Annotated in this window: 103 protein-coding genes, 1 pseudogene and 1 riboswitch (2 of these 105 running past the window's edge); of the genes and pseudogenes, 61 read left to right on the top strand and 43 right to left on the bottom strand. The window is 72.9% G+C overall.

Annotated elements, in window-relative coordinates:
- The 11 genes from ACK2IS_RS12825 to ACK2IS_RS12775 form a co-directional block, all read left to right on the top strand.
- Window positions 1-944, top strand: the 3' portion of a protein-coding gene (locus ACK2IS_RS12825; protein ID WP_409483705.1) for a 4-hydroxy-3-methylbut-2-enyl diphosphate reductase. It extends 64 nt beyond the left edge of the window; only the last 944 of its 1008 coding nucleotides appear in the window; its start codon lies off the left edge, out of view; the stop codon is at window positions 942-944.
- Window positions 945-1199: 255 nt separating this feature from the next.
- Window positions 1200-2237 (top strand): 2,4-diaminopentanoate dehydrogenase, encoded by a 1038-nt coding sequence (gene ord, locus ACK2IS_RS12820; protein ID WP_409483704.1) that lies wholly within the window; start codon window positions 1200-1202, stop codon window positions 2235-2237.
- Between the two features lie 93 nt (window positions 2238-2330).
- Window positions 2331-2621: a 2-amino-4-oxopentanoate thiolase subunit OrtA gene (gene ortA, locus ACK2IS_RS12815; protein ID WP_409483703.1), complete on the top strand. Its 291-nt coding sequence runs from the start codon at window positions 2331-2333 to the stop codon at window positions 2619-2621.
- On the top strand, window positions 2618-4060 hold the full coding sequence (gene ortB, locus ACK2IS_RS12810; protein WP_409483702.1) for a 2-amino-4-oxopentanoate thiolase subunit OrtB: 1443 nt from the start codon (window positions 2618-2620) through the stop codon (window positions 4058-4060). Before ortA ends, ortB begins: the two co-directional genes overlap by 4 nt.
- Window positions 4061-4066: 6 nt before the next feature.
- A complete protein-coding gene (gene oraS, locus ACK2IS_RS12805) occupies window positions 4067-4516 on the top strand; it encodes a D-ornithine 4,5-aminomutase subunit OraS (RefSeq protein ID WP_409483701.1) in 450 nt (149 codons plus the stop codon).
- 11 nt (window positions 4517-4527) lie between these two features.
- Window positions 4528-6774 carry a D-ornithine 4,5-aminomutase subunit OraE gene (gene oraE / locus ACK2IS_RS12800; RefSeq protein WP_409483700.1) on the top strand — a complete coding sequence of 749 codons (2247 nt, stop codon included), beginning with the start codon at window positions 4528-4530 and terminating at the stop codon, window positions 6772-6774.
- Window positions 6775-6906: 132 nt separating this feature from the next.
- A complete protein-coding gene (locus ACK2IS_RS12795; protein ID WP_409483699.1) occupies window positions 6907-8349 on the top strand; it encodes a glutamate mutase L in 1443 nt (480 codons plus the stop codon).
- Window positions 8346-9461, top strand: coding sequence for an alanine racemase (locus tag ACK2IS_RS12790; RefSeq protein ID WP_409483698.1), 1116 nt, complete (start codon window positions 8346-8348; stop codon window positions 9459-9461). The genes ACK2IS_RS12795 and ACK2IS_RS12790 overlap by 4 nt, the downstream gene beginning before the upstream one ends.
- 152 nt (window positions 9462-9613) lie before the next feature.
- Complete coding sequence (locus ACK2IS_RS12785) at window positions 9614-9877, top strand: hypothetical protein (RefSeq protein WP_409483697.1); 264 nt, start codon at window positions 9614-9616, stop codon at window positions 9875-9877.
- A gap of 22 nt (window positions 9878-9899) precedes the next feature.
- Complete coding sequence (locus tag ACK2IS_RS12780; protein WP_409483696.1) at window positions 9900-10364, top strand: hypothetical protein; 465 nt, start codon at window positions 9900-9902, stop codon at window positions 10362-10364.
- Between the two features lie 36 nt (window positions 10365-10400).
- A complete protein-coding gene (locus ACK2IS_RS12775; RefSeq protein ID WP_409483695.1) occupies window positions 10401-10562 on the top strand; it encodes a hypothetical protein in 162 nt (53 codons plus the stop codon).
- A gap of 64 nt (window positions 10563-10626) precedes the next feature.
- Here ACK2IS_RS12775 and ACK2IS_RS12770 read toward each other — a convergent pair whose 3' ends face one another.
- Entirely contained in the window at window positions 10627-11769 is a 1143-nt protein-coding gene (locus ACK2IS_RS12770) for a hypothetical protein (protein WP_409483694.1), read from the bottom strand.
- Between the two features lie 97 nt (window positions 11770-11866).
- Window positions 11867-12499 carry a NeuD/PglB/VioB family sugar acetyltransferase gene (locus tag ACK2IS_RS12765; protein WP_409483693.1) on the bottom strand — a complete coding sequence of 211 codons (633 nt, stop codon included), beginning with the start codon at window positions 12497-12499 and terminating at the stop codon, window positions 11867-11869.
- A 99-nt stretch (window positions 12500-12598) separates the two neighbouring features.
- Here ACK2IS_RS12765 and alr point away from each other — a divergent pair, with 99 nt between their 5' ends.
- Entirely contained in the window at window positions 12599-13735 is a 1137-nt protein-coding gene (gene alr, locus ACK2IS_RS12760) for an alanine racemase (RefSeq protein WP_409483692.1), read from the top strand.
- Window positions 13736-13819: 84 nt separating this feature from the next.
- Complete coding sequence (locus ACK2IS_RS12755) at window positions 13820-15082, top strand: lipopolysaccharide biosynthesis protein (protein ID WP_409483691.1); 1263 nt, start codon at window positions 13820-13822, stop codon at window positions 15080-15082.
- A gap of 174 nt (window positions 15083-15256) precedes the next feature.
- Here ACK2IS_RS12755 and ACK2IS_RS12750 read toward each other — a convergent pair.
- From ACK2IS_RS12750 to ACK2IS_RS12725, 6 genes and pseudogenes are all read right to left on the bottom strand, one after another.
- Window positions 15257-15880 (bottom strand): annotated as a pseudogene (locus tag ACK2IS_RS12750) (O-antigen ligase family protein); the annotation flags it as partial.
- A 311-nt stretch (window positions 15881-16191) separates the two neighbouring features.
- A complete protein-coding gene (locus tag ACK2IS_RS12745; RefSeq protein ID WP_409483690.1) occupies window positions 16192-17274 on the bottom strand; it encodes a glycosyltransferase family 4 protein in 1083 nt (360 codons plus the stop codon).
- An 8-nt stretch (window positions 17275-17282) separates the two neighbouring features.
- Window positions 17283-18479: a glycosyltransferase family 4 protein gene (locus ACK2IS_RS12740; RefSeq protein WP_409483689.1), complete on the bottom strand. Its 1197-nt coding sequence runs from the start codon at window positions 18477-18479 to the stop codon at window positions 17283-17285.
- Entirely contained in the window at window positions 18476-19117 is a 642-nt protein-coding gene (locus ACK2IS_RS12735) for a sugar transferase (RefSeq protein ID WP_409483688.1), read from the bottom strand. The genes ACK2IS_RS12740 and ACK2IS_RS12735 overlap by 4 nt, the downstream gene beginning before the upstream one ends.
- Window positions 19114-20256, bottom strand: coding sequence for a DegT/DnrJ/EryC1/StrS family aminotransferase (locus ACK2IS_RS12730; RefSeq protein ID WP_409483687.1), 1143 nt, complete (start codon window positions 20254-20256; stop codon window positions 19114-19116). The genes ACK2IS_RS12735 and ACK2IS_RS12730 overlap by 4 nt, the downstream gene beginning before the upstream one ends.
- Window positions 20253-22118, bottom strand: coding sequence for a polysaccharide biosynthesis protein (locus ACK2IS_RS12725; RefSeq protein ID WP_409483686.1), 1866 nt, complete (start codon window positions 22116-22118; stop codon window positions 20253-20255). The genes ACK2IS_RS12730 and ACK2IS_RS12725 overlap by 4 nt, the downstream gene beginning before the upstream one ends.
- 155 nt (window positions 22119-22273) lie before the next feature.
- Here ACK2IS_RS12725 and ACK2IS_RS12720 point away from each other — a divergent pair, with 155 nt between their 5' ends.
- Window positions 22274-22861 (top strand): low molecular weight phosphatase family protein, encoded by a 588-nt coding sequence (locus tag ACK2IS_RS12720; RefSeq protein ID WP_409483685.1) that lies wholly within the window; start codon window positions 22274-22276, stop codon window positions 22859-22861.
- Between the two features lie 41 nt (window positions 22862-22902).
- Here ACK2IS_RS12720 and ACK2IS_RS12715 read toward each other — a convergent pair whose 3' ends face one another.
- Both ACK2IS_RS12715 and ACK2IS_RS12710 read right to left on the bottom strand, forming a co-directional pair.
- Window positions 22903-24390 (bottom strand): polysaccharide biosynthesis tyrosine autokinase, encoded by a 1488-nt coding sequence (locus ACK2IS_RS12715; protein ID WP_409483684.1) that lies wholly within the window; start codon window positions 24388-24390, stop codon window positions 22903-22905.
- Between the two features lie 185 nt (window positions 24391-24575).
- A complete protein-coding gene (locus ACK2IS_RS12710; protein WP_409483683.1) occupies window positions 24576-25304 on the bottom strand; it encodes an LCP family protein in 729 nt (242 codons plus the stop codon).
- Between the two features lie 363 nt (window positions 25305-25667).
- Between ACK2IS_RS12710 and ACK2IS_RS12705 the strand changes: the two genes are divergently transcribed.
- Window positions 25668-26030, top strand: coding sequence for a VOC family protein (locus tag ACK2IS_RS12705; RefSeq protein ID WP_409483682.1), 363 nt, complete (start codon window positions 25668-25670; stop codon window positions 26028-26030).
- A gap of 143 nt (window positions 26031-26173) precedes the next feature.
- Here ACK2IS_RS12705 and ACK2IS_RS12700 read toward each other — a convergent pair whose 3' ends face one another.
- Entirely contained in the window at window positions 26174-27403 is a 1230-nt protein-coding gene (locus ACK2IS_RS12700; protein WP_409483681.1) for a DNA recombination protein RmuC, read from the bottom strand.
- 110 nt (window positions 27404-27513) lie between these two features.
- Here ACK2IS_RS12700 and ACK2IS_RS12695 point away from each other — a divergent pair, with 110 nt between their 5' ends.
- From ACK2IS_RS12695 to ACK2IS_RS12685, 3 genes are all read left to right on the top strand, one after another.
- Window positions 27514-28644: a metallophosphoesterase gene (locus tag ACK2IS_RS12695; protein ID WP_409483680.1), complete on the top strand. Its 1131-nt coding sequence runs from the start codon at window positions 27514-27516 to the stop codon at window positions 28642-28644.
- A 95-nt stretch (window positions 28645-28739) separates the two neighbouring features.
- A complete protein-coding gene (gene ychF / locus ACK2IS_RS12690) occupies window positions 28740-29825 on the top strand; it encodes a redox-regulated ATPase YchF (RefSeq protein WP_409483679.1) in 1086 nt (361 codons plus the stop codon).
- 490 nt (window positions 29826-30315) lie between these two features.
- Window positions 30316-30852: a glyoxalase superfamily protein gene (locus ACK2IS_RS12685; protein WP_409483678.1), complete on the top strand. Its 537-nt coding sequence runs from the start codon at window positions 30316-30318 to the stop codon at window positions 30850-30852.
- A gap of 105 nt (window positions 30853-30957) precedes the next feature.
- Here ACK2IS_RS12685 and ACK2IS_RS12680 read toward each other — a convergent pair whose 3' ends face one another.
- From ACK2IS_RS12680 to ACK2IS_RS12670, 3 genes are read right to left on the bottom strand one after another with little or no spacing between them, the layout of a single operon-like run.
- Complete coding sequence (locus tag ACK2IS_RS12680; protein WP_409483677.1) at window positions 30958-31341, bottom strand: FAD-dependent oxidoreductase; 384 nt, start codon at window positions 31339-31341, stop codon at window positions 30958-30960.
- Window positions 31342-31367: 26 nt separating this feature from the next.
- Window positions 31368-32135: an FAD-dependent oxidoreductase gene (locus ACK2IS_RS12675; RefSeq protein WP_409483676.1), complete on the bottom strand. Its 768-nt coding sequence runs from the start codon at window positions 32133-32135 to the stop codon at window positions 31368-31370.
- A 45-nt stretch (window positions 32136-32180) separates the two neighbouring features.
- Window positions 32181-32987 (bottom strand): hypothetical protein, encoded by an 807-nt coding sequence (locus tag ACK2IS_RS12670; RefSeq protein WP_409483675.1) that lies wholly within the window; start codon window positions 32985-32987, stop codon window positions 32181-32183.
- 1768 nt (window positions 32988-34755) lie between these two features.
- Between ACK2IS_RS12670 and ACK2IS_RS12665 the strand changes: the two genes are divergently transcribed.
- The gene (locus ACK2IS_RS12665) at window positions 34756-35520 is read left to right on the top strand and encodes a VC0807 family protein (protein WP_409483674.1); all 765 of its coding nucleotides are present in this window, start codon (window positions 34756-34758) and stop codon (window positions 35518-35520) included.
- On the opposite strand, the gene ACK2IS_RS12660 is transcribed toward ACK2IS_RS12665, so the two are convergent.
- Window positions 35492-36871: an amino acid permease gene (locus ACK2IS_RS12660; RefSeq protein ID WP_409483673.1), complete on the bottom strand. Its 1380-nt coding sequence runs from the start codon at window positions 36869-36871 to the stop codon at window positions 35492-35494. The genes ACK2IS_RS12665 and ACK2IS_RS12660 overlap by 29 nt on opposite strands.
- A gap of 89 nt (window positions 36872-36960) precedes the next feature.
- A complete protein-coding gene (locus tag ACK2IS_RS12655; RefSeq protein WP_409483672.1) occupies window positions 36961-37641 on the bottom strand; it encodes a response regulator in 681 nt (226 codons plus the stop codon).
- A gap of 59 nt (window positions 37642-37700) precedes the next feature.
- On the opposite strand from ACK2IS_RS12655, the gene ACK2IS_RS12650 reads away from it, so the two are divergent.
- Together ACK2IS_RS12650 and ACK2IS_RS12645 are read left to right on the top strand one after the other, a co-directional pair.
- Window positions 37701-37892 (top strand): hypothetical protein, encoded by a 192-nt coding sequence (locus ACK2IS_RS12650; RefSeq protein ID WP_409483671.1) that lies wholly within the window; start codon window positions 37701-37703, stop codon window positions 37890-37892.
- A 158-nt stretch (window positions 37893-38050) separates the two neighbouring features.
- Complete coding sequence (locus tag ACK2IS_RS12645; RefSeq protein ID WP_409483670.1) at window positions 38051-39142, top strand: sensor histidine kinase; 1092 nt, start codon at window positions 38051-38053, stop codon at window positions 39140-39142.
- On the opposite strand, the gene ACK2IS_RS12640 is transcribed toward ACK2IS_RS12645, so the two are convergent.
- The 3 genes from ACK2IS_RS12640 to ACK2IS_RS12630 all read right to left on the bottom strand — a co-directional run bounded on the left by ACK2IS_RS12640 (window position 39097) and on the right by ACK2IS_RS12630 (window position 42589).
- Window positions 39097-39669 carry a hypothetical protein gene (locus ACK2IS_RS12640; protein WP_409483669.1) on the bottom strand — a complete coding sequence of 191 codons (573 nt, stop codon included), beginning with the start codon at window positions 39667-39669 and terminating at the stop codon, window positions 39097-39099. The two genes, ACK2IS_RS12645 and ACK2IS_RS12640, sit on opposite strands and share 46 nt — an antisense overlap.
- Window positions 39670-39695: 26 nt before the next feature.
- Window positions 39696-40337: a hypothetical protein gene (locus tag ACK2IS_RS12635; RefSeq protein ID WP_409483668.1), complete on the bottom strand. Its 642-nt coding sequence runs from the start codon at window positions 40335-40337 to the stop codon at window positions 39696-39698.
- A gap of 182 nt (window positions 40338-40519) precedes the next feature.
- Window positions 40520-42589 (bottom strand): phosphocholine-specific phospholipase C, encoded by a 2070-nt coding sequence (locus ACK2IS_RS12630; protein ID WP_409483667.1) that lies wholly within the window; start codon window positions 42587-42589, stop codon window positions 40520-40522.
- Window positions 42590-42770: 181 nt separating this feature from the next.
- Between ACK2IS_RS12630 and ilvD the strand changes: the two genes are divergently transcribed.
- Together ilvD and ACK2IS_RS12620 are read left to right on the top strand one after the other, a co-directional pair.
- The gene (ilvD, locus tag ACK2IS_RS12625) at window positions 42771-44627 is read left to right on the top strand and encodes a dihydroxy-acid dehydratase (protein ID WP_409483666.1); all 1857 of its coding nucleotides are present in this window, start codon (window positions 42771-42773) and stop codon (window positions 44625-44627) included.
- A 168-nt stretch (window positions 44628-44795) separates the two neighbouring features.
- Complete coding sequence (locus tag ACK2IS_RS12620) at window positions 44796-45323, top strand: hypothetical protein (RefSeq protein WP_409483665.1); 528 nt, start codon at window positions 44796-44798, stop codon at window positions 45321-45323.
- 78 nt (window positions 45324-45401) lie between these two features.
- Here ACK2IS_RS12620 and ACK2IS_RS12615 read toward each other — a convergent pair whose 3' ends face one another.
- Window positions 45402-46799 carry a serine hydrolase domain-containing protein gene (locus ACK2IS_RS12615; RefSeq protein WP_409483664.1) on the bottom strand — a complete coding sequence of 466 codons (1398 nt, stop codon included), beginning with the start codon at window positions 46797-46799 and terminating at the stop codon, window positions 45402-45404.
- Between the two features lie 45 nt (window positions 46800-46844).
- Between ACK2IS_RS12615 and ACK2IS_RS12610 the strand changes: the two genes are divergently transcribed.
- Window positions 46845-47327, top strand: a complete 483-nt coding sequence (locus ACK2IS_RS12610) for a GNAT family N-acetyltransferase (protein ID WP_409483663.1) — start codon at window positions 46845-46847, stop codon at window positions 47325-47327.
- A 119-nt stretch (window positions 47328-47446) separates the two neighbouring features.
- Here ACK2IS_RS12610 and ACK2IS_RS12605 read toward each other — a convergent pair whose 3' ends face one another.
- Entirely contained in the window at window positions 47447-48487 is a 1041-nt protein-coding gene (locus tag ACK2IS_RS12605; protein WP_409483662.1) for an NAD(P)-dependent alcohol dehydrogenase, read from the bottom strand.
- A 135-nt stretch (window positions 48488-48622) separates the two neighbouring features.
- On the opposite strand from ACK2IS_RS12605, the gene ACK2IS_RS12600 reads away from it, so the two are divergent.
- On the top strand, window positions 48623-50125 hold the full coding sequence (locus tag ACK2IS_RS12600) for an O-antigen ligase family protein (protein ID WP_409483661.1): 1503 nt from the start codon (window positions 48623-48625) through the stop codon (window positions 50123-50125).
- A 144-nt stretch (window positions 50126-50269) separates the two neighbouring features.
- On the opposite strand, the gene ACK2IS_RS12595 is transcribed toward ACK2IS_RS12600, so the two are convergent.
- The 4 genes from ACK2IS_RS12595 to ACK2IS_RS12580 all read right to left on the bottom strand — a co-directional run bounded on the left by ACK2IS_RS12595 (window position 50270) and on the right by ACK2IS_RS12580 (window position 54425).
- Window positions 50270-51073, bottom strand: a complete 804-nt coding sequence (locus tag ACK2IS_RS12595; protein WP_409483660.1) for a class I SAM-dependent methyltransferase — start codon at window positions 51071-51073, stop codon at window positions 50270-50272.
- 143 nt (window positions 51074-51216) lie between these two features.
- Window positions 51217-52641: a DHA2 family efflux MFS transporter permease subunit gene (locus ACK2IS_RS12590; RefSeq protein WP_409485674.1), complete on the bottom strand. Its 1425-nt coding sequence runs from the start codon at window positions 52639-52641 to the stop codon at window positions 51217-51219.
- Window positions 52642-52765: 124 nt separating this feature from the next.
- Window positions 52766-54073, bottom strand: coding sequence for an acyltransferase family protein (locus ACK2IS_RS12585; RefSeq protein ID WP_409483659.1), 1308 nt, complete (start codon window positions 54071-54073; stop codon window positions 52766-52768).
- Window positions 54074-54110: 37 nt separating this feature from the next.
- Window positions 54111-54425 carry a 4a-hydroxytetrahydrobiopterin dehydratase gene (locus tag ACK2IS_RS12580; protein WP_409483658.1) on the bottom strand — a complete coding sequence of 105 codons (315 nt, stop codon included), beginning with the start codon at window positions 54423-54425 and terminating at the stop codon, window positions 54111-54113.
- 29 nt (window positions 54426-54454) lie between these two features.
- Here ACK2IS_RS12580 and ACK2IS_RS12575 point away from each other — a divergent pair, with 29 nt between their 5' ends.
- From ACK2IS_RS12575 to ACK2IS_RS12545, 7 genes are all read left to right on the top strand, one after another.
- Window positions 54455-55012 carry a (deoxy)nucleoside triphosphate pyrophosphohydrolase gene (locus ACK2IS_RS12575; RefSeq protein WP_409483657.1) on the top strand — a complete coding sequence of 186 codons (558 nt, stop codon included), beginning with the start codon at window positions 54455-54457 and terminating at the stop codon, window positions 55010-55012.
- Between the two features lie 39 nt (window positions 55013-55051).
- A complete protein-coding gene (gene typA / locus ACK2IS_RS12570; RefSeq protein ID WP_409483656.1) occupies window positions 55052-56950 on the top strand; it encodes a translational GTPase TypA in 1899 nt (632 codons plus the stop codon).
- A 350-nt stretch (window positions 56951-57300) separates the two neighbouring features.
- Complete coding sequence (locus ACK2IS_RS12565) at window positions 57301-58311, top strand: ABC transporter permease (RefSeq protein WP_409483655.1); 1011 nt, start codon at window positions 57301-57303, stop codon at window positions 58309-58311.
- 124 nt (window positions 58312-58435) lie between these two features.
- On the top strand, window positions 58436-60178 hold the full coding sequence (locus tag ACK2IS_RS12560) for an ABC transporter substrate-binding protein (protein WP_409483654.1): 1743 nt from the start codon (window positions 58436-58438) through the stop codon (window positions 60176-60178).
- 110 nt (window positions 60179-60288) lie between these two features.
- Window positions 60289-61302: an ABC transporter permease gene (locus tag ACK2IS_RS12555; protein ID WP_409483653.1), complete on the top strand. Its 1014-nt coding sequence runs from the start codon at window positions 60289-60291 to the stop codon at window positions 61300-61302.
- A gap of 11 nt (window positions 61303-61313) precedes the next feature.
- Window positions 61314-62399, top strand: coding sequence for an ABC transporter ATP-binding protein (locus ACK2IS_RS12550; protein ID WP_409483652.1), 1086 nt, complete (start codon window positions 61314-61316; stop codon window positions 62397-62399).
- Between the two features lie 10 nt (window positions 62400-62409).
- Entirely contained in the window at window positions 62410-63453 is a 1044-nt protein-coding gene (locus ACK2IS_RS12545) for an ABC transporter ATP-binding protein (RefSeq protein WP_409483651.1), read from the top strand.
- Between the two features lie 117 nt (window positions 63454-63570).
- Here the strand turns inward: ACK2IS_RS12545 and ppk2 are convergent, their stop codons facing one another.
- Window positions 63571-64461, bottom strand: a complete 891-nt coding sequence (gene ppk2 / locus ACK2IS_RS12540; protein ID WP_409483650.1) for a polyphosphate kinase 2 — start codon at window positions 64459-64461, stop codon at window positions 63571-63573.
- 221 nt (window positions 64462-64682) lie between these two features.
- Here ppk2 and mshB point away from each other — a divergent pair, with 221 nt between their 5' ends.
- The 5 genes from mshB to ACK2IS_RS12515 all read left to right on the top strand — a co-directional run bounded on the left by mshB (window position 64683) and on the right by ACK2IS_RS12515 (window position 69133).
- Window positions 64683-65606, top strand: a complete 924-nt coding sequence (gene mshB, locus ACK2IS_RS12535; RefSeq protein WP_409483649.1) for an N-acetyl-1-D-myo-inositol-2-amino-2-deoxy-alpha-D-glucopyranoside deacetylase — start codon at window positions 64683-64685, stop codon at window positions 65604-65606.
- The gene (locus tag ACK2IS_RS12530) at window positions 65599-66105 is read left to right on the top strand and encodes a flavin reductase family protein (protein WP_409483648.1); all 507 of its coding nucleotides are present in this window, start codon (window positions 65599-65601) and stop codon (window positions 66103-66105) included. Before mshB ends, ACK2IS_RS12530 begins: the two co-directional genes overlap by 8 nt.
- A 55-nt stretch (window positions 66106-66160) precedes the next feature.
- Entirely contained in the window at window positions 66161-66487 is a 327-nt protein-coding gene (fdxA, locus tag ACK2IS_RS12525) for a ferredoxin (protein WP_241452712.1), read from the top strand.
- Between the two features lie 4 nt (window positions 66488-66491).
- Window positions 66492-67628 (top strand): succinyldiaminopimelate transaminase, encoded by a 1137-nt coding sequence (dapC, locus tag ACK2IS_RS12520; protein WP_409483647.1) that lies wholly within the window; start codon window positions 66492-66494, stop codon window positions 67626-67628.
- A gap of 200 nt (window positions 67629-67828) precedes the next feature.
- Window positions 67829-69133 (top strand): citrate synthase, encoded by a 1305-nt coding sequence (locus ACK2IS_RS12515; protein WP_409483646.1) that lies wholly within the window; start codon window positions 67829-67831, stop codon window positions 69131-69133.
- Between the two features lie 96 nt (window positions 69134-69229).
- On the opposite strand, the gene ACK2IS_RS12510 is transcribed toward ACK2IS_RS12515, so the two are convergent.
- Both ACK2IS_RS12510 and dapD read right to left on the bottom strand, forming a co-directional pair.
- On the bottom strand, window positions 69230-70156 hold the full coding sequence (locus ACK2IS_RS12510; RefSeq protein WP_409483645.1) for a hypothetical protein: 927 nt from the start codon (window positions 70154-70156) through the stop codon (window positions 69230-69232).
- A complete protein-coding gene (dapD, locus tag ACK2IS_RS12505) occupies window positions 70143-71069 on the bottom strand; it encodes a 2,3,4,5-tetrahydropyridine-2,6-dicarboxylate N-succinyltransferase (RefSeq protein WP_409483644.1) in 927 nt (308 codons plus the stop codon). The genes ACK2IS_RS12510 and dapD overlap by 14 nt, the downstream gene beginning before the upstream one ends.
- A gap of 94 nt (window positions 71070-71163) precedes the next feature.
- On the opposite strand from dapD, the gene dapE reads away from it, so the two are divergent.
- The 4 genes from dapE (at window position 71164) to ACK2IS_RS12485 (ending at window position 75104) form a co-directional block, all read left to right on the top strand.
- On the top strand, window positions 71164-72246 hold the full coding sequence (dapE, locus tag ACK2IS_RS12500; RefSeq protein ID WP_409483643.1) for a succinyl-diaminopimelate desuccinylase: 1083 nt from the start codon (window positions 71164-71166) through the stop codon (window positions 72244-72246).
- 123 nt (window positions 72247-72369) lie between these two features.
- Window positions 72370-73125, top strand: a complete 756-nt coding sequence (locus ACK2IS_RS12495) for a TIGR00730 family Rossman fold protein (RefSeq protein ID WP_409483642.1) — start codon at window positions 72370-72372, stop codon at window positions 73123-73125.
- A gap of 108 nt (window positions 73126-73233) precedes the next feature.
- The gene (locus ACK2IS_RS12490; protein ID WP_409483641.1) at window positions 73234-73887 is read left to right on the top strand and encodes a DivIVA domain-containing protein; all 654 of its coding nucleotides are present in this window, start codon (window positions 73234-73236) and stop codon (window positions 73885-73887) included.
- On the top strand, window positions 73884-75104 hold the full coding sequence (locus tag ACK2IS_RS12485) for a hypothetical protein (protein WP_409483640.1): 1221 nt from the start codon (window positions 73884-73886) through the stop codon (window positions 75102-75104). Before ACK2IS_RS12490 ends, ACK2IS_RS12485 begins: the two co-directional genes overlap by 4 nt.
- Before the next feature lie 87 nt (window positions 75105-75191).
- On the opposite strand, the gene ACK2IS_RS12480 is transcribed toward ACK2IS_RS12485, so the two are convergent.
- Complete coding sequence (locus ACK2IS_RS12480; protein ID WP_409483639.1) at window positions 75192-75989, bottom strand: enoyl-CoA hydratase/isomerase family protein; 798 nt, start codon at window positions 75987-75989, stop codon at window positions 75192-75194.
- Window positions 75990-76215: 226 nt separating this feature from the next.
- Between ACK2IS_RS12480 and ACK2IS_RS12475 the strand changes: the two genes are divergently transcribed.
- Window positions 76216-76383 carry a DUF3117 domain-containing protein gene (locus ACK2IS_RS12475; RefSeq protein ID WP_082176849.1) on the top strand — a complete coding sequence of 56 codons (168 nt, stop codon included), beginning with the start codon at window positions 76216-76218 and terminating at the stop codon, window positions 76381-76383.
- A gap of 93 nt (window positions 76384-76476) precedes the next feature.
- Here the strand turns inward: ACK2IS_RS12475 and ACK2IS_RS12470 are convergent, their stop codons facing one another.
- A complete protein-coding gene (locus ACK2IS_RS12470; protein ID WP_409483638.1) occupies window positions 76477-77109 on the bottom strand; it encodes an O-methyltransferase in 633 nt (210 codons plus the stop codon).
- A gap of 151 nt (window positions 77110-77260) precedes the next feature.
- On the opposite strand from ACK2IS_RS12470, the gene sigE reads away from it, so the two are divergent.
- Together sigE and ACK2IS_RS12460 are read left to right on the top strand one after the other, a co-directional pair.
- Window positions 77261-77920 (top strand): RNA polymerase sigma factor SigE, encoded by a 660-nt coding sequence (sigE, locus tag ACK2IS_RS12465; protein ID WP_409483637.1) that lies wholly within the window; start codon window positions 77261-77263, stop codon window positions 77918-77920.
- Between the two features lie 104 nt (window positions 77921-78024).
- Entirely contained in the window at window positions 78025-78414 is a 390-nt protein-coding gene (locus tag ACK2IS_RS12460; protein ID WP_409483636.1) for a preprotein translocase subunit TatA, read from the top strand.
- A gap of 43 nt (window positions 78415-78457) precedes the next feature.
- On the opposite strand, the gene ACK2IS_RS12455 is transcribed toward ACK2IS_RS12460, so the two are convergent.
- From ACK2IS_RS12455 to ACK2IS_RS12445, 3 genes are read right to left on the bottom strand one after another with little or no spacing between them, the layout of a single operon-like run.
- Window positions 78458-79591 (bottom strand): Mrp/NBP35 family ATP-binding protein, encoded by a 1134-nt coding sequence (locus ACK2IS_RS12455; protein ID WP_409483635.1) that lies wholly within the window; start codon window positions 79589-79591, stop codon window positions 78458-78460.
- Between the two features lie 34 nt (window positions 79592-79625).
- Window positions 79626-80381, bottom strand: coding sequence for a DUF1003 domain-containing protein (locus ACK2IS_RS12450; protein WP_409483634.1), 756 nt, complete (start codon window positions 80379-80381; stop codon window positions 79626-79628).
- Window positions 80374-81648 (bottom strand): magnesium transporter MgtE N-terminal domain-containing protein, encoded by a 1275-nt coding sequence (locus ACK2IS_RS12445; protein ID WP_409483633.1) that lies wholly within the window; start codon window positions 81646-81648, stop codon window positions 80374-80376. Before ACK2IS_RS12445 ends, ACK2IS_RS12450 begins: the two co-directional genes overlap by 8 nt.
- Before the next feature lie 131 nt (window positions 81649-81779).
- Between ACK2IS_RS12445 and ACK2IS_RS12440 the strand changes: the two genes are divergently transcribed.
- Entirely contained in the window at window positions 81780-82523 is a 744-nt protein-coding gene (locus ACK2IS_RS12440; RefSeq protein ID WP_409483632.1) for a peptidoglycan-binding protein, read from the top strand.
- Between the two features lie 91 nt (window positions 82524-82614).
- Here the strand turns inward: ACK2IS_RS12440 and ACK2IS_RS12435 are convergent, their stop codons facing one another.
- The gene (locus ACK2IS_RS12435; RefSeq protein WP_409483631.1) at window positions 82615-83484 is read right to left on the bottom strand and encodes a serine protein kinase RIO; all 870 of its coding nucleotides are present in this window, start codon (window positions 83482-83484) and stop codon (window positions 82615-82617) included.
- Between the two features lie 249 nt (window positions 83485-83733).
- On the opposite strand from ACK2IS_RS12435, the gene ACK2IS_RS12430 reads away from it, so the two are divergent.
- From ACK2IS_RS12430 to ACK2IS_RS12410, 5 genes are all read left to right on the top strand, one after another.
- Complete coding sequence (locus tag ACK2IS_RS12430) at window positions 83734-84615, top strand: hypothetical protein (RefSeq protein WP_409483630.1); 882 nt, start codon at window positions 83734-83736, stop codon at window positions 84613-84615.
- Window positions 84612-85502 (top strand): hypothetical protein, encoded by an 891-nt coding sequence (locus tag ACK2IS_RS12425; RefSeq protein WP_409483629.1) that lies wholly within the window; start codon window positions 84612-84614, stop codon window positions 85500-85502. Before ACK2IS_RS12430 ends, ACK2IS_RS12425 begins: the two co-directional genes overlap by 4 nt.
- Window positions 85499-85852, top strand: a complete 354-nt coding sequence (locus ACK2IS_RS12420) for a GntR family transcriptional regulator (protein WP_409483628.1) — start codon at window positions 85499-85501, stop codon at window positions 85850-85852. The genes ACK2IS_RS12425 and ACK2IS_RS12420 overlap by 4 nt, the downstream gene beginning before the upstream one ends.
- A gap of 115 nt (window positions 85853-85967) precedes the next feature.
- Window positions 85968-87164, top strand: coding sequence for an acyl-CoA dehydrogenase family protein (locus tag ACK2IS_RS12415; RefSeq protein WP_409483627.1), 1197 nt, complete (start codon window positions 85968-85970; stop codon window positions 87162-87164).
- 111 nt (window positions 87165-87275) lie between these two features.
- The gene (locus tag ACK2IS_RS12410) at window positions 87276-88070 is read left to right on the top strand and encodes a general stress protein (RefSeq protein WP_409483626.1); all 795 of its coding nucleotides are present in this window, start codon (window positions 87276-87278) and stop codon (window positions 88068-88070) included.
- 2 nt (window positions 88071-88072) lie between these two features.
- Here the strand turns inward: ACK2IS_RS12410 and thiC are convergent, their stop codons facing one another.
- Window positions 88073-89827, bottom strand: a complete 1755-nt coding sequence (thiC, locus tag ACK2IS_RS12405; RefSeq protein WP_409483625.1) for a phosphomethylpyrimidine synthase ThiC — start codon at window positions 89825-89827, stop codon at window positions 88073-88075.
- 84 nt (window positions 89828-89911) lie between these two features.
- Window positions 89912-90023, bottom strand: a riboswitch (TPP riboswitch).
- 159 nt (window positions 90024-90182) lie between these two features.
- Between thiC and ACK2IS_RS12400 the strand changes: the two genes are divergently transcribed.
- Both ACK2IS_RS12400 and ACK2IS_RS12395 read left to right on the top strand, forming a co-directional pair.
- Complete coding sequence (locus ACK2IS_RS12400) at window positions 90183-91040, top strand: hypothetical protein (RefSeq protein ID WP_409483624.1); 858 nt, start codon at window positions 90183-90185, stop codon at window positions 91038-91040.
- Entirely contained in the window at window positions 91037-91636 is a 600-nt protein-coding gene (locus ACK2IS_RS12395) for a class F sortase (protein ID WP_409483623.1), read from the top strand. The genes ACK2IS_RS12400 and ACK2IS_RS12395 overlap by 4 nt, the downstream gene beginning before the upstream one ends.
- Window positions 91637-91943: 307 nt before the next feature.
- Here the strand turns inward: ACK2IS_RS12395 and ACK2IS_RS12390 are convergent, their stop codons facing one another.
- The gene (locus ACK2IS_RS12390) at window positions 91944-93443 is read right to left on the bottom strand and encodes an aminopeptidase P family protein (protein WP_409483622.1); all 1500 of its coding nucleotides are present in this window, start codon (window positions 93441-93443) and stop codon (window positions 91944-91946) included.
- 83 nt (window positions 93444-93526) lie between these two features.
- Between ACK2IS_RS12390 and ACK2IS_RS12385 the strand changes: the two genes are divergently transcribed.
- Both ACK2IS_RS12385 and ACK2IS_RS12380 read left to right on the top strand, forming a co-directional pair.
- Window positions 93527-95134, top strand: coding sequence for a threonine/serine exporter ThrE family protein (locus ACK2IS_RS12385; RefSeq protein WP_409483621.1), 1608 nt, complete (start codon window positions 93527-93529; stop codon window positions 95132-95134).
- Window positions 95135-95294: 160 nt separating this feature from the next.
- A complete protein-coding gene (locus tag ACK2IS_RS12380; RefSeq protein ID WP_409483620.1) occupies window positions 95295-96350 on the top strand; it encodes a MaoC family dehydratase in 1056 nt (351 codons plus the stop codon).
- A 76-nt stretch (window positions 96351-96426) separates the two neighbouring features.
- Here ACK2IS_RS12380 and ACK2IS_RS12375 read toward each other — a convergent pair whose 3' ends face one another.
- Together ACK2IS_RS12375 and ACK2IS_RS12370 are read right to left on the bottom strand one after the other, a co-directional pair.
- Window positions 96427-97554 carry a hypothetical protein gene (locus ACK2IS_RS12375; RefSeq protein ID WP_409483619.1) on the bottom strand — a complete coding sequence of 376 codons (1128 nt, stop codon included), beginning with the start codon at window positions 97552-97554 and terminating at the stop codon, window positions 96427-96429.
- On the bottom strand, window positions 97551-98096 hold the full coding sequence (locus ACK2IS_RS12370) for a SigE family RNA polymerase sigma factor (protein WP_409483618.1): 546 nt from the start codon (window positions 98094-98096) through the stop codon (window positions 97551-97553). The genes ACK2IS_RS12375 and ACK2IS_RS12370 overlap by 4 nt, the downstream gene beginning before the upstream one ends.
- A gap of 170 nt (window positions 98097-98266) precedes the next feature.
- Here ACK2IS_RS12370 and ACK2IS_RS12365 point away from each other — a divergent pair, with 170 nt between their 5' ends.
- Together ACK2IS_RS12365 and ACK2IS_RS12360 are read left to right on the top strand one after the other, a co-directional pair.
- A complete protein-coding gene (locus tag ACK2IS_RS12365; RefSeq protein WP_409483617.1) occupies window positions 98267-99115 on the top strand; it encodes a PHP domain-containing protein in 849 nt (282 codons plus the stop codon).
- Window positions 99116-99222: 107 nt separating this feature from the next.
- Window positions 99223-100086 (top strand): RecB family exonuclease, encoded by an 864-nt coding sequence (locus ACK2IS_RS12360; protein ID WP_409483616.1) that lies wholly within the window; start codon window positions 99223-99225, stop codon window positions 100084-100086.
- A gap of 62 nt (window positions 100087-100148) precedes the next feature.
- Here ACK2IS_RS12360 and ACK2IS_RS12355 read toward each other — a convergent pair whose 3' ends face one another.
- Window positions 100149-102002: a BCCT family transporter gene (locus ACK2IS_RS12355; protein ID WP_409483615.1), complete on the bottom strand. Its 1854-nt coding sequence runs from the start codon at window positions 102000-102002 to the stop codon at window positions 100149-100151.
- 230 nt (window positions 102003-102232) lie between these two features.
- Window positions 102233-103840 (bottom strand): DEAD/DEAH box helicase, encoded by a 1608-nt coding sequence (locus ACK2IS_RS12350; protein ID WP_409483614.1) that lies wholly within the window; start codon window positions 103838-103840, stop codon window positions 102233-102235.
- A 226-nt stretch (window positions 103841-104066) separates the two neighbouring features.
- On the opposite strand from ACK2IS_RS12350, the gene ACK2IS_RS12345 reads away from it, so the two are divergent.
- Window positions 104067-104714 carry a ferritin-like fold-containing protein gene (locus ACK2IS_RS12345; protein ID WP_409483613.1) on the top strand — a complete coding sequence of 216 codons (648 nt, stop codon included), beginning with the start codon at window positions 104067-104069 and terminating at the stop codon, window positions 104712-104714.
- A gap of 125 nt (window positions 104715-104839) precedes the next feature.
- Here ACK2IS_RS12345 and ACK2IS_RS12340 read toward each other — a convergent pair whose 3' ends face one another.
- The 3 genes from ACK2IS_RS12340 to ACK2IS_RS12330 all read right to left on the bottom strand — a co-directional run bounded on the left by ACK2IS_RS12340 (window position 104840) and on the right by ACK2IS_RS12330 (window position 106322).
- Window positions 104840-105112, bottom strand: coding sequence for a GlsB/YeaQ/YmgE family stress response membrane protein (locus ACK2IS_RS12340; protein WP_409483612.1), 273 nt, complete (start codon window positions 105110-105112; stop codon window positions 104840-104842).
- Window positions 105113-105297: 185 nt separating this feature from the next.
- Complete coding sequence (locus ACK2IS_RS12335; protein ID WP_409483611.1) at window positions 105298-105522, bottom strand: DUF3107 domain-containing protein; 225 nt, start codon at window positions 105520-105522, stop codon at window positions 105298-105300.
- Window positions 105523-105680: 158 nt separating this feature from the next.
- The gene (locus tag ACK2IS_RS12330; RefSeq protein WP_409483610.1) at window positions 105681-106322 is read right to left on the bottom strand and encodes a TetR/AcrR family transcriptional regulator; all 642 of its coding nucleotides are present in this window, start codon (window positions 106320-106322) and stop codon (window positions 105681-105683) included.
- A 181-nt stretch (window positions 106323-106503) separates the two neighbouring features.
- Here ACK2IS_RS12330 and moeB point away from each other — a divergent pair, with 181 nt between their 5' ends.
- From moeB to ACK2IS_RS12310, 4 genes are all read left to right on the top strand, one after another.
- Window positions 106504-107685 carry a molybdopterin-synthase adenylyltransferase MoeB gene (gene moeB, locus ACK2IS_RS12325; protein WP_409483609.1) on the top strand — a complete coding sequence of 394 codons (1182 nt, stop codon included), beginning with the start codon at window positions 106504-106506 and terminating at the stop codon, window positions 107683-107685.
- Between the two features lie 19 nt (window positions 107686-107704).
- Window positions 107705-108052, top strand: coding sequence for an MGMT family protein (locus ACK2IS_RS12320; protein WP_409483608.1), 348 nt, complete (start codon window positions 107705-107707; stop codon window positions 108050-108052).
- A 67-nt stretch (window positions 108053-108119) separates the two neighbouring features.
- Window positions 108120-111383 (top strand): ATP-dependent helicase, encoded by a 3264-nt coding sequence (locus tag ACK2IS_RS12315; RefSeq protein WP_409483607.1) that lies wholly within the window; start codon window positions 108120-108122, stop codon window positions 111381-111383.
- Window positions 111380-112166, top strand: the 5' end (the start) of a protein-coding gene (locus ACK2IS_RS12310; protein WP_409483606.1) for an ATP-dependent helicase. Its footprint extends 2585 nt past the window's final position; only the first 787 of its 3372 coding nucleotides appear in the window; its start codon is at window positions 111380-111382; its stop codon lies off the right edge, out of view. Before ACK2IS_RS12315 ends, ACK2IS_RS12310 begins: the two co-directional genes overlap by 4 nt.

Here is a 112166-nt window from a genome sequence, read left to right as displayed (position 1 = left end):
GCGTCGACCGTGCCGTCGTGACCGTGGAGAAGGCGCTGGAGCTCTACGGCCCGCCGGTCTACGTGCGCAAGCAGATCGTCCACAACAAGCACGTCGTCTCCACGCTGGAGCGGCGCGGCGCGATCTTCGTCGACGAGACCGACGAGGTGCCCGAGGGGGCGACCGTCGTCTTCAGCGCCCACGGCGTCGCCCCCGTGGTCCACGACGAGGCCCGGGCGCTGAGCCTGAAGACCATCGACGCCACGTGCCCGCTGGTCACCAAGGTGCACCGCGAGGCCGTGCGCTTCGCCGACGAGGACTACGACATCCTGCTCATCGGTCACGAGGGTCACGAGGAGGTCGTGGGCACGAGCGGCGAGGCGCCGGATCACATCACCATCGTGGACAACCCGGACGCCGTGGAGCACGTCGAGGTGCGCGACCCGGACAAGGTCGTGTGGCTGAGCCAGACCACGCTCAGCGTGGACGAGACCATGGAGACGGTGCGTCGGCTGCGCGCGAAGTTCCCGCACCTGCAGGACCCGCCGAGCGACGACATCTGCTACGCCACGCAGAACCGTCAGCTCGCCGTCAAGCAGATGGCGCCGGACACCGACCTGATGATCGTGGTCGGCTCCCGCAACTCCTCCAACTCGGTGCGCCTGGTCGAGGTCGCGCTGGAGCACGGGGCCCGCGCCGGGCACCTGGTGGACTACGCCGACGAGATCGACGAGGCCTGGCTGGACGGGGTCACGACCGTGGGCGTCACGAGCGGCGCGAGCGTCCCCGAGGTGCTGGTGCACGAGGTGCTGGACCGGCTCGCGGCGCGCGGGTATGTCGACGTCCAGGCGGTCACCGCGGCCGAGGAGTCGCTGAGCTTCTCCCTGCCGATGGAGATCCGCAAGGACCTCAAGGCCCGCGGGCAGTCCGACCGGGCGGCCGCAACGGGCGGCGGGCTGCACTGACCCGACGGATGCCCGGCCGGACCTCGATCCGGGCGCCCGGTCGGCATACCCAACCACCCGCGCGCATGCCGAGAAGGTGATGTCCTGCGTGACGCCGCGACTGCCTGCATAACGTCATCCACCTGGGCAAACGTCGCCCGGATCCCGCTCTCCGCGCAGTCATCCACGCTGTGTATCCTCCGGGAAGAGGCGTCAGCGGTGACGGGCCCCGAGGCATCCGGGGCGGCCGCGGGGCGCGGACCAAGGAGCATTGCGATGGAGCGAATCAGGGTCGTCCAGTGGGGCCTCGGCGCGATGGGCAGCGGCATGGCCAAGCTCATGGCGGGCAAGGAGGGCTTCGAGCTGGTCGGCGGCATCGACAGCCGCCCGGACTACCTCGGCAAGGACCTCGGCGAGGTCCTCGGCGTCGACCACCTCGGGGTCCAGGTCACCGACGACCCGGCGAGCGTGCTCGACAAGGACAAGGTCGACTGCGTCGTCATCGCCACGACCTCCTGGGTCAAGGAGCAGATGGACGACCTGCGCACCATTCTCAAGGCCGGCATCAACTGCGTCTCCATCGCCGAGGAGATGGCGTCCCCCGAGGCGCAGAGCCCCGAGCTGGCCGCGGAGCTCGACGAGCTCGCCAAGGCCAACGGCGTCTCGATCATCGGCACCGGCGTCAACCCGGGCCTGTCCATGGACATGCTGGTCGTCGCCCTGACCGCCGGCTGCCACGAGGTCACCTCGATCGAGGCCTCCCGGGTCAACGACCTGAGCCCCTACGGCCCGACGGTCATGCGCACGCAGGGCGTCGGCCTGTCCGAGGAGGAGTTCCTCAAGGGCGTCGAGGACGGTTCGGTCGACGGGCACATCGGCTTCCCGGAGTCGGCCCGGATGATCTCCGACGCGCTCGGCCTGGGCGTGGACCGCATCGAGCAGCGCCGCGAGCCGATCATCTCCACGGTCCGCCGCGAGACCCCGCACATCGTGGTCGAGCCGGGCATGGTCGCCGGCTGCAAGCAGACCCTCCTGGGCTACCGCGGCGACGAGGTCGTCCTCACCCTGATCCACCCCCAGCAGGTGCTGCCCGAGCTGGAGGGTCAGGGCACCGGCGACTACATCACCATCAAGGGTGTGCCCGAGATCAACATGCAGATCACCCCGGAGTACGCCGGTGGCACGGCCACCAAGGGCATCGCGGTCAACTGCGTGCCCCGCATCGTCGAGGCCACCCCGGGCCTGAAGAACATGCTCGACATCCCGGTCCCCGCGGCCCTGATGGGCGCCTCGGCCTACCGCCGCCGCGTCTGACGTCCACGACCTGCCGGGGGTGGTCGGACTCGCCGGGCCTCGTGGCCCAGGCGGGTCCGACCGCCCCCGGCAGGGAAGAGAAGGAGAGATGACATGAGTGATCTCGTCCCCGCCGGCACCTGGGTGGAGATCGAGCGGGTCCTGCTGCGACCCGAGGACCGTTCCCCCCAGCTGCCCGACGAGACCCGCACCAAGCCCTATGTCCTGCGCATGTCCGGCTTCCTGGACGCCGAGGCCCGGGTCGGCGACGAGGTCACCGTCACGAGTCTGATCGGTCACCGGCACCTGGGCACCCTGCGCCTGGTGGCTCCGCACTACGAGCACTCCTTCGGCCGGACCGTGCCGGAGCTGCTGCACATCGGGATCGGGGAGGACTGGCGATGATCGTCACGCAGGCATCCATGCCCAAGGGCCGCGACATGTCGTATGCCGCGGTCATGGCGCGCAAGGTCGAGATCATGCGTGGCGCGCTCGGGATCGACTACGACACCTACGAGCTCACGCCGCTGGCCTTCGACTACGACCGGATGATGGCCGACACCGGCTACACGATCGAGCGGATCGCGCAGATCCAGGCCGAGACCAAGGTCGGCAACACCCCGCTGTACGAGCTGCGCAACCTCACCGAGATGGTGCGGCGGATCAGCGAGCCCGGCAAGGGCGCCCGGATCCTGCTCAAGGACGAGGCGGCCAACGCGTCCGGCTCGTTCAAGGCGCGGCGCGCGTCGGTGTCCTGCTACGAGGCCCGCGAGCGTGGCTACGAGGGTGTCGCCACGGCCACGTCGGGCAACTACGGCGCGGGCGTGGCCTCCCAGGCGGCCATGCGTCGGCTGAAGTGCATCGTGCTGCAGGAGGTCTTCGACTCCGAGGGCATCGGCCAGCCGGAGATCGTCGAGAAGTCCCGCGCCTGCGAGGCCTACGGTGCCGAGGTCCAGCGCCTGTCGGTCGGGCCGGAGCTCTTCTACCAGATGCTCGTCACGCTGGAGACGACCGGCTTCTTCAACGCCTCGCTCTACACGCCCTTCGGCATCCGCGGCGTGGAGACCCTCGGCGCCGAGATCGGCCGTGAGGTGCAGGAGCGGTACGGCGTCGCCCCGGCCGCGGTCGTGGTCACCCAGGCGGGCGGCGGCAACCTCACGGGCACCGCCCGCGGGCTGCGCGCCGTCGGCTGCGCGGACACCAGGGTCGTGGCCTGCTCGGTCGACCTGTCCGGGCTGCACATGGCCAGCGACGTGGACTTCAACCGCAAGTCGTTCACGACGGGCCACACGGGCTTCGGCGTCCCCTTCGCCAGCTGGCCCGACCGCACCGACGTGCCGCGCAACGCGGCTCGCTCCCTGCGCTACATGGACGACTACCAGCTGGTGACCCAGGGCGAGGTGTTCTACATCACCGAGCTGCTCACCAAGCTGGAGGGCATCGAGCGCGGCCCGGCGGGCAACACCTCGCTGACGTCCGCGGTGTCCCTGGCGTCGCAGCTGGGCGAGGACGAGGTCGTGGTCGTCCAGGAGACGGAGTACACCGGGGCGGGCAAGCACCACAACCGCCAGCTGTCGTTCGCTCGCGAGCGGGGCGTCGAGGTGACGGTGGGCGACCCGGCGGGCAACGTGCCGGGCGAGCGGATCGTCATACCGGAGAAGCTCTCCCAGGTGCACGGCAGGCCGATGGACCTGGACCGCATCCGGCGCTCCTATCTCAAGAACGCGGTCAAGGTGCTGGCTCCCGCGCAGTGGACCGACACCGACTACGACTACCTCGCCGCCGAGACCAACACCACGCGTGCGTGGGTCGAGGCCAACCTCCCCACTCCCACGGAAGGCTGAACTGACATGACCGACGAGACCCCGGACCTCACGCCGCCGAGCCCGGAGCGCGACGTCACCCCCGAGCCGACGGCCGAGACGACCAGCGACGAGCGCACCGCCCGCTTCGCGAGGCGGCAGGCCGAGCTCGACGCGATGAGCGACGAGGACCTCAAGGCCCGCTTCTGGGAGCTGTCGCACCGGATGATGGAGCCGGTCGTCGAGCTCGCCCGCACCCACACCAGCCCCTCGATCGAGCGAAGCATCCTGCTGCGCATGGGGATCGACTCGGTCAGCAGCCACGGCGTGGTCGACAAGATCTACGACAAGGGCCTGCTCGGCAAGGGCGCCGGCCACGTCGTGCTCAAGGTCTCCCACAAGCTCGGCTGCGACGTGCGCGCCGCCGCCAGGGCGATCACCGACGACGACACCGTCCTCGACGGGTTGTTCGACACCACCACCGCCCAGGCCAAGTGAGGGACACGACGATGACCGACCAGCAGCAGCCGATGGGTCCCCTGGACGAGAACGTCAAGCTCGACATCGAGCACATCCTGCAGGACCTGGAGCACTACCGTCCTCGTCGCAAGGGCTGGGTGTGGCGCGAGGTCCCCGCCGACGGCGTCGACATGGGCCCCTTCCACTACCGCGACATGGCCGAGCCGCTCGCGAAGTCGCTGGGTCTGCCCGCCTCGAAGTACTTCGGGGGCATCGACCCGCAGCCCAAGTGCGTGGTCACCACGGAGATCGCCTCGGGTCGCTTCGAGGACGACATCCGCCGCATGCGCATGGCGGCCTGGCACGGCGCCGACCACCTGATGGTGATCCGCACGACCGGCCAGTCCCACATCGACGGCCTGCTCGAGGGCACCCCGGAGGGCATCGGCGGCGTGCCGATCACCCGCAAGCAGATCCGCGCGTCCCGCAAGGCCTGCGACCTGATCGAGGACGAGGTGGGTCGCCCGATCAACTTCCACTCCTACGTGTCCGGCGTGGCCGGGCCCGAGGTGGCGGTGCTCTTCGCGGAGGAGGGCATCAACGGCGCCCACCAGGACCCGCAGTACAACGTGCTCTACCGCAACGTGAACATGTACCGCTCGTTCGTGGACGCCGCCGAGGCCAAGAAGGTCATGTCCGGCGCCGGGATCTTCCAGATCGACGGGGCGCACAACGCCAACGCGACGGCCAAGGCCGGCTGGCTGGTCATGCCCGAGCTGATGGTGCAGCACGGCATCAACTCGGCCTTCTCGGTCATGGTCGGTATGCCGAAGGAGCTCATCGGCCTGTCCACGGTGCCGCCGAACTCCCCGCCGGCTCCGAAGCTCTGGTACGACCTGCCCTACGCGGTCGCGCTGCGGGACTTCTTCTCGGACTTCAAGATGCGCGCGCAGCAGAACACGCGCTACATCGAGGCCGACATCGAGGAGGCCGTGCGCACGCACACCATCGACACGCTGATCTCGATGCTGACGCGCGCCGACATCCAGTCCACGATCACGCCCGACGAGGGCCGCAACGTGCCGTGGCACTACAACAACGTCCGCGGCCTGCAGACCGTCAAGCAGGTGTGGGCGGGCCTGGACGGCATCAACGACCTGGTCGGCCTCAAGCACGACGGCCCGCTCGGGGAGATGGTCCGCGACCTCAAGGTCCGCTCGGTCGCCTTCCTGGAGGAGGCCATCGAGCAGGGCGGCTACTTCGCGGCGGTCGAGAAGGGCTTCTTCGTCGACTCGGCGAAGTACCCCGAGCGCAACGGCGACGGCATCGCCCGGGACGGCCAGGGCGGTGTGGGCGCGGGCTCGATCGTCGAGCGCGACGCGGACTACTTCGCGCCGGTGTCCTGCCACTTCGGCCACAACACCATCCCGGAGTTCGTGCATGAGCTGGTGGGTCACCGCGTCGAGCGGCCCGAGGACGCCATCGGCGGCGACACCCTGTCCGACCCCGACAAGATCGTCTACATCGACGAGCTCGACCCCGAGGACTCGGCGTCGGCGCGCCTGGAGGCGACCAAGCCCTATCGCAGCGGCGGGCAGATCAAGCCCGAGGCCGAGTGGGCGGGCGACGGCACGGTGCTGATCCAGCTCTTCGTCCCGGAGAACGAGGACATCGCCGACGTCTACGCCGTGGAGATGGCCAAGAAGATGGGTCTGCAGGACCCGGAGGTCATCAACACCGAGGCGATGCACCCCTCGGAGGGCACCTTCGTCGAGGTCAAGGGCAAGGTCGGCTTCGCGATCGACCGCTCGTCGTTGAAGATCCCGGAGAAGGAGGTCATCCTCCCCGAGGAGGAGCTGCGCGAGGTCGTCGGCAAGGTCGGTCTGCGGGTCGTCGCCGGCACCGTCGGCGAGGACGAGCACTCGGTCGGGCTGCGCGAGATCCTGGACATCAAGCACGGCGGCATCGAGAAGTACGGCGTGAAGTACGACTACCTCGGCACCTCGGTCCCGCTGGACAAGATGGTCGACGCGGCGATCGAGACCGGCGCGCAGGCGATCCTGATCAGCACGATCATCAGCCACAACGACGTGCATCGGTCGATGATGCGCAAGCTCGACGCCCTGTGCCGGGAGAAGGGCATCCGCGACAAGGTCGTCCTGATCGCCGGTGGCACCCAGGTCAACCGCGAGATGGCGGCGGAGACCGGCCTGGACGCGACCTTCGGCCGCGGCACCAAGGGCATCCACGTGGTCAACGCCATGGTCAAGACGCTCCGCGCCCGCAACCAGGCCTGACCTACCGGGGGTAGTCGGATCAGCCGGGCCTCGTTGCCCAGGCGAGTCCGACTACCCCCGGTAAGTTCCGCCCGCGGCCTTCGGGCCCGCGATCCCCCACCCTGCCCCGCACCCGACCCCGGAAGGACCCGCATGGCCTCCGTCGACATCCTGACCATCGAGGTCGGCTCGACCATCACCAAGGTCAACGGCTTCCGTCGCGCCGACGGCCGGCTGGAGCACGTGGCGCAGGGCTTCGCGCCGACCTCCGTCGCCCAGGGCGACGTGGGCATCGGCGTCGACGCGGCGATCGCCGACCTCGAGCGGGCATACGGCGGATCCGTCGCCGGGGTCACGACCTACGTCAACAGCTCGGCGGCCGGCGGGCTGCGCATGACCGTGCACGGGCTGACCGTCTCGATGACCGCCCGCGCCGCCCGCGAGGCCTCTCTCGGGGCCGGGGCGATCGTCCAGCAGGTCACCGCCGGTGCCCTGGACGAGGACGACGTCGAGGACGTGCGCGAGATCGCGCCCAACATCATCCTGCTCGCCGGTGGCGTCGACCACGGCGAGAAGAAGGTCGTCGTCGACAATGCCAGGGCGCTCGCCCCGGTCGCGGCCGAGCTCGGCGTCCCGGTGATCTATGCCGGCAACTCCGCCGCGCGCCGCGGGGTGACCCGCGCCTTCGAGGAGCACGGCGTCGAGCTGATGCTGGCCGACAACGTCTTCCCCGCCGTCGACGTGCTCGACGTGGAGCCGCTGCGGGTGCTGATCCACGAGGTCTTCAACCGCCACATCACCCGCGCCGCCGGCATGGGCCGCTTCGCCGAGATCACCGACCGCGGGATCCTGCCGACGCCGGGTGCGGTGCTGCGCGGGGCCGAGCTCTTCGCCGCGGAGCTCGGGGACGTGCTCGTCGTCGACGTGGGTGGGGCGACCACCGACATCCACTCGGTGACCGAGGGGTCCTTGGAGTATGCCGGGAAGGTGCTCGACCCCGAGCCGCGCGCCAAGCGCACCGTCGAGGGTGACCTCGGGGTCTACGTCAACGCCCGCAACGTGGTCGAGGCCTACGGCGACGAGACCTGGGCCGCCCGCCTCGACGACCTCGAGGCGATGCCCGCGACCGACCGGCAGCGGGAGCTGACGCGCTGGCTGTGCGCCACCGCCGTCCAGGTGGGCGTCAAGCGGCACGCGGGCAGCCTGACCGACATCTACACCCCCACGGGCAAGAAGCAGGTGGTCCGCGGCAAGGACCTCACCGCGGTCCGCTGGGTGGTCGCGACCGGTGGCGCCCTGACCCGCGTCGAGGGCTCGGCCGAGGTGCTGCGGTCGGTGTGCACCGGCCCGGGCGCGCACCTGCTGCCCGAGCCGACGGCGCGCGTGCTCGTCGACCGGGACTACCTCTTCTCGGCGCTCGGCACGATCGGGGAGGAGCTGCCCGACGAGGTGCGGGCGACCTTCCGGGCGTGGGTCGCGCAGGCCGACCCCGAGGGGGCCGCGGCAGCGCGGCATACCGCCCAGACCGGCGACGTCGGTGCGGAGGGCACCGCCGCCGCAGACGACGCCGACCGGACCGCCGAGGAGCAGGCATGACCACCCACCCCACCCCGCGGCTGGAGATCTATCCGGAGCGGATCACCTACAACACGCTGGCCGTCAGCGAGCTCGCGCACGAGCACGGCGCGAGCGTGGCCGGCGTCGCCAAGGTGACCTGCGCGCACCCGGCCGTCGTGGACGCGCTGGTCGCGGGCGGGGTCGACATGATCGCCGACTCCCGCATCGACAACCTGCGGCACTCGCGCGAGCGGGGCATCGACCTGCCGCTGATGCTGCTGCGCATCTCCGAGCCGTCGCGGGCCACGGAGATCGTGGAGTTCGCGGACATCTCGCTGAACTCCTCGCTCACCACGATGCAGGTGCTGTCCGAGGCCGCCATCGCGGCGGGCAAGCGGCACCAGGTGATCCTCATGGTCGACGTGGGCGACCTGCGCGAGGGCGTCTGGCCCGACCGCGCGGTGGAGGTGGCCTTCGGTGCGGCGCAGCTGCGCGGCATCGAGGTCGTCGGGCTCGGCTGCAACCTGGCGTGCTTCGGCGGGGTGGTGCCCAGCGAGGAGAACATGAAGGTCCTTGTCGACGTCCGGGACGCCGCGCGCGCCGCGACCGGTCTGGAGCTGCCGCTGCTGTCGGGCGGCAACTCCGCGTCGCTGCCCTTCCTGGCGTCGGGACACATGCCCGAGGCGATCAACAACTTCCGGATGGGTGAGTCGATCATCCTGGGGCGCAACGTCTTCGACCGCTCGCCGTGGCCGGGCACCCGGCAGGACACGGTCAGGCTCGTGGTCGAGATCGTCGAGCTGGAGCGCAAGCCGTCGGTGCCGATCGGCAAGCGCGGGCAGAACGCGTTCGGCGAGGAGCCGGCCTTCGAGGACCGCGGGACGCGGCTGCGCGCCATCGTCAACCTCGGTCGTCAGGACGCCGTGGTCGACGGACTGGACCCGCTCGACCCCAACATCTCGATCCTGGGCGCGAGCAGCGACCACATGATCATCGACGTCGAGGACGCCGCCGACGCGGGCTCGCTCAAGGTCGGTGACGAGCTGGCGTTCTACCCGGACTACGCCGCGCTGCTGGCGATCTCGACCAGCCCGTATGTCGAGAAGGTGGTCATGGACCACCCGCGCAAGGGGATCCCGACGGTCGAGTGACCGGTGCCTGCCACCCGCCAGCTGTCGGGCCCCGGTAGTCGGCCATCCTGCCGCGAGCCTCAATCACCACGTGGGCCATCGGAATCGCGCTGGCCACATCGCCGGCTTCCGTCCTGGCCTGCGCACCGGCCGTTGCTGCCTCCTCGCTGAGTGTGCAGGCGCAACTCCAGGGACTGGCGGCGCCTTCGGCGAAGGATGTGCCGTCCCGGCTCTGGGCTGCTCCCGGAGTGATCGACCGGACCGTGTTCGAGGTCAAGAAGCAGAACGACTGGTACGAGAAGGCGGGTCAGCCTTGGCACATCTCCAAGGAACGCTCAGGAGCTCCCCACGGCGGCAGTGCCTGGAAGCTCGACAACCCTGAGAATGTCCGGATCGCCACGCTCGCCAGCGACGGCAAGGTTCTCCGGTGGGGGTGAGCGATGTACCGGAGGGTCGGCGATGACGTGCCTGCGGGGATCCTCCCGGCTGCGGTGCACCGGGTGCGCCGCGGTCCCGGTGGCGGGGTGGTCAGCGCCCACAGCTGGTGCGACGGCGAGGTCGGCGGCGCCGAGCTGCTCGACGACGAGCTCGCGGTGGGAGTGTCGTCCAGGCGTCCAGGCGTCCGGCCTGGGCACCCAGATCCCCGCGATCCGGGACGGTCTGCTGACCGACGACGACGAGGTGGTCGCCCACGCGCTCACGCACGCGGGACCCCACCTGCTGTGGCTGACCCGGCCGAGCCCCACGCCTCGCGGCGTGGTGGTCTGCGACCTGGTGGCGTCGCTCGCCGAGTCGCTGCACACCGCTGCGGTGGCGGTCTCGGACGATGCCGCGCTGGTAGAGGACCTGCTCGACCTCGATGTCGAGGAGGCCGCCGCGCAACGCTTCCGGGCGTGGTCGGACGGCCCGCACACCGCGCTGTGATCCCCGCCGCCGCAGGGCGGGCTCGACGTGGTGACCGTGGTCCGCGCCGACCGCTGCGGGGCCGGCGTGCTGCGGCTCCTGCCTGACCGCTCCGAGTGGTATCCGCACGGCTTCGGGCTCCAGGCGCTCCCACAGGAGCCGGACGCCGACGTCGCCGAGCTGCTCGGCCGGGTGGTCGCCGAGCTGGCCATCCGCTGACTGACCGCGCCGGGCCCGAGGTCAACCGCCCAGACCGATCCTGCCCGCTGCGGGCGGCTGCGGGTCAGGTGGCGCCGGGTGCGTCATCCTGGCGGGGGCGAGCCGGCCTGGTGACAGAGGGCCGCTGCAGGGCGAGGGGTATGACGGGCGCCGGGATGACCCGTGGCGACTCGCCCCGGCCGCGGGGCTCGGCGGTGGCGAACGACGCCTGCGGCAGGTGCTCGCTCAGGGGCACGGCGGCACCGCCCGGACCGGGTGTGGCGTCATACAGCAGGCCGTGCCGGGTCGCCGTGGTGCGCTCGGGTGGCAGCTGCCGGACCCACCGGGCATAGGGCTTGCCCAGCCAGGTCCACCACTGCTCGCCCGGCACCAGTCCGTCCCAGCCGTCCCTGGTGGCGGGGATCAGCGGCCACTCGGACTGCGAGTCGTGCCAGAGGGCGCGGCCGCTCCAGATCGCTCCCCGCTCCTCCTGGGCGTAGGCGTAGACGGTGGGGAGCTCGTCGACGAGGCGCACCAGCAGGGCCCGCGCGGCCGCTGTCCAGGCCGGCTCGCGCATCGGCTCGGCGAGGAAGCGCAGGTCCACGTGCCAGAAGGGCTTGTCGGCGGGAGTGCCGGGCAGGGTGCTGAGCGTGCCCTCCACGCAGGGCAGTCGTCCGGTCGTGGCCAGGAGCTGGTCGGGCTCGCGCCAGGCTCGCAGGAAGCCTCCGCGGCCGTCCCGGGAGACGTTGCCCTGCAAGGGATCCAGCACGCCGAACCGGCGGGGGAGGGCCTCGGGCAGCAGCGACTCCACCGCGTCGAGGACGGTCCGGGCGGCCTCTTCGGTGATGTCCACCGAGCGGCACCACCAGCTCAGCTCCAGGGTGCTCACCCGGGTGTCGGGCGCCGGGCGGGCGGTCGCGCGCAGTCCCCGCCGCGCCCAGACCTGCCCGGTCTGGCGGTCCAGCGCCGCCCCGTCGAGGGCGGCGGCCAGGCGGCGGGCGAAGCGGATCGCGTGCGGGATCTCCGAGGGGATGGACCCCTCCACGAGGACGGCGTACTGCACGGCCGCGCCCAGCACGGCGGCGGTGACCTCGGGGTCGACGTCCTCGGGCTCGACGGCGACCGGGTCCTCGACGGTGAACGAGGAGCGTCGGCGGGCGCCGCGGACGATCGTGGTCTCGCCCGCGGCCGGGTCGCCGAGGGACAGGCCGGCGCACGACGCGACCACGCCGGTCAGCTCGGCGGGCGTGGCAGCCCGAGGAGCTCACACCACCAGGTCGTAGGACATGCGCCCATGCTGGCAGAGCGCCCGCCGGACGAGCAGCTCACCAGCGGCCGGGGATCCCCGTGACCACGACGCCGGAGGGCACGTCCTTGGTCACCAGGGCACAGGCCCCGACCACGGTGTCGTCGCCGACCGAGAGTCCTTGCAGCACATGGCTGCCCGTCCCGAGGAGCACCCGCGCGCCGACGCGCACCTCGCCCGCCACGACCGCGGCCGGGTTGGCGGACGTGCAGGGTCCGAGCTCGCTGTCGTGCCCGATCGCGACGTTGGGGTTGAGGTGGACGTGCTCGTGCAGGGTGATGTTGGTGGTCAGGCGCGCGCCGGCGAGGATCACGGTGCCGGGGCCGATGGTCACGCGGGACCCGATGGTGGTGTCCGGGTGGATGGCGGTCGCGGCCCGGTGCCCGGCGGCGTCCAGGCGCGCGGCGAGGCGCTCGCGGATCGCGCCGTCGCCGATGCCGACGACATACTCCGTGCTCGCGTCGACGCTCTCCAGCCACGCGTCGAGGGTGCCGAGGTGCGGGAGGTGCCGGTCGGCGAGGCGCTGCCGGTTGCGCTCGGAGGGGGCGTCGTCGACGACACCGATCACGGTGCGGCCCTGGGCGATCAGGACGTCGAGGGTCTCCCGGCCGAAGCCTCCCGCACCCACGACCACGACTCCGCGTGCCGACATGGTGGCCCCTCTCGCGCGACGATGCGACGAGGCTACCTGCGCAGACGCCCCGCGGCCCCCGGGCGCGCGGCGGGGACGGGGCTGTGGGATAACGGATCCATGCTCTACGCGACGCACGCCCAGGTCGACCTGTCCGCCATACGTCACAACCTCGACGGGGTGCGCTCGGCGGTGGGGGACCGGACGGTGCTGGTCGCGGTCAAGGCCGACGCCTACGGCCACGGGGCCGTGGCCGTCTCGCGGATGGTGGAGCGGACCGGGTGCGCCGACTGGCTGGGCGTGGCGACGGTGCCCGAGGCGCTGGAGCTGCGCGAGGCGGGGATCACCCTGCCGATCCTCAAGCTGTCGCACTGCTTCCCAGGGGAGGAGATGGAGGCGGCTATCGCCGCGGACGTCGTCACCGCGGTCCCGTCCCGGGAGTGTGCGGACGCGCTGCAGGAGGCGGCGGCCCGGGTGGGGCGGCCGGCGCGGGTGCACCTCAAGGTCGACACCGGTATGGCGAGGATCGGGGTCGCCGCGGACGAGGCGGCCGAGCTCGCGGACCACGTCGAGGCGCTGCCGGACGTGCGCCTGGAGGGGATCTTCACGCACCTGCCGGTGTCGGACACGGCCGCGCAGGACGAGTTCACCGAGGATCAGATCGCCCGCTTCCGCGCGGTCGTGGACGCGGTGCACGCCCGCCTCGGGCGCACCCTGGAGCACGTGCACTGCGCGAACTCCGGTGGCGTGCTGGGCCACTCGTCGTCGTGGTTGACGATGGTGCGGCCGGGGATCATGGCCTACGGCTACTACCCCGACGCGACCACCCCGCGGTCGATCCCGCTGCGGCAGGCGGTGCGGTGGGTGAGCCGGATCAGCTTCGTCAAGCGGGTGCCGGCGGGCACGACGGTGGGCTACGGCCGCACCTGGCACAGCCAGCAGGACCGGTGGATCGGGACGATGCCGGTGGGCTATGCCGACGGCTACGACCGACAGCTGTCCAACCGCGGGCGGGTGCTGATCGGCGGGCGCTCGTGCCCGATCGCGGGGCGGGTGTGCATGGACCAGACCATGATCGACCTCGGCCCCGCCGACCAGCCGTGCCCCGTCGAGGTGGGTGACGAGGTGGTGCTGCTCGGCGCGAGTGGCGACGCCGAGATCAGCACCGACGAGATGGCCGACCTGCTGGGGACGATCACCTACGAGGTGACCTGCAACATCGGCAAGCGTGTGGGGCGGGCCTACACCGACGCCTGATGGCGCGTACTACTTTCTGTAACAGAACTCTGCGATACTGTCGCGGTGAGTAACCGTATCGCTCGGGCGTGAGGCGGTGCCCGCGTGAGCTCCGCACGCCGCGGCGTGCTGGCCATCGTCGGTGGCACCGCGGGTGGTCAGCTCCTGGCGCTTGCCTGCGCCCCGATCATCAGTCGGCTGGTGCCTCCGCACGAGTACGGGCCCTTCGCCGTGGTCAACGCCGCGATCATCGCGCTGTCCACGGTGGGAGCACTTCGTCTGGACCTGGCGATCCCCGTGCCTGACGACGACGACGAGGCGCTGGACGTCGCCCGCCTCGGCCTGACGGTCGCCTCGGTCCTCGGTCTGGTCCTCACGCCGGTCGCCTGGTGCGCCCGGGGGAGCGTGGCCGGGGCTCTGCGTCTCGACGTCGATCCCTCCCTGCTCTTCTGGATTCCGTTGACCGCCTCGCTGGCCGGGGCCTTCACCGTCCTCAACCAGCTGGCCATACGGAGGCGGATGTATGCGGCCATCGCGCGGCGCTCCCTGGTGCAGGCTGCCGCGGTCTCGTTGCTGCAGGTCGCGGCGGCGGCGCTGCACGGGGGTGCCCACGGACTGGCCTTCGGTCTCGCTGCTGGGCAAGCTCTCGGCATCGCCACCCTGGTCCGGGCCCTGCGATCGGAGGGTGCCGGGGCGCGAGAGCGCTCGTCGGCCCCGCTGCGCACCACTCTGGTCCGCTACCGCTCCTTCCCCCTCCTGCTGGCTCCGTCAGGCCTCGTCAACTCCTTGGGTCTGCAAGCCCCGGTGCTCATCCTGGCGTCGCTCTACGGCACCACGGTCTCAGGGTGGCTCGGCATGACCCAGCGGGTTCTGGGTCTCCCGCTCGCCCTCGTGGGGGTCGCTCTGGCACAGGTGTACGTCGGGGAGTTCGGGGCGGCGCGACGGGCCCGATCCCCGGTGCTGCTGGGCCTGTTCCTCCGCACGTCGGCACGCCTGCTGGCCGCAGGTCTGGCCATGGGGGCCGTGCTGGTCGTCCTCGCCCCGTGGGTCTTCACGACGGTCCTGGGCGCGCAGTGGCGGGTCAGCGGGGAGTATGCCCGGGTGATGGCGGTCGGCCTGGTGGCTCAGCTCGTCGCGGCACCGCTCTCACAGACGGTGGTGGTGATGGGCAAGGTGGCGTGGCAGGCGGGCTGGGACCTCTCTCGCCTGGTCCTGTGCGCCGGGGTCGTCGTGCTGGGACACCAGCTCGCCTGGCCCGCGTCGACGACGGTCGCGGCTCTGGGAGCTGCGTGGGCGCTGAGCTATGCGCTCCTGTGGGTACTGTCCTGGCTGGCCCTGTGCGCGGCTGATGCGCGACCGGGCTGCTAGGCCGACTCCGACGGCGACCCACAGGCCCCGGTTGCCGTTGACGTCGCCCGATACCAGGGCGTTGATCAGGAAGAACAAGAACAGGGCGGTCATCGCCAGCTCAGCTGGCGTGACCTGGTGACGCCACTGGCGACGTAGCGCCACCACCACGGCCAGGAAGGTCGCAGCCCCGGCCGCCCAGCCTCCCTCGGAGGTCACCTCCGCGATGACGTTGTGGGGATACTGCACGTAGCCGGAGTCGAGCGTGGCGAAGCCCATGTAGTCGTAGAGACCGCCCCACCCGATGCCGGACGGGTGGTGAAGGGCCGCGTCGACGGCATAGCGCAGCAGCGTGGCGCGCATGTCGGCCGAGGCGCCCGCGGTCTCGAACAACCGATCGTCCGCGCCACCCGCTGCGGCCCAGGCGCCGCCGAGGGCGAGGATCAGCAGCACCACCAGAGTCCGTCGGATGCGTCCGGAGGCACGCGAGAGGGCCACGACCGTGAGGACTGCCAGCACGGAGGCGAGGACGGGTCCTCGGGAGGCGGTGCGCAGGACGGCGTAGCCCGCCACGAGGGCCAGCAGGAGAGCGAGTGCCCGATGCCGGCGTCGAGCCAGGCCCACGGTGAGCAGGACGACCAGGGCACCGCCCGCGGCGCGTCCCAGACCGATGGTGCTGCCCCCTTCGGAGTACAGGCGTGAGGACGAGGCGGCCGGGTCGACGACCGCCAGGGCGATCGTGACGAGCCCCACGGCCACGACCGACCGCAGCCAGGTCCGCCGCGCTCGGTGGCTGTCGATCAGCACCAGGCCGCCCATCACGCACAGCGGAGCCAGCACGAAGACGTGGACGTGCTTCTGCGCGGCGTAGGTGTTCTCCGGTGATGTGCTGGTGAGCAGCCCGCCCAGGAGAGCGGCGAACCACAGGAGGAGCGGCAGCGGTGAACCGCGGGCCCGTCGACGCCCCGCCAGCGTCCACAGCACCACCACGAGCACGACCGCCCCGGCCAGGATCGTCAGGTCCACCGGGATCCACGCGAGGTAGCGCGATCCCTTGACGTAGCCGCCGAGGGCCAGGATCGCCAGCGCGGTCGGACCGACGGCGGGGGAGCGGCCGGTGGCCCCTGTGGTCACCGAGACACCAGCTCCGCCACCAGGGCGCAGAGCCGCTGCGCCTCGTTCTCGAAGCTGAAGTGCTCCACCACGGCCTGCCTGCCCCGGGCTCCCATGGCGGCAGCCTCCTCGGGGTCGGCCAGCAGGGCCTCCACGGCCTGGGCCACGGCTCGCGGGTCGGTGGCGTCGACGAAGAGGCCACAGTCGTAGGGGCCGAAGGTCTGGACCCAGTACGGAAAGTTCGATGCGACGAACGGCCGCCCGGCGGCAAGGTACTCGTAGACCTTGGTGGGCTGGGACTCCAGGTGGTTGGGCAGCGGGAGAAGGACGGCGAGACCGGCTGCGGATCGGGCCAGGATCGGGGGGACCTCGTCCGGGGCCACCGTCCCTAGATAGGTCACGCCGTCCGGGAACGACCTGCCGTGGACCTCCTTGGCGCACGGGCCGACCAGCACGACCTCCGGCGGGTCGGTGAGCATCCGCGGCAACGCGCACATCGCGTCGTACCCGCGACCGACGCTGATCCCACCCGCGTAGCACACGAGGGGAGGAGTGCTCCTGGGATAGGGCGCCGGGTCGGGGAAGTCCTTCAGCCAGGGGTAGTTCTGGACCAGGACGGTCCGGGCGCGTTCGTGGCACCGACCGATGTGCGGGGTGGCGACCACGACGGCATCCAGTCCGTGGTCGGCCGCTCGCTCCAGGGCCCGCGCAGCGCGCGCCACCAGGGGGCGGAGGGCCCGGGGCAGATAGGGCTTCCCCGCCACCTGCTGCGGCAGGTCCTCGTGGGCGTCGTAGACGACGCGGCACCCCCGGTGCAGGAGTCGGTAGAGCAGCAGCATGGGGATCAGCTCGGGGTCGTGCCCGTGGACCACGTCGGGGCGCCTCGCGGACAGCCGCCGCCAGGCGGCCACCGGGCCGAGGACCATCCGCGACCACCGTCCTCGGCGCCTGGGGAGGCCCAGGACGGGGATGCCCTCGACGACCTCGTCCCGGTCGTGGACCGCCACCAGCAGCACGTCGTGGCCGGCCTGGGCCAGGGCGGTGCACTCCTTGCGCAGGATGCGGTTGTCCCGGACGGGGTGGGCGGTCGTGACGTGCATGACCCGTGTCATCGAGATGTGCTCCTGTCGGCGCGATCTTCGTGGACCCGGTCCAGGACCGCCGCCAGCCGACGAGCGGCCTCCCGCCGGGAGAACCGCGTGCGGATGAGGGTGTCCGCTGTGCGGCGCCACTCGGCTCGCTGCTGGTCACTCGCGGCTCCAACGAGGCGGATCCCCTCCGCCAGAGAGCCGGAGTCGCCGACGTGGCCGCACCGGTCATGGCCGATGAGCCCGGTCACCGCGTCCCCGGCGTTGCTGACGACGGGCAGACCTGCGGCCAGGTAGTCGAAGAGCTTGTTGGGGCTCATCCCCAGCCGGAACACCTCCAACGGCGTCACGGAGTGCACGCCGATGTCGCAGCAGGCCAGGAGCATCGGAAGGTCCTGCTTCGGGACGGGATCGGCGAAGCGCACGTTGCTCAGGCCCTCCCGCCGGGCACGAGACTGCGCGTCGTGCTTGGCCGGGCCGTCGCCGACGAGGACGAAGTCCACCTCGGGGACGCTCGCCGCAGCGTCGAGGATCAGGTCGATCCCGTCCTTGGGGCCATGCGCTCCCGCGAACACCGCCGTCGTGCGGTCGATCCCCAGGGAACGACGCCTCTTCTCGCGGTCCTGGGGCGAGAGGTGCAGGTCGTAGGGCTCCGTGCCGTTGGGAACCACCGTGCAGCGCTGGGGGTCTGCGCCCAGGCGGGACAGGTGCTGCTCCCAGCCGGTCGTGACGACGACGATCTCGTCCGCCCGCCGCACGACGAAGCGCTCGACGGCCTCAAGACCCCGGTGGGTCCACGATCCGCGGGTGAGCAGTCCTGCCGCGACGAAGGACTCCGGCCACAGGTCGCGGATCTCCAGCACCAGCGGGACGCGCACCGTCCGGGCCAGGGCCCAGCCGGCGACGGCGGTCAGCAGGTGCGGGGTGGAGGCGAAGACCACGTCAGGTCGGTGCCGCAGCCCGAAGCCCACGGCCTGCACGCAGTAGGCGACCCAGGACGTCAGGCGGGCTCGCGGGCTGCCGTCGCTGGCCGGCACGGGCACGAGCCGGAAGCCGGGGTCTCGCGTGGTGAATCTCTGCTGGCTGTAGTGGTTGCGGTCACCGGCGAGCACCACGGCCCGCCAGCCGGGGCACCGGCCGAACAGGTCGGCATGGCGGGTCCCGCCACCCTGGTCGCGGGGGAGCGCGAACTGGTTGAGGACGAGGACACGTCTCACGAGGAACCTCCTGCGTGCGCGGTGGTCTCGGCGCTGCCGCGGAAGGCGGGCATGGTGGCGTGGCCCTCGGCGCTCACACCCTCCCGCCCCACCACGGTGGCGATCGTGCGCGCCAGGATGCGCAGGTCCAGGCCGAGCGAGCGGCGGTCGACATATTCCACGTCGAGAGCGAAGCGCTCCTCCCAGGACAGTCCGTTGCGGCCGCTGACCTGCGCCAGCCCGGTCAGACCCGGGCGGACCTCGTGCCGGCGGGCCTGGACGGGGGAGTAGCGCGGCAGGTAGTCCATCAGCAGCGGGCGGGGTCCGACCAGGCTGAGGTCGCCGCGCAGCACGTTCCACAGCGTCGGGAGCTCGTCGATGCTGCTGGCCCGCAGCCAGCGGCCCAGCCGCGTCAGGCGATCCGCGTCGTCGTGGGAGCCACCTGCCTGGGCGGGAAGCAGCATCGTGCGCATCTTCACCATCTCGAAGGGTTTTCCGTCGAGACCGGGTCGGGTCTGGCGGAAGAGCACGGGCGAGCCCATGGTCCCGCGCACGGCCGCTGCTGCGAGAGCCTGCACCGGTGCCGTGACCACCAGGCCCGTCGCCGCGACGGCCACGTCCAGCCCGCGCTTGAGGACTTCGTACGTCGACGGCGTCACGCGGCCTCCCGCAGGGTGGCGTGCAGGGCCGTGACCACCCGGTCGACGTCGTCGTCGGTGAGGTCGGCGCCGCTCGGGAGGTTGACCCCCTGGGCGAAGAGCGCCTCGCTCGTCCCGTCCAGGAAGGCACGGCGCCCGGCGAAGACCGGCTGCAGGTGCATCGGCTTCCACAGGTGTCGGGCCTCGATCTCCTGCTGCGACAAGGCAGCGACGACGTCGTCGGCGGTGGTGGACCACACATCGGGGTCGAGCACGATGCTCGTGAGCCAGCAGTTGTCCTGGGCGTCGTCCCGATCGCTCCCGCGCCCCAGCAGACGGATCCCCGCGAGCCCGCCGAGGAGTTCGGCATACCGCTGCCGGATCTCACGGCGCCGCTCGATCAGCGTGTCGAGGCGCCTCAGCTGGCCCCGTCCGAGGGCGGCCAGGACGTTGGACAGGCGGTAGTTGAAGCCGATGTCCTCGTGCTCGTACCACGGCACCGGCTGCCGGGCCTGCGTCGCGAGGTGGCGCGCGCGCTCGACGACGGACTCGTCGTGGCTGAGCAGCATGCCGCCGCCGGAGGTGGTCATGATCTTGTTCCCGTTGAAGGACAAGGCCGCCGCCAGGCCGAAGGACCCGGCCGCCGCCGTCCCCAGCGAGGCTCCGAGCGCCTCGGCCGCGTCCTCCACGAGGGGTATGCCGCGCTCCGCGAGACCGGGGACGAGCACGTCATAGTCGGCGCACCGGCCGAAGAGGTCGACCGGGATCGCCGCGGCCACCGTCCGGCCGCCGGCGCTCAGCTCGTCGCAGGCCTGCAGCAGCAGGTGGGCGGCGACGTTGCCGTCGTCGCCGCGACTGTCGACGAAGGCGACCTCGGCACCGGTGTAGGCGACGGCGTTGGCGGTGGCGGCGAAGGTCATGGTCGGCACCAGGACGACCGTCCCCGGGCGGGCACCGACGTGGAGCAGGGCCAGGTGCAGGGCGGCGGTCCCCGAGCTGAGCGCGAGCGCGTGCGGCACCCCGACCCGCTCGGCGACCTCGTGCTCGAAGGCGTCGACGTGCGGTCCGAGGGGTGCGATCCACCCTGAGCGCAGGGCGTCCAGGACGAGCTCCTCCTCCACGGAGGTGACCTGGGCGCGGGACAGGTGGATGCGGCTCACCGGTGGTCCCCTCGATCGGGTTCGCCGAGCAGCGCCCCGGCCAGACCCACGCGGTCGGCGGGCAGGGGACCCTGGCCCTCGCGGGCGCACCCGCGCATCCACCCGGCGGCGCGCTCGTGCGTCAGCGGCATGCCGTCCACGGTCGAGCCGTCCAGCGGCGGCACGTCCACGCTGCTCACCAGCGGGTGGGCGGTGCCGCGGGAGCGGTCGGCGGCGTTGAACAGGTCCTCGGTCATCTTCTCGCCGGGGCGCAGCCCGGTGTAGACGATGCGCACGTCCGAGCGGCCCGACATCGCGACCAGGGTCTCGGCGATCTCGGTGATCCGCACCGGCCGGCCCATGTCGAGCACCATGACCTCGCCGCCCGCGCCCATCGCGGCCGCCTGCATGGTGAGCTGGCAGGCCTCGGGGATGAGCATGAAGTAGCGCTGCACCTCGGGGTGGGTCACGGTCACCGGGCCGCCGCGGGTGATCTGGCGGGTGAAGGCCGGGATCACCGACCCTCGCGACCCGAGGACGTTGCCGAAGCGGACGCTCATGTAGCGGCCGGTCGCCCGCCCGGCCATGTCCGCCGTGAGCCGTTCGGCGATGCGTTTGCTGTAGCCGAGCACGCAGACCGGGTCGGCGGCCTTGTCGGTGGAGATGTTGACGAAGGTCGACACCCCCGACGCCTGGGCGGCGCGCAGCACGTTGAGGGTGCCGAGGACGTTGGACTTCCACGCCTCCAGGGGATAGCGCTCCAGCAGCGGCAGGTGCTTGAGCGCGGCGGCGTGGAAGACGACGTCCGGCCGGTGCTGGCGCAGGACCCGCTGCATCGCCTCCTGGTCGCGGATGTCGGCGAGCACGATCGTGTCGCTCTCCAGCAGCCCGTGACCCTGCAGGTCGAGCTGCACGTCCTGGAGCGCGGACTCGTCGCGGTCGAGCATGACCAGCCGGGCCGGCTCGAACCGCGCTATCTGGCGGCACAGCTCGCTGCCGATGCTCCCGCCCGCGCCGGTGACGAGGACGGTGCGGCCGGCGAGCTGCCCGGCGATCGCGGTCTCGTCGAGGGTGATCGGCCGGCGGCCCAGGAGATCCTCGAGGTTGACGTCGCGGATGTCCTGCGGGGTGGGGTCCTGACCGAGCAGCTCGCCCATGGTGGGCAGCACCATGGCCTTGAGCCCGGCCTCGCAGGCCTGATCGTGCAGCTCGCGCACGGTGTCGGCGTCGGCCTCGCGGATCGCGATGATCATCCGCTGCGCGCCGGTCGCGGCCGCGACCCGGGTCAGGTCGTCGCGCCCGCCGCGCACCCGCACGCCCTCCACGGAGGTGCGGTGGGTCGCCGGGTCGTCGTCCAGCAGGGCGACCGGGCGGTATGCCGAGGTCGGGTCCTCCCGCATGGCCCGGATCAGCGCCCGACCGCTGCGGCCGGCGCCGTACACCAGCACCCGCTCCTTGCCCTCGGCCCGGTCGTTCTCCCGCTGTCGGGCGGCTCGCACGACGAAGCGTGCCGTCGTCATCAGCAGCACCGCCAGCAGCATCGCGATGACGGGCACGGCTCGGGGCAGGGGCGGGGGCGTCGCCAGCAGCGTCCAGGCGAGCAGTCCGGCGCCGGTGACGACCGCGGTGGTGGTGACGTCCAGCACCTCCTCGAAGGAGCCGCGGGTGTGGCCCTTGCGGTAGGGGCCGGTGGCGACGGAGACGAGGGCGTAGGCCGCGCCGCTCGCCAGGGCTGCGGCGGAGACGCTCGGCAGCAGGACCGGGGCGAGGGCGAAGGAGTAGCGCACCCAGGTCGCGAGGAGCACCGCGGACACCCAGACGAGGGTGTCGGCGGCGCCCCAGGTCAGCCGGACCAGACGGTCACGACGGGCGACGTAAGGCATGGCGCTCCTCACGATCAGTGATTCTTGACCCCTCCAAAGTAACCGCTTCGGCCCCCTGATGGGGAACAGTTCGTCACCCAGAGCGACTAGTGACCGTCGACGTCGTGGGCCGGCGCCCGCCAGATCCGGACCTCAGGTGACGTAGCGTGATCCTCATGAGTGAGCCCGCCCGCCTCCTCGTCGTGTGCACCGGCAACGTGTGCCGCTCGCCCTATCTCGAGCGCCTGCTCCAGGCAGCACTCGACCGGTCCTGGGGGGCGGGCGCGGTCGAGGTGCGCAGCGCCGGCACCGGAGCCCTCGTGGGCCACCCCATGGACCCGGCCGTCCTGGACCGGCTGCGCTCGGCCGGGGGCGAGGGCGACGACTTCCGGGCCCGGGCGCTGACGGTCGACCTCGTGGCACCGGCCCAGCTCGTGCTGACCGCGACGAGGGACCATAGGGCGGCGGTGGTGCGGCTGGCCCCGCGGGCGCTCGCGCGTACCTTCACGCTGCTCGACCTCGCCGACCTGGCGCGCGACCTCCCGGACGAGGCGCTGCCGGCGGTAGGTGCGGCACGGGACCGGCTCGCCGCGGTCGTGCCCCTGGTCGCCGCCCGACGTGGACGCCGACCCCCGCTGCCCCCGCAGGAGGCGGACCTGGTGGACCCCTTCCGACGGGACGCGGCCGTCCTGGACCGGATGACCGGTCAGGTGGCCGGGGCGCTCCCGCAGGTGCTGCGGGTCCTCGGCGACGGCGGGCGCTGACGCCTCGCCGGCAGCCCGGTCAGCGGTAGTCGGCAGCCCGGTCAACGGCCGTCCGGGCGCCGGTGCGCGCGCCGGTAGGCCGAGCGGGTGGTTGCCGTGGCCCCGGCCGGCACCGCCTGCGGCCGCCCGCGCCCCGCCCACGGGGTCCAGCGGCGGCGGCCCGATCCGGAGCCGGCCTCGGGCGCGTACGCGTAGCGGTCGCTGTAGTAGGAGTAGCCGTCGCCGCCCCTGGTGGGCACCCGGTTGACCACCAGGCCGAGCAGCCGGGCGTCCACGGCGCGCAGATGGTCCAAGGCCCGGGTCAGGTCCTCCTTGCGGATCACCCCGGCGCCGACGACCAGGACGGCGCCGTCGGCCAGCGTGGCCAGGACGGCCGCGTCGGTGACGGGCAGCACCGGAGGTGCGTCGATCACGACGTACTCGAAGTCCCGGCGCAGCCGGTCGAGCAGGTCGCGCATCGCCGGGGAGCCGAGCAGCTCGCTCGGGTTGGGCGGGATCGGGCCGGAGCCGAGCACGTGCAGGTTGTCGCCGAAAGGCTGCAGGACGTCCTCCAGGTCGGCCTCCCCGATGAGCACCGACGTCAGGCCGACGGCGCCCTCCAGCCCCATGTACTGCAGCAGTCGAGGACGACGCAGGTCGCCCTCGATGATGCAGACCTTGGCGCCGCTCGCCGCGAGGGTGAGCCCCAGGTTGCCCGTCGTCGTCGTCTTGCCCTCGCCGGGCAGGGAGGAGGTCAGCACGAGCACCCGTGGGTGGGTGGCGGCGTCCACGAACTGCAGGTTGGTGCGCAGCGTGCGGAAGGCCTCGGCGCGGGTGCTGTGCGCGTCGCTGTGCACGATGAGCGGGTGCGAGGATGCGTCGGGGTCGAAGTGGATGCTGCCGATGACCGGGTCCTCCGCGACCTCCTTGACCTCGCGCTCGCCCTTGATCGAGGTGTCGAGCAGGTCGCGCAGCAGCGCCGCGCCCAGGCCGAGCAGCAGCCCGAGGACCAGGCCGAGGGCGAGGGTGCGCAGCGGGCGCGGGGCGCAGGGGTGGTCGCTCGCCACCGCGGTCTGCAGGATCGACGCCTTGACCGGGCTGTCCTGGCCGGCCTTGACCGACTGCAGCTCCTGGATCGTCGTCGTGAACTGCTCGGCGACCGCGTTGGCGACCCGGGCGGCCTTGTCGCGGTCGTGGTCGGTGACCGTCAGGTCGAGCAGCACGGTGTCCGGGGGGGTCGTCGCCCGCACCTGCCGGGCCAGGTCGGTGCCGGGCGCCACGCCCAGGGTGCGCCGCACCGGGTCGAGCACCCGCGGCGAGGTGATGACCTCGGCGTAGGTCTTCATCTGCTGCTGGGTGAAGGTGCTGCCCTGCATCAGGTCCGCGCTGGTGCCGGTGTTGGCCGTCGAGACGAACAGCTCGGTCCGGGACTCGTAGCTCCTGGGCGTCAGCGCGACGACCGCCCCCGCGACCAGCGTCGACAGCAGGGTGAGGGCGAGCACGACGCGCCACCGCTTGCGCAGCACGCGCAGATAGTCCTGCAGGTCCACGGATCCGCCTCTGTTGCTGTGAGTGAGTGTTGCCGACCAAGATATCGCTCAGAGTGACTTTCGTATGCCGTTCGGCGTATGCCCTCCGCAGGCCCCGCGCCTGGGCCTGCCCCGGGCCTAGGGACCACCCCGAACATGGGCGCGCCCCTCCGGGAGGGAGGGGCACGTCCGGCCGGGCGGCGCCGTCACTTGGTGAAGGACTCCATGGAGTCGTGCTGCAGGTGCTGCTGCAGCGCCTGGAAGCGGCCGCGGTTGCTGAGGTAGGTCGTGTGGATCTGCGCGTCCATGAGGCTCTGCATCAGCGCCTCGGCCTCGTTGACGGTGGTGCCGTTGTCGAGGGTGACCTTCTGCGAGGCGAGCTTGGTGAAGCGGTCGATGATGATCGGGTTCTTGCTGCCGAGGGCCTTGCCCAGGACGGACTTCATGAACTTCAGGTGGCGCTGCTCGTCGCGCCGCCCCTTGGCCAGGTCGCCCTCGCGGAGATAGGCCAGGGCCGTCGGACCGTCCATCTGGCGACCGTCGATGGTCACGCCACCGACGCCGTCGACCAGGTCACGGATGTCGGACAGGTCCAGCTCGGTGACGTCGTCGATGCGGATGCCGAGGGTGTCCTCGGCCTTGACCACCGCACCGGAGCTGCCCTTGCTCTCGAAGGTCGGCTCCAGCACCTCGCGCGGCAGGATGACCAGGTCGACCCGGCGGCGGTCGGCCGAGATGTGGGCGATGGTGAAGCTGCCTGCACCGGTGTGGGCGTCGTTGGTGGCCACGACGAGCAGGTTGATCGACTCCCCGGCGGTGGCGACCTTCGGCTTGTGGGCCACCGGCATCAGGGAGGCGTGCTTGACGTTGTGGGACACCGTCTGGTGCAGGTGCCAGGCATAGACCGGGGGAACGGCGAGGCCCGCGGCAGCCATGAGGCCTGCGGTCCACGCGACGGGACGAACCCACCGACGGGGGCTTCGGGGCTGCGTGTTCGTTGACATGGCAAAACGGTAACTAAAAGTAATTGACCAATGGCAGAGGGCTGTTAGGTCCATGACACGGTGTGACGACCGCTTCGGCCCGGATGTCGCCTTCGCCGGGGATGATTCGGGCTTATGCCGCCCGGCGTGACTCGCGGTTCACCCGTCCGCCGGTGAGCCGTTCAGGGGTATGCGCGATGACCGCGCGTCGACCTACCGAACGGTAGCCGGGGATCGTGGCAGCCAGCCGCCGCACCCGTCGCCGAGCCCGCCCGCGGGGGAGACTGGGGGCACTGCCCCACCCCAAGGAGACCCATGTCGCTTCGCCTGTCGCACACCACCTGGGACGCCCTCGACCCGCACACCGTCGCGGAGTTCTGGCGCGAGCTGCTCGGCTGGCAGGTGCAAGACCCGGACAGCTACCACCCCGGGTCCGCTGCGTGCTACCTCGTGAGCCCGCACGGCTACACCGTGCTGTTCTACGAGGTGCCCGACACCAAGCAGGTCAAGAACCGCGCCCACATGGACCTCGTCCCCGACGGCAGCACCCGCGACGAGCAGGTCGCCCGCGCCGAGCAGCTCGGCGCCGCCACGGTCGACGACCGGCGCGCGGACCTCGGCTGGGTCGTCATGGCCGACCCCGAGGGCAACGAGTTCTGCATCCTCGGCGAGGACTGACCCGCACCGCCGCGTCCCCGGCCGCGCTCGCGGTCGGGGACGACCCACGTGCGCCCGCCCGGGTCAGCGGGGGAGGCGGTGCAGAGCCGCCCGCTCGTCGGGGAGCAGCGGTCGGCGGCCGGCGCCGGGGGAGGGCGTGCCCATCAGGCGGAGTCGGCGTCCCGTGCCGGCCGGCCCTCGCGGGAGGGGGAGTCCGTGGGGCGGGCAAGCTCCGGGTCGATGGCCGGGCGGGCGACCTCGGCGTCCAGGGCGTCGAGCAGCTCGGCGCTGGTGAGCGGGCGGGGCGCCTGGTCGACGACGTCGAGGGTGGGCGGTGCGGTGGTCACCAGGTCCAGCTCGTGCATGCGGCGGGCCGTGACGAGCACGCGGGACTCCAGCGTGCCCACCATCGCGTTGTAGGCCTCCATCGAGCGGGTGAGCTGGGCGCCCAGACGGGTGGTGTGCCCGGCGAGGGTGCCGATGCGGGCATAGAGCTCCTTGCCGAGGGCGAGCAGCTGGGTGGCGTTGGTCGCGAGCGCGTCCTGCTGCCAGGTGAACGCCACCGTGCGCAGCAGCGCGAGCAGGGTCGCGGGGGAGGCGAGGACCACCCGGCGCGCCAGGGCGTCGTCATACAGGGTCGGGTCGTGCGCCAGGGCCGCCGCGAGCACGGCGTCGGACGGCACGAAGCAGACGACCATCTCCGGGGTGACCGGGAAGGCCGTCCAGTAGGCCTTGGCCGCGAGGGTGTCGACGTGACCGCGCAGTGCCGCCGCGTGCCCGCGCAGGTGGGCGGCCCGCTGCGTCTCGTCGAGCGACTCGCCCTGCGCGGCGAGGAACTTGGTGAGCGGCGCCTTGGCGTCGACGACCAGCACCTTGCCCCCCGGCAGGCGCACCACGGCGTCGGGGCGGACGGCCGCGTCGTGCTCGGTGACCGCGGCCACCTGCTCGTCGAAGTCGCACCGCGCCAGCAGCCCGGCGTGCTCCAGCAGCCGCCGCAGCCGGGCCTCGCCCCACGCGCCGCGCACGTTGCTCGACTGCAGCGACCCCGCCAGCGAGGCGGTCTGGTCGCGCAGCGCCGTCGTGGTCGCCGTGACCTCCTCCAGGCGGGCCCCGAGCGCGCCGTACTGCTGCTGCCGGTCCCGCTCCAGCGTCCCCACCGTGCGCTCCATCCGGGCCAGGGCCTCGCGCATCGGCCCGAGCGTCGCCGCGGTCTGCGAGTCCTCGCCCATCGACGCCTCCAGGTCCACGCAGCGCTCGCGCCACAGGTCCCGCTCGGCCGTCAGCCCTGCGAGCTGCGCGGTGTGCGCCGCCCCCGACCCACGCAGCGCGAGCCAGGTGACCAGGGCGCCGAGCAACGCCCCCACGAGCAGACCGACGAGCAGGGTGGTGTCCATGGGGTCAGCCAACCACCTGGCGCCGACATACCCGTGCAGGACAGCACAGTTCACCTCACGGACAGCGCAGGTCCACGCGCTGGTACGCCGGTCTCCCTAGCCTCCCGGGCATGGCCCTCACCCCGCGCCTCGCCGCTGCCGCCACCCTCGCCCTCACCCTCCTCGCGACCCCCGCCGCCGCCACCGCGGCGACCACCACCCCTGCCGCCACCGGCCGTGGCTCGCTCGTCGGCCCCACCGCGCCCGACGGCGCCTTCCGGGACCCCGCGACCTACGACCTGGCCATCGCCCACATCACCGACACGCAGTACCTCAGCCGCTGTGCGAACTCGGTCATGGCTGCCCAGGCTCGCCGCTGCCAGGCGATCTACGACGGGATGAACCGCTGGATCGTCGACAACGCCGCCTCCCGCAAGATCGCCTACACCGCGCACACCGGCGACATCGTCGACTCCTACTGGTTCCAGACGCCCAACCTGGCCAAGGGCGAGTTCGCGCACGCCTCGCAGGCCCAGCAGATCCTCGACGACGCGGGCATGCCCAACGGCGTCCTGCCCGGCAACCACGACAACGCCCGCGGCGCCGACGCCTCGCTCTACAACCGCTACTTCGGCCCGGCGCGCTACCAGGCCGCCGGCGCCCGCGCGGCGACGCCGTACTACCAGGGCCCCTGGAAGGACGGCGACAACTCCCACCACGTCGACGAGTTCACCGCCGGCGGAGCCAAGTTCGCGGTCGTCTACCTCGGCTACAAGCCCTCCGACGCCGCGCTCGCCTGGGCCGACGAGCAGATCAAGAAGCGCCCCCGCCACAACGTCGTCGTCGCGACGCACGCCTACCTGCAGCCCGGCGCGGCCCCGGCCGGCGAGAACGCCCCGCTGTCCGACGACGGCGCCCGCGTCCGCACGGTCGTCGACGCCAACCCCAACGTCTTCCTCGTCCTCGCCGGCCACGAGCACGGCGTGGCCCGCAACGTGCGCCAGGACGTGGGCACCCCCGGTCACCAGGTCGTCGAGCTGATGGCCGACTACCAGGACTACGACGCGGGCGCGGACGGGCGCGGGCACGCGGGCTTCGTGCGGATGCTCCAGCTCGACGTCCGGCACGGCGAGCTCACCGTCGACACCTACTCGCCGTCGCTGGACTCCTTCCGCAGCCGCGACTACGACACCCAGGCGGGGCGGCGCTACGACGGGAGCGAGGACGAGTTCACCGTCGCCGTGCCCCTGATCACGGACTGACCCGGCACGAGCAGGGCGTATGACGAGAAGCCCCGCAGGGGCCGACATACGCGCTGCTCCTGGTCGGGCCCCCGCAGCCGATAGACTCGCTCCTCGTGGCTCTGACTATCGGGATCGTGGGACTGCCCAACGTGGGCAAGTCGACCATGTTCAACGCCCTGACCAAGAACAACGTGCTCGCCGCGAACTACCCCTTCGCGACCATCGAGCCCAACGTGGGCGTCGTCCCGCTGCCCGACCCGCGGCTGAAGGTGCTCGCCGGGATCTTCGGCAGCGAGCGGATCCTGCCGGCCACCGTGTCCTTCGTCGACATCGCCGGCATCGTGCGCGGCGCCTCCGAGGGCGAGGGGCTGGGCAACAAGTTCCTCGCCAACATCCGGGAGTCCGACGCCATCTGCCAGGTCATCCGCGCCTTCGCGGACGACGACGTGGTGCACGTCGACGGCAAGGTCTCGCCCAAGGACGACATCGAGACCATCAACACCGAGCTGATCCTCGCCGACCTGCAGACCCTCGAGAAGGCCATCCCGCGGCTGGAGAAGGAGGTCAAGGGCAAGAAGACCGACAAGGCCGTCCTCGACAACGCCCTGGCCGCGCAGCGGGTCCTCGAGGCCGGGGACACGCTCTTCGCCAAGGGCGCCGCCGCCGGGGTCGAGATGGCCGCGATCAAGGAGCTCTTCCTCCTCACCACCAAGCCCTTCATCTACGTCTTCAACGTCGACGAGGACCAGCTCACCGACGAGGCGCTGCAGGCCGAGCTGCGCGAGCTCGTCGCCCCCGCCGACTGCGTCTTCCTCAACGCCAAGCTCGAGATGGACCTCGCCGAGCTCGACGAGGCCGAGGCCACCGAGTTGCTCGAGTCCGTCGGCGTCACCGAGCCCGGCCTGGACAAGCTGGCGCACACCGGCTTCCACACCCTCGGGCTGCAGACCTACCTCACCGCGGGGCCCAAGGAGTCGCGGGCCTGGACCATCCGCACCGGGTGGACGGCCCCGCAGGCGGCGGGCGTGATCCACACCGACTTCGAGCGCGGCTTCATCAAGGCCGAGGTCGTGTCGTATGACGACCTCGTGGCCGCCGGGTCCATGCAGAAGGCCAAAGAGGCGGGCAAGGTCCGCATCGAGGGCAAGGACTACGTGATGAACGACGGCGACGTGGTCGAGTTCCGCTTTAACGTCTGAGTAACATTGACGTCCCGTCTTCCTCAGGAGCCGACGAGCTCCATCGCTCGCTCATACGCTCGCGCTGACGAATCGAGGAGATCACCGCATTTGCCTTGAGCCCTGCGCAGCTCCAGGCAGTGCGCGAACTGGACCGCCGCTTCGGGGTACGCGCCGCTGACGAAGAGGGCCTTTCCTAGGTGCTGGCGAATCTGCGGCTCACGGGCAGTCCCCTCTACCTCCGTGAGGATCGCGCGGTAACCCTCGACCGCTGCCGAGAAGCAACCCAGGTCGCGCAGGCAGTCAAGGATAAGGGCACGAACGCGGATGGACCCGTCGCTGACGCTCCCGGCCCCGGGCCGCGCCGGCTGCTAGCGTCGGGGCACGGCCGCGGGTGGCCGGCCCCCTGCACCCTGGTGAACGCCCGCGCACACCAACCTGGCTCACCCGTCTCCCGACGCGTGACCTCGGGCAACGCAGGGACCCCGTCCGTCGCGCGGGAAGGCAGCTCGTGATCACCACCCTCGAGGCGAAGTCCTTGGCCCGTGAGCTCTCTCGCAGCTCCGACCTGACCCACTCCGCGGTGCTGGAGGCCGTGGCCCACGCGGCCGGGTTCCGCGACTGGAACACCTTCTGCGCCAGGCAGATCGATCCCACAGACGCGGTCGGCCGCGAGCAGGTCGTGCCGGTCCTGCGGATCTTCGACGCCGCGATCGCGCGGGAGTTCTACGCCGACTTCCTCGGCTTCCGGTGGGTCTGGGAGCACCGGCACGAGCCGGACCTGCCGGTGTATGCCGAGGTCGAGCGCGCCGGCAGCGTCCTGCACCTCACCGAGCACCACGGGGACGCGACCCCGGGCGGCCGGGTGATGCTGGTGGTGAACGACGTTCGCGGGTACTGCGAGCAGCTGACGGCAGCCCGGCACCGCAGGTGTCGCCCGGCGGTGCTGCCGGAGGCGTGGGGTCTCACGATGACCGTGGACGACCCCTTCGGCAACCGGCTGACCTCCTGGGAGCGCGGCGCCTCGGCCGGCACCGGCACCGCCTGAACCCCTCCCCGGCGAGGCCCCCGCACCCTTCGCTCCCGGGATCGTGTGCGTTCTCCGCCGGTTTCCGGCGGCATACGCACACGATCCTGCGAAGAGGGAAAGGGCTCAGCGCGGGGATCGGCGGCGGACGACGCGCCCCGGCCCCTGCACCACGGTGGCCGCGCCCCGGGCCGGGTCGGTGCTGCGGATGTTGTCGCGCAGGGTCCAGGCGTACTCGCCCAGCGCGTGCAGGTCGGGCAGGCGGCCCGCCTCGTAGTCCGCGAACCAGGTGGCCGAGCCGGAGGCCGCGTGCTCGGCGAGCAGGGCGCAGTCCTCCAGCCCGGAGTTGACGCCCTCACCGGTCGGGTGCAGGACGCTGTGCGCCGCGTCGCCGAGCAGCACCAGCCACTCGTCGAAGGCCAGACGCGGACAGATCACGACCGCGCCGCCGAAGGGCTTGCGCGTGAAGTACGCCGCATAGTCGTCATACGTCAGCAGCGGAGCGGCCAAGGGTGCGTGCTCGGCGACGTGCGCCTTCAGCGCGCGATATCGGCCTCGCTCGCGTCGGTCGACAGCAGGAGCTCCTCGGCCGGGTCGCCCTCGATGGCGGTCACGGCGACACCCCAGACGCCGTCCTGGAGTGTGGCGGTGTAGATCCCCTTGGAGGTGAAGATGTGGTGGATCGACGGGTCGAGACCGGGCGCCGAGGCGTGCGGCTGGGGGCAGGCGACGCGGAAGCGCACGCACCAGTCGCCGGCCCGGTGCATGAAGCCCGGGACCTGCTCGGTCAGCGAGCGCCGGGTGGCCGACCAGACGCCGTCGGCGGCCAGCACGCGGGCGTCCCGCGCGTCGACGGTCACCTCCTCGCCATTCGGCCGCGTGAAGGTGAGCGTGCGCCCGGCGAGGTCGACGCGGGCGAGCGCATGGCCCGCGCGATAGGTGATCGTCCTGGTGCCGCGGACCCGCTCGAGCAGCAGGCCGGTCAGGAAGGCGCGGGTCGTGGCGATCAGGGTGCCGCTGGCCAGCGACGCCACCCGGCGGGTCCCGGAGTAGATCGAGAGCGCCGCGACGACCTCACCCTCCGCCCGCAACCGGTCCAGCAGCGCTGGGTCGATGCGGCGGAGGGTCTCCTGCCCGCGCAGGTTGACCCCGATGGGATAGCTGTTGGCGTCGGAGAGCTTGAGCTCCTTCTTGGCCTCGTAGACCGTGACCCGGTGGCCCTGGGCGTCCAGCAGCAGCGCGGCGGCCAGGCCGACCGGGCCGGCTCCCACGACGATGACGCGCGGGGCATCGGCAGGCGACATACGACTCCTTCGTCGACGGAAAGACCAGTCGAGCACGCGGGACGGTCAGAGGTCGCGGGCCCAGACGCAGGCGTCCGGGACGAGGCTGCGGAACAGCGGGACCGGTGTCGGGCCGCCCGGCACCGGGACCTCCACGATCGCCAGCCACTCGCCCTCGGCCGTGGCCGGCAGGTCCCGCACGAGCGCGGACTCGACCGGCTCGGTGACGTGCGAGTCGATCTCCACGACGGCGCCGTCCGGCAGGCAGGTGAGGACGGCGGCCAGGCAGGCCTCCAGATCGACTCGGGCCGTGGGACTTTGGTAAGGCAGGGCGGTCAGGGTCAGCTCGGCGGGCTCACCGTCGTCCTCGGGCGGCCACAGGAGCCCGGCCGCCACGACCGTCCCGTCACGACGCAGCAGCCGCGACCGCGCGAGGTCGAACGACGCGTCCCCCGGCTCGAAGCCGTCCCGAAGCTGCTGGGCCAGCACCGGGATCGACGCGGCAGGACTCCACCAGGCGTGCTGCGCCCGATAGTGGTGGACGAATTGGTCGAGCAGCTCGGGGCGGTCGGCGTCGGTCACGGGGGCGCACGCCCCACCACGCCCGGCCGCCCACGTGTGCAGGGCCGCGTCGACGGTGAACCGCCACGGTGGACAGAGCTGCACGAGCACAGCGCGGTGCCGGCGGGCGAGCGCCAGGTCGTGCCGCGCAGAGGCGTCGATCTTCATCGAGAGCGGCCGGGTGGACACCTCGAACTGGGCGGCGAGGAGGGCGTCGTCGGCTGCCCCACGGAGCTCGGGCAGCACCTCCAGGACGAGGGTCCGGGAGCGCGGGTGTATGGCGTTGTCGATCCCGCGGCAGTGCCCGACCACCGTCGCCGGCGCGCTCGGCGACGAAGCACCTGCGGTTGCCGCCCTCGGCCCACCGGTCGGCGGCGAGCCCCGGAAAGCGTTGGCGCCATACGAGATCCGCCTCGCGGGCCGGCCGGACGACGAGCGGTGAGGTCATGCTGCGACTCTCGCACGCCCCCCGCTGCGTCCAGGATCGTGTGCGTTCTCGGCCGGTTTCCGGCCGAGAACGCACACGATCCTGGGAGGGGAGGGGGATGGTCAGGTGGTGGACGAGGGTCCGGGCCGAGCGGTGGGGGTCGAGCTGGTGGCCCCCGTCGACGGCGCCCCCGTCGGACGTGGGGTCGTCGGGACCGGCTTCGGGGCCGAGGACGTCGGCGCCGGGGCGGGGGAGGACGTCGGTCGCGGCGCCGGGGACGTCGGCCGAGGGGCAGGACTGGTCGGTGTCGGGACCGGTGGCGTGGTGGGGCGGGTCGGGGGCACAGGCCGGGGCGCGGGCGGACGCGGTGACGCGGGCGGCCGAGGCCGCGGAGCCGGCCCGGGCTCCGGCCTGCGGGTGGGCCAGGGAGAGCGCGTCGGCTCGGGCCGTGGGACGGCCGTAGGAGCCGGGGCCGGCGGGTCAGGTCGGACCGGCACCTTCGGCGTGGCCGGGGTCGGGGGTCGGTCCGGAGGGCGCGGCTGCCCGGTGCCCGGCACCCGCCCGCGGTCTGGTGGCGCCACGGGCGCCGGCGGCGCCGCCCCGGGAGCGCCCTGGTCGGGAACGCCGTCGTCGGGAACGGCTGGGGGGACCGGCGACCCCGTCGTCGTCCCGGGCGCCGCAGCGGTGGGGACGGCGGAGGCGGTGGGGTCCTCGGTGACGGCGGCGTCGTCCGTCTCGTCCGCGGGCGTCTCGGACGTCGTCTCGGCCGTGGTGGTGGGGCTGACGTGGAGCACGGCGGCGGGAGGCTCGGCATGGTGCGCGCCGGGGGGCTGGAGCACCCCGACTCCGAGAAGACCGATTGCGGAGGCTGCCCCGACGCCGAGGGCGACCTTGCCCCAGACGGGGACTCGTGGAGCTGGGAGGACCCCGGGCTCGGCAGTCGGGTGGGCGGGTGAGGGCACCAGGGCGCCCGGCAGCAGGCTCGGCTCGGACGAGGCAACCGCCACCGGCGTCATGTCCGCCACCGTCTCGGGACCCGGCGCGCCGACCGGGGAGGCGGCTCTCACCTCCGGTGGCGTGGCGTCCTCGGGAGGATCCGCCTGAGCACCCGGCAGGGGACGTGCAGGCTGCACCGCCGCGGTGGCGGCCGAGGGTCGGCTCGGGAGCGGGGGAGCAGCCGGCTCCTGGGCGGTGTCCGGGGTGCCAGGGGCCGCCGGGGGCTCGAGACCGGTCGGGGGAGCGGGGCTGGGCTCGCCCGGGGCGTCCGGCTCCGAGGCCGTCCGGCGACGCCGGTCACCCTGGAGGCTCGAGGCCACCCGAGGCAGCTCACGGCGGGCGAGCCGGCCGATCCCCACCGTCATGGCGCCGCCGAGCAGCAACGCCTTGCGGACGTGTCGGACGCCGCGAGGGACGAGGTGGGCAGACATGTTCCGACCTAGAGGGAGACGACAAGATGGTCCAACCTTAGGAAACCTGCCCCTGTCGCGTCACCCCGCCCTCGGCGACGGAGCCCCCGCCGCGCCCAGGATCGTGTGCGTTGACCGCCGGAATCCGGCGGTCAACGCACACGATCCTGGGTGAGGGGGTAACCGGCTGCAGCCTGGCGCTCACCCCGCGTTGACGGCGCCCGGACCACCCCGACAGACTGCCCCGGTGATCACCAGGGGGGACGACACGACCGGCGGCAGCCTGCCCGCACCACCGCCACCGGAGGATCTGCTCGGTGACCTCGCGCCGACCGGGCTGCTGCGCGCGATGGTGCCGATGCTGGTGCTGGACATCACGATCCCGGTCATCACCTTCCAGGCGGCCCGCTCCCAGGGGACCGCGGAGACGCTGGCCTACCTGCTCGCCGGGGCCGGTCCGCTGATCGGCATCGCGGTGCACGTGGCCCGGACCCGGCGGGTGGACGTGGTGTCAGCGGTCTTCCTGGGGATGTACCTCGTCTCCGCCGCTCTCGCCGCGGTGCCCGGCGCCGAGGGGAAGTGGTTGCTGCTCAAGGACTGTGCCATCAGCGCCGGGCTCGGCCTGCTGTGCCTGGGGACCCTCGCGCCACCCGCGCCGAAGCCGCTGATGTTCTACTTCGGGCGCCGGTTCGGCGGCGACGGCAGCGACGCGGACCGGCAGCGGTGGGAGGACCGCTGGGCCACCGGGGCGCGGTTCCGCGCGATGGTGCGCCGGCTGACGACCATGTGGGGCGGCGGTTTCCTGGCCGAGGCGGTGATCAAGGTCGTGGTGGCCGAGACGGTGGGCTTCGAGACGGCGTACGTCGTCAACCAGGTCGTGCCCCTCGTGCTGATCGTGGGCCTGGTCCTGGCGACCGTGACCCACGTCCGGCGCGTGGGGGAAGAGGGGAAGCGGCGTCGCGTCCAGAACGAGGCCGAGGGCGTCAGCGGCGCGCCAGCCGGCTCGTGGTGAGCAGGACCGCGAGCGCGACGGCGCCGGCCACGATCGCGGGCCGTCCCTCGGGGGTCACCGCGAGCAGCACCAGGATCCCCACCATGAAGCCCATGGCCACCCAGCTCGCGAGCGGCCACCCCGCCAGGGCGAACCCGCCCGGGGCCAGCTGGCCGCGCGCGACCTGTCGCCGCATGGCGTGGTGGGCGGCGAGGATCATCAGCCACACGAAGACGGTCGCGAAGCTCGCCACCGACGCGATCGTGACGAAGACACCCTGCGGGACGAGCATCACGAGCACCAGCGCCACGGTCAGCGCGATCGCCACGAGCCCCACCGCTGCGACGGGCACGCCCCGAGAGCTGGTGCGCGCGAACGACGTCGGGGCGTCACCCTGCTCGGCGAGGCCGTGCACCATCCGGCCGATCGAGAAGGTGATCGCATTGAGCGCCGAGAAGGCCGCGGTGATCACCACGGCGTTGAGCACGTGCGCGGCGGCGGGGAGCCCGACGGCGTCGAAGATCTGCACGAAGGCGCTCGACCGCCCGTCGATCGCCGACCAGGGGCCGAGGCACAGCAGGACGCCGACGGCGCCGACGTAGAACAGCAGCACCCGCCAGGGGATCGTGTTGATGGCCCGGGGGATCGCCGCCCCCGGGTCCTGCGCCTCGGCGGCCGACAGACCGAGCGTCTCGATCCCGCCGAAGGCGAACGCGACGATCGTCAGCGACACGAGCACGCCCCACAGCCCGTGCGGGACGAAGCCGCCATCGGTCCACAGGTTGCTCACGCCGGCGCGGGTGCCGCCGGGGGTGTCGAGCCCGAGGACCAGGATCGCGACCCCGGCGAGGATCATCGCGACGATCGCGGAGACCTTGATCAACGACAGCCAGAACTCCGTCTCGCCGAAGACCGTGACGTGGATCAGGTTCAGCCCGGTCACCAGCGCGAGCGCCCCCGCCACCCACACCCAGGCGGGCACCTGCGGCCACCAGTGCCCGAGATAGGCCGCCAGCGCCGTGGCGTCCGCCGTCGCGACCACGAGCATCTCCAGCACGAACATCCACCCGGTCACGAAGCCCGCGGTCGGCCCGAGGTAGGCCCGCGCGTAGCGGGCGAAGGACCCGGCGCCGGGGTCGCGCACCGCCATCTCGCCGAGCGCCCGCATCACCACGAAGACCGCCAGTCCCGCGGCGAGGTAGGCGATCAGCACGGCAGGCCCCGCGGTGCGGATGGCGTCGGCGGAGCCGTAGAACAGCCCCGTCCCGATCGCCGACCCCAGCGCGATGAACTGCACGTGCCGCGTGGTCAGCCCTCGCCGGAGCCTGCCGGGGGCGGGCGGTGCGGACGTGGGGGCGGGGGAGCTGGGCACGGCATACCTCTGCGGAGGGGACGGTCAACTGGTCCGGACCACAGTAGGGGCTCGGTGCCCGACCCGGTCCGGTCGTCCACAGCGCCGGGTCAGCGCAGCCGTGGCGTGACCAGTCCGAGCTCGCACGCCCGCACCACCACCTGGACCCGGCTCAGGACCCCCATCTTGGTCATCACCCGGGTCAGCCGGCCCTTGACGGTGGCCTCGGTGACGCCGAGCTCACGCGCGATCTCGGCGTTGCCCAGTCCTTCGCCGAGCAGGGCCACGACCTGCGTCTCACCCTCGGTGAGCTCCGAGCGCACGCGGTCCGCCTCGGCTCCCAGCCGAGGGTCGGCCGGACCGTCCCCGGTCCGGACCTCGCGCACGACGGCGTCCAGGACCGCCGGCGAGAGCACGGACCGGCCCTCCACCACGGCCAGGGCAGCGGCGACCAGCTCCTCGGGGGAGGCGTCCTTGAGGACGTAACCGCCGGCCCCGGCACGCAGCATGGGCACGACGGCCTCGGGAGCGGCGAAGGTGGTCACCGCCAGGACCCGCGCCGCGGGCCACTCCTGCAGCACCCGCGCGGTCGCGCCGATCCCCCCGAGCCGAGGCATCCCGAGGTCCATGAGTACGACATCCGGGCGAAGCCGCAACGTGATCTGCGCCGCCTCGAGCCCGTCGCCCGCCTCCCCGATCACCGTGAACTCGCCTGTGGAGGCGAGGAAGTGCGCCAGCGCCTGACGCATCAGGGTGTGGTCGTCGGCCACCACCGCGGTGTAGGGGGACATGGCCCGACAGTAGGCTAGAGGACACCTTCGATCCAGTTCTGACCAGGAGGTATGACGGTATGCGACGGTTCGTCACGATCATCGCGATCCTGGGGGGCGCGCTGACGGGCACGCCGGGCGTCGCCCACGCGGGCGGTCCGCCGGCGCCGCGCGCCCAGACCGCAGCCGGGGCGACCCCCTCGGGACAGACGGCGACGCGTGGTTTCTTCGAGACCATCTGCAACCACTGGGTCGAGCTCTGCGGCGGCTGAGCGGCCCCGACGGGCGTCGGCGCCTCGACGGGCGCTGGCCGGGCGCGCTCGTCGCGGGCGCTCTGATCGCCTCGACCGTCGACGACATCACGACCCGCCTGTCCCGGGACGTCCCGCTGACCGACCGGCTGCTCGCTGCCGGTGCAGAGGCCGGTGTCGTGGCGGTGCTCGCGACCGCCGCCTGGGCGCCGCGCTGGTCGCTGCTCGCCCTGGTGGCCGTGCTCGGGCTGTCGGTGCCCGGGGCCGTGGTCGGACCCGGGCTGCTCGCCCTCGCCGCGGTGCTCGCCGGCCAGGCGGCCCGCCGCCGCACCCGTGGGCTGGGGCTCACGGCCGCGGCCGGGGCGGTCTATCTGCTGGTGCTCGTGCACCGGTTGCCCCGGGTGCTCGACATCGTGGCCTGGCAGGCGGTCCCGCTGCTGGTCGCCGTGACCGTCGGCGCCTGGGTGCTCGGGGGCCTGCGTCGACGGCGCCACCTGGCCGAGGAGCGAGCCGCGCGGCTGGAGCAGGAGGCACAGGAGGCCCGGGCCCAGGAGCGGCGGATGCTGGCGCGCGAGCTGCACGACGTGGTCGCCCACGGGCTCACCCTGGTCACGATGCAGGCGACGCTGCTGCGCGCGGCCGACGACCCGGCCGTGCGGGAGCAGGCCGCCCGCACGATCGAGGTGACGTCGCGGGCGGCGCTGCGCGAGCTGCGGGCCCTGCTGGACGTGCTCAGCAGCTCTGACGCCGTGGCCGAGCGGACCGGTGCCGTGCCGGACCTGCGGGAGACCGTGGCTGCCCTCACCGTCGGGTGCGAGCGCCTGGGGTATCCCCTTACCGCCCACGTGGACCCGGTCGACCTCGGGCCGGCGACCCGGCACGCCGTGGACCGGGTGCTGCGGGAGGCGGTCACCAACCTGCTCAAGCACAGCGGCCCTGGACCTGCCGAGCTGCGGGTGACCGGACGCGGCGGCGACGTCGTGATCACCGTCGGCAACCGTATGGTGCCCACGGGCGCGGCGGTCCCGTCGGGGGGCAGCGGACTGACCGGGCTGGCCGAGCGGGTGCGGCTGCTGGGCGGGCAGCTGGACGCCGGCCCGACGGGAGACCGGTGGGTGCTGCGTGCCGTCCTGCCCCGGATGACGCCCGACGACCCCGGCGCCACCAGGGCGACCGGGGTCGTCGACGAGGGTGCGGGCGGTGCCGCGCGCCACCAGGCCTGCGCTCAGAACAGGCCCGGCAGCGAGGTGCCGACCCCGCTGACCGTGTGACCCACGGAGTCCACGGCCTGGTCGTTGGCGTTGACGCGGTCGTCGGCCAGCCGCCCGGTCTGGGTGGTGACCAGGTGCTGGACCAGCCGACCCTCGCGGGTCAGACCGTCGGCGAACGACAGGTCGGCGACGTGCACCCGCTGCCCCGTGGCGACGGGGTTGGACAGGCTGATCTCGAAGGAACGGGTGGAGGTGGCCGGGTCGAAGCCCAGGTCGCGCACGTGGGCGCCGTTGAAGGTGCGCGGGGTGATGACCCGGTCGACGCCCCGCGGACCGGAGACGGTCGAGACCTTTACGACGAAGGTGGTGAGCGGGTACTCCTGGAAGTAGCGCTCGGACCCCACGTTGGTGACGTCGATGCTCGCGGTGCCGGCGGCGCCGGGCGCCTTGAGCAGCGAGGAGTGGTAGGACACGGCCAGGTCGTGCGCGGCCGGGGCGGCCGGGGCGGCCTGGGCCGGGGCGACGCCGAGCGCCAGGGTGGCGGCGCCCAGGGCGACGGCGGTGCGGGTGAGGATGCGGTGGTTCATGACGGGGCTCCTGTGCTCTGGCGGGGTCAGCCGCGGACGACGTCGACGGGGTCGGTGTAGGTCTTGACCTGCACCGCGTTGGACAGCGGGGCCTCGCCCCTGAGGGTCCACGGGGTGGACCAGGTGCCGTTGGCCAGGCAGCGCTGCTGCGTGCCCTCGAAGCGCACCGTGCGGAAGCCGTACGTCGCCTGAGCGGTGGTGCCGGGCTGGACCGGGTACGGGCCGATCTGCTGGCCGGCGGTCCAGGACAGCGAGTAGGAGATGCTGGGCTGGATGCTGGCCTTGACGCCGGAGAACTCGCCGCCGATGTCGCCCTGGATCCGCAGCTCGATGGTCTGGGTCTTGGACAGCGTCTGGGTCAGCGGGATCGGGCTGGACGTCGCGTTGTGGGTGTCGATCGTCCCGATGCCGGTGAAGTTCTCCTTGACCTGGTAGATCACGGTCCGGTAGTCCTCCCACGCGTTGCAGACGGGCCGCGGGTTGAGGATGTTGGGCTTGATCTGCCCCGAGCCGTGGGTCGTGTGCACGATCGGCAGGGTGGGGTTGGTCGCCGGGGTGGCGGGCCAGGTGTCAGTCTGCGTGCCGGCGTGAGCCGGCAGGGCCGAGGCGGCCAGGACCAGGACGGAGCCGGTCAGGGCGGCGGCGGCGCGCGCGGTGTGGCGGATCATCGTTGCTCCTTGAGATGGGCGACCCCTGCGATCCAGGGGTGTCCTCGACGGTAAGGAGCAGGCAGCAGCCACCGACAGGGCCGCGCGACGAAGGTCTGGAGGGGCAGCGACGAAGGTCGCCGCCCCTCCAGGAGGCCCCTGCGTTCCGGGATCGGCCCGGGAGCAGGCCCGGACGCCCGCGGTCAGCGCCCGAGCTGCGGGTCGCTGATGCTGGGGGCGCCGTTCTCCAGGTGGCCGGCCAGGACCCGGCGGAAGCCGGTGCCGGGGACGGTCACGGTGACGTCGTACCACCCACCGGTCGCCCGGGTGTCGACCTGCACCAGGCGGGTGCCGCGGCCCCGACCGCCGTGCACGGTGCCCGGGTAGGCCGAGGTGACCTCGACGTCCACGTCCTTGCCCGCCGCGATCGTCAGGCGCACCCTGCCCGAACGGCCGTCGGTCGACAGGGCCACCTGCACCTGGTCCTTGGCCCGGTCGCCGGCGTAGCTGCGGAAGAAGCCGTTGGGGCCGTGCAGGTCGACGCGGTAGGCGCCCGAGACGGGCAGCCGGGCGACGAGCTGCTTGTGCGACTCGACGGTGTAGGAGTGCGGGTCACCCGCGGGCGCGAGGATCCGGGCCTGCAGGGTCGCGCCCAGGCGCCCGGCGTTGGTGATCTGCAGCGAGAGACTCTGCTTGAGCGGCAGCTCCTGCACGTCCAGGGCGTAGCCGAGCGGGCGGGCCGGGCGCGTGCCGGGCTCCTGGCGGGGCATCGCGCCGACGGCCGGGGGGACCGGCTTGTAGTCGGGGTGGCGCAGCCGATCCCGGGGTGCCCAGGACGAGACGTCCATCAGGGCAGGCGCCTTGGCGGGCTCCTTCGCGACGTCGAAGGCGCTGGTCAGGTCCCCGAAGACGGCCCGGCGCCAGGGCGTGATCTGCGGCTCGTGGACGCCGAAGCGGCGCTCCATGAATCGGATGATCGAGGTGTGGTCGAAGGCCTCCGAGCACACCCACCCGCCGGTGCTGAACGGCGACACCACGAACATCGGGACGCGGGGGGCGCCGCCGTAGGGGCCGGCGGGGAACTTCGGGTCGCCCGCCCTGCCCGGGAAGAACTCGTTCTCCGTGGACACCGTCGAGGCGCCGGGGATCACCGGGCAGCTGGGCATCGGCGGCACGAGGTGGTCGAAGAAGCCGTCGTTCTCGTCATACGTGATGAACAGCGCGGTGCGGGCCCACACGTCGGGGTTGCTGGTGAGGACGTCCAGGACCTTGGCGATGTACCACGCGCCGTACGCCGTCGGCCAGTTGCCGTGCTCGCTGAACGCCTCGGGCGCCGCGATGTAGGACACCTGGGGCAGGGTGCCCTTGGCGACGTCCTCGCGCAGGATGCGGAAGTAGTCGTCGCCGGTGCGGGCCGTGGTGCCGCGCCGGGCCTTCTCGTGGAGCGCGTCCCCGGGCCTGGCGTTGCGGTAGCTGGTGAAGTACAGCAGCGAGTTGTCGCCGTAGTTGCCGACGTAGGGGTCCTGGGTCCAGCCCCAGGAGCCCTTGGCGTCCAGGCCGGTGCCCTCGTCCTGGTAGACCTTCCAGGAGACCCCGGCCTGCTCCAGCCGCTCGGGGTAGGTCGTCCAGTCGTAGCCGAGCTCGTCGTTGTAGAGCACCGGCCCGCCGCCCAAGCCGTCGTTGCCGGTCCACCCCGTCCACAGGTAGTAGCGGTTGGGGTCGGTGTTGCCGATGAACGAGCAGTGGTAGGCGTCGCAGACCGTGAAGGCGTCGGCCAGCTGGTGGTGGAAGGCGGCGTCCTTGCGCTCCAGGTAGGCCATCGTCGTGGTGCCCTTGGCGGGGATCCACTTGTCGTAGCGGCCGCGGGCGACCGCCATCTGACCGTCCCACCAGCCGTGGGGCAGCCCCTCGAGGAAGGCGTGACCGAGGTCGTCGCGGTCCGGGCGGAAGGGCAGGACCTCCCTGCCGGCCTGGTCCACCTGGTGCCAGACGTCCTTGCCGCTGGGCAGGATCGCCGGGTGCGGGTCGCCGAAGCCGCGCACGCCGCGCAGCGTCCCCAGGTAGTGGTCGAAGCCGCGGTTCTCCTGCACGAGGACGACGACGTGGTCGATGTCCTCGATCGAGCCGTGGCGGCGGGCGGCAGGGATGGACGCGGCCCGGGCGATGCTCTCGGACAGCAGGGTCATGGCGGTGGTCGCGCCGGCGACCTGCAGGAACCGGCGGCGGTCCAGGTCGGTGACGTGGCGCTCGGGCTGGGTGGGGGGAGTGGGCACGGGGGGCACCTCTCGTGAGGAGGACACGATCGCCAGAAGCCTTGGGGCCCGAGGCGTCCAGAGCATCAACGGTTCGTGATCGGCGGATGGCGCCTGCATGGCCGGCTCGGGCGGATCGTGGCGCATCCCGCATGCCGGGCGTACCCTCCGGCATACGAGACATCCCGCCTAGCCTGGCGGTATGCCCCAGCTGCGCTCCCGCACCACGACCCACGGCCGCCAGATGGCCGGAGCGCGCGCGCTCTGGCGCGCGACCGGCATGACCGAGGGCGACTTCGGCAAGCCCATCGTCGCGGTCGCCAACTCGTTCACCCAGTTCGTGCCGGGCCACGTCCACCTCAAGGACCTGGGTCAGCTGGTCTGCGACGCGATCGCCGAGGCCGGGGGCGTGGGCCGCGAGTTCAGCACCATCGCGGTCGACGACGGCATCGCCATGGGCCACTCGGGGATGCTCTACTCCCTGCCGAGCCGCGAGATCATCGCCGACTCCGTGGAGTTCATGGTCAACGCCCACCAGGCCGATGCCCTCGTCTGCCTCTCCAACTGCGACAAGATCACCCCGGGCATGCTGCTCGCCGCGCTGCGCCTGGACCTCCCCACCGTCTTCGTCAGCGGCGGGCCGATGGAGGCGGGCCGGGCCGTCATCGGCCGGGACGTGGTGGCCGGCGTCGCGGGGGAGGAGCGTCGCCTGGACCTGATCGACGCGATGACCCGCTCGGTCGACGACACCGTCTCCGACGCGGAGATCGCCGAGATCGAGCAGTCCGCCTGCCCGACCTGCGGGTCCTGCTCGGGGATGTTCACCGCCAACTCGATGAACTGCCTCACCGAGGCGCTGGGCCTGTCGCTGCCCGGCAACGGGTCGACCCTGGCGACCGCGAGCGCGCGCAAGGGACTCTTCGAGGCCGCCGGGCGACTGGTGGTCGACCTGTGCCGGCAGTGGTATGACGAGGACGACGCGTCGGTGCTGCCGCGGTCCGTCGCCACCCGCGAGGCCTTCGCCAACGCGATGCGCCTGGACATCGCCATGGGCGGCTCGACCAACACGATCCTGCACCTGCTGGCCGCGGCCCAGGAGGCGGGCGTGGACTTCGACCAGGACGACGTGGACGCGCTGTCGCGGGTCACCCCCTGCCTGGTCAAGGTGGCGCCGAACTCGACGCAGTACTACCTGGAGGACGTGCACCGGGCGGGCGGCATCCCCGCCATCCTCGGCGAGCTGCGCCGCGGCGGGATGCTCGACGAGCAGGTGCGGGCGGTCCACTCGCCGTCGCTGGACGCCTGGCTGGGGGCCTGGGACATCCGCTCCGGGTCCGCGGCGCCGGAGGCGGTCGAGCTCTTCCACGCGGCGCCGGGCGGGGTGCGGACGACGCAGGCCTTCTCCACCGGCAACCGCTGGGCGTCGCTGGACACCGACGCCGCGGGCGGCTGCATCCGCTCGGTCGAGCACGCGTACACCACCGAGGGCGGGCTCGCCGTGCTGCGCGGCAACCTCGCGCCCGACGGCTGCATCGTCAAGACCGCGGGGGTCCCCGAGCACCAGTGGTCCTTCTCCGGGCCGGCGCGGGTGGCCGAGTCGCAGGAGGACGCGGTGGCCATGATCCTGCGCGGCGACGTGCAGGCCGGGGACGTGGTGGTGGTGCGCTACGAGGGGCCCAAGGGCGGGCCGGGCATGCAGGAGATGCTCTATCCCACCAGCTATCTCAAGGGCGTCGGCCTCGGTCCCAAGTGCGCGCTCATCACCGACGGCCGCTTCTCCGGCGGCTCGTCGGGGCTGTCCGTCGGGCACGTGTCGCCCGAGGCCGCGTCCGGCGGACCGATCGGCCTGGTCCGTGACGGCGACGTCATCGAGCTGTCGATCCCCGAGCGGCGGGTGCAGCTGCTCGTCGACGACGCCGAGCTGGAGCGGCGCCGCGTCGAGCAGGACGCCGCCGGCTGGCAGCCGCGCGACCGCGACCGTCCGGTGTCCGACGCGCTGCGGATCTTCGCGCGGTTCGCCCAGTCGGCCGACAAGGGCGCGGCCCGCCGCCTCGACTGACGGCACGCGGCGGTGTCGCCGGGACGCGGGCCGCGGCGCCGGAGAGGCGGAGTAGTCACCCAGCGACATAAATGATCACTCTTAGTCATAGGGTGGGGTTCTGGAGCGTGCTTCGCTGGTGTCCTCAGCGATGCCGGGGGGCGTCGCGCCATACCCAGGGGGATCTCCATGCGCACCATCGTCCGCAGCCTCGGGCTGCTCACCACCTCGACCCTGCTCGCCGCCGGCGCCGTCGTCGCCGCCCCGGCCGCGCCCGCCGAGGCCCGCACCGTCTGCCGCACCGCGGCGTGGGGCACCGGGGACAAGGACGACTGGCGCGGCGGCGCCGGGTCCTACATGGCCGACCGCGTCGTCTACCGGACCGGCCGGCACGCGTGCTTCGACCGGGTGGTCATCGACTACCTCCCGGTGGAGGGGACCGGGCCCGCCATGCGCAACGTCGGCTACACCGGGGGCATGTCCAAGCCGTGGCGCGGTGGGCGGGCGATGATCTTCATCACCACTCCCGGGGAGATCGACCCCTACACCGTCGTGACCAAGGGCTACCGCTCCCTCGTGGCCGTGAGCCTGTGCGACCGGCACCGGATGAGCGTCATCTGCATCGAGGTGCGGCGCAAGGTGCCCTACCGGGTGATGGACCTCGCCGGCCCGGGTGCCAAGCGCCGCCTCGTCGTGGACATCGCGCACCGCCGCTGAGGGGCCGCCGGACGGGGCAGGCCAGGGCCTGCAGGGCAGAGCCCGCAGGACGGATCGGCAGGTGCCTCCCGGCGCCGGTCAGCGGGCGAGCCGCACGTGCTCGGCCGTGCGCCGGGCGTACTCCTGCTCGGTCCAGTGGCTCACCCCGGTCACCCGCAGCACCCGGACCGCCCCGGTCTCGTCGCGCTCCACGGTGATCGGCTCGCCCGACCCGCCGTAGGAGTCCTCGGGCTCCACCGCCAGGGTGTCCGCGTCGACCACGTCCAGCTCGTCGTGGGACTCGACCGGGTCCGGCGCATCGGGGTCCAGCAGGACCAGCCGGTCCCGCAGCCGCACCACGTCCGCCGTTCCCCACAGCGCCTCGTAGCGTCCGACGAACGACTCCAGACGCTCGCGGTCGGTCTCCCGCTGCCAGGACGCACGATCCCGCAGGGCCAGGTCGATCAGGGCGACGACGCCCTGCGCCACCGGCGTGGACCCGCTGCCCAGGCTGTTGCCGAGGACGCTGACGGCCAGCCCGTCCTGCGGGTCGACGTAGGTGCGGGTGATGTGGCCGGGATAGCCACCGCTGTGGCCGACCAGCGTCCGCTCCCCGACCCGGGCGATGATCTCGCCCAGCCCGTAGTGCCCGACCTTGCCGGTCGCCGCGGCGGGCCGCTGCATCGCCCGCTTGCTGCGGTCGGTGAGCAGCCGGTCGTCGCCGAGCACGTGGGCGCTCGCGAAGGCCGTCACGTCCTCGGCGGTCGAGGAGAAGCCCGTGGCCGCGGCCAGCGCCCCGGTGCGCACGTGGTCGATGGTCACCCGTCGGCCGGTCTCGTCCAGGGGCCGCGAGTGCCCCGCGGCGTAGTCGCCCAGCCGCGGCTCGTCCAGCTCGGCCGCGGTGTCCGCCAGCCCGAGCGGCTCGATCACCAGCGCGCGCAGCGCGTCGGCATACGACCGGCCGGTGACCTGCTCCACGACCCGGCCGAGGATCCCGTAGCCGATGTTGGAGTACTTGAAGTGCTCGTTGACCTCGAAGGTCCGCCCGTGCCGCGCCACCAGCTCGCGCAGCTGCTCGGCGTCGGGGAAGTCCTTGCCCAGCTGCCACCAGTCGGTGTCGACGCCGTCGCGGATCGTCCCGCCGAGGTGGGCCAGCAGCTCGCGGACCGTCACGTCGGCCAGGGGAGTCTCGGCGTATGCCGGAAGCAGCTGCCCCACCTCGTCGTCCAGCCGCACCCGGCCCTGCTCGCGCAGCCGCATCAGCGCCGTCGCGGTGAACCACTTGGAGTGGCTGGCGATCCGGAACAGGTGCCGCGTCGTGAGCGGCTCGCCCGTCGTCACGTCGGCCACGCCGAAGGCCTCGGACCAGACCAGCTCGCCGCGCACCCGCACGGCCACCTGCAGGCCGGGCTCGCGGCGCACCTGCCGCTGCCGCTCCACCCAGGAGCGCAGGTAGGGGACCAGGTCGGACACGATCTCGGCGGTGAGGGTCGGCATGGGCGGACTCTAGTCGGCACCGGCCGGACGGCTACCCTCGGGGACGTGAACGTGCGCCGTGCGACCCCTGCCGACATCCCCGAGATCGTCCGTCTCAAGGCCCAGCTCATGGCGACCGGGTGGCCCTGGCCCGTGGACGTCCACGGGGATGCGCAGTGGCGCGAGCGGTGCGCGTCCGTCGCGCAGACCCTCCTGGACAGCCCCTCGTACGCCGCCTTCGTGGTCGCCCGGGACGACGAGACGCCGGGCGCGCCGCTCGCGGGCATGGTGTCCGTGTCGGTCGAGCAGCACCTGCCGGGTCCCGACGGGCGGGGGCTGTCGGCCTACGTCGCGGACATGTCCACCGACCCCGACCTGCGCGGCCAGGGCATCGGCACCCGGCTGCTCGACGAGGCCCTGGTCTGGGCGCGCGAGCACGGCGCCGGGTGGGTACAGCTGTATGCCACCGAGTCGGGGCGCGGGGTCTACGAGCGGGCGGGCTTCTCCCCGGACGGGTCCTTCCTGCACATGACCCGCTCCGCCGACTGACGACGCCGGCTGGGTCCGCCGACTGACGACGCCCCGCCACCCACCGGGCGGTGGAGGACGGGGCGCCGTGCGTGCCGGTGTCCGCGGGAGGGCTCAGGGCCGCTCCGGCGGTCGGTTGCTCAGAAGGTCTTGGCGTCGATCACGAAGCGGTAGCGCACGTCGGAGTCGACGACCCGCTCGTAGGCCTCGTTGATCTGGCTCGCCTCGATCATCTCGATCTCGGCCGTGATGCCGTGCTCGGCGCAGAAGTCCAGCATCTCCTGGGTCTCGGCGATCCCGCCGATGCAGGACCCGGCGAGGGCCTTGCGGGCGACGATCAGCGAGAAGGCCGCGACCTCGAGGGGCTTGGACGGCGCCCCCAGCTCGACGATCGTGCCGTCGTACCGCAGCAGCGCCAGGTAGTCGTCCATCGGCAGGTTGACCGACACCGTGTTGATGATCAGGTCGAAGCTGCCGGCCACGGCCTTCATCTGCTCGGCGTCCGTGGTGTTGACGTAGTGCTGGGCGCCGAAGCGGGCGGCGTCCTCGCGCTTCTTGTCCGAGTGGGAGAGGACCGTGACGTCGGCGCCCATGGCGACGGCGATCTTGACGCCGACGTGGCCGAGGCCGCCCATGCCGATGATCGCGACCTTGCTGTCCTTGCCGACACCCCAGTGGCGCAGCGGGGAGTAGAGCGTGATCCCGGCGCACAGGAGCGGGGTGGCGGCGGCCGGGTCGAGAGCGTCCGGCACCCGCACGACGAAGCGCTCGTCGACGACGACGTGGGTGGAGTAGCCGCCCTGGGTGATCGTGCCGTCGCGGTCGACCGAGCCGTAGGTGCCGGTGTTGCCGGCCAGGCAGTACTGCTCCAGGCCCTCGCGGCAGGCGTCGCAGTCCTGGCAGGAGTTGACCATGCAGCCGACGCCGACGCGGTCACCCTTGGCGTGGCGGGAGACGCCGGAGCCGACCTCGAGGACGCGGCCGACGATCTCGTGGCCGGGGGTGAGGGGATACTTCTGGGCGCCCCACTCGTCGCGCACGGTGTGGATGTCGGAGTGGCAGATGCCCGCGAACTCGATCTCGATGAGGACGTCGTGCTCACCCACGTCCCGGCGCGTGACGGTGGACTTCTCGAGGGGGGCGGCAGCGGCGGGGGCGGCGTAGGCGGCAACGTCCATCATGGGTCCGACGATAACCCGCTCGGGCGGTGCGAGAGACTGGTGCCCTGTCCGTGACCGCCCCGACGAGTCCGGTGCGCACCGAGAGTTCAACCTCACGTCGTGCGCACGTCGTCCTGACCTGTCAGACATGACGGTATGCCCAGCACCTCCACCCACCTCTCCGGGCCCACGAGCGTCTCCGACACGCCGCTGTCGTGGGCCGTCCTGCGCGACCGCGTGAGCCGGACCCTCGTGGTCGCGGCGGTGGCCCTGGTCGTGGTGGACGGGGTCGTGGGCGTCCTGCCCTCCGAGACCCTGGTCGAGCTCGTCACCCCCTTGCGCGCGCTGATCCTCGTGGGTCTGCTCGGTGCCGCGGCCGGCGGCCGGGGGCTGCGTGCCTGGCGCACGCCCGTCGACCTGCCCATCCTGCTGCTCGTGCTCGCCACCGCCCTGTCGGCCTGGCACAGCGGGCAGGGGTGGCCGCTGTGGCGCGGTCTGCTCACGGGCGTCGGGGCCTTCTACCTCTCCGTGGCGCTGGTGCGCTGCCAGGGCGCGGCCTGGCACGGGGTGACCACGGCCGCGCTCCTCGCCTGCGCGGTGGCGGGGCTGACCGCCTGCCACCAGCTCGCGGCCCACGTCGACACCGGCTTCTGCCGCGCCGGGCTCGTGGCCGGGCGGGAGAGCTGCGACGACCCGGAGGCCCTGATCCGCGCCACCGGGACCTTCGCCAACCCCAACCTGCTCGCCGCGGCGCTCGTGCTGCTGCTGCCGCTGGCCTGGGCGGCGGCGCGCAGCCTGCCGACCTCGTCCTCCCGGGTGGCGGCGTACGGCGTCGTCGCCGCGGGCTACGTGAGCGTGGTCGCGACCTGGTCCCGCGCCGGTCTGGTCGCCGCCGCTGTCGGGATCCTGGTGCTGCTGGCGCTGCGCCCGGGCTGGTCGGGTCGGGCCATGGGGCTGCTCGGGGTCGTCGGGGCGGCGCTCGCCGTGGTCGCCGTCGGTGGCAGTGTCGGGGTGCGTCAGGAGGTATGGCGCGCGGCGCTGGCAGCCACGGTGGCGCATCCTCTCGGGGTCGGCCCGGGCCGCGGCGGTGCGGTCATCGACGCCGGCGTGCCGGGGTCCGAGCGCTTCCGCCATGCCCACGACCTCTGGCTGAACTGGCTCCTGGAGTGTGGGTGGCTCGGGGGGATCGCGGTCGTGCTCATCACCGTCATCCTGTTCCGGGTCGCCGCCCGGCGGGCCCGGATGGGCTCCGCGGTGGCCCGGATGGCGGGGGCGGGGCTGGCGGGCTTCGCCACGATGTCGCTGGTGGACCACCCGGCCAACCACGCCGGCATCTCGATGCTCATGTGGGTCGTGCTCGGCCTGGTCGTGGGGCACCAGGTGCGTCCTGGGGCCGGGCCCCGGCTCCAGGACCGGATCCGCGACCGGGCCGAGGAGCCGGTCGCCGTCGATCCCGTCACGGCGCCGCCCGTGTCGGGCCCGACGAGGGCGGCGCCGGTCCCGCCCGCCGCCGGGCAGCGGGCGGACCGGCCGGACGGGCAGGCCCTGCCGCCCACGCCGGGGACCGAGGAGCCGGACGGCGTGCCGACCGGTGAGCAGGGGCCGCCGTCCCGCAGCTCCCGGCACCGGCAGTCCCGACGGCGCCGCCGGGACCTGTGAGGGCCACGACCGCCCACGGCGTCCGCCGCGGACTGCCCGCGCGGTCGCGCGCCGACCCGCCGCAGCGCGTCAGCCCGCGTCGGCGGGCGGGCCGACCGGCGCGCCCGGTGACCCGGGGCTCAGGTGCTCCCGGTGATCCGGGGCTCAGGTGCTCCCGGTGATCCGGAAGGCCACCTGCTCGTGGTCGTGGGTGAAGGCGACCGGCTCGAAGGCCACGCCAGTGCGGGCCACGTGCTCGGTCCAGGCGCGGTGCTCGTGCTGCTGCCACCCCGGATAGTTGAGGTACTCGTCGAACTGCACGATGCTGCCCGGGCGCAGGCGCGGTCCCACGAGCTCCAGCACGGTCGCGGCGGAGGAGTACAGGTCCCCGTCGACGTGCAGCACGTCCACCGGCCCCGGGTGCACGGCCAGGAAGCCCGGAAGCGTCCGGTCGAACCACCCCTGGACCAGGGTCGCGCCCGGCACGTCCGGCAGCCCGTCGACGTCGAAGGCCCCGGCGGGGAAGCCGACCCGCCAGTCCTCGGGCAGCCCCTCGAAGGAGTCGAAGCCGTAGACCTCCTGGCCACCTCGCGCCTCGGCGATGATCCGCAGCGTCGTCCCCTGGAAGACGCCGAACTCCAGCGCCATCCCGCCGGTCGGGGCGAGCGACAGGGCGTGCCGCAGCGTCTCGTGGGGGTGGCTGAAGGACCGGGCGCCCACGAGGTGGTCGGCGGCCCAGCGGGCCGACTCGGCGACGGCGACGCGCTCGCCCGCGGCGTACAGGTCGCGTCGGTCGCGGATCTCCAGGCCGTGCAGGTGGTCGAGGATCCGCCGGGTGTCGGCGTCCTGCTGCGCGCGCAGCGCGCGGAGCTCGTCCTCGAGCCGCGTGACCTCGGCCCGGACGGCCCGGCGGACGGCGCCCCGGACGAGTCGTGCTGTCGTGTGCCGGATCTCGGCGCGCAGGGACATGTCTGGATCCTAGGCAGCGGCGGTCGCCGCTGCCTGGCGCAAGCCCGCGTCGACGGGGCGTGTCGTGCGGCAGGCGCCGGTGACGTCCGGGGGACGCGCTGGTGCGGTGCCGCGGGCGCGCCGATGCCGCTCGGCCGGGACCGTCAGGAGCGCTCCTGCTGGTGCCGGGGCCGCTCGAGGGCGAGGACGACGAGCGCGCCCACCGCGATCACGGCGGCGGGCACGACGAGCGCCTCGCCCATGGCGGCGGTGAAGCCCGGGGCCAGGGTGCTCGGCAGGTGGCCGCCCATCGAGGTGGGCGCCGCGCCCCGGGCGGCGGGCAGGTGCGCGGCGAGGCGGTCCTGCATCGCCAGGGCGATCGCCGCCGACCCGAGCACCGAGCCGACCTGGCGGGTGGTGTTGTAGACCCCGGCCCCGGCTCCCGCCTCGGCGCCCGCCAGGTTGGCCGTGGCGCTGGTCGACAACGGCGCCCACATGAAGGCGCTCGCCACGCCGAGCAGCGCGGCGGGGAGCAGGACGTGCCACAGCGGTGCGGTGGCGTCCAGCGTCCGGCTCAGCCACAGCAGCGCCACGGCGTAGGTGCCCAGGCCCCCGAAGGCGAGCCGGCGGGGGTGCAACCGGTTGACCACCCGGCCTGCGGCGGGCGCCAGCGCGGCGGAGACGACGGCCATCGGGGCGAGGAGCAGCGCCGCCCGGGTGGGGGACAGGCCGCGGGCCGTCTGGGCCCAGATGGTGACGGGGAAGGCCGTGCCGGTGACCGCGAAACCGACGGTGGTGATGGCGATGTTGGCGACGGAGAAGTTGCGGTCGCGGAACAGTCGCAGCGGCACGAGCGGCTCGCCCTGCTGCCGGGCCTGCCACAGCACGAACAGGCCCAGGACGACCAGGCCGAGGACGATCAGCCGCCAGACGGTGATCGGGCCGGTGATCGTGCCCCAGTCGTAGCTACGGCCCTCCTCGATGCCGAAGACGAGGCAGAACAGCCCGATCGCGGACAGCGCCACGCCCAGCCAGTCGAAGCGGTGCGAGTGCGTCTCGAAGGTCGGCACCAGCCGCCAGGCCAGCACGAGCGCCAGCAGGCCGACCGGGACGTTGACGAAGAAGATCCACTCCCACCCGAGGGCGTCGATGAGCAGTCCGCCGAGGATCGGGCCGACGAGCGTGGCGACGCCGGCCACCGCGCCCCACAGGCCCATCGCCTGCCCCCGCCGCTGGGGCGGGAACATCCGGGTGATGACCGCCATCGTCTGCGGGCTCATGAGCGCCGCACCGAGGCCCTGGGCGACGCGGGCGATCACCAGCATGGTGACGGTGTCGGTCAGGCCGCACCACAGCGAGGCGGCGGTGAAGACGGTCAGCCCCACGAGGTAGACCCGCTTGGGGCCGTAGCGGTCACCGAGCCGGCCGGTGATGAGCAGCGGCACGGCGTACGCCAGGAGATAGGCGCTGGTCACCCAGACCACGGCCCCGATGTCGGCGCGCAGACCGGACATCAGGGCCGGCGTCGCCACCGTCACGATCGTCGAGTCGACCAGGATCATGAAGAAGCCCAGGCACAGGGCCCACATCGCGGGCCAGGGGTTGTCGCCGGCCTGGTGGTGCGGGCGCCCGGCGTGGCGATCGTCGGAGGGTGAGGTCACGGACGAAGCGTGACACAGGTCACCGACATACCCCCGCCGGCGCCGGGGCGCGTCAGCCGGAGAGGGCCAGCGCCAGGGCTGCCGCGCCCACGACGACCATGGAGCCCAGGGCGAGGAGCAGCGACCTGCCGGTGCTCTGCCTGACGCCGGGCAGGAAGCGCGTGGCGTCCTCGACCCACCGCCACCAGACGTGCGCCAGGGCCACGGTCAGCGCGGCCACGGCCAGGCGCAGCGGGTTGTCGAGGTCCCGGTGGACGGCGAAGGGGACGAGCACGATCAGCGGCCAGTGCCACAGGTAGATCGAGTAGGAGATGTCGCCCAGCCACTGGCTGGTCCGGTTGGTCCAGGCCAGGTCCAGCGGGTCACGCCCGTCGCAGTCGCCGGCCAGGATCACGGCGGCGGTGCCGAGGACCGGCAGCAGCGCGAGGTGGCCCGGGAAGGGATCGCCCTGGCTCAGCACGAAGGCCGAGGCGACGATCATCGCCAGGCCGACGTAGCGCAGCACCAGGGACAGGGCCGTCGAGGGCGCCCAGCGCCGCAGGACCATCGGCAGCAGACCGCCGGCGGCGAACTCCCACGCGCGGGTGAAGGTCATGAAGTAGGTGTTCGCCGGATGGGTGGCGGTGTACCACACCGAGAGCACGAGGCTCAGGGCCGTGACGACGGCGAGCATGGTGCCGGCCGCCCGGACCGGGCGCGCGGCCGCACCTCTGGCGCGGCGGGCGAGCCACAGGGCCAGCAGGATCAGCGGCGGCCACAGGAGGTAGAACTGCTCCTCGGTGGACAGCGACCAGTAGTGCTGGACGGGGGCCTCGAAGCCCATCGGCGGCGGCGGGCCCAGCACGACCTGGGCGAGCCAGAGGTTCTGGACGTAGAACGTCGATGCCAGGGCCTCGCGACCGGTCATCGCGCGCAGGGCGTCGGGCAGCAGCGCGAAGGAGCAGGCGATGCTGACGAGCAGGACCGTCATGCTCGCGGGCAGCAGGCGCCGGGCCCGGCGGGCGTAGAAGGCGCCGAGGTGGACGGTCCCGGTGCGCTCCACCTCACGGACCAGGTGGCTGGTGATCAGGTAGCCCGAGATGACGAAGAACGCGTCGACGCCGGTGAATCCGCCCGGGAAGCGGGAGGGCCACAGGTGGAAGGCCACCACGAAGCCCACGGCCCACATGCGCAGGGCCTGCACCTCGGGCAGGAAGCCGCGGGCCGCGCGCCGGCGCACCCGGTCCGCCACCGTGGTCGTACCGCCGTCGCTCCCCGCGCCGCCGCTGCCCAGGTCTGTCCGGGCGAGCAGGTCGGGCCCCGCCCGGGTCGATCCGTGGTGGTCGTGCGCCTGCCTGCTGGTCAGCTGTTCCCCCGTCACCCTGACGACCCTAGGAGACGCCTTCGGCGTGTCGGGATCAATCCGGCTGGACGACAACGGCTTCCGTCGTTCGGGCGCGATCCTGAACACGATGTGCAAGCTCTATGTCCAGTTGCGTAATCCCATTGCGCCAATGGGTCCAAACCTCCCACGTGGTCCGCCCCATCCGGATGTCGATGAAGGGATGGTGGTCCATCTGCTCCGCCTCGTCCGCCACCCACTCCACGAGGCGCACCGCCTCCAGGAAGCCCGGCGACTCGTAGGTCGCGACCAGGTGGCCCCCGACCACCCGCCACCCGGGCAGGTCCCGCAGCTGACGGGTGATCTCGGCGTCGTCCAGCAGTCGGCTCATGGCGCCCACGCTAGGACAGGATGGGCCGCATGCCGGAAGACCCCGCCGTCACGCCCGCACCCGCTCCCGCACCCGCTCCCGCACCCGCTCCCGCACCGCCCGGTCCGGACGGGCCGGTCGCCGTCGTCGGCGCCGCCCTCCTGGACGACCTGGACGCGCCCACCACCCTGCTCGCGGCCCGCCGCACGGCTCCGCCGGCCCTGGCGGGCGGGTGGGAGCTGCCGGGCGGCAAGGTCGACCCCGGTGAGGGCGAGCTCGACGCCCTGCGCCGCGAGCTGCGCGAGGAGCTCGGCGTCGAGGTCGAGGTGGGGCAGGAGGTCGCCGGGCCCCGGCCGGACGGTCGCTGGGACCTCAGCCCCCGGCACGCCATCCGCGTCTGGACCGCCCGGGTCGTCCAGGGGCGGCCACAGCCGCTGGAGGACCACGACGCGCTGCGGGTGCTGCGCGCCCACGAGCTCGACACCGTGGGGTGGCTGCCCGCCGACGCCCCGATCGTCGCTGCGGTGGCCGGGCTGCTGCGCCCCGGACGCGCGACGTCCGGCACCCCTGGTCGTCACCGCCCGCACCGCCTGCCTGGCTCTGGGTGATGGTCCGGGGCGGGGCCGGGGGCTGCGACAATGGGAGGCATGGCTCAGAAGACCCGCGGCGACATCCGTAATGTCGCGATCGTTGCCCACGTCGACCACGGCAAGACCACCCTCGTCGACAAGATGCTCTGGCAGGGTGGTGCTTTCGGCGAGCACGACCACGTCGACGAGCGTGCGATGGACTCCGGTGACCTCGAGCGGGAGAAGGGCATCACCATCCTCGCCAAGAACACCGCGATCCACTACAACGGGCCCTCTGCCGCGGACTTCCCCGGCGGCGTCACCATCAACATCATCGACACCCCCGGCCACGCCGACTTCGGCGGCGAGGTCGAGCGTGGACTGTCCATGGTCGACGGCGTCGTGCTCCTCGTGGACGCGTCCGAGGGCCCGCTGCCCCAGACCCGCTTCGTGCTGCGCAAGGCGCTTGCCGCGAAGATGCCGGTCGTGCTGTGCATCAACAAGGTCGACCGCCCGGACTCGCGCATCGCCGAGGTCGTCGACGAGGTCTACGAGCTGTTCATGGACCTGGACGCCGACGAGCACCAGATCGAGTTCCCGATCGTCTACGCGTCGGCCAAGAACGGCGTCGCCTCCACCGAGCGTCCCGCCGACGGCGGCCTGCCCGACTCGCCGGACCTGGAGCCGCTGTTCCGCACCATCATGGACACCGTCCCGGCCCCGGTGTACGACGACGAGGCCCCCATGCAGGCCCACGTCACCAACCTCGACTCGTCCAACTTCCTCGGCCGCCTGGCGCTGCTGCGCGTCTTCAACGGTGAGATCCGCAAGGGTCAGCAGGCCGCATGGTTCCGCCACGACGGCACCAAGTCGCAGGTCAAGATCACCGAGCTGCTCGTCACCGAGGGTCTGGAGCGCAAGCCCGCCGAGTCCGCCGGCCCCGGCGACATCATCGCCATCGCGGGCATCGCCGACATCATGATCGGCGACACCATCGCCGACCCCGAGTCCGGCACCGCGCTGCCCGTCATCACCGTCGACGAGCCCGCCATCTCGATGACCATCGGCACCAACACCTCCCCGATGGTCGGCCGCGTCCGCGGCTCCAAGGTCACCGCCCGCCTGGTCAAGGACCGGCTGGACCGCGAGCTCGTCGGCAACGTCTCGCTGCGCGTGCTGCCCACCGAGCGCCCCGACGCCTGGGAGGTCCAGGGCCGCGGCGAGCTGGCGCTCGCGATCCTCGTCGAGCAGATGCGCCGCGAGGGCTTCGAGCTCACCGTCGGCAAGCCGCAGGTGGTCACCCGCGAGGTCGACGGCAAGCTGCACGAGCCCGTCGAGCGGCTCACCATCGACGTGCCCGAGGAGTTCCTCGGCGCCGTCACCCAGATCATGGCCGCCCGCAAGGGCCGCATGGAGCAGATGACCAACCACGGCACCGGCTGGGTGCGCATGGAGTTCCTCGTGCCCTCGCGCGGCCTCATCGGCTTCCGCACCGAGTTCCTCACCGAGACCCGTGGCGCCGGCATCGCCCACCACGTGTTCGAGGACTACGAGCCGTGGTTCGGACCGATCTCGACCCGCCAGTCCGGCTCGCTCGTCGCCGACCGCACCGGCCCGGTCACGTCCTACGCCATGGTCAACCTGCAGGAGCGCGGCACGCTGTTCGTCGAGCCGACGACCGAGGTCTACGAGGGCATGATCGTCGGCGAGAACTCCCGCGCCGACGACATGGACGTCAACATCACCAAGGAGAAGAAGCTCACCAACGTGCGCGCCTCCTCGGCGGACAACTTCGAGAAGGTCGTGCCCCCGCGCAAGCTCTCGCTCGAGCAGTCGCTGGAGTTCTGCCGCGAGGACGAGTGCGTCGAGGTCACCCCGGAGGCCGTGCGCATCCGCAAGGTCGTGCTCGACGCCACCGAGCGCGCCCGCACCGCGTCGCGCGCCCGCAGCGCCGCCAAGCGCGAGGCCGGCGAGTGACCCGCTGACCGACCGTCCCGTCCGACCGGGGCGGCCACCTCGACCGAGGTGGCCGCCCCGGTCGTCTGCGTGCCCGGCCACCCGCCGCGCCCCCCGCCCCGCTTCCGTCACGCGCCCCGGGCAGGGAGACCGGGGGTGGGCCTACCGATGAGTATTCATGCATTCGGCCTTGCCAGCCGTCGCGGATCGTCCGGCACGAAAGCGACTATTTGTGTGATCGGGGTCACGAATCGGATACGGAGGTGGTGCAGGTATGTCGCAGATGACCGCAAATCCATAAGGTCGGTTCATCGCGCCGCCCGGCACTGCCGCCGGGCTGCCCGCGACCCGCCGACGAAAGGCCCTTGCGCATGTCGACCTCCCCCAGCCACGCCGAGCAGGCGGAGCTTGCCGTCGAGGTCGACCACGAGCCGCACCTGGGCGAGATCCAGGGGCGCTCGCCGTGGCAGCTCGTGCTCCGCCGCCTGCGCCGCGACCGGATCACGATGATCGCCCTGGTCGCGACCGTGATCATCGTGCTGCTGGCCGTCGTCGCGCCGATCCTGAAGTCCCTCGGGGTGCTCGACCTGAACGGCCACGACGAGCTGGTGCAGGGGATCGGCTCGATGCCGACCGGCCCCCTGGGGGGCATGTCCGCCAGGCACCCCCTGGGGGTGCAGCCCGGCACCGGCATCGACCTGCTGTCCCTGATCCTGTCCGGCATGACGACCTCGTTGATCGTGGCCGTCTCCTCGACGGTGGTGGCGATCGTGGTCGGCACCGTGATGGGTCTGCTGTCGGGCTTCGCGGGTGGCAAGGTCGACTGGGTCATCAGCCGGTTCATCGACCTGGTGCTGTCCTTCCCGCAGACGCTGATGCTGCTGTCGCTGCAGGCGGTGCTGGTGAGCGCCATCGCCAGCGCCATCGGGATGGCCGACACGGCGTCCACGCCCAAGCTGCTCTTCATGATCGTCGTGCTCGGGTTCTTCGGCTGGCCCTACTTCGCGCGCATCGTCCGTGGCCAGGTGATGTCGCTGCGGCAGCGCGAGTTCGTCGAGGCGGCGCGCTCGCTCGGCGCCCGGCCGTGGCGGATCTACGTGCACGAGCTGCTGCCGCACCTGTGGGCCCCGATCCTCGTCTACACCACCATGCTGCTGCCGCAGTTCGTGGCGCAGGAGGCCGCGCTCGGCTTCCTCGGGGTGGGGGTCCCGCCGCCCGCGATCTCGCTCGGCACCCTGCTCAACGACTCGGTGCAGTACGCCCTGCCCGACCCGGCGTACTTCTTCTTCCCGGGCTTCGCGGTCTTCCTCATGGTCCTCAGCTTCAACCTGCTGGGCGACGGCGTCCGCGACGCCCTCGACCCCAAGGCCGACCGGCAGTAGCCCACCCCGACGTGACCCGGCGAGGCGGCCGACCCCATCAGCCTTCTCGCCATACCTGCATCGCCCACCCAGCCACGCGATCCCATCACCGCACCCGCGGTGCGCACCCTCGAAGGAGAAGCACATGATGCGTACGACCAAGGGGGCCCTCGGCGTCGCCCTCGGCACCGCGGCGACCCTGGGCCTGGCGGCCTGCGGCGGTGGCGGTGGCGGCACCACCTCCGCCAACGGCAGCGCCGGCCCGGCGGCCAAGGGCGGCACCCTCACCGTCATCAACCTGGGCCCCAAGGAGCACCTGGACCCCCAGCGCATGTATGTCGGCGCGGACATCCTCTTCGGCTCGCGGGTCTACGCGCGGACGTTGACGACCTACACCGCGGGCGAGGGCAGCACGATGGTGCCCGACCTGGCTACCGACACCGGGCAGATGTCCGACAACGGCAAGACCTGGAGGTTCACGCTGGTCGACAACGCCAAGTGGCAGGACGGCAAGCCGGTGACCTGCGAGGACGTGAAGTACGGCGTGAGCCGCACCTTCGCCCAGGACGTCATCACCGGTGGCCCCAACTACGCCATCACCTTCCTGGACCTGCCGACGAAGAAGACTGCCGACGGCGAGGTGCCGGTCTACCCCGGCCCGTACAAGCCCGACGCGGCCGGCCAGGCGGCGTTCGACAAGGCCGTGAGCTGCTCCGGCCAGACGATCACCTTCAGGTTCAAGAAGCCGTGGACCGACTTCAACATGAACAACGCCGCGCTGACGGCCTTCGCCCCCTTCCGCAAGGACAAGGACCAGGGCGCGAAGTCGGACTACCAGGCCTTCTCCAACGGGCCGTACATGCTCGAGGGCGCCTACGACCCCAACAAGGGTGGGACCTGGGTCCGCAACCCGAACTGGTCCGAGGCGTCGGACAAGGTCCGCAAGGCCTACCCCGACAAGATCGTGGACACCCAGGGCGTCCAGATCGACACGGGCTACCAGCGCCTGATCGCCGACGCGGGCGAGGACAAGACGGCCATCGCGGCGCTGCAGGCGCAGGCCGCGACGCTGCCGCAGATCGAGTCCAACCCGGCCGCGAAGTCGCGCTCGATCAACGTGCAGTCGCCGTACGTCGACTACCTCGCGCCGAACGTCAGGTCCAAGACGATGGCCAACCCCAAGATCCGTCAGGCCTTCGCCATGGCGACCAACCGGGGCGCCTACATCACGGCGTACGGCGGGCCGTCGGTGATGACCCCGTCCTTCGGCATGTGCAACAAGGCGCTGAAGTGCGCCAAGGACTTCAACCCCTTCGGCAACGACGCCAACGGTGACGTCGAGGGTGCCAAGAAGCTGCTGCAGGAGGCGGGCGCCCCGTCGCCGCTGCCGATCACGGTCGTCTACCGCAAGCGCGGCAACGCCGACAAGGCGCTCACCGCGCTCAAGGAGACCTGGGACAAGGCGGGCTTCGACGTCACGCTGCAGCCCATCGCCGAGAAGTACTACTCGACGATCCAGGCGCCCGGCATGGCGGACAAGGACGTGTTCTGGGCCGGCTGGGGTGCGGACTGGCCGTCGGGCTCCACGGTGCTGCCGGCGCTGTTCGACGGGCGGGTCAACCTGACCGCGGGCGGCTCGGGCCAGGACTACGGCTACTTCGACGACCCCGAGGTCAACGCCAAGATCGACGCGGCCTACGCCATCCAGGACGAGGCGCAGCGCGAGAAGGCCTGGGCGGACATTGACGAGATGATCGGCAAGAAGGGCGGCTACGTCTCCCTGGTCAACCAGAAGTTCACCTTCCTGCACGGCTCGGCCGTCAAGAACTTCCAGGTCAACCCGATGATGGGCGGCTACCCCGACCTCGCCGAGATCGCCGTCAGGTGACGACCCTCCCCGGGGCCGGGCGCGCCGTCGCCCGGCCCCGGGGCCTGCCCCGCCCTACCCACGCTGCTCCCGAGAGGCGGTGAGGGCGCCACCCCTGGCGCCGACGCCCGATGGTGTTCTACATCCTGCGACGACTGGTCACGGCCGTCGTCATGCTCCTGATCGTGACGCTGGCGACCTTCCTGGTGTTCTTCGCGGCACCGGAGGACCCGGCCCGGCTCACCTGCGCCAAGAACTGCACGCCCGCCGTCGTCGAGGGCAACCGCACGTTCATGGGCTTCGACAAGCCGGTGCTGCAGCAGTACGGCGACTTCGTGACCGGCCTGGTCGTGGGCCGCGACTTCCCGGCGGACGAGGAGCTGCGCCGCAGCGCCCCGCAGCTGGCCACCCACTGCGCGGCTCCCTGCCTGGGCTACTCGGCCCTGAAGAGCAGGTCGGTCACCGACATCCTCCAGGACACCCTGCCGATCACCGCCTCGATCGCGCTGGTCGCCTTCGTCATCTGGATGGTCGTCGGCGTGGTGGGCGGCATCATCGCGGCCCTCAACAAGGGGAAGTGGCTCGACCGCCTCATCGTCACCCTGGCGCTGATGGGCTACTCCTTGCCGACCTTCTTCATCGGGCTGCTGCTGCTGACCTTCGTGGCGATCAAGTGGCAGCTCGTGCCGCCCCCGACCTACACGCCGCTCACCCAGGACCCGGTCGCGTGGTTCCAGGGGCTGCTGCTGCCGGGCCTGACCCTGGCGAGCATCTTCGCCGCGCAGTACGTCCGGCTCACCCGCGCCTACATGATCGAGACGATGAGCGAGGACTACATCCGCACGGCCCGCGCCAAGGGCGTCCGCCGCGGTCCGATCATCCGCCGACACGGCCTGCGCGCCGCGCTCACCCCGATCGTCACGGCCGCCGGCCTGGACCTCGGCGGCGTGCTCGGCGGCGCCGTCATCACCGAGTCGGTCTTCAACTTCCAGGGGGTCGGCTGGCAGGCCGTCAACGCCATCCGCGAGACCGACCTGCCCGTCATCGTCGGCATCGTGCTCGTCGCGGCGTTCTTCGTCATCCTGGCCAACCTCGTCGTGGACGTGCTCTACGGCGTCATCGACCCGCGCGTGCGGCTCAGCTGAGGAGCGATCCGATGACCACCCACACCACCGACCGGGCCGACGGTCGTCACGGACCGGACGCCGGGGGAGCGCCATACGTGCAGGTCGAGGACCTGTGCGTGCACTTCCCGACGGAGGACGGCCTGGTCCGCTCCGTCGACGGGCTGACCTTCTCGGTCGACAAGGGCCGCACGCTCGGCATCGTCGGCGAGTCCGGCTCCGGCAAGTCCGTGACCAGCCAGGCGATCCTCGGCCTGCACCGCGGCACCCGGGCCCGGCTGTCCGGCTCGATCCGTCTCGGCGGCGAGGAGCTGCTCACGGCCTCCGAGGCGCGGCTGCGCGACCTGCGCGGCAACACGATGGCGATGATCTTCCAGGACCCGCTGTCCGCGATGCACCCGTACTACTCCGTGGGGGCGCAGATCGTCGAGGCGATCCGGGTGCACGACTCCTCGGTGTCCAAGGCCGCGGCCCGCGAGCGCACCAAGGACCTGCTCGCCCGCGTGGGGATCCCCAACCCCGCCAAGCGGATCGACCAGTACCCGCACGAGTACTCCGGGGGCATGCGCCAGCGCGCGATGATCGCCATGGCCCTGGCCAACGACCCCGCCCTGCTCATCGCCGACGAGCCCACGACGGCCCTGGACGTGACCGTGCAGGCGCAGATTCTGGACCTGATGCGGGACCTGCAGGAGGAGTTCGGCTCCGCGATCGTCATGATCACCCACGACCTCGGCGTCGTCGCCGAGATGGCCGACGACGTGCTGGTGATGTATGGCGGGAAGGCCGTCGAGCACGGCCCGGTCGACGACGTGTTCTACCGCCCGCAGATGCCGTACACCTGGGGCCTGCTGTCCTCGATGCCACGGCTGGACCGGGTGCGCGCCGAGCAGCTCGACCCGGTGCCGGGCAACCCGCCGTCGCTGATCCGGGTGCCGCCGGGGTGCGCGTTCCACCCGCGCTGCGCCCATCGTGAGCAGGTGCCGGACGGGGCGTGCACCCGCGAGGTGCCGCAGCTGCGCGACGCCCAGACCGGCGAGCGCCATCTCGTCCGCTGCCACCTGACCGCCGAACAGCGGCGCGAGCTGTTCGAGACCCACGTCCAGCCGCGCCTGTAGGAGCCGACCGATGACCCCCGCCACCGCCGGCGCCCCGAGTCCCGCTGCCACGCCCGCCCGCTCGGGGGACGTGCTGCTGCGCCTCACCGACCTGCAGAAGCACTTCCCGCAGTACCGCCAGACCCTGGTCCGCCGACCCGACGCGCCCGTCAAGGCCGTCGACGGGATCAGCCTGGAGCTGCGCGAGGGCGAGACCGTCGGGCTCGTCGGCGAGTCCGGCTGCGGCAAGTCCACGGCCGGCCGCACCATGCTCAAGCTGCTGGAGCCCACCGGCGGGCGCATCGAGTTCGCCGGTCGCGACATCACCCACGCCAAGGGCGACGAGCTGCGCCGGCTGCGCCGCGAGATGCAGATGGTCTTCCAGGACCCCTACGGCTCGCTCAACCCGCGGCACACGATCGGCTCGATCATCGCGGCGCCCTTCGAGATCCAGGGGATCACGCCCGACGGCGGCGTCAGGTCCGCGGTGCAGGGTCTGATGGCCCGCGTCGGCCTCAACCCCGAGCACTACAACCGTTATCCGCACGAGTTCTCCGGCGGGCAGCGGCAGCGGATCGGGGTCGCCCGGGCCATCGCGCTGCGCCCGCGGCTGGTGGTGTGCGACGAGCCGGTCTCCGCGCTGGACGTCTCCATCCAGGCGCAGGTCGTCAACCTCCTGGAGGAGATCCAGGCCGAGCAGGGCATGGCCTATGTCTTCATCGCCCACGACCTGTCCGTGGTCCGGCACATCTGCGACCGCGTCGTGGTGATGTACCTCGGCAAGGTCATGGAGGAGGCCGACCGGGACACGCTGTACGAGCGGCCGCTGCACCCTTACACGCACGCGCTGCTGTCGGCCGTGCCGGTCCCGGACCCGCGGCGGCAGGCCCGGCGTGAGCGCGTGCTGCTCAAGGGTGACCTGCCCTCGCCGCAGAACCCGCCCTCCGGGTGCGTCTTCCGCACCCGCTGTCCCCGGGCCACGCAGCGGTGCGCCGTCGAGGTGCCCGCCCCCGCCGAGGTCGAGCCCGGGCACCGGGTGGCCTGCCACTACCCCGAGCCCCGCCAGGTCCTCTGACCTACCGCCGGTAGTCGGATCCGCCGGGCGTCGTCGCCCAGGCGGATCCGACCGCCCCCGGCAGGTCTGGCAGGTCCGTCCCGCCGAAGCGCAGGTGGCGGCAGGTCGGCCCGCGCGTCAGTCGTCGACGGTGTCGCGACCCCGGCGGACGATCTGCGGGTCCGGCGCGAACACCACGTCGCCGTCCTTGCCGTCGTAGTCGAACTTGTTCAGGAAATACCGCATCGCGTTGATGCGGCCGCGCTTCTTGTCGTTGGACTTGATGGTGGTCCACGGCGCCCAGTCGGTGTCGGTCGCGGTGAACATCGCCTCCTTGGCGTCGCCGTACCGGTCCCACTTGTCCAGGGACTCCAGGTCCATGGGGGAGAGCTTCCACTGCCGGACCGGGTCGATCTGCCGGATCGCGAAGCGGGTGCGCTGCTCGGTGCGCGACACCGAGAACCACAGCTTGGTCAGGGTGATCCCGGAGTCGACCAGCATCTTCTCGAACAGCGGTGCCTGCTCGATGAACTGGCGGTACTGCTCGTCGCTGCAGAAGCCCATGACCCGCTCGACCCCGGCGCGGTTGTACCAGGAACGGTCGAACATCACCATCTCGCCGTTGGTGGGGAAGTGGTGGACGTACCGCTGGAAGTACCACTGGCCGAGCTCGGTCTCGGTGGGCTTGACCAGGGCGACGACGCGGGCGTAGCGCGGGTTGAGGTGCTCGGTGAACCGCTTGATCGTCCCGCCCTTGCCGGCGGCGTCGCGCCCCTCGAAGACGAGGATGTGCTTGAGGTCGTTCTCGCGGGTCCACTTCTGGAACTTGAGGAGCTCGATCTGCAGCAGGTACTTCTCCACCTCGTACTGCTCCCGGGCGAGCCGCTCCTCGTAGGGATAGTCCTCGCGCCAGGTCTCGACGGGGTTGCCCAGGGGGTCGATGAGGTCGGGGTCGGAGCCTTCGTCGTCGCGGACGGTGTAGCCCTCGGCGTGGAGGTTGGCGAGGTACTCGCGGAAGTTCTGGTGCATGGAGACTCCAAGGTGCATCAGGGGGAGGGGCCGCTCCACGGCACCGGTGAGCGTCCGGCGTCATCGGCGGGTCTGTGCCGGCCACGGTACGGAAGAGCGGTGAACGCGATGTGAACGCACGCACAGGCAGTGCGCGTGGCTGTCCGTAGTCATCCCTGGCATGGGTGGGGTCGTGTTCATGCCTGCTCCGGATCGGCTGCGGCCGGGTAACGTTCGGTCCGATGACCCTCACGACTCCGCTGGCAGCCCTCCACCCCCGCCGGGTGGCGCTGGTGCACGCCCACCCCGACGACGAGTCCCTGTGGACGGGGGTGACCATCGCCCACCTGGTCGCCGCCGGGGTCGACGTCCACGTCGTCACCTGCACGCTGGGCGAGGAGGGCGAGGTCATCCCGCCGGCCCTGCGCCACCTGGAGGGTCAGGGGGCGGCCCTGGCGAGCCACCGGCGCACCGAGCTGGCCGGGGCCGCGGCGGCGCTGGGGGTCACGTCCCACGTCCTGGGCGACCGGGGCGACGAGGGCGGTGGGCGCTGGCGCGACAGCGGTATGGCGGGAACACCGGCCGCGGACCATCCCGAGGCCTTCGCGGGCGGCGGGGCCGCCGTCGTCGACGCCCTGACCGACCTGCTCGGCAGGCTCGACCCCGACACCGTGATCACCTACGAGGAGCACGGCGGCTACGGTCACCCGGACCATGTCGCCGCCCACCGCACGACGCACGCCGCGGTCGCCCGGCTGCGCGAGGCGGGCCGGGAGGTGCGGCTGCTGGAGGTCGTCCTGCCCCGCTCCTGGGCGGTCGAGGACCGCGAGTGGCTGGCGGAGCACGTCCATCGCACCGCGGTGCGGGTCCCGGGGGCCGACGAGCCTTTCCCCCCCTCGGTGGTGCCGGACGAACGGGTGACCCACGTGGTCGCCGACGAGGCCGCGCTGCGGGCGCAGGTCGCCGCGCTGCGCGAGCACCCCACCCAGGTCACCGTCTACGACGGGTACTACGCCCTGTCCAACGACGTGGCCGCGCGCCTGCCCGGGCGCGAGGCCTTCGTCCTCGTGAGCGCTCCGGCGCGCGAGGACGCCGGAGCGTCGTCCCCCGACGACTCCTGCCTCGACGCCCCCGCACCGTCCGACCGTGAGGTGAGCCATGGCTGAGTCCGACTCGATCGCGCTCGGGCCCGACACCTTCCGGCGGGCCATGGGCCGGTTCGCGACCGGGGTGGCGGTGCTGACCACCCACGCGGACGGCGTCGACCACGCCATGACGGCCAACTCGCTCACCTCGGTGTCGCTCGAACCGCTGCTGCTGCTGTGCAGCGTCCAGGTCGACGCGCGGTTCCACGACGCCGTGGTCCAGGCCGGGGTGTGGGGCGCCAGCGTCCTGCCCGCGAGCTCGCGGCCGCACGCCGCGTGGTTCGCCACGCGCGGTCGTCCGGTGCACGGGCAGCTGGACCGGGTCCCGCACCACCGGCGCTCCGAGACCGGCGTGGTGCTGCTCGACGACGTGCTCGTCGCCGTCGAGTGCCGCACCACCCAGGTCGTCCGGGCGGGGGACCACTCGGTGATCATCGGAGAAGTCGTCGGGCTCGAGGTCCCGGACCACACGGGAGAGGCGCTGACCTACTACCGCGGCGCGTTCGGCCACCTGGCCTGAGGGCATACAGTGTCTGGCGAGTCTGCTACGCCCCACCATCCCGGAAGGATCACCGATGACCTACGTGATCGCCCAGCCGTGCGTCGACGTCAAGGACAAGGCCTGCATCGAGGAGTGCCCGGTCGACTGCATCTACGAGGGTGAGCGTTCGCTCTACATCCACCCCGACGAGTGCGTCGACTGCGGCGCCTGCGAGCCGGTGTGCCCCGTCGAGGCGATCTACTACGAGGACGACGTCCCGGAGCAGTGGGCGGACTACTACAAGGCCAACGTCGAGTTCTTCGACGAGCTGGGATCTCCGGGCGGCGCCGCCAAGCTCGGCATGATCAAGCGCGACCACCCGGTCATCACCGCCCTCCCGCCGCAGGGCGAGGGTCACTGACCTCGTGTCGGGTCGCGGCCGACTGACCCTGCCCGACTTCCCCTGGGACTCCTTGGCCGGTGCCCGGCGCCGAGCCGCGGAGCATCCCGGGGGCATCGTCGACCTGTCCGTCGGCACCCCGGTCGACCCGACCCCCGACGTGGTCCGGCGTGCCCTGGAGGCCGCGTCGGACGCCCATGGCTATCCGCAGACCTGGGGCACCGCCCCGCTGCGGGAGGCCGTGGCGGGCTGGTTCGAGCGGCGCCGTGGGGTGCCCGGGCTCGACCCGGCCGGGGTGCTGCCCACGGTGGGCAGCAAGGAGCTGGTGGCCTGGCTGCCGACGTTGCTCGGCCTCGGAGCCGGCGACCGCGTCGGGATCCCCGCGATCGCCTATCCGACGTATGACGTCGGTGCGCGTCTGGCGCGCGCCGAGCCGGTCGTCGTCGACGTCACCGCCGAGCTGCCGGACCCCGGCGGGATGCGGCTGCTGTGGCTCAACTCGCCGGGCAACCCCACCGGCGCGGTCCTCGACGTCGCCACGCTGCGACGCGTGGTCGCGTGGGCCCGCGAGCACGACGTGGTCCTGGCCTCCGACGAGTGCTATGCCGAGCTGGCCTGGGGCGACCACGATCTCGTCGACGGACTGCCTCGGCCCGGCACCGTGCCCAGCCTCCTGGACCCGCGGGTCTGCGACGGTGATCACCGCGGGCTGCTCGTCACCTACTCCCTGTCCAAGCAGTCCAACCTCGCGGGCTACCGCGCGGCCTTCGTGGCGGGCGACCCGGCGCTGGTGGCCGAGCTGCTGGAGGTGCGCAAGCACGCGGGGATGATCGTGCCCCGGCCGGTGCAGGAGGCGATGCGGGCCGCCCTCGACGACGACGCCCACGTGGCCGAGCAGCGGGCGCGCTACGCGACGCGGCGCGCGAGCCTCCTTCCGGCACTGGGGTCCTCGGGTCTACGGGTCGAGGACACCGGCGCCGGGCTCTACCTCTGGTCCACCCGCGGCGAGGACTCGCGCGTGACGGTCGACGCCCTCGCGCAGGTCGGCATCCTGGTCGCCCCGGGCTGGTTCTACGGCGCGGCCGGGGAGCAGCATGTCCGGATCGCGCTCACGGCGACCGACGAGCGCACCGCCGCAGCGGTCGAGCGACTCACCCGCTGAGAAGCCTTGCGTGACACCGCAGGTGACGCGCCAGGGCCGGGCCGGCAGCGCCATACGCCGCAGGGGGACGACCGGTCGCCGCGCCGACCGCGCCCGGCCCCCGAGGTCGTCGTCACGGGTTTCGGATGCCGCGGGCACGTGGGGTAGCGTCCAGCCGGTGGGTCCCGGTGTCCGGGGCCCCTTCCTAGGAGGAAACCCCTATGACCACTGATGCCGGCAAGGCCGTCCTCACCGACGGCGGCAAGAGCATCGAGCTCCCGATCACCCCGGCCACCGAGGGCAACAGCGGCTACGGGATCGGCAAGCTGATGGCCGCCACGGGCAACACCACCCTCGACCCGGGCTTCACCAACACCGCCAGCTGCTCGTCGGCGATCACCTACATCGACGGCGACCAGGGCATCCTGCGCTACCGCGGCTACCCGATCGAGCAGCTGGCCGAGAAGTCCAGCTTCCTCGAGGTCGCCTACCTCGTGATCTACGGCGAGCTCCCGACGGGCGAGCAGCTCGAGGAGTTCCAGCACAAGGTCACCCGCCACTCCCTGCTCGACGAGCGGATGCGCGACCTGTTCCGCTGCTTCCCGCGCCGATCGCACCCGATGCCGGTGCTGTCCGCGGGCGTGATGGCGCTGTCGACGTTCAACGTCGAGACCATCGACCCGCTGGACCCCGAGCAGGTCGAGGGTGCCACGCTGCGACTGCTCGCCAAGGTGCCCACCCTGGCGGCCTATGCCTACAAGAACTCCGTCGGCCAGCCCTTCCTCTACCCGCAGAACTCGATGGGCTACGTCGAGAACTTCCTGCGGCTGTCGTTCGGCTTCCCGACCGAGGACTACGACCTGGACCCGGCGGTCGTCAAGGCGCTCGACGTGCTTCTCGTGCTGCACGCCGACCACGAGCAGAACTGCTCGACGTCGACGGTGCGGCTGGTGGGTTCGGCCCAGGCCAACATCTACGCCTCCGTCGCGGCCGGCATCAACGCCCTGTCCGGCCCGCTGCACGGCGGCGCCAACCAGCAGGTCCTGGAGATGCTGGCGAAGATCCGCGACCACGACGGCGGTGACGTCAGCCGCTTCGTCGACGACGTGAAGTCCAAGAAGGACGGCGTCAAGCTGATGGGCTTCGGCCACCGGGTCTACAAGAACTACGACCCCCGCGCCGCGATCATCAAGAAGCACGCCGACGAGATCCTCAAGTCCTCCGGCCGCCAGAACGAGCTCCTCGACATCGCCCTGCAGCTGGAGGAGGTCGCCCTCACGGACGACTACTTCAAGGAGCGCAAGCTCTACCCCAACGTCGACTTCTACACGGGTCTGATCTACGAGGCCATGGGCTTCCCGGTCAACTACTTCACCGTGCTCTTCGCGCTCGGCCGGCTGCCCGGCTGGATCGCGCAGTGGCGCGAGATGATGACCGACCCGGCGACCAAGATCGGTCGTCCGCGCCAGGTGTACGTCGGGGAGCCGGAGCGCACCTATCCCGGCTACGTCGCCCCTCAGGACTGAGCCGGTCCGCGGCGCACGACCCACGAGACCGGGCCGGTCACCTCGCTGGAGGTGACCGGCCCGGTCTCGTGCCGACGTTCCGAGGCAGCTGGGCGCTCAGCGGATCTCGACGGTGCGAGCCGCCGCGGGCCGCTGGGTGCGCTGCCACCCCCACCCGTCCTTGCTGCGCTGACGGGTCCACTCCCGGTCGCCGACGACGACGCTGGTCAGGCCGTAGGCCTGCGCGTGCGCCACGGCCCAGTGCCCGACCAGCCAGGCCTGCTCGGCGGAGCCGGTGGGCACCCGCAGCCGCTGGTCCACCACGGTGCCTCTGGCCTGCAGCTCGTGACGCAGGTGCGTGGCGACCTGGGCCGGGGTCAGGCGGGTGTCGCCGTCCTCCAGCGGCTCCAGGCGGCAGCCGAGCCCGCCGGGGCTGTGCCCGGACAGGGTCGACGCCAGGGCGCGCCCCTCGCCCTCGTGCTGGGCGTAGGCCTCCGGGAAGGCCGAGCGCTGCACCCGCTGGGCGATCTTGGTGATCTCCATGGTCTGCCACCCAGGGATCTTGACCAGGACGTCGTAGAACCTGCCGGAGGAGTAGACGGGGTCCATGATCTGGTCGGCCGTGCCCCAGCCCTGGGACGGCCGCTGCTGGAAGAGCCCCACCGAGTCGCGGTCGCCGTAGTTGATGTTGCGCAGCTTGGACTCCTGCAGCGCCGTGGCGATGGCGATCGTGGCGGCCCGGGCGGGCAGGCTGCGGCGCACGGCGACGGCGGTGATGGTGGCCGCGTTGGCCATTTGGTCGGGGTCGAGCTGTGCCGTGTAGGCCCCGGCCGTCGCCTTGCAGGTGGACGAGCCGAAGCCCTCGGCGAAGTCCCGCACCGTGTGCCAGACGAAGGCCATGCCGCCCAGGACCAGGGCGATCACCAGGACCGACACGATCACCACGGGCCGGGGGCCGCGGCGGCGCGAGCCCGGGTGGACGTCGACGAGGTAGGCCCCGTCGAGGAGGTGGTCCCCGTCGGGGTGGAGGTCAGTCGTTGGCATGCAGCTCGGAGCTGAGGGTGATGCCGTGGCCGTCGCGGGCCTTGGCCAGGACGGTGCCGGTGACCGAGTCGCGGAGGAACAGCAGGCCCGACTGCCCCGACAGCTCGCGGGCCTTGACGACCCGGCCGTCGGCCAGCGTCACCTTCGTGCCGGCGGTGACGTAGAGCCCGGCCTCGATGACGCAGTCGTCCCCGAGGGCGATCCCGCAGCCGGCCTCGGCGCCGAGCAGGCAGCGCTCGCCGATCGACACCCGCTCGGTGCCGCCGCCGGACAGGGTGCCCATGGTCGAGGCGCCACCGCCGATGTCCGAGCCGTCGCCGACGACGACGCCCTGGGAGATCCGTCCCTCCACCATCGACGAGCCGAGGGTGCCGGCGTTGAAGTTGACGAAGCCCTCGTGCATCACCGTGGTGCCGCTCGCCAGGTGGGCGCCGAGCCGCACCCGGTCGGCGTCGCCGATCCGCACGCCCGTGGGCACGACGTAGTCCGTCATCCGCGGGAACTTGTCCACGCCGTGGACCTGCACCGGCAGCTCGGCGCGCAGCGCGAGACGGACCTGCTCGAAGTCCTCGGGGGAACAGGGGCCGACGTTGGTCCACACCACGTTGGCGAGCACGCCGAACAGGCCCTCGAGGTTGATCGTGTTGGGCCGGACCAGCCGGTGGGACAGCAGGTGCAGCCGCAGGTAGCCGTCGGCAGCGTCGGCGGGCGGCGCGTCCAGGTCGATGACGGTGGTGACGGTCTCGGTGCGCACCCGGCGGCGCGGGCAGGGCCTGGCCTGGTCGGTCAGCTCGGCGGGCACCTCGGAGCCGTCGGGCTCGCCGAGGGCGGGAGCGGGATACCAGGTGTCGAGGACCGTGCCGGAGTCGGTGATCGTGGCGAGGCCGTGGCCCCAGGCCGTGCGAGAAGTCATGGCCGACAGGCTACAAGCGTGCGTGGTCCCGCCCGGACAGCCACGCACGGGGCGCCTGGTCGGTGCAGCCCGGCAGGCGCCATACAGTGCCGGTATGACGGACCGCCCCAGCCTCGACCTGTCCCTGGACCCCGTGGACCTCACCGTGGCCGTGTGCGACATCGCCTCGGTCAGCCACGAGGAGGAGGTGCTCGCCGACGCCGTGGAGGCCGCGCTGGGCGAGCTGTCGCACCTGAGCGTGGAGCGCGACGGCAACACCGTCCTCGCGCGCACCGACCTCGGCCGCCCGGAGCGGGTGGTGCTCGCCGGGCACCTGGACACCGTCCCGCTCGCCGCGCAGGGACCGGCCGCCACCCTCCCGATCACCCGCACCGCCGGCGAGCTGCTGGGCCGCGGCGTCGCCGACATGAAGGGCGGCGTGGCCGTCATGCTCGCGCTCGCCGCCCAGGTCACGGCGCCGAGCCGGGACGTGACCTACGTGTTCTACGACTGCGAGGAGGTCGCGGCGGTCCACAACGGGCTGGCCCGCCTCGTCCGGACCCGCCCCGAGGTGCTGCAGGCGGACTTCGCGGTGCTGCTGGAGCCCACCGACGGCACCGTCGAGGGCGGCTGCAAGGGCACCCTGCGGGTCGAGGTCACCGCGCGCGGCAAGGCGGCCCACTCGGGTCGACCGTGGCTGGGGCACAACGCGATCCACGAGGCCGGCAGCATCATCGACCGGCTCCGGGCGTATGACGCCGCCGTGGTGACGGTCGACGGGCTGGAGTTCCGCGAGGGCCTGTCCGCGGTAGGCATCCGCGGCGGTCGCGCCGGCAACGTCGTGCCCGACGAGTGCGTGGTCACCGTCAACTACCGCTTCGCGCCGCACATCGACGCGGTCGAGGCGGAGCGGCGGGTCCGGGCGCTGTTCGCGGGCTACCAGGTCGTCGTGACCGACGCCGCCGACGGGGCCCGCCCGGGGCTCGACCGGCCGGCGGCGCAGGACTTCGTGGCGGCTCTCGGGCTGCCCGTGCAGGCCAAGCAGGGCTGGACCGACGTGGCGCGGTTCTCGGCCGTGGGGGTGCCGGCCGTCAACTTCGGGCCCGGCGACCCGCTCACCGCCCACCAGGACCACGAGCGCTGCGAGATCGCCCAGATCACGCAGGCCTTCGACGCGCTGGCGCGCTACCTCGCCTGATCGCTCAGGCCGGCACAGGGGCCGGATCATGGTCGCGTCCGGCCACGTCGCGACCCGACCCGCCCGGGCTCCTCGCGGCCCGGTGCCGGGCCGTCGTCGGACCCGCCGCATAGGGTCGGCGCCATGAAGGACGCTCGAGGCGACTACCACAAGGGACCGGTCACCCTCCGCGGCAAGCGGGTGCCCGGCTCGACCACCGACCAGCGGCTGCTCGACAACGCCGGCAGCTCGGACTGGGTGCACTCCGACCCCTGGCGGGTGATGCGGATCCAGGCGGAGTTCGTCGAGGGCTTCGGGGCGCTGGCCGAGCTGGGCGACGCCGTCAGCGTCTTCGGCTCCGCCCGGGTGCCGCGCGAGCACCCGACGTACGCCCTCGGGGTCGAGCTGGGGGCCGCGCTCGTCGACGCCGGGTACGCCGTGATCACCGGCGGGGGACCCGGCCTGATGGAGGCGGCCAACCGCGGCGCGCTGGAGGCGGGCGGGGTCTCGGTGGGGCTGGGCATCGAGCTGCCCTTCGAGCACGGCCTCAACGAGTTCGTCGACCTGGGCGTCAACTTCCGCTACTTCTTCGCCCGCAAGACCATGTTCGTCAAGTACGCCCAGGGCTTCGTGGTCCTGCCCGGCGGGTTCGGCACCCTGGACGAGCTCTTCGAGGCCGTGACGCTCGTGCAGACCCGCAAGGTCACGTCCTTCCCGATCGTGCTGCTCGGTCGGGACTACTGGTCCGGGCTGCTGGACTGGGTGCGCGCGACGATGGTCCCCGCCGGGACCGTCAGCGAGAGCGACCTGGCCCTGCTGCAGCTCGCCGGCTCGGTCGAGGAGGCCGTGGACCTCGTGGTCTCGGCCGGTCGTGAGGTCAGCCCCCGCCCCGCTGAGTGATCCGACGGTTGCGTCCGGTAACCACCGTCGCGGAGCCTGCTGCCTCGTCCGGGCCCGTAGGTGGGGCGGGGTCGCCCCGACGGCACCGGGCGTGGCACGATCGGGCACGTGTCGCTGCCCTTGATCCTCCTCGCCGTGCTCGTCGTCGGTGCCCTCACCGGGGCCGTCGTCTGGCTGACCGGCGCCAGCCCTGCTGCCATGGCCGAGCAGGCGCTCGCCGACCCCGTCTCGGGCTCGCCCTTCGAGCCGCTGCCGGCCGGGCCGCTCGATCCGGCGGCCGTGCGCGAGCTGCGCTTCGACCAGGTGCTCCGGGGCTATCGCATGGACCAGGTCGACGAGGTCCTCGAGCGGCTCGTGGCCGAGCTGCGGGAGCGTGACGGCGAGATCGCCCGTCTGCGCGGTGGCGGTCCCCTGGGCGACCGCACCCCGGGCCACGCCGTCGAGGACGTCCCGATCGCCGAGGGCGAGGGGCGGGCCACCGAGGTGCGCCCGGTCCCGCCGCCCCATCCGCGCGACGACCACCCGTTCCCGGGCGAGGTGCCGGAGCCGGCCCCCCGGGCGCCGCTCGACCCGGCCACCCACCCGGGCGTGACCACCGGTCCCCTGGACGTCTCGGAGTTCTACCGACCGACGGACAGCTCGAGCCTGTGGAGTCGCCGGGACCGCGGCGAGGGCGGGGCCACGCGGCGTGAGCACCTCGACGAGCGCCCGGCCCACGCCGCCGACCCGGACCAGCCCGGACCGGTCGACCCCCGCCCGTGACCGCCGTCGCGGCAGGCGCCACCCGCGTCTCGCGCTCCGTGGCCGCCCGGGCGTCCGGGCTGCGCCTCACGCTGGTCTCGCTGCTCGCCTATCTCGCCACGCGGGTCGTCTCGGGGATCCTCATCACCCGGGCGGCGACCCAGCAGACGCCGGTGAGCTGGACCGGCGACCCGGTGACCTACTGGGGCATGACCTTGATGTGGGACGGCACGTGGTACCGCAAGATCGCCGAGACGGGCTATCCCGCCACGCTGCCGCTCGACCCCTCGGGGCAGGTCGCGCAGAACGAGTGGGCCTTCTACCCCGCCTTCCCCTTCCTGTGCCGCGCGGTCATGGCGGTGACCGGGCTGCCCTTCCGGTATGCCGGGGCGGGGGTCGCCACGGTCCTGGGCTGCGTCGCCGCGGTCCTGCTGGTGCGCCTGCTGCGCCGCCGCTGCGGCGACGCGGTGGCCGTCCTGGCCATGCTCGTCTGGGCGACCTATCTCGCCACGCCGGTCCTGCAGATCGCCTACACCGAGTCGTTGGCGATGCTGGTGCTCGTCGGCTTCCTCATGCTCCTGGAGCGCGAGCGCTGGTGGTGGGCGACCGCCCTGGCCCTGGTGATCGGGCTGTCCCGACCCATCGGCGTGCCGCTCGGCCTGGTGGCCCTGGTCGCGGTCTGGCTTCGGTGGCGGGGCCGTGGCGAGCGTCCGATCCCGGGACGGGAGTGGGGGGGCATGCTGGCGACGCTGGTCGGCTGCGGGGTCGCGGGCTTCGTGTGGCCCGCCGTCGCCTGGGCGGGGACCGGTTCGCGCACGGCCTACACCGACACCATGGGGGCCTGGCGCACCGGCCACGAGATCCACCCCTTCGCGCCTTGGTGGGACAACGCGCAGTACTTCTTCCACGACCGCGCGGCGCTGGTGCTCGGGGCCTACGTGCTCGCCCTGGTGCTGCTGGTCGCCGGTCCCTGGGCGGCATCGCTCGGCTGGGTGATGCGGTCCTGGCTGATCGCCTACCCGCTCTACCTCTTCGCGGTGCAGGACCCGCACACGAGCCTCTACCGCTACCTCGTCCTGATGTTCCCCGCGGCGCTCGTCGGGGTGGGCGCCGCGCGCCGGCTCACCGCCCTCACGGTGCTACGGGCCGGTGTGCTGATCGGGGCCGGGATCGCGCTGCAGGTCTGGTGGACCGAGTCGATCCTGGTGCTGCACCTGCCGGCCTCCTGGCCACCGTGACCGGCGCACCTGCCGCCGGACGACGCGGCGCCCCGCTCCCGGACCGGGGAGCGGGGCGCCGCGTCGTCCACCCAGGACGGTGCCGGGTCAGCGTCCGGTGAAGGTCGGCTGCCCCTTGGCGAGGAAGGCCGCGACCGCGGCCGCGTGGTCCTGCGAGGAACCCGTGGCGTCCATCAGCTCGCCCTCGTGGGCGAGGGACTCGGCCAGGGAGTGCTCGGCGGAGTAGTGCACCACGTCGCGGATCGCGGCATACGCCAGGGTGGGACCGGCCGCCATCCGCCGGGCCAGGGCCATGGCCGGGGGCAGGACGTCGCCCTCGACCACCTCGTTGACCAGGCCCAGCTCCTTGGCCTCCTGCGCCTTGATGGTGCGCGGGAACATCAGCAGCTCCTTGGCCCGGGCGGTGCCGACCAGGCGGGGGAGGGTCCAGGAGGCTCCGGTGTCGCAGGACAGTGCGATGTTGGTGAAGGCGAAGTTGTAGCCGCCGCCGTCGGTCATGAAGCGGTAGTCGCAGGCGAAGGTGAACGACGCGCCGGCACCTGCCGCGACGCCGTTGATCGCCGCGATCACCGGCTTGCGCATCGTCGCCACGAGCGTCACCGCAGGGTTGTAGTGCTCGGGCACGGTCCGCCACAGGGCGGGGTCCTGGGCCTGGAGCAGCTGGACGTGGGACTTGAGGTCCTGACCGACGCAGAAGGCCCGGCCGGTCCCGGTCAGCACCACGGCGCGCACCTGCGGGTCGTCGGCCACCTGGTGCAGCGCGGCGAGCAGGCCCTCCTTGGTGGGCAGGTCCAGGGAGTTCATGGCGTCGGGGCGGTTGAAGGTCACGACCCCGACCCCGTCCTCCACGGTGACGAGGACGGGCTGGTCTGCGGCAGTGCTCACGGGATCTCCTCGAGGTATGGCGGTCGGCCTCAATCTAGCGACGCCTCGGGGTGCCCGCCCGTCGGTGCCGATGGTCGCGCAGATCGGTGGGCGCCGCGCCGGTCGGGGCCTGTGGACGGCGATTAGGAGGTCCGGGAGGTCCTTGGGATAATGGTCACAAGTCTGTGACTGTCCGGGCATCGGTGATGCCGGCGACGGTCGCACCGGATAGGAGACGAGGTAAGCCATGGCGGCGATGAAGCCTAGGACCGGGGACGGCCCGCTGGAGGTCACCAAGGAGGGTCGCGGCATCGTCCTGCGCATGCCCCTCGAGGGCGGCGGGCGCCTCGTGGTCGAGATGACGCCGGACGAGATCGCGGCGCTCGGCGAGGCGATCAAGGGCGTCACCGGCTGAGCCGCGGCGCTCCCAGCAGGACACCGCTCGTGCGACGGCGTCCGACCCGAGCGGGTCGGACGCCGTCGCGCTGCGTGGCACGAGGGCGGTCGGTCAGCGCTTGACCGCGGCCAGCACGCCGCCGCCCGCGGCGAGGAGCACCGGCGTGAGGTCGTCCCGCTCACGCACCTGCTTGCCGAGGTCACGCAGCAGCCCGGTGGTGTCGTCGCGGGCGGCCGGGTCGGCCACCTGGTCGTGCCAGAGCATCTCGTCGAGGACCAGCACCCCGCCCGGGCGCAGCAGCCGCATGGCCTGCTCGACGTACGCCGGGTAGGACTCCTTGTCGGCGTCGACGACGACCATGTCGTAGGCCTCGTCGGTCAGGCGGGGGAGCACGTCGAGGGCCCGGCCGGTGATCAGCCGGAACCGCTGGTGGGGGATCCCCGCGTCGGTGAAGGCCTCACGGGCGGCCCGCTGGTGGGCGGGCTCGACGTCGATGGAGGTGAGGATGCCGTCCGGCGCCATGCCCTCGAGCAGCCAGAGGCCGGACACGCCTGCGCCGGTGCCCACCTCGACCACCGTCCTGGCCTGGAGGGCGGCTGCCAGCAGGCGCAGCACCGCGGCCGCGCCGGACGCCATGGGCGCGCACCCCAGCTGCTGGCCGCGGGCTCGAGCGCGGTCCGCGACGGCGCTCTCGGGGATGAACTCCTCGGCATAGGCCCAGCTGGCCGACTTCTGTGCGCTCATGGCCCGAAGTGTAGCGATCCGTTATCAGTGAGACCCGGTGACGGGCAGTGACTTCTCGGCGGCTTCCCAGTGGGCTTCCAGGCATCCAGGGTTGGATGGTGCGAACCCGGTGCACCCGGTGTCCTGCTCCCGAGCTCCCGCGAGGTCCGCCATGACCGTCCTGGCCCCCTCAGCTCCGCCCGCCGCCGAGCCCGTCTGCGGGTGGGCTCCCCCGACGTGGGACGAGGTCGTCCAGGAGCACTCGGGCCGGGTCTATCGCCTGGCCTACCGGCTCACCGGCAACCAGCACGACGCCGAGGACCTCACCCACGACGTCTTCGTCCGGGTCTTCCGCTCCCTGGACCGCTACCAGCCCGGCACCTTCGAGGGCTGGCTGCACCGGATCACCACCAACGTCTTCCTCGACCGCATGCGCCGCCGGCAGCGCATCAGGTTCGACGCGCTGAGCGACGAACGAGCGGCCCGGCTCCCCTCGCGCGAGCGCGGGCCCGAGCAGGCCCTGACCGACGCGACCTTCGACGACGACGTGCAGCGGGCCCTGGACGGGCTCAAGCCCGAGTTCCGCGCCGCCGTGGTGCTGTGCGACATCGAGGGGCTGACCTACGAGGAGGTCGCGGACGTTCTCGACATCAAGCTCGGCACGGTCCGCTCCCGCATCCACCGCGGCCGCGCCCAGCTGCGTGCCGCGCTTGCCCACCGCGACCCGGCGTTGCGCGGCGGGCAGACCCAGCCGGCCGAGCCGCAGCCGGTGCGGGGTGCGCGCCGTCGCCCCGCGCTGCGGGCCCCTCGGCTGGGAGCCGTCGGCGCCTGACGGTCCGGGTCCTCACCGGCCGGTCGCCGCACGTTCACCTGACAGGGGTGGACCGTGCCCCGAGCGGGCGGCGCCGACGGGGGCCGCGCAGGTAGCCTGCCCTCATGTTCGACATCAACGGCGGGGAGTTCCTGCTCCTGGTCATCATCGCGATCGTGGTGCTGGGGCCTGAGCGACTGCCGGAGTATGCCGCGAGGCTGCGTGAGCTGGTCCGGTCCGTGCGTGGCTATGCCGAGGGAGCCAAGGTCACGCTGCGCGAGCAGATGGGCCCGGAGTTCGACGAGATCGACTGGCGGCAGTACGACCCGCGGCAGTACGACCCTCGACGGATCGTGCGGGAGGCGCTGCTGGAGGACCCGGTCGTCCCGGCGACGACGGCGGGCGGCGCCACGGTCGCGGCCTACGGCGCGGACGGACCCTCCCTGGAACCGCCGCGTCGCCCGGGGCACCGCTTCGACGAGAGCTACACGCCCTTCGACATCGAGGCCACGTGACCCCGTTCGGCACGTCGGGCACGCGGCGGTCGCCAGGGCGAGGTCAGCGTCCCGTGGGTGTGAGGCCCAACCCCCGGCCGGCGAGGCCGCGCGCGCGGGTGCCGAGCTGGCGGGCGATGCCGTTGAGCGCCGTGCCGGCCGCGGACTCGGGCGCCCCGACGACGACGGGTGTGCCGGTGTCACCCCCCTCGCGCAGGCGGGTGTCCAGCGGGATCTGCCCGAGCAGCGGCACGGGCGCACCCACGAGGCGGGTGAGCGACTCGGCCACGGCCTGACCGCCGCCGGAGCCGAAGAGCTCCAGACGCGAGCCGTCCGGCTGCTCCAGCCAGGACATGTTCTCGATCACGCCGACGACGCGCTGGTGGGTCTGCACGGCGATGGACCCGGCCCGCTCGGCCACCTCCGCCGCGGCCTGCTGCGGCGTGGTGACGACCAGGATCTCCGAGCCGGGGACGAGCTGGGCGACCGAGATCGCCACGTCACCGGTGCCGGGCGGCAGGTCGAGCAGGAGCACGTCCAGGTCGCCCCAGAAGACGTCGGCGAGGAACTGCTGCAGCGCCCGGTGCAGCATGGGCCCGCGCCAGACGACCGGCTGGTTGCCGGCGACGAACATGCCCACCGAGATGACCTTCACGTCGTGGGCGACCGGCGGCAGGATCATGTCGTCGACCTGGGTGGGCTGCTGCTCGACCCCCAGCATGCGGGGCACGGAGAAGCCGTAGATGTCGGCGTCGACCACGCCCACCTTCAGACCCTGGCGGGCCAGGGCGGCGGCGAGGTTGACGGTGACGGAGGACTTGCCGACGCCCCCCTTGCCGGAGGCGACGCAGTAGACACGGGTCATGGATCCCGGCTTGGCGAAGGGGATCTCGCGCTCGGCCTGGCCGCCGCGGAGCTGGTCGCGCAGGGCCTGGCGCTGCTCGTCGCTCATCACGCCGAGCTCCAGGTCGACGCCGTTGACCCCCTCGAGCGGGGCGAGGGCCTCGGTCACCGAGCGGCGCAACGTGTCCTTCATCGGGCACCCGGCGACGGTCAGCAGCAGCACCACGTGCACGATGCCGGCGGCGTCCACCTCGGCGGACTGGACCATGCCGAGCTCGGTGATGGGCCGGCGGATCTCGGGGTCGTCGACGGTCGCGAGCGCGTCGCGGATCTGGTCGGGGGTGGGGGCAGACATGCTTCCCATCGTATGCCGGGAGGAGGGCCTGATCTCACGCGTCGGCGTCAGGCCGGACCGCCGTCGCTCCCGAGGGGAGGCAGGTGCACCGGAGGTCGGCGGGCCCGGCCCCCGGCGGGTCTGCGGACTCGGGGGCCGGGTCCGGGACGGTCGCGGTCGGCGGGGCCGGGCGCTTCTTCTTGGCCTTCTTGACCTTGCCGGCAGGCTGCGCGGGCTCGGCAGTGGCGGCGGGCACCACCCCGCGGTCCTCCAGCTCCTCCAGCAGGTCCCGCAGCTCGGAGCGCAGGTAGTCGCGGGTGGCCATGTCCCGCATGGCAATCCGCAGCGCCGCGACCTCGCGGGTGAGGAACTCGGTGTCGGCGAGGTTGCGCTCGTCGCGTGCCCGGTCCTGCTCCAGGCCGACCCGGTCCCGGTCGTCCTGGCGGTTCTGGGCGAGCAGGATCAGGGGCGCGGCGTACGACGCCTGCAAGGAGAGGATCAGCGTCAGCAGGGTGTAGTTGAGGCTGCGCGGGTCGAACTGCGCGCCCTCGGGCATGAAGGTGTTCCACGCCAGCCAGGCGGCGACGAAGACCGTCATGTAGATGAGGAACTGAGCGGTGCCCATCCAGCGGGCGAAGGCCTCGGAGGCGCGGCCGAAGCGCTCGGCGTCGAACAACCGCGGCGTGTCGATCCGCAGGCCGGCCTCGCGCGGCTGGTCCAGCCGGTCCCGGTCGCGCCCGCGACCGGCGCGCCGGTCGCGGGACCGCTCGAAGGCGCGGTCGGCGCCGCGCTCGCGGGTCCGCTCAGTCATCGGTCACCTCGTGCCTCTCCTCGCGCCAGTCCTCCGGCAGGATGTGGTCCAGCACGTCGTCGACGGTGACCACGCCCAGCAGGTGGCCGTCCTCGTCCACCACGGGCGCGGCGGTCAGGTTGTAGTTCGCGAGCACGCGGGTGACGGTCCCGAGGCTGTCCGCCGGGTCCAGGGGCTCGAGCTCCTTGTCCAGGATCGAGCCGAGCGCGCTGTGCGGCGGCTCGCGCAGCAGCCGCTGGATGTGCACCGTCCCCAGGTAGCGCCCCGTGGGCGTCTCCAGCGGCGGACGGCACACACACACCAACGAGGCGAGGGCGGGGGAGAGCTCCTCGCGGCGCACCCAGGCCAGCGCCTCGGCGATCGTCGCGTCGGGGCCCAGCACCAGCGGCTCCGGGGTCATCAGACCACCGGCGGTGTTGTCGTCGTAAGCCATCAGCCGCCGCAGCGGGGCCGCCTCGTCCGGCTCCATGTGCTGCAGGTAGTGCTCCTGGGTGGCCTCGGGCAGCTCGGACAGCAGGTCGGCGGCGTCGTCGGGCTCCATGAGCTCCAGCACGTCCGCGGCGCGCTCGTCCGCCAGGTGCGTGAGGATCTCGATCTGGTCGTCGGCGGGCAGCTCCTCGATGACGTCGGCGAGCTTCTCGTCGTCCAGGGCGCCGGCGACCTCGACGCGGCGCGCAGGGGTGAGGTCGTGGATCACCTCGGCGAGGTCGGCGGGCTTGAGGTCGTCATACGTCTCGAGCAGCCGCGCCGCGCTCTGACCCTCGGTGCGCACCGCCAGGCCCTGCGTCTCCAGGACGTCCACGAGCAGGGTCTCGCCGCGCCGCCCGGCGATGCGCCGCAGCGTGGAGGCGGCCTGACCGCGGCGGACGAAGACCTTGCCCACGGACCACTCGCGCGGCCGCTCCTGCTCGATGGCGAGGTCCTCGACGATCGCCCGGAAGGGCTCGTCGCCCGCCTGCCGGACCGTCACCTCGCGGTCGAACAGCTCGGCCAGCACCAGCGACTCGGTCGGGCGCTGCTCGAAGCGGCGCATGTTGACCAGGCCCGTGGTGATGACCTGCCCGGCGTCGATGCTCGTGACGCGGGTGATGGGGACGAACACGCGACGCCGACCCGGCACCTCGACCACCAGGCCCAGGACGCGTGGCTTGCGCCTCGTCGCGCTGAAGCTGACCACCACGTCGCGCACCCGTCCCACCTGGTCACCGAGCGGGTCGAAGACCGCGAGCCCGGCGAGGCGGGCGACGAAGACACGACGGAGACTCACGGGCGCAGCCTACTCGGGGCCGTGGTGCTCCACGTCACTCCCGGCGGCGTGCAACCCCTCGGGGTGCAGGGGCGTCGTCCAGGTGTGAGCGAGGCCGCAGGGGCCCCGCACCGGGGGAAAGAAAAAGAATCATGAGCACCAACGTCATCAGCCGTCGCGCCGCCGTCATCGGTCTGTCCGCGGTCCTGCTCGGGGGGGCAGGGCTCGGGGGCGCCACGGCCGCCGCGATGCCGATCGCCACGGCGCCGATCGCCGCCGTGAGCGCCGCGTCCAGCCTGCAGACCGGCTCCCGGGGGCCGCAGGTCCTCGCCGCCCAGAAGCGGCTGAACCAGCTGGGCTACAGCCTCGGCGCACCCAACGGGACCTATGGCCCGCGCACCCGCCAGGCCGTCCTGGCGCTGCAGAAGGTCGCCGGTCTGCCGCGCACCGGCGTGCTCGACGCCCGCACCGCCAAGGCCCTGTCGACGGGCGTCCGCCCCCGGGCCCGCACCACGCGTGGCCACGTCATCGAGGTCGACAAGGCCCGTCAGGTCCTGCTCGTCGTCGACAACGGTCAGGTGAGCAAGATCTTCAACGTGTCCACCGGCACCGGCAAGCCCTTCGTCGAGCACGGCAGGCGCGGGGTCGCCGTGACCCCCTCCGGCACCTTCCGGTTCTGGACGCAGTACCGCGGTGGGGCCGGCTGGCAGCACGGCACCCTGGGCGACATGTACCGCCCGATGTACTTCAACAAGGGCATCGCGGTGCACGGCAGCAGGTTCGACGTGGGCGCCCGCCCGAGCAGCCACGGCTGCGTGCGCATCCACAACGGCAACATGGACGAGCTGCGCGCGACGGGCGCGATCCATCTCCGGGGCCAGGTCACGGTCTACTGACCCCACCCGACAGACCTACCGCCGGTCGTCGGATCCGCCGGGCCTCGTCGCCCAGGCCGGTCCGACGACCGGCGGTAGGTCTTCGCCGAGGTCAGCGGGAGGTGGCCGCGCCGACCAGCTCCGCGACCAGCTCGCCGGCGTCCACCGCCAGCCCGCGGCGCGCGAACCAGGTCGCCATCGTGCTCGCGTCCCGCTCCAGGATCGCGAAGCCGTGCGGGTTGCCGATCACGTCGACGATCTGGGGCCAGTCGATGATCACCAGGCGCTCGCCGTCCAGGAGCACGTTGTACGGCGAGAGGTCGCCGTGGGTCCAGCCCTCGCCCGCCAGGCGCACGAGCGCGGACCGCAGCTGCTGCCACAGGTCCTCGAGCAGGTCGGGCGCCGGGCGGGTCTGGGCGAGCCGGGGCGCCGCGACCGGGGTGGGTCCCTCCGTGCTGCCGATCAGCTCCATGAGCATCTCGGTGTGGTCGAGCGAGACCGGGTAGGGAACCGGCAGGTCCAGCTCCCAGAGACGGCCGAGCGCGGCGAACTCGGCCCCGGCCCACAGCCCGGCGATCATCTCCTTGCCAAATCCCGTGCGCCGGGCCATCGCTCGCATCTCCCGGCTCTTGCGGACCCGGCGGCCCTCGAGATAGCTGCTGTCGCGGTGGAACCGGCGGTGCTCGCGGCTGCGGAAGCGCTTGGCGGCCAAGGAGATCGACTCATCGGTGCCGGGCACCAGGCGGCGCACGACGTGCACGTCCGCCTCCTTGCCGGTCTTGAGGACGCCGAGGTCCTCGTCGACCGCGCCCAGCGCGGTGATCACCCAGTCCGGGCGGGGCTCGGGGCCGTGGGTGGCGGTGTCCCAGGTCGACCAGCGGTCCCCCTCGAGGGGTCCGTCGGGCAGCGCGAGCTGTGCCGGGTCGCGGTCGTCAGGGAACGGGTCGTGGGTCGAGAGGTCCTGCGGGGCAGGGGAAGTCATGGGTGGTGCGCTCCATCCAGGAGGTGGGGTGACGGTCGTCGTGGCGTCGGGTGCGAGCAGTCATGTCGCCACCTCCTTCGGCAGAGCCTGCGGCACCGGCGGTATGCCGGGGCCTGTGGCCCAGCGTTGTGCCCGGCCCGCGGCGCGGGCAACCGCTTTTCGGCATACGTGCTCCGGCGGGGCTTGCGGGGCGTCGGGGGAGGGCATAGCTTTGTCGCACGACAAGGTGCGACAAAATGGGGGAGTCCGATGGGACAGGTGCTGGCCCTGCCGGCGATCTGGGCGGCCGGGATCGCGACGTTCGTGGTGCTCTCGTGGCGCTCGGCGCCGCGGGTCGCCCGCCGGGAGATGGACAAGCTCACGCGCCGCACGGGCATCGAGCCGGCCCACGACCGACCCGCGGTCCTGGAGCGCTTCGTCAGCCGGCGCCGAGGTCTGGTCCTTGGCATCGCGGTCGGGGGGATCCCCACCGTGGTCGTGACGGCACTGATGCCCCTGCGGGAGGACGCCGGCGGCTCCGGGGTCTGGTGGGTGATGGCCATCCCGCTCGGGTCGGCCGTCGGGGCGGCCTGGGGGACCCTGCGGGCCACGGCGCCCGCCCCCGCCGGGGCGCGCACGGCGTCGCTGAGCCAGCGCACCGTCGAGGACTACCTGCCGCCCGCCGAGCGGCTCGCCGTCGCCCTGGTCCTGGCGCCCGTCGTGCTCGGGCTGGCCCTCACCGGCCTGCAGTGGTGCCTGAACGGCGCCGACCGCTGGACCTGGCTGGTGGGCGCGCTCGGGCTGGCTTCCCTGGCCGCCTGGTGGTGGGGCCGGGTCGTGCAGACCCGGCTGCTGGAGCAGCCGACCCCGGCCGCCACCCGGCAGGAGCTGGCCTGGCATGAGACGCTGCGCACCCTCGCCCTGCGGGACGTCGCGAGCGCGCGGGTCACGACCGGGCTCTTCGCCGGCGGCATGCCGGTGGTGGGCGCGCTGCTCGACGGCTGGACCTATGCCCAGGACGCGCTGCTGTGGTCCGGGGTGGTGGTGGCCGTGCTCTGCTTCGCCATCTTCACCCTGGACCTGCTCACCCAGCTGGACGACGACCGGCTCGGGTGGTTTCGGGCGCACGCGGGCCGGGAGGTGCGGGCATGACGGGCGGCTGGTCGGCCGAGGGCACCTTCTGGGCGGTGCTGCTCGCCGTCTTCGTGATCGGTGGCCACCTGAACCTCCGCCGGGGGGCGGCCCGCGATGCCCGGCCCTGGGTGGCCCGCATGGGCCTGCCCCCAGACGCCGATGCGCCCCCGCCCGTCCTGGAGCGCTTCGTTGCCCGCCGCCGGGGACGGCTGTGGGGTGCCGTGCTCGGGGGCACCGCCCTGTTCCTGGCGACCTGGGTGCTGGGCCAGTCGGACCAGCGGGGCTGGATCAGCCTCGCCGCTGTCGGCGCTGCATCCATCGGAGCCGCGATCGGTCAGCTCACGGGGCCGGTCGTCGCGCCCGGCCGGGTCCGCGCGGCCACCCTGCAGGCCCGGGAGCCCGAGCACTATCTCCCGCCGCTGGAGCTGCGGGCCGCCCGCGGGGGTCTCGTCCTCGACGTCCTGTGCCTGAGCGCGGGCCTCGGCTGCCTGGCGCTGGGCCGGTCGCCGGCGCAGGCCCGGTGGGCGGTGGCGGGCGGGCTCGGCGCGCTGGTCGTCCACCTCGCCGCCTCGGTGCTCGCCCGGCGGCTGCTCGCCGCTCCGACGCCCGCCCAGGACCGGCAGGACCTGCTGTGGACCGAGCTCCTCCGGGCGATCGCGCTGCGGGACCTGGTGGGCCTGCAGCCCTTCGTCGCCTGGACCGCGGCTGCCCTCCCGACGGCCTTCCTGCTGCTCCACCAGCCGGAATCGACCACGGGCCCGCGGGTGGCCGACCCGGCGACCTGGGCGGGTGGCGTGGTGCTGCTGGTGGCGGCCGGGGTGTTCGCGACCTACGTCCACGCCGTCTCCGGGGACGGCGACCTCGGCTGGTTCCGGGCGCACGCGGGCCGGGAGGTGCTGACGTGATCGTGACGATCGACGAGGCCAGCCCGGCTGCGCCGTACGAGCAGATCGTGGCGCAGGTCACCGCGGCGATCGCGTCGGGTGCGCTGGGGACCGGCTCCCGGCTGCCGACCGTCCGCCAGCTGGCCGGTGACCTGGGGCTCGCGGTCAACACCGTGGCCAAGGCCTACAGGCAGCTCGAGGCCGAGGGGCACGTGGCCACCCGTGGCCGCGGCGGCACCGTCGTGCTGGAGCACGTCCGTGACGGCGCCGTCGACGAGACCCAGGCCGCGGCGACCTTGCTCGCGCGCACCGCCCAGCGCCACGGGCTGGACCTGGCCGAGGCGATCGGGGTGCTGCGGCGCGCCTGGTGAGCGGGGCGGAGCGGGCGCGTGGTGAGGGTCACGGACGGTTCAGGTGTCGTGGCCCGCCGCTGCTCGGCATACTCCGAGGTAGTCAGAGCAGCCCCGACCAAGGCGGAGTAACCCCATGGGACGCATCCAGACCACCGACGGCCTCACCGAGGAGCAGCAGGAGCTGATCAAGCTCGTCCGGGAGTTCGTCGACGAGCAGATCATCCCCGTCGCGACCGAGCTCGAGCACCGCGACGAGTACCCCACCCAGATCGTGGAGGGCATGAAGGAGATGGGGATCTTCGGCCTGATGATCCCCGAGGAGTACGGCGGCCTCGGCGAGTCCCTGCTCACCTACGCGCTCACCGTGGAGGAGATCGCCCGCGGCTGGATGAGCGTCAGCGGCATCATCAACACCCACTTCATCGTGGCCTACATGCTGCTGCAGCACGGCACCGAGGAGCAGAAGCAGAAGTACCTGCCCAAGATGGCGACCGGCGAGATCCGCGGCGCCTTCTCGATGTCCGAGCCCGGCTGCGGCTCCGACGTCTCGGCGATCACGAGCAGGGCCGTCCCCGGCGAGGGGGACGGCTGGACCATCGACGCGCAGAAGATGTGGCTGACCAACGGCGGCTCGTCCACGCTCGTGGCCGTCCTGGTCAAGACCGACACCGGCGCCGACTCGGTCTACAAGAACATGACGACCTTCCTGGTCGAGAAGGAGCCCGGCTTCGGTGAGGTCGCGCCTGGCGTCACGGTGCCCGGCAAGATCGAGAAGATGGGCTACAAGGGCGTCGACACCACCGAGCTGGTGCTCACGGGATACCGCACCACGTCCGCCCAGATCCTCGGCGGCGAGCCCGGCAAGGGCTTCTACCAGATGATGGACGGCGTCGAGGTCGGCCGCGTCAACGTCGCCGCCCGCGCGTGCGGCGTCGCCCGGCGCGCCTTCGAGCTCGGCATCGGCTACGCCCAGGAGCGGGAGACCTTCGGCAAGAAGATCGTCGACCACCAGGCGATCCTGTTCCGCCTGGCCGACATGGCCACCAAGTGCGAGGCCGCCCACCAGATGATGGTCAAGGCCGCCCGGCTCAAGGACAAGGGCGAGCGCAACGACCTCGAGGCCGGTATGGCGAAGTACCTCGCCGCGGAGTACTGCGCCGACGTGGTCGAGCAGTCCTTCCGCATCCACGGCGGCTACGGCTACTCCAAGGAGTACGAGATCGAGCGGCTCTACCGCGAGGCGCCCATGCTGCTCATCGGCGAGGGCACCGCGGAGATCCAGAAGATGATCATCGGGCGGCGCCTGCTCAAGGACTACGGCAAGCGCTGAGCCCCGGCGCCCCTCGTCGGCACGAGACCGGCCCGTCGAACCTCCGCGAGGGGGTCGGCGGGCCGCCGTCGTGCGCGGACGGCGTCCAGCCGCAGGTGCGATGATCGAGCCATGCCGCAGCCCCAGATCTCGCCCACGTCCGCGCTCCTGGCCGAGCGCCTGCAGCTCGAGCTCCCCTCGTCCGTCGGTGTCTTCGAGCGGTATGCCGAGGCCCAGCGAGCGGTGGACCACCTGGCCGACCACGAGTTCCCCGTCGAGCAGTGCATGATCGTCGGCACCGACCTGCGCCAGGTGGAGCGGGTCACCGGCCGGCTCACCCAGACGAAGGTCGCGCTGGGCGGGATGGCCTCCGGTCTGTGGATGGGGCTCTTCGTCGGGATCCTGTTCATGATGCTCGACGGTCAGGGCCCCCGCGCGATCGTGACGCCGCTGCTCGTCGGGGCGCTCTTCGGGCTGGTGTGGGCGCTGATCGGCTACTCCCTCACCCGGGGTCGGCGGGACTTCACCTCGGTCACCCAGGTGGTGGCGACGCGCTACGAGGTGCTCGTCGAGCGTCAGCTGCAGCAGCAGGCCCGCACGATGCTGCGCGAGGCCGGCCTGATGGGCGACCCGACGCTCGGCGCCGTCCCCGGGGACCAGGCCGCGGCGCCCGCCCCGCAGGCCCCGGCGCCGGTCGCTCCCCAGAGCCGGCAGACCCTCCCGGGCCAGCAAGCCCCGCAGCCCCCGCAGCAGGTGGACTCGACCATGGGCATGCCGGTGCACCGGTCCCGGGCCCAGCAGGCGCCGACCGAGCAGCTGCCGGTCCAGCAGGCGCCCACCCAGCAGGTGCCGGCCCTGCCCGTCGACCCCGACCGGTCCGACGAGGTCGACTGGATCGACGAGCAGGGCGACGCCACCCGCCGCTGAGGTCAGCGGATCTCGGGCATCCCGAGGTCGGTCGCGTGCCGGTCGCGGATGTCCTGGCTGATCCGCATCGAGCAGAACTTCGGCCCGCACATCGAGCAGAACTTCGCGTCCTTGGCGGGCTCGGCCGGCAGTGTCTCGTCGTGGAAGCTGCGGGCGGTGTCCGGGTCGAGGGAGAGCTCGAACTGGTCGTTCCACCGGAACTCGAAGCGGGCCTTGGACAGCGCGTCGTCCCGCACCCGGGCGCCGGGGTGGCCCTTGGCGAGGTCGGCGCTGTGGGCGGCGAGCTTGTAGGTGATCACGCCGGTCTTGACGTCGTCGCGGTCGGGCAGGCCCAGGTGCTCCTTGGGCGTGACGTAGCAGAGCATCGCGGTGCCGTGCATCGCGATGGTGGCCGCGCCGATCGCGGAGGTGATGTGGTCGTAGCCCGGAGCGATGTCCGTGGCCAGCGGCCCGAGGGTGTAGAACGGCGCCCCGTCGCACCACTCCTGCTGCAGACGGACGTTTTCCTCGACCAGGTGCAGCGGGACGTGCCCGGGCCCCTCGACCATCACCTGCACGTCGTAGGCCCACGCCCGCCTGGTCAGCTCGGCGAGGGTGCGCAGCTCGGACAGCTGGGCCTCGTCGTTGGCGTCCGCGACCGAGCCGGGGCGCAGCCCGTCGCCGAGGGAGAAGGCCACGTCGTACTGCGCGAACATCTCGCACAGCTCGTCGAAGTGGGTGTAGAGGAAGTTCTCCGCGTCGTGGGCCAGGCACCAGCCGGCCAGGATCGAGCCGCCGCGCGACACGATGCCGGTGACCCGGCGGGCGGTCAGCGGGACGTACTCCTTGAGCACGCCCGCGTGGATCGTCATGTAGTCCACACCCTGCTCGCACTGCTCGATCACGGTGTCGCGGAAGATCTCCCAGGTGAGGGCCTCGGCGACGCCCCCGACCTTCTCCAGGGCCTGATACATCGGCACGGTGCCGATCGGGACGGGGGAGTTGCGCACGATCCACTCCCGGGTGGTGTGGATGTCGTCGCCGGTCGACAGGTCCATCACCGTGTCGGCGCCCCAGCGGGTCGCCCAGGTGAGCTTGTCGACCTCCTCGGCGATCGAGCTGGTGATCGCCGAGTTGCCGATGTTGGCGTTGACCTTGACCAGGAAGGCCCGCCCGATGATCATCGGCTCGGACTCGGGGTGGTTGACGTTGGCGGGGATGATCGCGCGGCCGGCCGCGACCTCGGAGCGGACGAGCTCGACGTCGCAGTTCTCGCGCAGCGCGACATACCGCATCTCCGGGGTGATCACCCCCCGACGGGCGTAGGCCATCTGCGTCACGCGATGGCCGGCCTTGGCGCGCAAAGGCTCCCGTCGTGCCCCGCGCCACTCCTGGGAGGCGGCGCCACGGCGTACGGCGGCACGTCCGTCGTCGGCCAGGTCGCGGGTGCGACCGGGATAGGTCTCGACGTCGCCGCGGGCCGCGATCCAGGCGTGCCGCACCGGGGCGAGGCCCTCGGCCGGGTCGGAGCCGGGACCCTGGGTGCAGTAGACCCGGACCGGCTCGTTGGGCACCGGGCCGGCCGCGGACGGGCTGTCGTCCAGACCGATCTCGGTGAACGGCACGCCCACGCCGTCCGGCCCGTCGACGAGCACCCGACGGCGGCGCCGGTGGGCGATGTGGTGCCCGCAGTCGATGTCGCCCTCGGCGAGGGTGGGATCCGCGCCCTGGTCGGTGGGATCGACGGCAGGAGGGGGGGACTGGATCAGGTCGGTCATGGTCGGCCCTGTCGGTGACGACCCGGGTGGACCGGTCAGGGCCTCGGCACCCGCAGGCGGGGCAGTGAGGAGAGTGCTCGAGCCGCACGTCGTCTCCGAGGATCCCTGCGCCGGCATGACCCGGATCAGGTGGTGACGGTCGGGGCGGCTGCAGCCCCCTCTCAGCCCGATGCCTCGGACTCCCGCTCTGGACGGCGCCACCGTAGCAAAGGGTCCCGACGGCCGCAGACCGTGGAGAGCGGACGAAGTGGTCATTTCGGGCTATGGAGCGGCGTGTCGCGTCTCTCCTAGGGTGGGTGGGCAGGCGCCATCCCCCTGCACTCCACCCTGGCCCACGAGGCCGACCAGAAGGCTCATGATGACCATCTCGCTCCTGGGTCGTCGTGTCGCGTCCGCGGCTCTGACGATCGCCTGCCTGTCGCTCCCGCTCGCCCCCTCGGCCCTCGCCGACCCCGGCACGACGGCATCGCCCACCACCTCGCCGACGGCCCCGGGCGAGACCTCGACCTCCGCGCCCGCCACGCCCACCTCGCCTGCGCCCTCGACCTCGGACTGCGCCACCGAGACCGCGACCCCCACCGGGGCTCCGACGACGACGCCCGGAGAGCCCACCGCAGCCCCGACCGCCACCGCCTCGGGCACGCCCACCGCGTCGCCGACCGAGACCGCCACCGCCCGACCGACGGCCACCGGCACCGAGACCGCGACGCCCACGTCCACGCCGACCGGGACCTCGCCGGTCGCAACGCCTACGGCGACCGACACGCCCGCCGCCACCACCTCGCCCAGCGCGAGCGCGACCGCCTCCGGCGAGCCGAACCCCTGGGACGGGGAGGTCCCCGTCGAGGGGATCCCCGGTCTCGGCGACCTGCCCGTGACCCCGCTGAAGCACGACCTGCGCCTGGTCCCCGGGTGCCGCTCGCTGACGATCACCAACCCCCTGGGCAACCCTCTGGTGGGGGTCGCCTACGGCAGCCCGGACGAGGCGAACCTCGACGGCATCGTGGCCCTCGCGCCCGGCGCCACCGTCAAGGTCACCACGACCCGCAGCGACCTCGTGGTCGTGGCCTCCGACGGCAACGGCATCAGCTTCATCGACGGCGGACCGATCGACCAGGTCTGCGACGCCGGCCACGCCCCCCTCAAGCGGCCGACGGTGCAGCCCGGCCGCAAGGGTGCCCACGGCGCGCCCATCTTCAACTCCGGCCGATGAGGACCACGCGCACCCCGCGGTCCCTCGCCGGCGCCGCGGTCCTGGCCGCGGCCCTCACCGCGTGCTCGGGCTCGGGCCCGGGGGCCGGGGCGACGACCACCTCGGCCACGCCCACGTCAGGGCCCCCGAGCCTGCCGCGCTGGGCGACCTCGGCCGCCTCCCCCGCCGCGGCGGCCCAGAAGCCCGGCACCGGCGACGGCCGGCTCGCCATACCCTCCCTGGGGGTCGACGCCCCCGTCCTGTCCTGCGGGACCGAGAAGGGCGTCGTCGAGCCGCCTGCCGACGTCCGGGCCACCTGCCTGTGGACCGGTGGCATGGATCTCGAGGCGGCGCAAGGCACCTCGGTGATCGTGGGGCACTCGACGCGCAGCCAGAAGAGCGTCGGTGCCCTGGAGCGGATCGCCCAGCTGCACCCCGGTGACCAGGTCACCGTGGGCGGTCGCGCCTGGAAGGTCGCCGAGGTGCTGCCCAAGGCGGACAAGTACGACCTGCCGACGTGGGTCACCGCCCGCACCGGCGCTCGCTCGCTGGCGCTCATCACCTGCACGACCACGAGCAACGTGCTCAACGACATCGTGCGGCTGACGCCGGCCTGATGGGCACCGCGACGTCGGGCCCCGGCCGACCAGCCGTCGGCCGGGGCCCGACGCGGTATCACCTGACCCCGTCGCGGGCCTCAAGGGCTGGGCGTCGCAGACGCTCGAGCTCGTCCGCAGCACCACCGGTCGCGTGGGGCTGACGCTGCTGCTGCACGCCGTCGCCCCCCGGGTCGGCCGCCGGCATACCTGATCGCACGCCCGGGTGAGCCGCGCTCCCGGAGCCTGCACGACAGACGTGTGGAGCCGCGCTCCCCGGGCGGGGGAGCGCGGCTCCACGGTCGTCAGGCCCGCGGCCGGGTCGAGGTCAGGGGCGGCCGCGCTCCTGCACCTGCTCGATCCAGCGCTCGACGTCCTCGATCGTGCGGGGCATCGCGGCGGAGAGGTTGTCGCAGCCGTCCTCGGTCACCAGCACGTCGTCCTCGATGCGCACGCCGATGCCGCGCAGCTCGTCGGGCACCAGCTCGTCGTCGGCCTTGAAGTAGAGCCCAGGTTCGACCGTCAGGATCATCCCGGGGACGAGCTCGGCGTCCATGTAGTCCTCGCGCAGCGCCTGCTGGCAGTCGTGGACGTCCATGCCGAGGTGGTGGGAGGTGCCGTGGACCATCCAACGGCGGTGGTACTGGCCGTGCTCGGGGTCGAGGGTCTGCTCGACGTCGACGCCCTCGGGCAGCAGGCCCCAGTCGTGGAGCCGCTCGGCGATGACCCGGATCGCGGCGGCGTGCACGTCGGAGAACCTCGCACCGGGGCGCACCGCGGCCAGCCCGGCCTCCTGGGCGTCCAGCACGGCCTGGTAGACCCGGCGCTGCGGCTCGCTGAACCGGCCCGACACCGGCAGGGTGCGGGTCACGTCGGCGGTGAACAGCGAGTCGACCTCGACGCCCGCGTCGACGAGGATCAGGTCGCCCTCGCGCACGTCGCCGGTGTTCTTGATCCAGTGGAGGGTGTTGGCGTGGTCGCCGCTGGCGCAGATCGAGTCGTAGCCCACGCCGTTGCCCTCGTGGCGGGCGTAGAGCCCGAACATCCCCTCGACCCACCGCTCCCCGCGGCCCCGGCGGACCGCCTCGGGCAGGTCGGCGATGACCCCCTCGAAGCCCTTGTGGGTGGCGGCGACGGCCTTGCGCATCTCGCCGATCTCCCACGCGTCCTTGACCATCCGGCGCGTGGACAGGTCGCGGGCGAGCTCGGCGTCGAGCTGCTCCTGGGACTCGGTGACCCCGGCCTCCTGCCGCACCTGGTCGACGAGCGCGCTGACGGCCGCGTCGGCCTCGCGCAGGACCCGCAGCGGCACGGTGCCCGCGTCCTTGGCGAGCACGTCCTTCATCTCGTCGATGTGCCGCGCGCGGATGCCCAGCTCGGACTCGACGTCGGCCACGGTGGGACGGGCGCCCACCCAGAACTCGCCGTACCGGCTGTCGGCGAAGAACTCCTCGGAGTCGCGCGGGGCCAGCGGCCGGAAGAACAGCGTGGCCTCGTGGCCGCCGCCCTCGACCGGGTCGAGCACCAGCACGGCGTCCGGCTCGCGGTCGGCGCCCAGGCCGGTCAGCCAGGCGAAGGCCGTGTGCGGGCGGAAGACGTAGTCACAGTCGTTGGACCGGACCTTCAGGCCACCGGCGGTTATGACGAGCCGCTCCCCGGCGAACCGCTCGCTCACGGCGGCGCGGCGCGGCGCGGTGACGTCGGCGACCTCGGCCCGCGGGGTGGGCTCGGACGCCCGGGGTGCCCAACCCGAGGCGACGAAGTCGCGGAACTCGGCGCTCGTGGGGCGGCTACGGTGCTCGGCCTTCGGCTGCTCTTCGCTCGTCATACCGGCCATGGTGCCACGGCGTGTCGATCGTGCTCCGGCCCGTCGCTTGCGCGGGTGCCCCTCCGACCGGGAGGCTACTCGCTGTGACGACTCGGACCACGGGGGGTAGCAAGCCCCGACCTCGGGCGACGGCCGCCGGCGCGCTGCGCCGCACGGCCTACGCCCACGCGATGCGGGCCCTGCGCCCGAGCGACGGGACCGGGGTGCTCCACCTGCACCCGGACGAGGTCGACCCCACCGTCGCACGCAAGGTCGTCGACCTGGCCATGCGGGTCGCGGAGATGATGCTCAGCCACGGCGCCTCCGCCAACGACGTCACCGTCACCCTGCTGCGGATCACCAAGGCCTACGACCTCAAGGCCGTCCACGTCGACGTCACCTACACCTCCATCCAGGTGTCGTACTACCGCGGCCACGACCGGGAGCCGCTGACGACCTTCCGGGTCGTGCGGGCGCGCTCCATCGACTACACCCGCCTCCAGCGCGTCCAGGGCCTGGTCAACCGGATCGAGGGCGGACTGGACGTGGACGAGGCCTACGACGTCTTCGCCGCGGTCGTCCGCGCCCCGCACCCCTACCGCCGCTGGGTGATCACGGTCGCCAACGCCGGGATCGCCGCCGGCGTGTGCGTGCTGCTCAACGCCACCGCCGTCATCACCGTCGTCGCCTTCGTCACCTCCGGGCTGATCGACCTGCTCATCGGCCGGCTGTCCCGCCGCCAGGTGCCGCCGTTCTTCATGCAGGCGCTCGGCGCGTCCATCCCCACCCTGGCCGCGGCCGGGATCATCGCCCTGGTCCACCACGCGCACCTGCCGGGCCTGGGCGGGGTCCGCCCCGAGCTGATCGTCACCGGCGGCATCGTGGTGATGCTGTCCGGGCTCTCCGTCGTCGGCGCCGCGCAGGACGCCATCGACGGCTACTACATCACCGCGGGCGCGCGCACCTACGAGGTCGTCGTGATGACCCTCGGGATCGTCGTGGGGATCCTCGCCTCGCTGCAGCTCGCCTGGCGGCTCGGCGTCCCGGTCGTGCTGTCCGGGGAGGCGCCCGCGGTGGGCAGCCTGCCGCAGCAGCTCCTCGGCGCCCTGCTCATCTCCGCGTTCTTCGCGATCAGCACCTACGCCGGGCCGCGCACCGTCGTCCTGTGCGCCGCGGGCGGCGTGCTCGGCTGGGCGGGCTACCTGCTCGGCACCGCGGCCGGGCTCGGCCCGGTCTCCGCCAGCGCCCTCGGCGCCTTCGTCCCGGCCCTGCTCGCCATGCCCGTCGGCCGACGGCTGCAGGTGCCCTCCCTGGCCCTGATCACCGCCGCGCTCGTGCCCCTCATGCCCGGGACCATGGTCTACCGCGGGATCCTGGAGATCATGGTGCAGGTCGGACGCACCGAGAGCTTCGGGGGCGGCCCGCTCACGCTGATCACGGCGGCCGGCGTCGGTATGGCGCTCGCGGCGGGAGCCTCCCTCGGCACCTACCTCTCCCGGCCCCGCGCCACCAACCTGCGGCACGCGGCACCCCGCGGGGAGGGCTCGACGGCGGACAAGGCGGTGCACAACGACAGCCCGGACGCGCGGGCGACCACGGCGCGGGCCGAGGAGGCCACGACGGGGGCGATGCCGGCCGTGGCCGACCCGCCGCGGGAGCAGGACCTCGCGAACCGGGCGCCAGGGCAGCAGGGCCGCCGGGAGCAGGGCTGACGGGACCAGCTCTGACGGTGGTCGGGCGCGCGGGCTTGCGGGGACCCTTCCGGCATACGACCGCCGACGTGAGCAAGGGCACGCCAGGACGGGGTGCCGGGCCCTCGCGCGCTGCGGCAGCATGGGCGGCGAGCCGAGACCGACACGACGAGGGGCACCCATGTCCAAGACCTTTGCCGGCAACTTCTTCGAGGACTTCGCGATCGGTCAGGAGATCGTCCACGCGACGCCTCGCACCCTGACCGAGGGCGACGTGGCGCTGTACTGCGCTCTCTACGGCTCGCGGTTCGCGATGACCTCCGGGGAGACCTTCGCCAAGGGTCTGGGCCTGGAGCGGATGCCCGTGGACTCGCTGCTGGTCTTCCACGTGGTCTTCGGCAAGTCGGTGCCGGACGTCTCGCTCAACGCCGTCGCCAACCTCGGCTACGCCGGGGGCGTGTGGGGGGCACCGGTCTACGTCGGCGACACGCTCACCGCGACGTCTACGGTGATCGGTCTCAAGCCCAATTCCAACGGTGCGACCGGCAACGTCTACGTCCGCACCGTCGGACGCAACCAGCACGAGGAGACGGTCCTGGACTACGTGCGCTGGGTGATGGTCCGGCGCCGCGAGCCGGTCTCCCCGGACGCCCTGGGCGAGGCGACGATCCCCGAGCTGCCGGGCGCCGTCCCGGCCGAGGAGCTGGTGGCGCCGTGGCGCGTCGTCGGCGGCTACGACACCGCGCTGGCCGGCTCCGCTCACCTGTGGGACGACTACGAGGCCGGCGAGCGCATCGACCACGTCGACGGGGTCACCGTCGAGGAGTCCGACCACATGCTGGCGACCCGGCTGTACCAGAACACCGCCCGGGTGCACTTCGACCAGCACGCGCAGGCGCGGTCCGCGGCCGGGCGCCGGCTGGTCTACGGCGGACACGTCCTCTCGCTGGCGCGGGCGCTGAGCTTCAACGGGCTCGGCAACGCCCAGTCCGTCGCCGCCCTCAACGGCGGCACCCACGCCAACCCGACCTTCGCCGGCGACACGATCTACGCCTGGACCGAGGTCCTGGAGCGGATCGAGCTGCCCGGCCGCAAGGACGTGGGCGCCCTACGGGTCCGTACCGTGGCGGCCAAGGACCACCCCTGCGCGGACTTCCCGCTCACGGGCGAGGACGGCCGCTACCTGCCGTTCGTGGTCCTCGACCTGGACTGCACCGTGCTGCTGCCGCGCCGCTGAGGGTCCTGCGTCGTCTGCTCGGGCGTGGCGGCCCCGGCCGCCACGCCCGACCGCCCCGCCGGGTCAGCTGCCCGGGTCACCGGGCCGGGTCGAAGGTGTGCCGCACCCCCTGGGCATCGGTCCAGGTCACCTGCGACGAGAGCTCGCCCGCCCCGGAGGTCAGCTGCTCGGGCACCGGGCCCGCCGAGGCCCAGACCACCCGGCCGTCGGGCAGGGTCCGGGTCGTGACGGGGATCTGCGTGGGCCGGGGCAGGGGGTGGTCCAGCCGGATGTCGTGGGCGCCCGCCGGGAGCAGCCCCACGGTCATGCCTCGGGCCTGCGGGCCCACCCGGGTGACGCCGCCGACCACGGGCGGGCGCGCCCCATCCCTCGTGTCCACCGCGTAGTCCCCGAGCCGTCCGCGGGCGCCCAGGAGGTGCAGGTCGTCGCTGACGTAGACCGTGGTCGGGCCGTCGTCCGTGGTCAGCACCACCGAGGGGACCGCCAGCCGGCGCGTCCCGTCGCTCGCGTGCACCTGCCCGTCGGGCGTCCCCCAGAGCACGCCACGGACGCGGGTCCGGGCGAGGTCGGCGTCGGAGCTGTCCGAGCGGTCGACGAAGGCCGTCAGATCGGTGCCCGAGACCTGCTGCTGCGCGCCCTGGGTGCCTCCGGCGGTCGCCGGCTGGTCGGTCACCAGTCGCCGGAAGGTGACGGCGGGGGCGTCGACCACCCCGATCAGGTGACTCCTCGCCGCTCCGGCGCCGCGGACGACGACGGCGCCGGTGCGCTCCACCCCGTGCACGTCGCCGACCACCTGGACGAGCGCGTGACCCTGCCCGTCGACCGCGGCGAAGCGCAGGGACCCCATGCCTGCGGGAGCGGGTGCGGCGGCGTCGACGGCCGCGCGGTCCACCTCGACCTGCCACCCCTGGTAGGCGCGACCCTCGACGGTGCCGGCGAGCGGGAGCGTGGCGGTGCCGACGCCGGTGCGCAGCGGGGTGGGGGAGGCGGCCACCAGGGGCGCGCGGTCCGGCAAACGGCTCAGGCCGATGCCGCCGCCACCCACGGCGAGGGTCAGGCAGAGCCCGGCCGCCGTCCGACGCGCGGTGCGCCGGCGCACGTGCGCCTGCCCGGCGGCGAGGACGTCGGCGGAGGACAGGGCGACGGGATGGGCCTCGGCGGACCGGTCCAGGTCCTGCCGGAGGAGCTGCTCGAGGTCGGTCATGACGCACCTCCTGCGGGTGTCGAGGAAGGATTGGCGGCGAGGGCCGGGTGGGAGGCCTGGTCCGCGTAGGCGCTCCGCAGCGCGGCCAGGCCCCGGGAGGCGGCCGACTTCACGCTGCCGACCGAGATGCCCAGGTGCTCGGCGACCGCCGCCTCGGACAGGTCGTTGTAGTAACGCAGCACCACGACGGTGCGTTGCCGGGCCGGCAGGGTGGCGAGCAGGCGGACCACCTCGTCGCGGTCGTCGACCGAGGTGTCGCCGCGTCCGGGGCGGTCGTGCACCTCGGCCACCGCGACCTCGCCGTGGCGTCGGCGCCAACGGTCCACGTGCTCGTTGGCGAGGACCCGGCGGGTGTAGGCGAGCGCGTCCTCGTCGCGCACCCGGCTCCAGCAGGCATAGGTCTTGACGAGAGCCGCCTGCACGAGATCTGCCGCGTCGTCCCGGGACCCGGTGAGGAGCCAGGCCGTGCGGGTGAGCGAGGGGGTGGCCTCCTGCAGGAACCTGGTGAACGCCTCGTCGCGCTCGCGCCTGCTGCGGAGCATCTCGCCTCCTTCCGTCGGGTCACCTGTCTCTACGGGCCACCCCGGGGAAAGGTTGCCTCGGACGGTCGACCCGTCCGGGGCCCCGGGGACGAGGGCTGCCGTCGCGCCGCAGGCGGCGGCATACGGCCCGCATCGCCGTCCCCGGACCGCGCGCTGCCTAGGGTGAGCCCATGCGCATCGACCTGCACACCCACTCGGCCGCCAGCGACGGCACCCAGCATCCCGCCGACGTGGTGCGCTCCGCGCGCGCGGCCGGGCTGGACGTCGTCGCCCTCACCGACCACGACACGACGAGCGGGTGGGACGAGGCGGCGGCCGCGGTCGGGGAGACCGGGGTGACGCTGGTGCGGGGGATGGAGATGTCCTGCTCGCACCGGGGGACCAGCATCCACCTGCTGAGCTATCTGCACGACCCCGCCGACGCCGCGCTGGTCGCCGAGCTGGCGCGGGCGCGTGAGTCGCGGCAGTCGCGGGCCCGCAGGATCGTGGAGCGGCTGGCCGTGGACTTCCCGGAGCTGACCTACGACGCCGTGCTGGCGCAGACGCGCGACGGAGCCACCATCGGCCGGCCGCACATCGCCGACGCCATGGTCGCCCTGGGCATCCGGCGCGACCGGGGCGCGATCTTCCGGGACTACCTGCACGACGGATCGCCCTACTACGTCAGCTACTACGCGCCGGACCCGGTCGAGGCGGTGCGCCTGGTGCGGGCGGCCGGGGGCGTGCCGGTGATGGCGCACCCCTTCGCCGCCAAGCGGGGGCGCGTCGTCGAGGACGCCGTGATCGAGGCGATGGCCGAGGCGGGGCTCGCGGGCCTGGAGGTCGACCACCGCGACCACGACGAGCGGCAGCGGGCCCACGCGGCCGAGCTCACCCGCGCGCTCGGGATCTTCCGGACCGGGTCGAGCGACTACCACGGCGACGGCAAGCTCAACCGCCTCGGTGAGCGCACCACCAGCCCGGACGTGCTCGCGCGGATCGAGGAGCAGGCGACCGGCATGCCCGTGCTGCGGCCGTGACGCGATCCTGCACACGCCCGTCCACAGGCCGCCGCGGCACGGACCCCGGTGTCCACAGGCGGGGTCCGGCGCTGTGCCTGACGGACCTGCACGCCTAGGGTCGGCGCATGAGCGAGCAGAGCGGTCAGGGGATGTTCGGCGGGATGCCCCGGCGGTTGTATGCCGCCAGCCCCTCCCGCCTGCTCGCCTTCGTGGACTGCCCGCGGCGCTACCGCCTGCAGTACCTCGACCGCCCCAAGCCCGCGGCGGCGCCGCAGCGCGCCCACACCTCTCTCGGCATCGCGGTGCACAACGCACTGCGCGACTGGTGGGAGGTGCCCGTGGGGGAGTGGTCCGCGGCGCGCGCGGCCGACCTGGTCCGCATCTCCTGGGTGGACACCGGTTTCCGTGACGCCGCCATGTCCCGGCGCTGGCTGGAGCGCTCCCAGCAGCACGTCGTGGCCTACCTGCGAGGCCTGTCGCCGCACAACCGGCCCGTCGGCGTCGAGCGCACGGTGTCGATGCGCACCCCCACCATGACCGTGCGGGGCCGCGTCGACCGGCTCGACGACCGACCCACCGAGGCCGGTGGCCGCGCCCTGGTCGTCGTGGACTACAAGACCTCACGGCGGCCCTCCACCGAGGAGGAGCTGCGGACCTCGCTGCCGATGGCGCTGTATGCCGTCGCCGTCGGCGCGATGTTCCGCCGCCCCTGCGTCGACGTCGAGCTGCACCACGTCCCGAGCGGGACCGTGGTCCGCCACCGGCACACGCCGTCGTCCCTGGACCGCAAGGTCGCCGAGGCCGAGTCGATCGCGGCGGACCTGCGGCGGGTGGACGCGGACTTCGCCGAGCGAGGAGTGGAGTCGACCCTGTTCCCGCCGCGGGTGTCGCCGCTGTGCGGGTGGTGCGACGTCCGTGCCCACTGCCCCGAGGGGCAGGCACACGCGCCGGAGAAGGCGCCCTGGGCCGCGCTCGAGCCGGACGCCTGAGCAACCCGCCCCCGCACCCACCCCCGCCCCCGGGGGGCCGCCGCCGGGCTACTGCTGCCGGGCTACTGCTGCCGGTAGGTCCCCACCAGCCGGTCCCACACCCGGGGGCGGGGCTCGGCGGTGACCGGGGCGTCCTCCGCGCGCACGACGATCTCGATGTTGTCCGCCCCGTGCTCGGTGATCCCGCGGACCACGGCGTCGTGCACGAGCCGCTCCGCCAGGTCGGCGCGCCGCACGACCGGATCGGTGCGCAGGTCGAGCACCATGGCCACGCACATCAGGGCCATGACCACGGCGAAGGGCAGGGCCGAGACGATGGTGATGTTCTTCAGCCCGTCGAGGGCCGACTGGGCGTCACCGCTGGCGGACCCCGCGAGCAGCATCACCGCGGCCACCGCACCGGTCGCGGCGCCCCAGAAGGCGACGGTCCAGCGAGAGGGCTCGATGGCGCCGTGCTCGGACAGGGTGCCCATGACGATGGAGGCGGCGTCCGCGCCCGAGACGAAGAAGATCGCCACCAGCACCATGACGAGCACCGTGGTGATGCTCGCGCCCGGGTAGTGCGCCAGCAGCTGGAACAGCGCCCCGTCGAAGCTGACCGAGGCCACGCCGTCCTTGACGGTGGCCAGGTCGTGCCAGCGGTTCTGGGCGTCGATGCCGGCACCGCCGAAGATCGCGAACCACACGAGGGACACGGCGCTCGGGACGACCAGCACGCCGATGACGAACTGCCGGATGGTGCGCCCGCGCGAGATCCGGGCGATGAACATCCCCACGAAGGGCGTCCACGAGATCCACCAGGCCCAGTAGAACACCGTCCACGAGGACAGCCACTCGTGCATGGGCACCAGGCCGCTGGCGTCGGAGCGGGAGGCCATCCGGGCCAGCTGGTCGACATACGTCCCCAGCGCCGCAGGCAGCAGGTTGAGCACGAACAGCGTGGGGCCGACCATCAGGACGAAGACCGCGAGCAGCACGGCCAGCACCATGTTGACGTTGGACAGCAGCTCCACGCCGCGCGAGATCCCCGACACGGCCGAGGCGATGAAGCAGATGGTCAGCACCACGATGATCACGACGAGGACGGGCGTGCCGACGCGACCCACCCACCCGTTCTGCTCGAGGCCGGCACCGATCTGCAGTGCGCCGACGCCGAGGGAGGCGGCGGAGCCGAAGAGGGTCGCGAAGATCGCCAGGACGTCGATGAGGCGCCCGACGGGACCGCCGGCGCGCCGGCCGAGCAGGGGCGCGAAGACCGAGGAGATCAGCTGGCTGCGACCCTTGCGGAAGGTCGAGTAGGCGATGGCCAGCCCCACCGTGGCGTAGATCGCCCAGGGGTGCAGGGTCCAGTGGAACAGCGTGGTCGCCATCGCCGTCTGCAGCGCCTCCGGGGACTGCGGCTCCGCCCCGGTGCGTGGCGGCGGCGCGACGTAGTGGTAGAGCGGCTCGGCGGTGCCGTAGAACATCAGCCCGATCCCCATGCCGGCGCTGAACATCATCGCGATCCAGGACCGCGTGGAGAACTCCGGCTCCTCCCGGTCCCCGCCCAGCGGGATGTGACCGAACCGGCTGCCCGCCAGCCACAGCACGAAGACCACGAAGGCGGAGGCCAGGAGCACGAAGGCCCAGCCCGTGCTCGTCATCACCCAGGACAGGGCCGCACCGGACGCGGTGGCGAGCGAGGCCGTCCCCAGAAAGCCCCAGGCCACGAAGGCGACGGCCAGGGCCGCCGTCACCCCGAAGGTCACCCGGTCGATCCCGGGCCGCCGCGGCCGGGACTGCGGCACCGGGGTGGCCAGCCCGGCAAGGAGCTCGTGGTCCGGGCCGGGCGGCGGGGCGGTGCCCGACGGGCCGCCCTGGGGCGAGGCGCCGGGCGGTGCGGCGACGGTGGTCGACGGGTCCAAGCGGTCGGTCACAGGGGATTCCTCCTAGCTCGACCGCCCGCTCCCCCGAGCGCTGCGGTCGTCGTTGGGGATGTCCACGACGACCCGGCACTCTGCCTGGTCTGACCTTTAAGGGCAAGCCCGTGGAACGGGGACGGGCACCTCCCAGGCGGGGAGGTGCCCGTCCCGTCGTGCGATGTCCGGGCGCCACGTCCCGACGAGGGGCCGTCACCCCGCGGGGGTGTCACGCGCGGCCGGGCGGCTCACTCCGGGGTCGGAGCGCCACCCTCGGCCGGGCGGCCACCGCGGGTGCGGCGCCGCGAACGGCTGCGCGCCGGGCGCGGCGCGTCGCCGTCCCGGACCGCGTCGGCGCCGCGGTCGGTGTCCGAGCGGGCCTGGGACCGGCCGCCGTCGGACCGGCCGCCGTCGGACCGGCCCCGGCCATCGCGACCACCGCGGCCACCGTCGGGCCCGCCTCGCCCGCCGCGACCCCCGTCCCGGCCCTTGCCGGCCCGCTGACCGGTCTCACCCAGGTCCTCCAGCTCCTCGGCGGCCAGGCCGGCACGGGTGCGCCGGTCCCGGGGCAGCCGGCCCTTGGTGCCCTCGGGGATGTCCAGGTCCGTGAACAGGTGCGGGGAGGAGGAGTAGGTCTCGACCGGCTCCGGGATGCCCAGGTCGAGCATCTTGTTGATCAGGCCCCAGCGGGGCGCGTCGTCCCAGTCGACGAAGGTCACCGCGGTGCCGGTGTGCCCGGCGCGCCCGGTGCGCCCGATCCGGTGGACGTAGGTCTTCTCGTCCTCCGGGCACTGGTAGTTGACGACGTGGGTCACGTTCTCGACGTCGATGCCCCGGGCCGCCACGTCGGTGGCCACCAGGATGTCGATCTTGCCGTTGCGGAAGGCCCGCAGCGCCTGCTCGCGGGCGCCCTGGCCGAGGTCGCCGTGGATGGCGCCGGCCGCGAAGCCGCGGTCGACGAGCTCGTCGGCGACCTTGGCCGCGGTGCGCTTGGTGCGGCTGAAGATGATCGTCAGACCACGGTCGCGCGCCTGCAGGATCCGGGCCAGCATCTCCACCTTGTCCAGGGCGTGCGCGCGGTAGACGTGCTGCGTCGTGGCCTTGACGGTGTGCTTGTTCTCCGTCTCGTCGCCCATGGCACGGATGTGGGTGGGCTGTCCCATGTAGCGCCGGGCCAGCGCCACGACCGCGCCCGGCATCGTGGCGGAGAAGAGCATCATCTGGCGGGTCGGGGCGGTCTGGGCCAGGAGCTTCTCCACGTCGGGCAGGAACCCCAGGTCCAACATCTCGTCGGCCTCGTCCAGCACCACGATCGAGGCGTGGGACAGATCCAGATGGCCCTGCTTGGCCAGGTCCAGGAGGCGGCCGGGGGTCCCGACGACGACCTCGACGCCCCGCTGCAGCTGCTCGACCTGCGGCTCGAAGGCGCGGCCGCCGTAGATCGTGGCGATCCGGACGCCGCGCCTGGCGCCGGCACGCTCGAGGTCGGCGGCCACCTGCACGGCCAGCTCGCGGGTCGGGGTCACGGCCAGGGCCTGCGGCTTGCCCTGGTGGCGCAGGGTCGCCCAGCCCTCGTCGGTCGGGGAGGTCACCCGGTTGAGCATCGGGATGCCGAAGCCCAGCGTCTTGCCGGTGCCCGTCTTGGCCTGACCGATGATGTCGTGGCCGCCGAGGGCGACCGGCAGGGTCATGGCCTGGATCGGGAAGGGATGCACGATGCCGATGTCGGCGAGCGAGGCCACGATGTCCGGGTGGACGTCGAAGTCGGCGAAGGTGAGCTCGGGGGCCGGGGTGGTCGCGGGGGTCGCGTCGTCCTCGACCGGAAGGTCCGCGGGCTCGGTGGTGGGGTTCGTCATACAGCTGTCCTGTCGGCAGGTGAGCCGGGGCCGATGCCGCGCGGACGAGGGCCGGGGCCGGCCTCACGGTCCGCGCGCGGCGTGACTCACGAGTGGTGTCGGAGCCGATCGGAGGTCTGCGTGCAGCTCGAGGCTGCGGCGTGGACGTCGCGTCCAGCATGAGTCGGGCCGACCGGGCACCGGGGTCCAGGGCAGTCTAGCGGCGTGACCACTACTGTTGGTGCCCATGAGCCTCCCCGCGCACGACACCGGCGTCGTCGAGCTGTTCGCCGCGCTCGCATATGCCGAGCTGACCGCGTTCTCCCGCCTGGCCTCGGACAGCGACGTCGCCCCCACGCTGACCGCCCGCATCGAGCTCGCCGCCCTGGCCGCCCGAGAGCTGCAGCACCACCAGCTGCTCGCCGACCGGCTCCGTGACCTCGGTGCCGACCCGCGTACGGCCATGGCGCCGTTCACGGCGGCCGTCGACCACTTCCACGCGCGGACCCGCCCGCGCACCTGGGCCGAGCGGCTCGTCAAGACCGCCGTGATCGACGGTCTGGCCGAGGACCTGCTGGGGCAGCTCGCGCCGCGTCTCGCCGACACCGAGCAGGGTCTGCTGGAGCGGGTGCTCGACCGGTCCGACTCCGACCGTGTCGTGGCGTCGCTGCTCACCGAGGCCCTGGCCGCGGAGCCGATGGCGGCCGGTCGGCTGTCGCTGTGGGGCCGGCGGGTCCTGGGAGAGGCCATGTCGCACGGCCAGCTCAGCGGGGTGGACCATCCGCACCTGGCGGTCACGGTCGTGGGCACGGACGACGTGGCGGCACTGAGCGCCTTCCTGGGGCGCCTCGCGGCCGGCCACGCCGAGCGGCTCGCCGCCGCCGTCCGCCCCTGACCGGGCCCCGGCGTGTCGGGGCATGGCCGCTGCACGAGGCCCGCACCCCATCCCGAGAGGGCCGGCACCCATCGGGTGCCGGCCCTCTCGGGACCTGCAGGACGCGAGGCGTCGACGCGGGAGCGTCAGATGCGGCTGCGACCCTTGGTGACGTTCAGGTAGATCGCGATCAGCGCGGCGGCGACGAGGACGCCGGCGAGGACGGCGATCCAGGCGATGCCGCCGGAGGCGTTCTTGTAGCCGAACTGGGCGACCAGCCAGGAGCCGATGGCCGAGCCGAGGATGCCGAGGACGATCGTCATGAGGATCGAGACGTTCTGGTGGCCCGGCATGACGAGGCGGGCCAGACCGCCGATGATGGCACCGATGACGATGGCGGTGATGATCGTGGTGAGCATGGAGGGATCTCCTTGACGGTGGGGATCGCGAACCTTGCGGCTACGCGCTGTCACTCCAATGGTTACCCGAGACCCCCGGATGCCAAGCGCACATTTGCATCACAAGTGGGTCACGAAGGCAAGCGGCCTGGTGGGGGACATCGTCCCCGGCCAGGCCGCTCCCGTCACTCAGCAGGTCAGGGGGTTCACAGGCTCCCGAAACCGACGCGGGCCTTGGTGGACTCGCCGATCTCGACGTAACCCAGGTTCTCACCAGGAACGATGATGGTGCGTCCCCTCTCGTCACGCAGAGTGAGGAGAGTTCTGTCGGCCACCGCGGCCGCGACGGCGCGGGTGATCTCGTCCGGGGACTGGTCGGACTCGAAGCTGATCTCGCGGGCGACGTGCTGGACGCCGATCTTGACCTCCACGGGAGGGTCCTTTCGCTTGTGCGGGTCGGAGGACGTGCTGGTCTCGCTGGGTCGCCGGCCCTGCCGGCGACGTTCCCCGTCGGGTCAACCGGCGGGCGCGCACGGGTGTTCCCCGGGTCGGCCGGCCGGCGGCCGCCGGCCGTAGGTGCCGGGTCGGCTCAGGCGCCCTGCTTGGGGAAGCCGCCGATGCCGCGCCAGGCCAGCGCCGCGACCAGGGCGGCCGCGTCGGGACGCTCCACCCCGGCCGCGTGCGCCTGGGCGACCCAGTGGCGGGCGGAGTTCTGGGCGGCGCCGGCGAGCGCCATGCCGAGGATCAGCGCGTGCTCGCGCGGCATCGCCGCGTCCTCGGAGATGACGTCCGCGATGGCCTCGGCGCACCGCAGCTCGACCCCGTCCAACCGGTCGCGCACCGCGGGCTCGCCGGTCAGGTCCGACTCGAAGACGAGCCGGAAGGGCGCGCCCTCCCGGTCGAAGAACTCGTAGTAGGCCCCCATCGTCGCGGCCACCCGCTGACGGTTGTCGTCGGTGGAGGCCAGGGCGGCCTTGACCAGGTCGACGATCGCGTCGCAGTGCACGTCGAGGAGCGTCAGGTAGAGCTCCTTCTTGCTCGGGAAGTGTTGGTAGAGCACCGGCTTGGAGACACCGGCGCGCTCGGCGATCGCGTCCATCGCGGCCGAGTGGTAGCCCGACTCGACGAAGACGTCCTGGGCCGCCTGCAGCAGCTGGGCGCGGCGCTCGGAGCGGGGCATCCGCGCGTGGCGCAGCACGTCCTGGTCGGGGGAATCGGTGAAGGGCGTCATCGAGGTCCTTTCGGCCACCGGGGGCGAGGGCCGCCACGGCTCGTGTCATCGTACTCACCGGTCCGGGTGTGATGGGACACAGGCAGGCGTATGCCGCACACGGAGCGCTTTCGGGCCAGTAGGCACGAAGCCACCCAGCGCAGTCGCCACCGCCGGACACCGGGCCGGTATCCTGCCCGCCATGCCCTTGCCGCCGCTCGTCGAGCCCGGGCCCGATCTCACGCCCGAAGAGGTGCGCCGCTACTCGCGGCACCTGCTGCTGCCCGAGGTCGGGCGGGTCGGCCAGCGCCGGCTCGGCGCGGCCCGGGTCCTCGTGGTCGGGGCGGGCGGGCTGGGGTCGCCGGCGCTGCTCTACCTCGCGGCCGCCGGGGTGGGCACGATCGGCGTCGTCGACCCCGACGTCGTCGACGAGACCAACCTGCAGCGTCAGGTCGTCCACGGCCAGGCCGACGTCGGCCGGCTCAAGGTCGACTCAGCGGCCGACGCGGTGGGCGCCATCAACCCGCTGGTCCACGTCGTCCGGCACCCGGTGCGCCTGGACGCCACCGGCGCCCTGGACCTGGTCGGCGGCTACGACCTGGTCCTGGACGGCGCCGACAACTTCGCCACCCGCTATCTCGTCGACGACACCTGCGCCCTGCTCGGCATCCCCCACGTCTGGGGCTCGGTGCTGCGCTTCCAGGGCCAGGCAAGCGTCTGGTGGCGCGGCCACGGGCCGTGCTACCGCTGCGTCTTCCCGACCCCGCCGCCCGCCGGGTCGGTGCCCTCCTGCGCCGAGGGAGGCGTGCTGGGGATCCTGTGCGCCGCCGTCGCGTCGGTGCAGGCCGCCGAGGCGATCAAGCTGATCGTGGGCGCGGGCGAGCCGATCGTCGGCCGGCTGCTCCTGCACGACGCCCTGGCGCAGCGCTGGGACGCCCTGCGCGTCGAGCGCAACCCCGACTGCCCCCTGTGCGGGGACCACCCCACCATCACCGCACCCAGCCAGGGGCAGGACCTGTGCGGCCTGCCCACCGAGGAGGATCCCGTGCACCCCCACACCCCCACCGTGACCGCCACCGAGCTCGCCGCCATGCTCCGCGAGCGTCCGGGGACCTTCCGGCTCGTCGACGTGCGTGGGGAGGACGAGCGCGCCATCGTCTCGATCCCCGGCGCGGAGGCGATCCACCTCGACGAGTTCCTGAGCGGGCGGGCCGCGTCGGCCTTCGGGCCCGAGGAGGAGGTCGTCATCCACTGCCGGTCCGGCGTCCGGTCGGCCACCGCCCTGCACGCCCTCACCGCGAGCGGCCACACCCGGGTGCGGCACCTCGAGGGCGGCGTCCTCGCCTGGGCCCACGACGTCGACCCCTCGCTGCCGACCTACTGAGCCGGCGCGGCCCCGGCCCGTGGACCGTCCCCTCCCCGCCCCCGGCGCCTTCGCCCAGGACGTGCTCGAGCTCGTCGAGCAGGTGCCCTCCGGGCAGGTCCTGACGTATGGCGACGTGGCCCGGCTGCTGCAGGCCGGTGCCCCGATCGCGGTCGGCCGGGTCCTGGCCCGGCACGGCGTCGACGTGCCCTGGTGGCGGGTCGTCCGCGCCGACGGGTCGCTGCCCGCCGTGCTCCTCGGGCGGGCCCGGCAGCAGTGGCGGCACGAGGGGACCCCGGTGGTGCCCGCAGCCGACGGCATACGTCCGGACCTGGCGCGGGCCCGCTGGGACGGGCTGGGCGCCCGCATCCCTCGCGACCCGGCGTGATCCGGCGCTGCGTCGATCCGGGTGCGTCCCGCGGGGGTCTGTCGGTGGTCGGTGATGGGATCACCTCATGGTCCTGCTGACCCGCGCGCCCGCCCCGGTCGCCGCCGAGCCCCCTGTGCTCGACGACGGCCAGCGCGCTGTGCTCGCGGCGACGGCCCCGCTGGTGCAGGTGGTGGGCGCCCCCGGCTCCGGCAAGTCCACCCTCGCCGTGGAGCTGGTGGTCGACCGGGTGCGCCGAGGCCTGGTGGAGCCCGACCGCGCTCTGCTGCTCACCTCCTCCCGGGTGGCGGCGGCCGCGCTGCGGGACCAGGTCACCGCCCGGCTCGGGGCGACCACCACGACCCCCCTGGCCCGCACCCACCAGTCGCTCGGCTTCGGACTGCTGCGGGCCGAGGCGGCGCTGGCGGGAGACCCGACCCCCCGGTTGCTGTCCGGCGCCGAGCAGGACGCGATCCTCAAGGAGCTGCTCGACGGGCACGCCGCCGGCCTCGTCCCCGGCCCCGACTGGCCGGCTGCCGTCCGGGAGGCCTTGCCCACCAGGGGATTTCGTGCCGAGCTGCGGGACCTGCTGATGCGCGCCGTGGAGCGTGGGCTGGTGCCGGAGGACCTCGTGGAGCTCGCCGACCGCGAGGGCCGTCCGGAGTGGCGGGCGGCGGCCGCCGTCCTGCGGGAGTACGACCAGGTCACGGCCTTCTCCCGGCCGGGGGCCTATGACCCGGCCTGGGTGCTCTCGGCCACGGCCGACCTGATCGAGGAGTCGCCCGAGCGGCTGGCGCGCGCTCGCGAGCGCTTCGGGCTGATCGTCGTGGACGACGCGCAGGAGCTCACCTGGTCCGCGGCCCGGCTGCTCTCGGTCGTCCGGGCGCCCGACACCCAGCTCGTGCTCGTCGGTGACCCCGACCTCGCCGTGCAGACCTTCCGTGGAGCCGACCCCCGGCTCTTCGCGCACGAGTGGGAGCGCTGGTTCGGCGGCGACGACCTGCTGACCCTGGGCGAGGCCTTCGTGCTGGCCGGGTCCCACCGGCAGCCGCCGCGGCTCGCGGCCCTGACGGCGCGGGTGGCCGGCCAGGTCGGGTCCGTCGGAGTGGTCGCCCACCGGCGGGTGCCCGCGTCGGCCGCCGCCGGGTCGGAGCCCGACGACCGCGCCGCAGCGCGAGCGGGTGCGGAGGTTTCGTCCGCCCCGGTGGACCGGGACCGCACGCTGCCCGGCGCCGAGCCCGCGGCCCCCCAGGGGACGGTGGAGACCGCGGTCCTGCCCACCGTCGCCCAGGAGGCGGCCTACATCGCCGGCCGGCTGCGCCGCGCGCACCTGCTCGACGGGGTGCCGTGGTCGCAGATGGCCGTCCTGGTCCGCGGGCGAGCCGGCAGCGCGGTGCTCCGGCGGGCCCTCGCCGGGGCGGGGGTGCCGGTGGCGAGCTCGATGACCGACCTGCCCGTCCGTGACGAGCCGGCGGCCCGGGCTCTGCTCACCCTGCTCGAGGTGGTGGTGCGCGTGGCCCGCGGTGACGAGCGCCCGATCGAGCCGGACCTCGCCACCGAGCTCCTCCAGTCCCCGCTGGGGGCCAGCGATCCGGTCACCGTGCGCCGGCTGCGCCGCTCGCTGCGCCGTGCCGACCGGGCCGCGGGAGGCAGCGCCCGGGGCGACCTGCTCGTGGCCCAGGCCCTGCTCACCCCCCAGCTGCTCGCCGAGGTCCCCGCGGCCGAGTCCGCAGGAGCCCGGCGCATCGCCCGGGCGCTCGCGGGCGCGGTGGCCGCCGCTCGACTCGACGAGCGGGGTCGCTGGCAGCCGGGCGTCACCGCCGAGCTGCTGCTCTGGCAGCTGTGGTCCGCCCTCGGGCTCGCCGAGGGCTGGCGCTCGGCGGCGCTGGCCGGGGGTCTGGCCGCGGCGCGCTTCGACCGGCACCTGGACGCCGTCGTGGCTCTCTTCGGCGCGGCGGCGAGCTTCGCCGAGCGGCTCCCAGGGGCGGGGCCCGAGGCCTTCCTGGACCAGACCCTGGGACAGGAGGTCGCCGCCGACTCCCTCGTCCCGCAGGCGCCGCTGGAGGAGGTCGTCCGGGTGCTCACCCCGCAGAGCGCCGCCGGCCTGTCCTGGGACCTGGTCGTGATCGCCCAGCTGCAGGAGGGCGTCTGGCCGGACCTGCGGCTGCGCGGTTCCCTCCTCGGCTCCGAGCACCTCGTCGACGTCATGGCCGGCCGGGGGCACGGCCCCCGCGAGGCGCTGGCCGCGGTCCGCTCCGACGAGGCCCGCCTGCTCACCGTCGCGGTCAGCCGCGCCCGGCGGACCCTCCTCGCCACCGCCGTACGCTCGGAGGACGAGCAGGTCTCGGCCTACCTCGACCTCATCGACCCCCCTGGTGGCGAGGCCCGGGAGCTCACCCCGGTCGCCCGCGCGATGACGATCACCGGCGTCGTGGCCGAGCTGCGCCGACGCGTGCTGAGCGAGGACCCGCGGGAGCGGGCGGCAGCGGCCGAGCGGCTCGCCGTGCTCGTGGCGGCGGGCGTGCCGGGCGCGGCTCCCGACCAGTGGTGGGGGCTGCGCGAGAGCACCGACGACGCCGCCGTCCACGCCGGCGACGGCCCGGTCCCGGTGTCGCCCTCACGCATCGAGAGCTTCCGTCGCTGCCAGCTGCTGTGGTTCCTGCGCAGCCACGGCGCCGAGGGCGGTGACCGCTCCGCGGCCGACCTCGGCACCCTGGTCCACGACATCGCCGCCGACCCCGACCTCGACCTGACCGACGAGCGTGCCCTGCGCGCCGAGCTCGACCGACGCTGGCCCGAGCTCGAGGTGCCCGACAGCTGGCGCGGGCGGCACGACCACGAGCGGGCCGCCCGGATGCTGGACCGGCTCGCGTCCTTCGCCCGGCAGTCCCGCGACGAGGGCTGGGAGGTCGTCGGGGTGGAGCGGGAGGCCCGGGCGGAGATCGGCCGGGCGCTGCTCACCGGCCGCGTGGACCGGCTCGAGCGTGACGCCGACGGACGGCTGCGCGTGCTCGACCTCAAGACCGGGAGCAGCGCGCCGACCAAGGCCGAGATCGGCGAGCACCCCCAGCTCGCGGCCTACCAGGCGGCCGTGGAGGCCGGTGCCTTCCCGGAGTCGTCCGTCAGCGCCGGCGCCGCCCTGGTGCAGCTCGGCGGGAACGCAGCCCTTCACCGTCTGCAGCCGCAGCCCGCCACGTCCGACGCCCACGACCCGACCTGGGCGCGCCGGCTCGTCGAGGAGAGCGCCGAGGGCATGGCCTCCGGGAGCTTCCGGGCCATGCCCGGCGTCCACTGCTCCTCCTGCCCGGTGAGCAGGTCCTGCCCCGCCCGGCCCGAGGGCCGGCAGCTGTGAGTCCTCGGCACAGCGCCCTGGACATCGCGGGCGCCCTCGGTCAGCCACCCCCGACGCCGGAGCAGCAGGCCGTCATCGAGGCGCCCGGCGCGTCCCTGCTCGTCGTCGCCGGGGCCGGCTCAGGCAAGACCGAGACCATGTCGGCGCGGGTGGTCTGGCTCGTCGCCAACGACCTCGTCGCCCCCCATGAGGTCCTCGGGCTGACCTTCACCCGCAAGGCCGCCGGCGAGCTCGCCGAGCGCATCGGCCGACGGCTGCGCCAGCTTGCCGCCGCCGGGCTGTGGACGGGCGCGGACCTGGAGGAGGGCGACCTCGCGCCCGTCGTCTCGACCTACCACGCCTACGCCGGCCGACTGGTCGCCGAGCACGGCCTGCGACTGGGCTACGAGCCCGGAGCCCGGCTGCTCTCGGAGGCCTCCGCCTGGCAGCTGGCCCACGAGGTCGTCTCGGCCTACACCGGACCGCTGGACCGGATCGCCCGCGACGCGGGGCGACCGGTGCCCGCCGTCTCGACGGTCGTCGACGCCGTGCTCACCCTGTCCGGCCAGCTCGCCGAGCACCTGTGCAGCCCGCAGGACCTGGGCAACCTGCTCGGCGCCGTCGTGGGGGAGTGGTCCGCCCTGCCGCCGGGGGCCACGACCAAGAAGGCCGTCGCCCCCGCCGCCGAGGCGCTCGGGGTGCTCCGGGTGCGCGAGGCGCTGGTCCCGCTGCTCCTCGCCTACCAGCAGGCCAAGCGCGAGCGCGAGTGCCTGGACTTCGCCGACCAGGTGTCCCTGGCCGCCC

The organism is Arsenicicoccus dermatophilus, assembly GCF_046267915.1.
GTDB lineage: Bacteria > Actinomycetota > Actinomycetes > Actinomycetales > Dermatophilaceae > Arsenicicoccus > Arsenicicoccus dermatophilus_A.
This window is presented reverse-complemented; position numbering and strand designations above follow the sequence as displayed.

Excerpts from the sequence above, each read along its gene's own strand:
- ord (WP_409483704.1), top strand. The coding sequence starts at position 1,200 with ATGGAGCGAATCAGGGTCGTCCAGTGGGGCCTCGGCGCGATGGGCAGC.
- ortA (WP_409483703.1), top strand. The coding sequence starts at position 2,331 with ATGAGTGATCTCGTCCCCGCCGGCACCTGGGTGGAGATCGAGCGGGTC.
- ortB (WP_409483702.1), top strand. The coding sequence starts at position 2,618 with ATGATCGTCACGCAGGCATCCATGCCCAAGGGCCGCGACATGTCGTAT.
- oraS (WP_409483701.1), top strand. The coding sequence starts at position 4,067 with ATGACCGACGAGACCCCGGACCTCACGCCGCCGAGCCCGGAGCGCGAC.
- oraE (WP_409483700.1), top strand. The coding sequence starts at position 4,528 with ATGACCGACCAGCAGCAGCCGATGGGTCCCCTGGACGAGAACGTCAAG.
- ACK2IS_RS12795 (WP_409483699.1), top strand. The coding sequence starts at position 6,907 with ATGGCCTCCGTCGACATCCTGACCATCGAGGTCGGCTCGACCATCACC.
- ACK2IS_RS12790 (WP_409483698.1), top strand. The coding sequence starts at position 8,346 with ATGACCACCCACCCCACCCCGCGGCTGGAGATCTATCCGGAGCGGATC.
- ACK2IS_RS12780 (WP_409483696.1), top strand. The coding sequence starts at position 9,900 with ATGACGTGCCTGCGGGGATCCTCCCGGCTGCGGTGCACCGGGTGCGCC.
- ACK2IS_RS12765 (WP_409483693.1), bottom strand. The coding sequence starts at position 12,499 with ATGTCGGCACGCGGAGTCGTGGTCGTGGGTGCGGGAGGCTTCGGCCGG.
- alr (WP_409483692.1), top strand. The coding sequence starts at position 12,599 with ATGCTCTACGCGACGCACGCCCAGGTCGACCTGTCCGCCATACGTCAC.
- ACK2IS_RS12745 (WP_409483690.1), bottom strand. The coding sequence starts at position 17,274 with ATGCACGTCACGACCGCCCACCCCGTCCGGGACAACCGCATCCTGCGC.
- ACK2IS_RS12725 (WP_409483686.1), bottom strand. The coding sequence starts at position 22,118 with ATGCCTTACGTCGCCCGTCGTGACCGTCTGGTCCGGCTGACCTGGGGC.
- ACK2IS_RS12720 (WP_409483685.1), top strand. The coding sequence starts at position 22,274 with ATGAGTGAGCCCGCCCGCCTCCTCGTCGTGTGCACCGGCAACGTGTGC.
- ACK2IS_RS12710 (WP_409483683.1), bottom strand. The coding sequence starts at position 25,304 with ATGGCTGCCGCGGGCCTCGCCGTTCCCCCGGTCTATGCCTGGCACCTG.
- ACK2IS_RS12705 (WP_409483682.1), top strand. The coding sequence starts at position 25,668 with ATGTCGCTTCGCCTGTCGCACACCACCTGGGACGCCCTCGACCCGCAC.
- ACK2IS_RS12700 (WP_409483681.1), bottom strand. The coding sequence starts at position 27,403 with ATGGACACCACCCTGCTCGTCGGTCTGCTCGTGGGGGCGTTGCTCGGC.
- ACK2IS_RS12695 (WP_409483680.1), top strand. The coding sequence starts at position 27,514 with ATGGCCCTCACCCCGCGCCTCGCCGCTGCCGCCACCCTCGCCCTCACC.
- ACK2IS_RS12675 (WP_409483676.1), bottom strand. The coding sequence starts at position 32,135 with ATGTCGCCTGCCGATGCCCCGCGCGTCATCGTCGTGGGAGCCGGCCCG.
- ACK2IS_RS12655 (WP_409483672.1), bottom strand. The coding sequence starts at position 37,641 with ATGTCCCCCTACACCGCGGTGGTGGCCGACGACCACACCCTGATGCGT.
- ACK2IS_RS12650 (WP_409483671.1), top strand. The coding sequence starts at position 37,701 with ATGCGACGGTTCGTCACGATCATCGCGATCCTGGGGGGCGCGCTGACG.
- ACK2IS_RS12640 (WP_409483669.1), bottom strand. The coding sequence starts at position 39,669 with ATGAACCACCGCATCCTCACCCGCACCGCCGTCGCCCTGGGCGCCGCC.
- ACK2IS_RS12635 (WP_409483668.1), bottom strand. The coding sequence starts at position 40,337 with ATGATCCGCCACACCGCGCGCGCCGCCGCCGCCCTGACCGGCTCCGTC.
- ilvD (WP_409483666.1), top strand. The coding sequence starts at position 42,771 with ATGCCCCAGCTGCGCTCCCGCACCACGACCCACGGCCGCCAGATGGCC.
- ACK2IS_RS12620 (WP_409483665.1), top strand. The coding sequence starts at position 44,796 with ATGCGCACCATCGTCCGCAGCCTCGGGCTGCTCACCACCTCGACCCTG.
- ACK2IS_RS12615 (WP_409483664.1), bottom strand. The coding sequence starts at position 46,799 with ATGCCGACCCTCACCGCCGAGATCGTGTCCGACCTGGTCCCCTACCTG.
- ACK2IS_RS12605 (WP_409483662.1), bottom strand. The coding sequence starts at position 48,487 with ATGATGGACGTTGCCGCCTACGCCGCCCCCGCCGCTGCCGCCCCCCTC.
- ACK2IS_RS12600 (WP_409483661.1), top strand. The coding sequence starts at position 48,623 with ATGCCCAGCACCTCCACCCACCTCTCCGGGCCCACGAGCGTCTCCGAC.
- ACK2IS_RS12595 (WP_409483660.1), bottom strand. The coding sequence starts at position 51,073 with ATGTCCCTGCGCGCCGAGATCCGGCACACGACAGCACGACTCGTCCGG.
- ACK2IS_RS12590 (WP_409485674.1), bottom strand. The coding sequence starts at position 52,641 with ATGTGGGCCCTGTGCCTGGGCTTCTTCATGATCCTGGTCGACTCGACG.
- ACK2IS_RS12580 (WP_409483658.1), bottom strand. The coding sequence starts at position 54,425 with ATGAGCCGACTGCTGGACGACGCCGAGATCACCCGTCAGCTGCGGGAC.
- ACK2IS_RS12575 (WP_409483657.1), top strand. The coding sequence starts at position 54,455 with ATGCCGGAAGACCCCGCCGTCACGCCCGCACCCGCTCCCGCACCCGCT.
- typA (WP_409483656.1), top strand. The coding sequence starts at position 55,052 with ATGGCTCAGAAGACCCGCGGCGACATCCGTAATGTCGCGATCGTTGCC.
- ACK2IS_RS12565 (WP_409483655.1), top strand. The coding sequence starts at position 57,301 with ATGTCGACCTCCCCCAGCCACGCCGAGCAGGCGGAGCTTGCCGTCGAG.
- ACK2IS_RS12560 (WP_409483654.1), top strand. The coding sequence starts at position 58,436 with ATGATGCGTACGACCAAGGGGGCCCTCGGCGTCGCCCTCGGCACCGCG.
- ACK2IS_RS12555 (WP_409483653.1), top strand. The coding sequence starts at position 60,289 with ATGGTGTTCTACATCCTGCGACGACTGGTCACGGCCGTCGTCATGCTC.
- ACK2IS_RS12550 (WP_409483652.1), top strand. The coding sequence starts at position 61,314 with ATGACCACCCACACCACCGACCGGGCCGACGGTCGTCACGGACCGGAC.
- ACK2IS_RS12545 (WP_409483651.1), top strand. The coding sequence starts at position 62,410 with ATGACCCCCGCCACCGCCGGCGCCCCGAGTCCCGCTGCCACGCCCGCC.
- ppk2 (WP_409483650.1), bottom strand. The coding sequence starts at position 64,461 with ATGCACCAGAACTTCCGCGAGTACCTCGCCAACCTCCACGCCGAGGGC.
- mshB (WP_409483649.1), top strand. The coding sequence starts at position 64,683 with ATGACCCTCACGACTCCGCTGGCAGCCCTCCACCCCCGCCGGGTGGCG.
- ACK2IS_RS12530 (WP_409483648.1), top strand. The coding sequence starts at position 65,599 with ATGGCTGAGTCCGACTCGATCGCGCTCGGGCCCGACACCTTCCGGCGG.
- fdxA (WP_241452712.1), top strand. The coding sequence starts at position 66,161 with ATGACCTACGTGATCGCCCAGCCGTGCGTCGACGTCAAGGACAAGGCC.
- ACK2IS_RS12515 (WP_409483646.1), top strand. The coding sequence starts at position 67,829 with ATGACCACTGATGCCGGCAAGGCCGTCCTCACCGACGGCGGCAAGAGC.
- ACK2IS_RS12510 (WP_409483645.1), bottom strand. The coding sequence starts at position 70,156 with ATGCCAACGACTGACCTCCACCCCGACGGGGACCACCTCCTCGACGGG.
- dapD (WP_409483644.1), bottom strand. The coding sequence starts at position 71,069 with ATGACTTCTCGCACGGCCTGGGGCCACGGCCTCGCCACGATCACCGAC.
- dapE (WP_409483643.1), top strand. The coding sequence starts at position 71,164 with ATGACGGACCGCCCCAGCCTCGACCTGTCCCTGGACCCCGTGGACCTC.
- ACK2IS_RS12495 (WP_409483642.1), top strand. The coding sequence starts at position 72,370 with ATGAAGGACGCTCGAGGCGACTACCACAAGGGACCGGTCACCCTCCGC.
- ACK2IS_RS12475 (WP_082176849.1), top strand. The coding sequence starts at position 76,216 with ATGGCGGCGATGAAGCCTAGGACCGGGGACGGCCCGCTGGAGGTCACC.
- ACK2IS_RS12470 (WP_409483638.1), bottom strand. The coding sequence starts at position 77,109 with ATGAGCGCACAGAAGTCGGCCAGCTGGGCCTATGCCGAGGAGTTCATC.
- sigE (WP_409483637.1), top strand. The coding sequence starts at position 77,261 with ATGACCGTCCTGGCCCCCTCAGCTCCGCCCGCCGCCGAGCCCGTCTGC.
- ACK2IS_RS12460 (WP_409483636.1), top strand. The coding sequence starts at position 78,025 with ATGTTCGACATCAACGGCGGGGAGTTCCTGCTCCTGGTCATCATCGCG.
- ACK2IS_RS12455 (WP_409483635.1), bottom strand. The coding sequence starts at position 79,591 with ATGTCTGCCCCCACCCCCGACCAGATCCGCGACGCGCTCGCGACCGTC.
- ACK2IS_RS12450 (WP_409483634.1), bottom strand. The coding sequence starts at position 80,381 with ATGACTGAGCGGACCCGCGAGCGCGGCGCCGACCGCGCCTTCGAGCGG.
- ACK2IS_RS12440 (WP_409483632.1), top strand. The coding sequence starts at position 81,780 with ATGAGCACCAACGTCATCAGCCGTCGCGCCGCCGTCATCGGTCTGTCC.
- ACK2IS_RS12435 (WP_409483631.1), bottom strand. The coding sequence starts at position 83,484 with ATGACTTCCCCTGCCCCGCAGGACCTCTCGACCCACGACCCGTTCCCT.
- ACK2IS_RS12430 (WP_409483630.1), top strand. The coding sequence starts at position 83,734 with ATGGGACAGGTGCTGGCCCTGCCGGCGATCTGGGCGGCCGGGATCGCG.
- ACK2IS_RS12425 (WP_409483629.1), top strand. The coding sequence starts at position 84,612 with ATGACGGGCGGCTGGTCGGCCGAGGGCACCTTCTGGGCGGTGCTGCTC.
- ACK2IS_RS12415 (WP_409483627.1), top strand. The coding sequence starts at position 85,968 with ATGGGACGCATCCAGACCACCGACGGCCTCACCGAGGAGCAGCAGGAG.
- ACK2IS_RS12410 (WP_409483626.1), top strand. The coding sequence starts at position 87,276 with ATGCCGCAGCCCCAGATCTCGCCCACGTCCGCGCTCCTGGCCGAGCGC.
- thiC (WP_409483625.1), bottom strand. The coding sequence starts at position 89,827 with ATGACCGACCTGATCCAGTCCCCCCCTCCTGCCGTCGATCCCACCGAC.
- ACK2IS_RS12400 (WP_409483624.1), top strand. The coding sequence starts at position 90,183 with ATGATGACCATCTCGCTCCTGGGTCGTCGTGTCGCGTCCGCGGCTCTG.
- ACK2IS_RS12395 (WP_409483623.1), top strand. The coding sequence starts at position 91,037 with ATGAGGACCACGCGCACCCCGCGGTCCCTCGCCGGCGCCGCGGTCCTG.
- ACK2IS_RS12390 (WP_409483622.1), bottom strand. The coding sequence starts at position 93,443 with ATGACGAGCGAAGAGCAGCCGAAGGCCGAGCACCGTAGCCGCCCCACG.
- ACK2IS_RS12380 (WP_409483620.1), top strand. The coding sequence starts at position 95,295 with ATGTCCAAGACCTTTGCCGGCAACTTCTTCGAGGACTTCGCGATCGGT.
- ACK2IS_RS12375 (WP_409483619.1), bottom strand. The coding sequence starts at position 97,554 with ATGACCGACCTCGAGCAGCTCCTCCGGCAGGACCTGGACCGGTCCGCC.
- ACK2IS_RS12370 (WP_409483618.1), bottom strand. The coding sequence starts at position 98,096 with ATGCTCCGCAGCAGGCGCGAGCGCGACGAGGCGTTCACCAGGTTCCTG.
- ACK2IS_RS12365 (WP_409483617.1), top strand. The coding sequence starts at position 98,267 with ATGCGCATCGACCTGCACACCCACTCGGCCGCCAGCGACGGCACCCAG.
- ACK2IS_RS12360 (WP_409483616.1), top strand. The coding sequence starts at position 99,223 with ATGAGCGAGCAGAGCGGTCAGGGGATGTTCGGCGGGATGCCCCGGCGG.
- ACK2IS_RS12350 (WP_409483614.1), bottom strand. The coding sequence starts at position 103,840 with ATGACGAACCCCACCACCGAGCCCGCGGACCTTCCGGTCGAGGACGAC.
- ACK2IS_RS12345 (WP_409483613.1), top strand. The coding sequence starts at position 104,067 with ATGAGCCTCCCCGCGCACGACACCGGCGTCGTCGAGCTGTTCGCCGCG.
- ACK2IS_RS12340 (WP_409483612.1), bottom strand. The coding sequence starts at position 105,112 with ATGCTCACCACGATCATCACCGCCATCGTCATCGGTGCCATCATCGGC.
- ACK2IS_RS12330 (WP_409483610.1), bottom strand. The coding sequence starts at position 106,322 with ATGACGCCCTTCACCGATTCCCCCGACCAGGACGTGCTGCGCCACGCG.
- moeB (WP_409483609.1), top strand. The coding sequence starts at position 106,504 with ATGCCCTTGCCGCCGCTCGTCGAGCCCGGGCCCGATCTCACGCCCGAA.
- ACK2IS_RS12315 (WP_409483607.1), top strand. The coding sequence starts at position 108,120 with ATGGTCCTGCTGACCCGCGCGCCCGCCCCGGTCGCCGCCGAGCCCCCT.